The 115,343-nt window shown below is 34.6% G+C and carries 100 protein-coding genes, 3 pseudogenes and 1 riboswitch (1 of these 104 cut by a window edge); of the genes and pseudogenes, 37 read left to right on the top strand and 66 right to left on the bottom strand.

The window, feature by feature from the left end; genetic code table 11:
- The 13 genes from narH to JVV30_RS04260 all read right to left on the bottom strand — a co-directional run.
- Positions 1–317, bottom strand: the 5' end (the start) of a protein-coding gene (gene narH / locus JVV30_RS04320; protein WP_204193540.1) for a nitrate reductase subunit beta. The gene continues 1,237 nt to the left of window position 1, outside the view; the window shows 317 of its 1,554 coding nt (coding positions 1–317); its start codon is at positions 315–317; its stop codon lies off the left edge, out of view.
- Positions 307–3,990 carry a nitrate reductase subunit alpha gene (locus JVV30_RS04315; RefSeq protein ID WP_204193538.1) on the bottom strand — a complete coding sequence of 1,228 codons (3,684 nt, stop codon included), beginning with the start codon at positions 3,988–3,990 and terminating at the stop codon, positions 307–309. The genes narH and JVV30_RS04315 overlap by 11 nt, the downstream gene beginning before the upstream one ends.
- Positions 3,991–4,196: 206 nt before the next feature.
- Positions 4,197–5,141: a uroporphyrinogen-III C-methyltransferase gene (cobA, locus tag JVV30_RS04310; RefSeq protein WP_204193536.1), complete on the bottom strand. Its 945-nt coding sequence runs from the start codon at positions 5,139–5,141 to the stop codon at positions 4,197–4,199.
- Entirely contained in the window at positions 5,132–5,446 is a 315-nt protein-coding gene (gene nirD, locus JVV30_RS04305) for a nitrite reductase small subunit NirD (protein WP_011274977.1), read from the bottom strand. Before nirD ends, cobA begins: the two co-directional genes overlap by 10 nt.
- 3 nt (positions 5,447–5,449) lie before the next feature.
- Positions 5,450–7,861, bottom strand: a complete 2,412-nt coding sequence (gene nirB / locus JVV30_RS04300; protein WP_204193534.1) for a nitrite reductase large subunit NirB — start codon at positions 7,859–7,861, stop codon at positions 5,450–5,452.
- Positions 7,862–8,109: 248 nt separating this feature from the next.
- The gene (locus JVV30_RS04295; protein ID WP_204193531.1) at positions 8,110–8,826 is read right to left on the bottom strand and encodes a sirohydrochlorin chelatase; all 717 of its coding nucleotides are present in this window, start codon (positions 8,824–8,826) and stop codon (positions 8,110–8,112) included.
- Positions 8,827–9,031: 205 nt separating this feature from the next.
- The gene (locus JVV30_RS04290; RefSeq protein ID WP_075108105.1) at positions 9,032–9,853 is read right to left on the bottom strand and encodes a formate/nitrite transporter family protein; all 822 of its coding nucleotides are present in this window, start codon (positions 9,851–9,853) and stop codon (positions 9,032–9,034) included.
- Positions 9,854–9,995: 142 nt separating this feature from the next.
- Complete coding sequence (locus tag JVV30_RS04285) at positions 9,996–10,178, bottom strand: hypothetical protein (protein WP_053028706.1); 183 nt, start codon at positions 10,176–10,178, stop codon at positions 9,996–9,998.
- Positions 10,179–10,237: 59 nt separating this feature from the next.
- A complete protein-coding gene (locus JVV30_RS04280) occupies positions 10,238–10,717 on the bottom strand; it encodes an SRPBCC family protein (RefSeq protein WP_204193529.1) in 480 nt (159 codons plus the stop codon).
- Between the two features lie 158 nt (positions 10,718–10,875).
- The gene (locus tag JVV30_RS04275; RefSeq protein WP_053028707.1) at positions 10,876–11,391 is read right to left on the bottom strand and encodes a YceI family protein; all 516 of its coding nucleotides are present in this window, start codon (positions 11,389–11,391) and stop codon (positions 10,876–10,878) included.
- Between the two features lie 136 nt (positions 11,392–11,527).
- Positions 11,528–13,078: a zinc ABC transporter substrate-binding lipoprotein AdcA gene (adcA, locus tag JVV30_RS04270; protein WP_204193527.1), complete on the bottom strand. Its 1,551-nt coding sequence runs from the start codon at positions 13,076–13,078 to the stop codon at positions 11,528–11,530.
- 443 nt (positions 13,079–13,521) lie between these two features.
- Positions 13,522–14,115 (bottom strand): DsbA family protein, encoded by a 594-nt coding sequence (locus tag JVV30_RS04265; protein WP_107629044.1) that lies wholly within the window; start codon positions 14,113–14,115, stop codon positions 13,522–13,524.
- Between the two features lie 22 nt (positions 14,116–14,137).
- Positions 14,138–14,497, bottom strand: a complete 360-nt coding sequence (locus JVV30_RS04260; RefSeq protein WP_204193525.1) for a DUF4467 domain-containing protein — start codon at positions 14,495–14,497, stop codon at positions 14,138–14,140.
- A gap of 254 nt (positions 14,498–14,751) precedes the next feature.
- Here JVV30_RS04260 and JVV30_RS04255 point away from each other — a divergent pair, with 254 nt between their 5' ends.
- Positions 14,752–15,996, top strand: coding sequence for an aminoacyltransferase (locus JVV30_RS04255; protein WP_204193523.1), 1,245 nt, complete (start codon positions 14,752–14,754; stop codon positions 15,994–15,996).
- Between the two features lie 73 nt (positions 15,997–16,069).
- Here the strand turns inward: JVV30_RS04255 and JVV30_RS04250 are convergent, their stop codons facing one another.
- The 4 genes from JVV30_RS04250 to JVV30_RS04235 all read right to left on the bottom strand — a co-directional run bounded on the left by JVV30_RS04250 (position 16,070) and on the right by JVV30_RS04235 (position 20,013).
- Positions 16,070–16,801: an amino acid ABC transporter ATP-binding protein gene (locus tag JVV30_RS04250; RefSeq protein WP_053028712.1), complete on the bottom strand. Its 732-nt coding sequence runs from the start codon at positions 16,799–16,801 to the stop codon at positions 16,070–16,072.
- On the bottom strand, positions 16,798–17,517 hold the full coding sequence (locus JVV30_RS04245; protein WP_053029051.1) for an amino acid ABC transporter permease: 720 nt from the start codon (positions 17,515–17,517) through the stop codon (positions 16,798–16,800). Before JVV30_RS04245 ends, JVV30_RS04250 begins: the two co-directional genes overlap by 4 nt.
- Positions 17,498–18,298, bottom strand: a complete 801-nt coding sequence (locus tag JVV30_RS04240) for a transporter substrate-binding domain-containing protein (protein ID WP_053028713.1) — start codon at positions 18,296–18,298, stop codon at positions 17,498–17,500. The genes JVV30_RS04245 and JVV30_RS04240 overlap by 20 nt, the downstream gene beginning before the upstream one ends.
- Before the next feature lie 266 nt (positions 18,299–18,564).
- Positions 18,565–20,013 carry an MDR family MFS transporter gene (locus JVV30_RS04235; RefSeq protein ID WP_107629046.1) on the bottom strand — a complete coding sequence of 483 codons (1,449 nt, stop codon included), beginning with the start codon at positions 20,011–20,013 and terminating at the stop codon, positions 18,565–18,567.
- 169 nt (positions 20,014–20,182) lie between these two features.
- Here JVV30_RS04235 and JVV30_RS04230 point away from each other — a divergent pair, with 169 nt between their 5' ends.
- A complete protein-coding gene (locus JVV30_RS04230) occupies positions 20,183–20,296 on the top strand; it encodes a putative metal homeostasis protein (protein ID WP_107629047.1) in 114 nt (37 codons plus the stop codon).
- Positions 20,297–20,390: 94 nt separating this feature from the next.
- On the opposite strand, the gene JVV30_RS04225 is transcribed toward JVV30_RS04230, so the two are convergent.
- Positions 20,391–21,077: a 2,3-diphosphoglycerate-dependent phosphoglycerate mutase gene (locus tag JVV30_RS04225; RefSeq protein ID WP_011274961.1), complete on the bottom strand. Its 687-nt coding sequence runs from the start codon at positions 21,075–21,077 to the stop codon at positions 20,391–20,393.
- Between the two features lie 512 nt (positions 21,078–21,589).
- Here JVV30_RS04225 and JVV30_RS04220 point away from each other — a divergent pair.
- Entirely contained in the window at positions 21,590–22,114 is a 525-nt protein-coding gene (locus JVV30_RS04220; protein ID WP_107629048.1) for an aggregation-promoting factor C-terminal-like domain-containing protein, read from the top strand.
- 265 nt (positions 22,115–22,379) lie between these two features.
- Here the strand turns inward: JVV30_RS04220 and JVV30_RS04215 are convergent.
- The 4 genes and pseudogenes from JVV30_RS04215 to JVV30_RS04200 form a co-directional block, all read right to left on the bottom strand.
- Positions 22,380–22,631, bottom strand: a pseudogene (locus JVV30_RS04215) (transposase); the annotation flags it as partial.
- Between the two features lie 777 nt (positions 22,632–23,408).
- A complete protein-coding gene (locus tag JVV30_RS04210; RefSeq protein WP_053028716.1) occupies positions 23,409–24,290 on the bottom strand; it encodes a cation diffusion facilitator family transporter in 882 nt (293 codons plus the stop codon).
- A gap of 211 nt (positions 24,291–24,501) precedes the next feature.
- Entirely contained in the window at positions 24,502–24,882 is a 381-nt protein-coding gene (locus JVV30_RS04205; RefSeq protein WP_204193520.1) for a GtrA family protein, read from the bottom strand.
- A 27-nt stretch (positions 24,883–24,909) separates the two neighbouring features.
- Positions 24,910–26,382: a hypothetical protein gene (locus tag JVV30_RS04200; protein ID WP_204193517.1), complete on the bottom strand. Its 1,473-nt coding sequence runs from the start codon at positions 26,380–26,382 to the stop codon at positions 24,910–24,912.
- A 138-nt stretch (positions 26,383–26,520) separates the two neighbouring features.
- Between JVV30_RS04200 and JVV30_RS04195 the strand changes: the two genes are divergently transcribed.
- The 5 genes from JVV30_RS04195 to JVV30_RS04175 all read left to right on the top strand — a co-directional run bounded on the left by JVV30_RS04195 (position 26,521) and on the right by JVV30_RS04175 (position 31,573).
- On the top strand, positions 26,521–27,666 hold the full coding sequence (locus JVV30_RS04195; RefSeq protein WP_204193515.1) for a glycerate kinase: 1,146 nt from the start codon (positions 26,521–26,523) through the stop codon (positions 27,664–27,666).
- Positions 27,667–27,683: 17 nt separating this feature from the next.
- Positions 27,684–28,484, top strand: a complete 801-nt coding sequence (locus tag JVV30_RS04190; protein WP_204193513.1) for a hypothetical protein — start codon at positions 27,684–27,686, stop codon at positions 28,482–28,484.
- Between the two features lie 235 nt (positions 28,485–28,719).
- The gene (locus JVV30_RS04185) at positions 28,720–29,919 is read left to right on the top strand and encodes a putative multidrug effflux MFS transporter TcaB (protein ID WP_204193512.1); all 1,200 of its coding nucleotides are present in this window, start codon (positions 28,720–28,722) and stop codon (positions 29,917–29,919) included.
- 209 nt (positions 29,920–30,128) lie between these two features.
- Positions 30,129–30,797, top strand: coding sequence for an iron-sulfur cluster repair di-iron protein ScdA (gene scdA, locus JVV30_RS04180; RefSeq protein ID WP_204193509.1), 669 nt, complete (start codon positions 30,129–30,131; stop codon positions 30,795–30,797).
- Positions 30,798–30,817: 20 nt separating this feature from the next.
- On the top strand, positions 30,818–31,573 hold the full coding sequence (locus JVV30_RS04175) for a class I SAM-dependent methyltransferase (RefSeq protein WP_289328401.1): 756 nt from the start codon (positions 30,818–30,820) through the stop codon (positions 31,571–31,573).
- 326 nt (positions 31,574–31,899) lie between these two features.
- Here the strand turns inward: JVV30_RS04175 and JVV30_RS04170 are convergent, their stop codons facing one another.
- On the bottom strand, positions 31,900–32,379 hold the full coding sequence (locus tag JVV30_RS04170) for a GyrI-like domain-containing protein (RefSeq protein ID WP_204193504.1): 480 nt from the start codon (positions 32,377–32,379) through the stop codon (positions 31,900–31,902).
- A 140-nt stretch (positions 32,380–32,519) separates the two neighbouring features.
- Here JVV30_RS04170 and JVV30_RS04165 point away from each other — a divergent pair, with 140 nt between their 5' ends.
- The gene (locus tag JVV30_RS04165) at positions 32,520–33,131 is read left to right on the top strand and encodes a C39 family peptidase (RefSeq protein ID WP_204193502.1); all 612 of its coding nucleotides are present in this window, start codon (positions 32,520–32,522) and stop codon (positions 33,129–33,131) included.
- 62 nt (positions 33,132–33,193) lie between these two features.
- Here JVV30_RS04165 and JVV30_RS04160 read toward each other — a convergent pair whose 3' ends face one another.
- Entirely contained in the window at positions 33,194–34,012 is an 819-nt protein-coding gene (locus JVV30_RS04160; RefSeq protein WP_204193500.1) for a metallophosphoesterase, read from the bottom strand.
- Positions 34,013–34,321: 309 nt separating this feature from the next.
- Here JVV30_RS04160 and JVV30_RS04155 point away from each other — a divergent pair, with 309 nt between their 5' ends.
- Positions 34,322–35,722, top strand: coding sequence for an amino acid permease (locus tag JVV30_RS04155; RefSeq protein ID WP_204193498.1), 1,401 nt, complete (start codon positions 34,322–34,324; stop codon positions 35,720–35,722).
- A 334-nt stretch (positions 35,723–36,056) separates the two neighbouring features.
- Entirely contained in the window at positions 36,057–38,264 is a 2,208-nt protein-coding gene (locus JVV30_RS04150) for a cation:proton antiporter domain-containing protein (RefSeq protein WP_107629058.1), read from the top strand.
- 181 nt (positions 38,265–38,445) lie between these two features.
- Here JVV30_RS04150 and JVV30_RS04145 read toward each other — a convergent pair whose 3' ends face one another.
- Positions 38,446–40,272 (bottom strand): APC family permease, encoded by a 1,827-nt coding sequence (locus JVV30_RS04145; protein ID WP_204193496.1) that lies wholly within the window; start codon positions 40,270–40,272, stop codon positions 38,446–38,448.
- A 279-nt stretch (positions 40,273–40,551) separates the two neighbouring features.
- On the opposite strand from JVV30_RS04145, the gene JVV30_RS04140 reads away from it, so the two are divergent.
- Entirely contained in the window at positions 40,552–42,045 is a 1,494-nt protein-coding gene (locus JVV30_RS04140; protein WP_204193494.1) for a serine hydrolase domain-containing protein, read from the top strand.
- Positions 42,046–42,143: 98 nt separating this feature from the next.
- Positions 42,144–42,977, top strand: coding sequence for a membrane protein insertase YidC (gene yidC, locus JVV30_RS04135; RefSeq protein WP_204193492.1), 834 nt, complete (start codon positions 42,144–42,146; stop codon positions 42,975–42,977).
- 86 nt (positions 42,978–43,063) lie between these two features.
- Here yidC and JVV30_RS04130 read toward each other — a convergent pair whose 3' ends face one another.
- The 4 genes from JVV30_RS04130 to JVV30_RS04115 all read right to left on the bottom strand — a co-directional run bounded on the left by JVV30_RS04130 (position 43,064) and on the right by JVV30_RS04115 (position 47,251).
- Positions 43,064–43,915 (bottom strand): NAD-dependent epimerase/dehydratase family protein, encoded by an 852-nt coding sequence (locus tag JVV30_RS04130; RefSeq protein WP_107629061.1) that lies wholly within the window; start codon positions 43,913–43,915, stop codon positions 43,064–43,066.
- Positions 43,916–43,968: 53 nt separating this feature from the next.
- The gene (locus JVV30_RS04125) at positions 43,969–44,442 is read right to left on the bottom strand and encodes a DUF1440 domain-containing protein (protein ID WP_053028733.1); all 474 of its coding nucleotides are present in this window, start codon (positions 44,440–44,442) and stop codon (positions 43,969–43,971) included.
- A gap of 276 nt (positions 44,443–44,718) precedes the next feature.
- The gene (locus JVV30_RS04120; protein WP_107629063.1) at positions 44,719–45,651 is read right to left on the bottom strand and encodes a 2-dehydropantoate 2-reductase; all 933 of its coding nucleotides are present in this window, start codon (positions 45,649–45,651) and stop codon (positions 44,719–44,721) included.
- Between the two features lie 205 nt (positions 45,652–45,856).
- Positions 45,857–47,251, bottom strand: coding sequence for an MFS transporter (locus JVV30_RS04115; protein ID WP_053028735.1), 1,395 nt, complete (start codon positions 47,249–47,251; stop codon positions 45,857–45,859).
- A 429-nt stretch (positions 47,252–47,680) separates the two neighbouring features.
- Between JVV30_RS04115 and JVV30_RS04110 the strand changes: the two genes are divergently transcribed.
- The 4 genes from JVV30_RS04110 to lrgB all read left to right on the top strand — a co-directional run bounded on the left by JVV30_RS04110 (position 47,681) and on the right by lrgB (position 51,636).
- Positions 47,681–49,435, top strand: a complete 1,755-nt coding sequence (locus JVV30_RS04110; RefSeq protein ID WP_204193489.1) for a sensor histidine kinase — start codon at positions 47,681–47,683, stop codon at positions 49,433–49,435.
- On the top strand, positions 49,436–50,203 hold the full coding sequence (locus JVV30_RS04105) for a response regulator transcription factor LytR (RefSeq protein WP_204193487.1): 768 nt from the start codon (positions 49,436–49,438) through the stop codon (positions 50,201–50,203).
- A gap of 276 nt (positions 50,204–50,479) precedes the next feature.
- Complete coding sequence (gene lrgA, locus JVV30_RS04100; protein WP_053028738.1) at positions 50,480–50,935, top strand: antiholin-like murein hydrolase modulator LrgA; 456 nt, start codon at positions 50,480–50,482, stop codon at positions 50,933–50,935.
- Entirely contained in the window at positions 50,935–51,636 is a 702-nt protein-coding gene (gene lrgB / locus JVV30_RS04095) for an antiholin-like protein LrgB (protein ID WP_053028739.1), read from the top strand. Before lrgA ends, lrgB begins: the two co-directional genes overlap by 1 nt.
- Before the next feature lie 283 nt (positions 51,637–51,919).
- Here lrgB and JVV30_RS04090 read toward each other — a convergent pair whose 3' ends face one another.
- The 4 genes and pseudogenes from JVV30_RS04090 to JVV30_RS04075 all read right to left on the bottom strand — a co-directional run bounded on the left by JVV30_RS04090 (position 51,920) and on the right by JVV30_RS04075 (position 55,520).
- Positions 51,920–52,606, bottom strand: a complete 687-nt coding sequence (locus JVV30_RS04090; RefSeq protein WP_107629068.1) for an ABC transporter permease — start codon at positions 52,604–52,606, stop codon at positions 51,920–51,922.
- A pseudogene (locus JVV30_RS04085) lies at positions 52,606–53,553 on the bottom strand (osmoprotectant ABC transporter substrate-binding protein). Before JVV30_RS04085 ends, JVV30_RS04090 begins: the two are co-directional and overlap by 1 nt.
- Positions 53,554–53,577: 24 nt before the next feature.
- Positions 53,578–54,213 carry an ABC transporter permease gene (locus JVV30_RS04080; protein ID WP_053028742.1) on the bottom strand — a complete coding sequence of 212 codons (636 nt, stop codon included), beginning with the start codon at positions 54,211–54,213 and terminating at the stop codon, positions 53,578–53,580.
- Positions 54,213–55,520 carry a betaine/proline/choline family ABC transporter ATP-binding protein gene (locus JVV30_RS04075; RefSeq protein ID WP_204193484.1) on the bottom strand — a complete coding sequence of 436 codons (1,308 nt, stop codon included), beginning with the start codon at positions 55,518–55,520 and terminating at the stop codon, positions 54,213–54,215. Before JVV30_RS04075 ends, JVV30_RS04080 begins: the two co-directional genes overlap by 1 nt.
- A gap of 430 nt (positions 55,521–55,950) precedes the next feature.
- On the opposite strand from JVV30_RS04075, the gene JVV30_RS04070 reads away from it, so the two are divergent.
- Complete coding sequence (locus tag JVV30_RS04070) at positions 55,951–56,994, top strand: 2,3-butanediol dehydrogenase (protein ID WP_204193482.1); 1,044 nt, start codon at positions 55,951–55,953, stop codon at positions 56,992–56,994.
- 170 nt (positions 56,995–57,164) lie between these two features.
- Here the strand turns inward: JVV30_RS04070 and JVV30_RS04065 are convergent, their stop codons facing one another.
- Entirely contained in the window at positions 57,165–57,764 is a 600-nt protein-coding gene (locus JVV30_RS04065; protein WP_107629073.1) for a YdeI/OmpD-associated family protein, read from the bottom strand.
- Between the two features lie 185 nt (positions 57,765–57,949).
- On the opposite strand from JVV30_RS04065, the gene JVV30_RS04060 reads away from it, so the two are divergent.
- Positions 57,950–59,611: an APC family permease gene (locus JVV30_RS04060; RefSeq protein ID WP_070854694.1), complete on the top strand. Its 1,662-nt coding sequence runs from the start codon at positions 57,950–57,952 to the stop codon at positions 59,609–59,611.
- 146 nt (positions 59,612–59,757) lie between these two features.
- Positions 59,758–61,110 (top strand): carboxylesterase family protein, encoded by a 1,353-nt coding sequence (locus tag JVV30_RS04055; RefSeq protein ID WP_204193480.1) that lies wholly within the window; start codon positions 59,758–59,760, stop codon positions 61,108–61,110.
- A gap of 158 nt (positions 61,111–61,268) precedes the next feature.
- Here the strand turns inward: JVV30_RS04055 and JVV30_RS04050 are convergent, their stop codons facing one another.
- Both JVV30_RS04050 and JVV30_RS04045 read right to left on the bottom strand, forming a co-directional pair.
- Positions 61,269–62,444, bottom strand: a complete 1,176-nt coding sequence (locus JVV30_RS04050; protein WP_204193478.1) for an MFS transporter — start codon at positions 62,442–62,444, stop codon at positions 61,269–61,271.
- Positions 62,445–62,561: 117 nt separating this feature from the next.
- Positions 62,562–62,792, bottom strand: a complete 231-nt coding sequence (locus JVV30_RS04045; RefSeq protein WP_204193476.1) for a hypothetical protein — start codon at positions 62,790–62,792, stop codon at positions 62,562–62,564.
- Positions 62,793–62,943: 151 nt separating this feature from the next.
- On the opposite strand from JVV30_RS04045, the gene JVV30_RS04040 reads away from it, so the two are divergent.
- Positions 62,944–63,621, top strand: coding sequence for a response regulator transcription factor (locus tag JVV30_RS04040; protein ID WP_204193474.1), 678 nt, complete (start codon positions 62,944–62,946; stop codon positions 63,619–63,621).
- Positions 63,614–65,080 carry a sensor histidine kinase gene (locus JVV30_RS04035; RefSeq protein ID WP_107629077.1) on the top strand — a complete coding sequence of 489 codons (1,467 nt, stop codon included), beginning with the start codon at positions 63,614–63,616 and terminating at the stop codon, positions 65,078–65,080. Before JVV30_RS04040 ends, JVV30_RS04035 begins: the two co-directional genes overlap by 8 nt.
- Positions 65,081–65,158: 78 nt before the next feature.
- Here the strand turns inward: JVV30_RS04035 and JVV30_RS04030 are convergent, their stop codons facing one another.
- From JVV30_RS04030 to lnsB, 4 genes are all read right to left on the bottom strand, one after another.
- Positions 65,159–65,944, bottom strand: a complete 786-nt coding sequence (locus JVV30_RS04030) for an ABC transporter permease (RefSeq protein ID WP_204193471.1) — start codon at positions 65,942–65,944, stop codon at positions 65,159–65,161.
- Positions 65,937–66,599, bottom strand: a complete 663-nt coding sequence (locus tag JVV30_RS04025) for an ABC transporter ATP-binding protein (protein WP_070854700.1) — start codon at positions 66,597–66,599, stop codon at positions 65,937–65,939. The genes JVV30_RS04030 and JVV30_RS04025 overlap by 8 nt, the downstream gene beginning before the upstream one ends.
- A gap of 179 nt (positions 66,600–66,778) precedes the next feature.
- Complete coding sequence (locus JVV30_RS04020; RefSeq protein ID WP_204193468.1) at positions 66,779–67,579, bottom strand: CPBP family intramembrane glutamic endopeptidase; 801 nt, start codon at positions 67,577–67,579, stop codon at positions 66,779–66,781.
- A gap of 50 nt (positions 67,580–67,629) precedes the next feature.
- Positions 67,630–68,412, bottom strand: a complete 783-nt coding sequence (gene lnsB / locus JVV30_RS04015) for a CPBP family lipoprotein N-acylation protein LnsB (protein ID WP_204193465.1) — start codon at positions 68,410–68,412, stop codon at positions 67,630–67,632.
- A 188-nt stretch (positions 68,413–68,600) separates the two neighbouring features.
- On the opposite strand from lnsB, the gene JVV30_RS04010 reads away from it, so the two are divergent.
- Entirely contained in the window at positions 68,601–70,178 is a 1,578-nt protein-coding gene (locus tag JVV30_RS04010) for a glutamate synthase-related protein (RefSeq protein WP_204193562.1), read from the top strand.
- A gap of 60 nt (positions 70,179–70,238) precedes the next feature.
- Here the strand turns inward: JVV30_RS04010 and JVV30_RS04005 are convergent, their stop codons facing one another.
- On the bottom strand, positions 70,239–70,700 hold the full coding sequence (locus JVV30_RS04005) for a YehR family lipoprotein (RefSeq protein WP_033079732.1): 462 nt from the start codon (positions 70,698–70,700) through the stop codon (positions 70,239–70,241).
- A 167-nt stretch (positions 70,701–70,867) separates the two neighbouring features.
- Between JVV30_RS04005 and JVV30_RS04000 the strand changes: the two genes are divergently transcribed.
- Positions 70,868–71,944, top strand: coding sequence for a M42 family metallopeptidase (locus JVV30_RS04000; protein WP_049426135.1), 1,077 nt, complete (start codon positions 70,868–70,870; stop codon positions 71,942–71,944).
- 192 nt (positions 71,945–72,136) lie between these two features.
- Here the strand turns inward: JVV30_RS04000 and JVV30_RS03995 are convergent, their stop codons facing one another.
- Positions 72,137–72,955 carry an SDR family oxidoreductase gene (locus JVV30_RS03995; RefSeq protein ID WP_011274915.1) on the bottom strand — a complete coding sequence of 273 codons (819 nt, stop codon included), beginning with the start codon at positions 72,953–72,955 and terminating at the stop codon, positions 72,137–72,139.
- A gap of 269 nt (positions 72,956–73,224) precedes the next feature.
- Between JVV30_RS03995 and JVV30_RS03990 the strand changes: the two genes are divergently transcribed.
- The 3 genes from JVV30_RS03990 to JVV30_RS03980 all read left to right on the top strand — a co-directional run bounded on the left by JVV30_RS03990 (position 73,225) and on the right by JVV30_RS03980 (position 78,792).
- The gene (locus tag JVV30_RS03990; RefSeq protein WP_204193464.1) at positions 73,225–74,769 is read left to right on the top strand and encodes an AbgT family transporter; all 1,545 of its coding nucleotides are present in this window, start codon (positions 73,225–73,227) and stop codon (positions 74,767–74,769) included.
- A gap of 213 nt (positions 74,770–74,982) precedes the next feature.
- Entirely contained in the window at positions 74,983–76,524 is a 1,542-nt protein-coding gene (gene ppx / locus JVV30_RS03985; RefSeq protein WP_204193463.1) for an exopolyphosphatase, read from the top strand.
- Positions 76,525–76,620: 96 nt separating this feature from the next.
- Positions 76,621–78,792, top strand: a complete 2,172-nt coding sequence (locus JVV30_RS03980; RefSeq protein WP_204193462.1) for an RNA degradosome polyphosphate kinase — start codon at positions 76,621–76,623, stop codon at positions 78,790–78,792.
- A 51-nt stretch (positions 78,793–78,843) separates the two neighbouring features.
- On the opposite strand, the gene JVV30_RS03975 is transcribed toward JVV30_RS03980, so the two are convergent.
- Entirely contained in the window at positions 78,844–80,076 is a 1,233-nt protein-coding gene (locus JVV30_RS03975; RefSeq protein WP_204193461.1) for an acetylornithine deacetylase, read from the bottom strand.
- A gap of 120 nt (positions 80,077–80,196) precedes the next feature.
- Positions 80,197–80,892 carry an SDR family oxidoreductase gene (locus tag JVV30_RS03970; protein WP_037535654.1) on the bottom strand — a complete coding sequence of 232 codons (696 nt, stop codon included), beginning with the start codon at positions 80,890–80,892 and terminating at the stop codon, positions 80,197–80,199.
- Positions 80,893–81,081: 189 nt separating this feature from the next.
- Here JVV30_RS03970 and JVV30_RS03965 point away from each other — a divergent pair, with 189 nt between their 5' ends.
- On the top strand, positions 81,082–81,348 hold the full coding sequence (locus JVV30_RS03965; protein ID WP_037570701.1) for a DUF1413 domain-containing protein: 267 nt from the start codon (positions 81,082–81,084) through the stop codon (positions 81,346–81,348).
- A 151-nt stretch (positions 81,349–81,499) separates the two neighbouring features.
- Here the strand turns inward: JVV30_RS03965 and JVV30_RS03960 are convergent, their stop codons facing one another.
- From JVV30_RS03960 to JVV30_RS03880, 17 genes and pseudogenes are all read right to left on the bottom strand, one after another.
- The gene (locus tag JVV30_RS03960; RefSeq protein WP_011274908.1) at positions 81,500–81,691 is read right to left on the bottom strand and encodes a hypothetical protein; all 192 of its coding nucleotides are present in this window, start codon (positions 81,689–81,691) and stop codon (positions 81,500–81,502) included.
- A 405-nt stretch (positions 81,692–82,096) separates the two neighbouring features.
- The gene (locus JVV30_RS13210; RefSeq protein ID WP_107642746.1) at positions 82,097–82,651 is read right to left on the bottom strand and encodes a protein NO VEIN domain-containing protein; all 555 of its coding nucleotides are present in this window, start codon (positions 82,649–82,651) and stop codon (positions 82,097–82,099) included.
- Positions 82,652–82,825: 174 nt separating this feature from the next.
- Positions 82,826–83,322, bottom strand: a pseudogene (locus JVV30_RS13205) (MrcB family domain-containing protein); the annotation flags it as partial.
- A gap of 154 nt (positions 83,323–83,476) precedes the next feature.
- Positions 83,477–86,341 (bottom strand): DEAD/DEAH box helicase, encoded by a 2,865-nt coding sequence (locus tag JVV30_RS03945; protein WP_204193457.1) that lies wholly within the window; start codon positions 86,339–86,341, stop codon positions 83,477–83,479.
- Positions 86,341–86,736 (bottom strand): (deoxy)nucleoside triphosphate pyrophosphohydrolase, encoded by a 396-nt coding sequence (locus JVV30_RS03940; protein ID WP_016930782.1) that lies wholly within the window; start codon positions 86,734–86,736, stop codon positions 86,341–86,343. Before JVV30_RS03940 ends, JVV30_RS03945 begins: the two co-directional genes overlap by 1 nt.
- A gap of 863 nt (positions 86,737–87,599) precedes the next feature.
- On the bottom strand, positions 87,600–88,466 hold the full coding sequence (gene galU / locus JVV30_RS03935) for a UTP--glucose-1-phosphate uridylyltransferase GalU (protein ID WP_011274904.1): 867 nt from the start codon (positions 88,464–88,466) through the stop codon (positions 87,600–87,602).
- A 285-nt stretch (positions 88,467–88,751) separates the two neighbouring features.
- Positions 88,752–89,024, bottom strand: coding sequence for a hypothetical protein (locus JVV30_RS03930; protein WP_204193456.1), 273 nt, complete (start codon positions 89,022–89,024; stop codon positions 88,752–88,754).
- Positions 89,025–89,189: 165 nt separating this feature from the next.
- Entirely contained in the window at positions 89,190–90,548 is a 1,359-nt protein-coding gene (locus JVV30_RS03925) for a gluconate:H+ symporter (RefSeq protein ID WP_053028772.1), read from the bottom strand.
- 40 nt (positions 90,549–90,588) lie between these two features.
- Positions 90,589–92,127 carry a gluconokinase gene (gene gntK / locus JVV30_RS03920; RefSeq protein WP_204193455.1) on the bottom strand — a complete coding sequence of 513 codons (1,539 nt, stop codon included), beginning with the start codon at positions 92,125–92,127 and terminating at the stop codon, positions 90,589–90,591.
- Between the two features lie 21 nt (positions 92,128–92,148).
- Positions 92,149–92,835: a GntR family transcriptional regulator gene (locus tag JVV30_RS03915; protein ID WP_239469312.1), complete on the bottom strand. Its 687-nt coding sequence runs from the start codon at positions 92,833–92,835 to the stop codon at positions 92,149–92,151.
- A gap of 131 nt (positions 92,836–92,966) precedes the next feature.
- Entirely contained in the window at positions 92,967–93,689 is a 723-nt protein-coding gene (locus JVV30_RS03910; protein WP_204193453.1) for a MerR family transcriptional regulator, read from the bottom strand.
- Between the two features lie 94 nt (positions 93,690–93,783).
- Positions 93,784–94,659, bottom strand: a complete 876-nt coding sequence (locus tag JVV30_RS03905; RefSeq protein WP_204193451.1) for an alpha/beta fold hydrolase — start codon at positions 94,657–94,659, stop codon at positions 93,784–93,786.
- Positions 94,660–94,800: 141 nt separating this feature from the next.
- Positions 94,801–95,502, bottom strand: a complete 702-nt coding sequence (locus JVV30_RS03900) for a GTP pyrophosphokinase (RefSeq protein ID WP_204193449.1) — start codon at positions 95,500–95,502, stop codon at positions 94,801–94,803.
- Positions 95,503–95,670: 168 nt separating this feature from the next.
- The gene (locus tag JVV30_RS03895; RefSeq protein ID WP_204193446.1) at positions 95,671–96,093 is read right to left on the bottom strand and encodes a DUF2188 domain-containing protein; all 423 of its coding nucleotides are present in this window, start codon (positions 96,091–96,093) and stop codon (positions 95,671–95,673) included.
- Between the two features lie 71 nt (positions 96,094–96,164).
- Positions 96,165–98,102, bottom strand: a complete 1,938-nt coding sequence (locus tag JVV30_RS03890; protein WP_053028779.1) for an FUSC family protein — start codon at positions 98,100–98,102, stop codon at positions 96,165–96,167.
- A 166-nt stretch (positions 98,103–98,268) separates the two neighbouring features.
- Positions 98,269–98,553 (bottom strand): putative quinol monooxygenase, encoded by a 285-nt coding sequence (locus tag JVV30_RS03885; protein WP_053028780.1) that lies wholly within the window; start codon positions 98,551–98,553, stop codon positions 98,269–98,271.
- 253 nt (positions 98,554–98,806) lie between these two features.
- On the bottom strand, positions 98,807–100,087 hold the full coding sequence (locus JVV30_RS03880) for a pyruvate MFS transporter (protein WP_053028781.1): 1,281 nt from the start codon (positions 100,085–100,087) through the stop codon (positions 98,807–98,809).
- A 577-nt stretch (positions 100,088–100,664) separates the two neighbouring features.
- A riboswitch (TPP riboswitch) is annotated at positions 100,665–100,774 on the top strand.
- 65 nt (positions 100,775–100,839) lie between these two features.
- On the opposite strand from JVV30_RS03880, the gene JVV30_RS03875 reads away from it, so the two are divergent.
- From JVV30_RS03875 to JVV30_RS03845, 7 genes are all read left to right on the top strand, one after another.
- A complete protein-coding gene (locus JVV30_RS03875) occupies positions 100,840–101,430 on the top strand; it encodes a thiamine phosphate synthase (protein WP_204193559.1) in 591 nt (196 codons plus the stop codon).
- Positions 101,423–102,538, top strand: coding sequence for a glycine oxidase ThiO (gene thiO, locus JVV30_RS03870; protein WP_204193443.1), 1,116 nt, complete (start codon positions 101,423–101,425; stop codon positions 102,536–102,538). The genes JVV30_RS03875 and thiO overlap by 8 nt, the downstream gene beginning before the upstream one ends.
- Positions 102,522–102,722, top strand: a complete 201-nt coding sequence (gene thiS, locus JVV30_RS03865) for a sulfur carrier protein ThiS (protein WP_053028784.1) — start codon at positions 102,522–102,524, stop codon at positions 102,720–102,722. The genes thiO and thiS overlap by 17 nt, the downstream gene beginning before the upstream one ends.
- A 1-nt stretch (position 102,723) precedes the next feature.
- The gene (locus tag JVV30_RS03860) at positions 102,724–103,491 is read left to right on the top strand and encodes a thiazole synthase (protein ID WP_053028785.1); all 768 of its coding nucleotides are present in this window, start codon (positions 102,724–102,726) and stop codon (positions 103,489–103,491) included.
- A complete protein-coding gene (locus JVV30_RS03855) occupies positions 103,491–104,489 on the top strand; it encodes a ThiF family adenylyltransferase (protein WP_204193441.1) in 999 nt (332 codons plus the stop codon). Before JVV30_RS03860 ends, JVV30_RS03855 begins: the two co-directional genes overlap by 1 nt.
- A gap of 189 nt (positions 104,490–104,678) precedes the next feature.
- A complete protein-coding gene (gene uptA, locus JVV30_RS03850) occupies positions 104,679–105,293 on the top strand; it encodes an undecaprenyl phosphate transporter UptA (RefSeq protein WP_204193438.1) in 615 nt (204 codons plus the stop codon).
- A gap of 184 nt (positions 105,294–105,477) precedes the next feature.
- Complete coding sequence (locus tag JVV30_RS03845; protein ID WP_204193437.1) at positions 105,478–107,442, top strand: fructose-1,6-bisphosphatase; 1,965 nt, start codon at positions 105,478–105,480, stop codon at positions 107,440–107,442.
- A 109-nt stretch (positions 107,443–107,551) separates the two neighbouring features.
- On the opposite strand, the gene JVV30_RS03840 is transcribed toward JVV30_RS03845, so the two are convergent.
- Positions 107,552–109,333, bottom strand: coding sequence for a cation:proton antiporter (locus tag JVV30_RS03840; protein ID WP_204193557.1), 1,782 nt, complete (start codon positions 109,331–109,333; stop codon positions 107,552–107,554).
- 257 nt (positions 109,334–109,590) lie between these two features.
- Here JVV30_RS03840 and JVV30_RS03835 point away from each other — a divergent pair, with 257 nt between their 5' ends.
- Positions 109,591–110,625, top strand: coding sequence for a YkvI family membrane protein (locus JVV30_RS03835; protein ID WP_239469307.1), 1,035 nt, complete (start codon positions 109,591–109,593; stop codon positions 110,623–110,625).
- Between the two features lie 60 nt (positions 110,626–110,685).
- Here the strand turns inward: JVV30_RS03835 and mhqD are convergent, their stop codons facing one another.
- From mhqD to mhqR, 4 genes are all read right to left on the bottom strand, one after another.
- Positions 110,686–111,279, bottom strand: coding sequence for a methylhydroquinone degradation carboxylesterase MhqD (mhqD, locus tag JVV30_RS03830; RefSeq protein WP_204193435.1), 594 nt, complete (start codon positions 111,277–111,279; stop codon positions 110,686–110,688).
- 13 nt (positions 111,280–111,292) lie between these two features.
- On the bottom strand, positions 111,293–112,198 hold the full coding sequence (locus JVV30_RS03825) for a ring-cleaving dioxygenase (protein WP_204193434.1): 906 nt from the start codon (positions 112,196–112,198) through the stop codon (positions 111,293–111,295).
- Between the two features lie 14 nt (positions 112,199–112,212).
- Positions 112,213–113,181, bottom strand: coding sequence for a ring-cleaving dioxygenase MhqE (gene mhqE / locus JVV30_RS03820; RefSeq protein ID WP_204193432.1), 969 nt, complete (start codon positions 113,179–113,181; stop codon positions 112,213–112,215).
- A gap of 63 nt (positions 113,182–113,244) precedes the next feature.
- Complete coding sequence (gene mhqR, locus JVV30_RS03815) at positions 113,245–113,679, bottom strand: MarR family transcriptional regulator MhqR (RefSeq protein WP_075108148.1); 435 nt, start codon at positions 113,677–113,679, stop codon at positions 113,245–113,247.
- A 176-nt stretch (positions 113,680–113,855) separates the two neighbouring features.
- Between mhqR and aldA the strand changes: the two genes are divergently transcribed.
- Positions 113,856–115,283, top strand: a complete 1,428-nt coding sequence (gene aldA, locus JVV30_RS03810) for an aldehyde dehydrogenase (RefSeq protein ID WP_204193428.1) — start codon at positions 113,856–113,858, stop codon at positions 115,281–115,283.
- Positions 115,284–115,343 lie beyond the last annotated feature (60 nt).

Raw genomic sequence — 115,343 nt, 5'->3', positions numbered from 1 at the left:
CATGGTTCATAATAATCTTTAATCAGTGGCATATCTGGGTTGTAAAAGATTTTACCTAACGCCATTTTTGTCCAACGACTACCAGATTTAAGTTCTAATTTCCCTTTTTTATTTAAGACCCAACCACCTTTATAATGTTCTTGGTCTTCCCATCGTTTCGGATATCCGACACCTGGTTTTGTTTCTACGTTGTTGAACCACATGTATTCCGCACCTGGACGGTTCGTCCAAGTGTTCTTACATGTTACGCTGCAAGTGTGGCAACCTATGCATTTATCTAAATTTAACACCATTGCAATTTGCGCTTTAATCTTCAAGCCAATTTACCTCCTTCATCTTTCTCACTGCTACGTATACGTCACGTTGATTTCCAATTGGTCCATAATAGTTAAAGTGATAGCTAATTTGTGCATATCCACCTACAAGTTGGGTAGGTTTTAAGTGAATTCTTGTTGGTGCGTTGTGTGAACCACCGCGTGTATCTGTAATTTCTGACCCTGGGGTTTCAATATGTTTATCTTGTGCGTGGTACATGAACATTGTGCCTCTTGGCATACGGTGTGATGTGACAGCTCTTGCAGTTACAACGCCGTTTCTGTTGTATACTTCTAACCAATCATTATCATTGATGCCATGCTCTTCAGCATCTTCATTAGATAACCAAACGACTGGGCCACCTCTAAATAATGTCAACATACGTTCATTATCTTGATATGTTGAGTGAATATTCCATTTACCATGAGGTGTTAAATAACGTAATACTAATGCATCTTGTCCACCTTTAACTTGCTTATCTCTCGTACCAAATACCATTGGTGGTAACGTTGGTTTGTAAACTGGTAGGCTTTCACCAAATTGTTGGAACACTTCGTGATCGATATAATAACTTTGTCTACCTGTGAGTGTTCTAAATGGTACAAGACGTTCTATATTGGTTGTAAATGGTGAATATCTACGTCCATTTTTATTTGAACCAGGGAACACAGCTGTTGGTATTACTTCACGTGGTTGTGACGTGATATTTAAGAATGAAATCTTTTCTGATGCACGTTCTTTTGAAATATCTTTCAATTCCATACCTGTTTGATTTTCTAAATCTTCATATGATTTTTGTGATAATTTACCATTTGTCGCTGAAGATATATTCAAGATGGCATCTGCTACTTTTCTAGCTGTATCGATACGTGGACGATTAGTTCTAACTGATTCAGCATCTTCATCATTCCAAGTACCTACCATACTTTTAAGTTCTTCATATTCGTCTTTAACACTAAAGCTTACGCCGTGTGCACCAACTTTTCCTTTTTCAAGTAATGGGCCTAAAGTCACATATTTATCATAAATTTTAGTGTAATCTCTTTCTACAACTGCGAAGTTTGGCATTGTTTTACCTGGAACAGCTTCAACTTCACCTTTAGACCAATCTTTAACGATACCGTATTCAGAACCCAACTCTTGTTTAGAGTCATGGCCAAGTGGTGTCGTTACAACATCTTTAAATGTACCTGGTAAATAATCTTTTGCCATTTCAGAAACAGCTTTACTTAATGTTTTATAAATATCCCAGTCTGAACGTGATTCCCATAATGGATCAATAGCTGGATTAAATGGATGAATGAATGGATGCATGTCTGTTGATGATAAGTCATGTTTTTCATACCATGTTGCTGCTGGTAAGACGATATCTGAGTACAATGGTGTCGCAGTCATTCTGAAATCCAACGATACTAGTAAATCTAATTTACCTTCTGTATCTTCACGCCATTTAATTTCTTCTGGTTTATCTTCTTCATTAGGTTCAGCCATTAATCCTGAACGTGTACCTAATAAATGTTTCATAAAGTATTCTTGTCCTTTAGCAGAACTTGAAATTAAATTTGAACGCCAAACAAATAATGTTTTTGGATGGTTCTTTCTTAAATCTGGATCTTCAATCGCAAATTGCGTTTCTTTGTTTTTCACAGATTCTATCGCTTTATTCAAAATAGCTTCATTTGAATCATCACCCTCATCTTTGGCTTCTTCCCCGAATAATAGACTGTTTTTATTAAACTGAGGGTAAGATGGTAACCAACCTAATCTCGCTGCCGTAACATTATAATCAGCTGGATGTTGATGTTTAATATTATTGGCGAGTGGTGATTTCAATTTATCAACATTAGATTCTTCGTATTTCCATTGGTCCGTTGCAAAATAGAACCAACTTGTACCATTTTGTAAACGAGGTGGTCCTTGCCAGTCTTTAGCAAAGGCTACAGTATTCCATCCTTCAATTGGTCGACATTTTTCTTGTCCAACGTAGTGTGCCCAGCCACCACCGTTCACACCTTGACAGCCACATAATAGAACTAGGTTTAAAATCGCACGATAAATCGTATCTGAGTTGAACCAGTGGTTAATACCCGCACCCATGATAATCATTGAGCGCCCTTCTGTATCAATAGCATTTTGCGCAAACTCTCTTGCTACTTGTGTCACTAATTCTGGTTTAATACCTGTTACACGTTGTTGCCATGCTGGTGTATATTTTGAATCTGCATCATCATAAGATGTTGCTTCTAATTCATGGTTAAATCGTTTAATACCATATTGACTTGTCATCAAGTCATATACCGTCGCAACATACACTTCTTTGCCGTTAGCTAATGTGACTTTTCTAGCTGCAATCGGTCTTTCAAAGATGCCATCACCTTGACTATCAAAGTAAGGGAATTGAATCGTTTTAATTTCATATGTGTCTTCCGCCATAGACATTGCTGGATCAATCTTAGAACCATCTTCATTTTCTAATTTTAAGTTCCACTTCTTGCCTTCTTCCCAGCGTTGACCCATTGTGCCATTAGGTACTACAAATTGACGACTATTGATATCGTGAATGACCGGTTTCCATTCGCCATTTTCACTTTCCATACCTAAATCACTTGCACGTAAAAATCGCCCTGCTTTATAACCATTGTCATCTTCATCTAACATAATGATGAAAGGCATATCTGAATATTGTTTTGAATAGTTGATGAACATATCACTTGGATTATCTTGATAATATTCTTGTAAAATAACATGTGTCATCGCTTGTGCTACTGCTGCATCTGTACCAGGATTAGGTGCTAACCAGTTATCTGCAAATTTAACATTTTCTGCGTAGTCTGGTGCTACAGAAACCACTTTAGTTCCTTTGTATCTTACTTCTGTCATAAAGTGCGCATCCGGTGTACGTGTAAGTGGTACGTTTGAACCCCACATAATAATATAAGCAGCGTTGTACCAGTCACTTGATTCTGGTACGTCAGTTTGTTCTCCCCAAATTTGTGGTGACGCAGGTGGTAGATCGGCATACCAATCATAGAAACTTAACATTTCTCCACCAAGTAAATTAATAAATCTCGCACCTGCTGCGTAACTAATCATTGACATCGCTGGAATAGGTGTGAATCCAGCAATTCGGTCTGGACCATCCTTTTTAATGGTATACAAAATTTGTGCAGCGATGATGTCTGTTACATCTTTCCAGTTAGCACGAACATGGCCACCTTTACCACGTGCTTGTTTATACATTTTCGCTTTCTCTTCATCTTCAACGATTGAAGCCCAAGCAGCAATGCGGTTACCATTATTTTCTTCTAATGCAGTTGTCCATAAATCTAATAATTTTCCTCTAATGTATGGATATTTCACACGAAGTGGACTATATTCATACCAAGAAAATGATGCACCACGCGGACAACCACGGGGTTCAAATTCTGGCATATCAGGACCACAACTTGGGTAATCAATTTGTTGGTTCTCCCATGTGATCACACCATTTTTTACGAATACTTTCCATGAACATGATCCTGTACAGTTAACACCATGTGTTGTTCGAACTACTTTATCGTGACTCCATCTTTCACGGTACATTTTTTCCCATTCTCTACTTTTGCTCTCAAGAACTGACCAGTTTCCATTAAATTTTTCAGTTGGTTTGAAAAAGTTTAATCCAAATTTTCCCATCTATATGAATCCTCCTACCGTTAAAGGTATTAACTTATTCCGATTTGCCATTTTACTTTTGAATTTATAATGATTGTACAATTTTTCACATATGATAGGTATTAGGGAATGTCCTAATTTGAATGGGGGAATCCCTAAAAAATAAAAAAGCAGGCAGTGGTACTTAACTCTCTAAGAATTTGTAGTACCACTCCTGCAAGGATGACTTAACAAGTAATATATTTAATTTTATTGTCATTGATAATTTGTTGATGTAATTGTTGTTGTGTTGGATGGCAACTTTCATCAACGTCTATTAAACAGCGATAACCTGTTTCTGACATTTCTTCTGCTTTTAATAAAGCATCTTCTTTAGAACCTTTTATCACATATAATGTATCATCAACATTGCGTTCACGTTCTTGTGACACGACGTGTGCTTTATCGATATGATCAACAATCGCGCCTAATATACAGATTCCTGGTTCACCTTCAAGTTCATGTTGTTGTAATTGATGTTCAATTGTACTTAATTTACCAATAATAACACGTTGGTTATAACACGTTACATTAAAGACAATTGCAATCGAATAATCTTCAGTTGTATACGCAGTGATTTGTTTGATAATATGACCTAATCGCTTAATTCCCATATAGATAGCTAACGTACCACCATTAATGAGATTACGAATATCCGTTTCTTGATTGATTGAATCTTTGAAATGGCCTGTCGAAAACGTAACACTTGGTGCTACTGATCGCAATGTCAAACCTAAATCCATTGTTGCAACAGCTGCACTTGCTGAAGTGACACCAGGAATAATTTCGTAGTCAATGCCATAGTCTTTTAAAGTATTCACTTCTTCAGTAACACGACCAAATATCGCTGGATCGCCACCTTTAAGACGTATCACCGTTTGATATTGTTTTGCAGCCTCAACGATTTTCAAATTGATTTCATCTTGCTGTATATGTTTCGCATAAGGTTTTTTACCGACATCAATGATTTCAGCGTCAGCTGGTGCATATTGTAGGATAAGCGGATTAACTAAACGATCATACAGAATAACGTCTGCTTTCTTAATGCATCGCTCTGCTTTTTTAGTTAAAAGGTTGGGATTCCCAGGACCCGCACCAATCAAATATACCTTTGCTTTCTCATTTATAGACATACATAAACGTCTCCATCAATAACTTCCACTTGATATGTTTCAACACATCCCGTATCTGGTTCTTGGACTTCCCCACTTCTTAAATCAACTTTTTGATCATGTAATGGGCAATAAACATAGTCACCACTCACTGTTCCTTCTGATAAAGGCCCTTGTTTATGAGGACAAATATTATTGATTGCATGAATGTCTCCGCTTTCAGTTAAGAAAATGCCAATTTCTTTACCATCAACAATTACTTTTTTACCAATTAATGGTGTTAATTCTTCTAATGTCGTTACTTTAACTTTTTCCATAGATTTCATCATTTACACCCTCTCAACTTCAAAGATTTTTTGAGCTTCTTTATCTTCAACGATTGCTTCCCAAGGTTCGCCATGTCCATCAATCGCTTTTTTAGCATCCATAATTCTATCGAATAATTCTTTTTGACGTTCAGGATCTAATAACACTTCTTTGACGTTTTCAAAGCCTAAACGATTTAACCAAGGTGCCGTTCTTTCTGCGTAAATACCTGTTTCACGATAATATTGCATTAATGCACCACATAATTGGATAACATCATCTTCAGTTTCAACAGTAGTTAACAATTTACCTACAGTAACGTCTGTACCACCGTTACCGCCAATATAAATTTGATATCCATTTTCTACTGAGATAACACCGAAATCTTTAACACCAGATTCAACACAACTACGTGGGCAACCAGATACACCCATTTTAAATTTATGTGGTGTGTCGATATATTCAAATGTTTTTTCTAAACGAATACCTAAGCGTGTAGTATATTGTGTACCAAATCGACAGAATTCTTTACCGACACAACTTTTAACAGAACGTGTTTTCTTACCATAGGCTGAAGCTGAACGCATACCTAAATCTTTCCAAACTTGAGGTAATTCTTCTTTTTTCAATCCGTATAAACCGACACGTTGAGAACCTGTTACTTTAACTAAAGGTACGTTGTATTTTTTAGCAACTTCGCCTAATCTAATCAATTGATCAGCATCTGTTACGCCACCACGCATTTGTGGGATAACAGAGAATGTACCATCGTTTTGAATATTAGCATGGTAACGTTCATTTGCGAATCGTGATTCTTTTTCATCTTGGTGATCATGTGGATATACCATATTTAAATAATAGTTAATTGCTGGTCGACATTTAGGGCAACCATTTTTATCTTTGAAATCGAGAACATGACGCACTTCTTTAGAAGTTTTAAGCCCTTTAGCTCTGATTTGCGTTACAATTTGGTCGCGTGTTAAGTCTGTACATGCACAAATACCAGTTGGTTTTGCTGCTACAAAGTCATCACCTAATGTACATTGTAATAATTCGCCGATTTGACCTTTACATTTACCACAAGAGTTACCTGCTTTAGTTGCTTTTGTAACTTCGTCAACAGAAGTTAAGCCTTTCGTAGTAATTGCATTCACAATCGTACCTTTGTCGACACCATTACAACCACAAATCGTTTCATCGTCTGGCATGTCAGCGATTGATGTTACCGCTTCTTCGCCACCTTTGTATAATAATGAAACCAATGTATAGTCTTCTAAAGATTCATGTTTTTTCATCATGTTATAAAATCTTGAACCATCATCAGTATCACCGTACAACACTGCTCCGACAACTTGACCTTCACTTAAGTACACTTTTTTATAAATGTTATCTACACTATTGAAAATTTCAATCCCATGGACATTATCATTTTCAACAATTTGTCCTGCGCTGTATAAATCACATCCAGATACTTTTAATGAAGTGAATGTTGTAGACCCTTTATAACCTTCTGTTTCTTTGCCAGTTAAATAATCGGCTAATACTTTACCTTGTTCATAAAGTGGTGCGACTAAACCGTATACTTTGCCATTATGTTCTGAACATTCACCGACAGCGTAAATATTTGGATCTGATGTTTGTAAATAGTCGTTAACGACAATACCTCTATTTACTTCTAAGCCAGCGTCTCGAGCGACTTGCGTAAATGGACGGATACCTACTGCCATAACTACTAAATCCGTCTCAATCACTCTTCCGTCTGCTAATCTAATCGCTTCAACATCATCTTTACCTATAATTTCTTTAGAGTTTGCTTGTAACTCGATATTCATACCTTGACGTTCTAAATCTGCTTTAAGCATACCACCAGCTTTACGGTCTAACTGCATTTCCATTAGCCATTCTGCTAAATGTAATACTGTAACTTCCATGCCTTGATCCATAAGACCTCTTGCACATTCAAGTCCTAACAATCCGCCACCAATGACGACTGCTCTTTTTTTCGTTTTAGCGATGTCAATCATACGTTCAGTATCTTCGATTGTTCTCCAACCAATTACACTTGGTAAATCTGAACCAGGTATAGGTAATACAAATGCACTTGAACCAGTTGCAAAAATACAGATATCATATTTAACTACAATACCTTTTGAAGTTGTTACCGTTTGAGCGGAACGATCAACTGTTTCCACTGGATCATTAACGATTAACTCGATGTTATTTTCTTCATACCATTCATATGGATTCATGATTGTTTCTTCAACAGTCATTTTCTTTTGTAATATATTTGATAACATAATTCTGTTATAATTTGGGTAAGGTTCTTTACCAATAATCGTGATATCAAATTGTGAATCAGAACGTTCGAGAATTTCTTCAATCGTTCTTAAACCTGCCATGCCATTTCCAATCATTACTAATTTTTGTTTAGTCATAAAATATGCCCCTTTTATCACTTAAAATTTACTTATTTTCCATTTGCAATATTTGTTATTATTAAATGTTTGAATTTATACATTTGTTTCTTCACTGTTATTCTATAACAAATCTCCTTAAAAATGTGATTAAATTCACAAATATTAGTAAAATCGGGGAATTCCCTAATACGCTATTTGCACATAAAATAATAGGAGTAGGACAATGCATTCAATACGAATGGCGTCCTACTCCTTATAATCTGAGTTTATTTAATATCTAATTGCTCTAAACGATCACTAATTATTAATTTTAAAATGTTATCAAAGTTGATAGATGGCGTAATATGCAGTGTACCTTGAATATCCATTTCTGAAATTAAGCGTTTCACTTTATTAACAAGGCGTCCATCATATAGAAACATAGGTACAACAATTAATGTTTCATACTGCTCAGCTAATTGGTCTAAATCATTTCTGAAGGTAATATCACCATATAATGTTCGACAAAAGACAGGTACGTCTTGCTTTAGCTTCTTACCAAAGGATTTCAACTCATCATGCGCTTGCGTATATGAAAAACTACCATGCGCAATAAGAACAATGGCATGATTTACCGAAGCATCCACATTAACGTCTCGAATTCGTCTTTCAACTAAATCGACCATTAAATCGTGTGTGCCAAGTGGTTTACTAATCTCGTAATGTATTTGTGGGTGTGTTTGTTTAATGTGCGCAAGTATATTCGGCACATCTACAATATAGTGCATGGCTGAAAAAATTAATAACGGCACCACTTTAAAATGTGTTTCTCCCGCTTGAATTAAACGCCCTATTGTATTCTCAATACTTTTCTCTTCACTCTCTATAAATGCGAGTTCATATTGATAGGTTTCATCTCTTAAGAGCGACTCTAAAAATGCTTCTAACGCTTGATTTTGGTCACCTTTTCTCATACCATGTGCAACTAAAATATTGGCTACCAATCTTGTCATCCCCCTTTAATCCATGTGCAATCACAATCCATTGAATGCACTATTAAACTTTAAATGTTGATTAAAATCATATGTTTTTCTACTAATCAAGTCAAGTCTGCTGGTTAATTTGTCACTAATAAAAAAGTTGAGACAAACATAGGGTAGAATTCCTAGTGAATTCATTATCCCAGCCGTTGATCTCAACCAATCCGCCTTATTTATTAATTAAACTATCACGTGAACCATTCAAATAGGCATAAACTAAACCAATAAAGATACCCCCACCGATATAGTTACCAATTAAAGCAAACACAATATTTTTAATAACATCTAACCATGAAAGTGCATCTAAATTATAAAACACCATGCCTGCATATAAACCTGCATTAAAGACAACGTGTTCATAACCCATAAATACGAACACGACAACTCCTGCCGCAATAAAGAACGCTCTTGCTAATCCTTCTTTAAATAACATAGATACATAAATACCAATATTAATAAAGAAGTTACAAAAGATGGCTTTAACTAAAATATTTAGCCATGTTGATTCTACTGTCTTCATATGTACTGTTTTACTTAAACTGGCAATCATTTCCGGCGTCATTATATGTGTCCCTTTCATTAAGAAAAATAAAATAAATCCGCCAATAATATTTCCAATAAAGCAGAATAAGAAAATGAGTAGCATCTTATTAATAGTAATCGCTCTATAGTACCAACCTACCGTTAAATACATAAAATTACTGGTCAATAATTCTGAATTAGTTAATACAATTAAAACTAAAGCTAAACTAAACGCAATCGCACCCAATAAATTAACTAATCCTTCGTTAGTTCCAGCAAATTGTGTTTTAATTGCTAACATAAATACAGTTACGATCGCTAATAAAAACCCTGACATCATCGCTTTCAAAGCGTATCGTCCAGGCGTTTTCTTTGCCATAATTTCTTTCGTTTGAACTTGTCCAACAGCCGCTTCTACAATATCACGAGTTGCGTGGGTATCTTCAACCGTTTTATTGTTCTTCAACATATGTATGCCCCCTACATCCTTTTCAAGTTATGTTTCAATTATATATTTTTTAAGAAAACATGAATAGATTAAATTTCATACATCAAAAAAGTGAGGTGAGCTCGTGTCGTGTAAACACGAAGTCACCTCACATTGAGATTTACTATTTTTGTGATTTAAGTCTAGATAAATAACGCAATCCTGTAGCAAAGATACCATAGCCTAATGCAGTTCTTAACACATATTTAATTGCACTATTATCAATCGCTTTTGAATTCAATAGGATTGTAGGGATTAAAGTACTAACTGAAAACAAAGCAAGTACTTTCAAATATCTTTCCTTCATTTCATCAACCTCATTTCATCTACATTATAACGTAAATTCAGTGAGATTTTTTGACATCCTTATGACTTTTTACGTTTCAATAGTGCATCAAGTTGGTCTAACGTAGAATTCATTCCCGCTTCTACACCCATATCAAGTGCTTGTTGCGCAGCATCTTTCGTTGGGAAAATTGAAGTTGACGTAACACGCGTGTGTTCCTCTGATTCTGAAGTAAAATCCATAAAGATTTGCATACCAGGTAATGTTGCATCTTTTTCACCTTGAGGCGTAGCAAAAAAATCAAAGTATTCAATGTGATGCGGTTTTTCGACTTTTTTATATTCTGTAAGTGTGTAACTTATTTGTTCTGGCATTTCAATCGCAAAGAAAGCATCTCCATCGGCAACCGGATTAAAACGATATACCTTTGTTTTGCCTCCTTGAGGATGGAACCATTGCTCAAATAACGCTTTCGTTGTGTACGATTCAAACACTTCATTAATTGGTGCTTCGAACGTTCTCGTAAATATAATTTTATTATCTTTAATCTGAATTGACATGTTAATCCCCCTACTTTTAAAAATAACTCACTCTGAATTTACCAGTTATTTATTTTTAATACAAAGATATTAAAAAACTCCCTTCAAAATTCACATTATCTCAATGTCTACTTTGAAGGGAGTCTATGCTTATATGTCGTATTTATTGTGACGAATGATTAGTCTTCAAGTGGAAATTCTAAATCGAATTCAACATGTAAGTCTTTGCCTAATAAGAATCCGCCAGTTTCAAGTTGTTGGTTAAATGTAATACCATATTTTTCACGATTAAGATTACCAGTAATAACTAAACCAGCTGTATTTTTACCGTTAAGTGGGTTTAAGCTAATACCTTTATAATCTAAATCAAATGTTTCTTCATGTGTTTGGTCTTTCATTGTTAAGTTACCAGTAACTGATTTTTCATCTACTTTTGTAATTTCAAATTTAATTTCTGGGTAGTTTTCAGCGTCTAAGAAATCTGCGCTTTTAAGATGATTATCACGATCTGCTACTTTCGTATCAATTGAATTTGCTTTAACAGTAAACGTACCTTGTAATGAACTTAAATCGTTAAAATCACCTGAGATGTTAGCGTCAAATTCGTTAAAACGTCCTTTAACATTTGATACAACTAAGTGTTGAATAGAAAAGTTAACTCCTGAATGTGCTGGGTCTAAATTTAAATTAGCCATGTTTACATACCTCCAATATTTAAATTATGAAACTACGTAGCTGAAAACCAGTACGATAGTTTGTATAATTATTATACTTAGTATAATAAATCAACTTAATTAGAAATACAAGTAAAAAGACTCACATTTAAAAGATTTAATGTGCTAACATTTCTTCTTTGATATCATCCTTATCTAAAGAAGCAGGATAGTACGTTGGCCAGTGATCCATTTCTTTAAGTAACGTTTCATTGTTATCACCCATAAAGATATGGAAATGTTCAGCTTTCTTAGGTGCAATATTATGATCACTAAACTGAACATATTTCGGTAATGATGGCGTATCATTGTTTGTCAATTTATAAATAAATCTCACACCGCGATTACCTTTCTTATAATCTAAGATTTTTTTACCAACATATTCATACGTTCCAGTTACCTTATTCCCATTTTTTTCAAAAGTAATGTTGTCACCTTCAATATGAATGTTAGAAATATCAGTTTTATAACCTTTTTCATAGTATGCTTTGTATTCTTTTGCTGTCATACTGCTATCTTCTTCAGATTTATGTTTCATAACATCATCTAAATCACCATTTTTTAAATAAGGATAAACTGATTGCCATTCACCTTCATAATCCGATAGCGCACGATCTCTAACTTGCTCATCTTTAAAATAACCATCTGAAATTGCTTTGTCATGCTTATGTTCAGCTTTGTCATCTTGTACTTTTATGTTGGAATCCAATGCTTTATTCAAAGCTTCAATATTTTTGTTCATTAATGTTTGATAATTTATTGATGTGTCTTTAGATTGTTCTTTATTTAGTGACTCCATATTATAGAATTTTAATGGCTTGGCGTTGGTTTCTTTTCTGATTGTCTCAGTCACTTTATTGGCAACATTATCTTCGTATAATATGTATTTAACATTTTTATCATTAATCTCTTTAACTAATTGTGTAAGTGCTTTTTGAGAAGGGTCTTCAGCGTTCATATTTTGAATTCCCTTTTGAACAAAGCCATAGCGATCTGCGAGATAACCTAAAGATTCATGTGAAATAAATACAGCATTACCTTGTTTATCTTTAGTAATGTCTTTTAATTTATTGTCAATGTCATCTAACGATTTTTCTAATTTTTTAAAATTTTTCTCATATTCATTTTTATGCTTTGGATCTTTAGCTACTAACTGATCTTTAATTTCTTTAGCAAAGATTTTATTTTTCTCAGGATCTAACCATACGTGTGGATCATATCCGCCATGATGATGGTGATGATGTTCATGTGAATCTGCATGTTCTTCATCCCCGTGTTCATGCTGATCTGTGAGTAATGTTGAACGGTCTAATTTATCTTGTAATGATACTTTCTTTTTATCATCTTTAATTGTTGCTGCAACTTTCTTAGCGACTGGATCTAAATCGTCACCTGTATACACGAATAAATCAGATTTATTAACCTTTAACATGTCTTTCTGAGTTGGTTCATAATCATGTAAGTCTGAGCCAGCAGGATAAATGGATGATACATTCACATGATTACCACCTATTTGTTCTATAAAAGATTGTAAAGGATAAACGGTTGTAGACACATTGATTTTATCGCCATCCTTTGACTCCTTATTAGAACTATCTTCTTTTCCGCAAGCTACTAAAACACATAACATTATAGATAATAAAATGGTAAGACTTAAAAATCGCTTCATATCGCCCCTCCTAAATAGTAATAATTACGATTTAAAAGTATAGCTTCATTTGTATAAAATTACAATAGTTTTTTTAATTTTCTTATTCATCGTTTTAAAGAAATGACATCGATTAAAATAGTTTTATTATATTAATCTCTCGATACTTGGTTATCATTATTAGAATCAATGCTTTTGAAATTTAAACCTTCACTTCACGCTAGTAGCATGATTTTCTATGCTGGGCCACCCCAGCTTGCTTTGCTTGTTGAATTTCTGAGTGAAATTCTCTTTGCTGAGGGCCCCCACCCCAGCCTGCTTTGCTTGTTGAATTTCTGGGTGAATTTCTCTTTGCTGAGGCCTCGGATGACAAAAACGCCCTTCAAAGTTTCATTTTTCAATGTTTACTTCGAAGGGCGTATATCAATTTTAGTGTTAATTTTTATGACACGTTCAGTTCAGCATTATAAGTATTTCGTCCACTCTTTAACTTTGTATGGATCTTTTACTTTTTTACCATTGATAAAAACAGTTGGAACTGTGTCAATTTTATTATCTTCTGTTAGTTTCTTTTGTTCGTCAGCTTTTTTCCAAGCGTCACTATTTTTAGTTTTATATTGTTTTTTAATTTCTGATTTCTGTTGACTTGTAATATCTAATTTATCAATTTCTCTGTCTAAAAAGTCTTCAGTCAGCCACTTTTTATTTTCGTCTTTTTGGTTGGCAAATACATTATGTTGAAATGTTAAGTATTTATTAGGCGCAACCTCTTGTACTGCATTGCCAGCTCTTGAACCAACTATAGAGTCTTTATCTAGAAATCCAGCATTTACAAATTGGTACTCGACTTTATTCGTATCAATATAGTCTTTTTTTATTGTCGGCATGACGTTCTCTTCAACTTTTTTACAGTACGGACATTTAAAATCTCCATACTCAACGATTAAAATCTTCCCATTTTTTGTTTTAGGTGGTTGTTTCTCTTTATTGTTAGCACATGCACTCATGATGACGATGATAACCATCAATATACTTATAATTGAAATGATTTTCTTCATAGATGCTCCTTTTCATTTTGTATTAATTCATGTTTTCTTCTTTATAATCAGCATCATGTGATTCTATATATTGCTTTGTATCGAAGTTATCCAGATATTTTCCCTTTTTCCCATCAAATTGATATGTGTAGTAATGAACTTCCTCATTATTACTTAATGGCTTATAGGCTAAAACAACATACTTACCATCTTCATAAACATAAATATTCGCATCTTTTTTATCAAAGTGCTTCACCATATCGCCTGTATCATGCTTAGCCATCTTTTCTTGCTTTTGATCTTGCATTTTTACAGCTTTATCTATTTTATCTACATATTTATCATTACCGCATGCTGCTAGCAATACGATACCTAAAGTTAACATAACTAATATACGTTTCATACATTCACTCCTATTGCCCAATTCTATAAATCTCGCCTTATACTTCTGTTGCAAATACTATCATACAATGGTTTTAGATTATGCGCTAGTTCATAAAAATATAGTTTTCTAAAAATATTTATTATTATAAATTAAATATAAATTTCCATCTACAACTAAAGTACGATGTAATTTAATTAGTTATTTTGTGTAATAGATGTAGTTATTTGGTAAAATAGATGATAATTCTTAAAAATACAGAGGAGTAGATGAATATGAAATTCGTAACTTTAACATCGGGGGAATTTGAGAAATTTACGTCCAGTCATTTCTCACATTATACGCAATCACGAATTCACTTTGATAATAGAAGTGAATTAAAGGGTGATGTACACATTGTAGGTGTCAAAGATGACAGTGACAACGTTATCGCTGCTACATTAATGACTGAAGCGCGTGCATTAAAAGTATTCAAATATTTTTATACACATCGTGGACCGGTAATGGACTACAGTAATATTGAATTGGTTCACTTTTTCTTTAAATCATTAACACGCTATTTAAAAAAACACAATTGCCTATATGTCTTAGTTGATCCATATATTTTAGAAAACTTACGTAACGCAGACGGAGAAATTTTGGAGAGCTATGATAATCGTGCCGTAATCAAAACGTTGGAAGAACTGGGTTATAAACATCAAGGATGGTCAGTTGGTTACAGTACAATGAGTCAAATACGTTGGTTATCTATCTTAGATTTAAAAGACAAATCAGAAGATCAACTACTTAAAGAAATGGACTATCAAACTCGTCGTAATATTAAAAAAACGTATGAAATGGGTGTAAAAGTACGAACACTTCCTATGGATGAAACAGATACTTTCTTCGAATTGTTCCAAATGGCCGAAGAAAAACATGGTTTCAAATTCAGAGACAAACCTTACTTTTATGAAATGCAAAAAACATACAAAGACCATGCTATGCTAAAACTTGCTTATATCGATTTAAAAGATTATTTATCTACTCTTCAAGAAAAGCACGATACATTAACACAACAATTAGCAGACGTTGATGCAGTGTTAAAAGAAAATCCGAATTCTAAGAAAAATAAAAATAAGCGCACGCAAATACAACAACAAGTTGATAGTAACGACCGTAAATTAAATGAAACGAAAGATAAAATTGCCCAAGAAGGCGAAATACTTAATCTAGCCGCTGCTTTATATTTATATAATGACCATGAAGTATATTATCTATCCAGTGGCTCAAACCCGAAATATAATGCTTATATGGGTGCTTATCGCTTACAATGGGACATGATTAAATTTGCTAAAGAACATAACGTTGATCGTTATAATTTCTATGGTATTACTGGAGACTTTAGCGAAGATGCTGAAGACTTCGGTGTTCAACAATTCAAAAAAGGATTCAACGCGAATGTGTATGAATATATTGGTGATTTCATCAAACCTATCAAACCTTTCGCATACCGAGTTATGCAACTTTTAGATCGTAAATAAGCATGATAAAAAACATTTCAACTAAAAAACACTTCCTAAAGCACTTGTGAGTACTTTAGGAAGTGTTTTGTTATTAGTCTTCATTGATTACATTTAGGAAGCGACGTAATTCTTCAGTCTTTGGATGATTGAACATCTCGTCTGGAGAACCTTGTTCACCTATACGTCCTTCATGTATAAAGACGATTTTATTTGAGACTTGGCGTGCAAATCGCATTTCATGCGTTACAATCACCATTGTCATACCTTCATCAGCTAATTCCTTGATTACTCTAAGGACATCATTCACTAATTCTGGATCTAAAGCAGACGTTGGCTCGTCAAATAGCATTACTTGTGGATTCATTGCTAACGCTCTAGCAATGGCTACACGTTGTTGTTGACCACCTGATAGCGCATGCGGGCGTTGATCTTTAACACTTGTTAAACCAACTTTTTCAAGTAACCCCATCGCTCTTTCTTTAGCATCTGCTTTATTCATTTTCTTAACCGTCACTAACCCTTCCATAACATTTTCCAATGCTGATTTATGCGGAAATAGGTTATAACTTTGAAATACCATACCCGATTGCTTGCGTACGCTTATTTGAGACTTTTTATTGTTAGCTGTGTAGCTTTCACCATTAACCGTTACGTTACCTTCAGTTGGAATTTCTAAAGCATTAATCATACGTAGTAATGTCGTCTTACCTGAACCAGATCGTCCAATCAGTGTCACGACTTCCCCTTTATCTACATTTAAATCAATACCTTTAATGACTTCTTTATCATTGAACGATTTATGGATACCACTTAATTCAATCATGAGTTATACCCTCTTTCAATATATGATTCATAGAAGCTTTGAATAACTGAGATGATGAAACATACTACCCAATACATAACAGCTACAAGTATATAAATAGTGAAATACTCATAAGTTGTAGAAGCGACTTCTTGAGCTTTACGGAACATTTCTGCTACCAAGATAAAGCCAAGTAATGATGTATCTTTAATTAAACTTAAGAATGTATTACCTAAAGCTGGAATTGAAACACGAATCGCTTGTGGTAATATAATTCTTTGAATGGTTTGTCTATAGTTCATTCCTATAGAATAAGCCGCTTCGGTTTGACCTTTAGGTATTGAAATAATTCCACCACGTATGATTTCTGATGCATACGCACCAACATTAAGAGATAAACCAATGATAGCTGATACAACGGATGATAATGTCCATTGTTCATCAGCGTTACCCGTTAATAAACGCCCTAGTTCAGGAATACCATAAAAGATAATAAATAATTGAACGATCATCGGTGTACCACGAATAATTGACACATAAACACGTGCAATACCTTTTAAAACTTTACTTGTTGAAATACGCATTAACGCTGTAAATAAAGCAATAATCAAACCTAAGATAAATGTAACAATGGTAATTGGAATAGAATATTTTAATAATCCTTCCAACATCGGTCCAAATGCTTGCCCTGCCGCATCTAATGCATGTTGTTGTTGACTATTTAGGCTCAGAAACATTTTCACCGAACCATTTCTTACCAATTTTTGCTAATTCGCCATTTTCTTTTAATGTTTTAATGCCATCATTGAAATCAGATACAACTTTTTCATCAACATCTTTATTAAATGCAAATGCTGATTTACTTTGTTCTGCATTACCTTTGATTGCTTTGATTTTAGCATTTGGTTTTTGTTTTTTATAGTCTAAGTAAGATAAGCTATCGTTAAATGTACCATCAACACGATTAGATAATAATAAGTCCATCGCTTGGTTAAAGCCATCAACTTTCGTAATATCTGCGCCTTTATCTTTAGCTAATTGACCATAGTTTGACGTAAATGTTTGCGCCATTTTCTTACCTTTAACATCATCAAATGATTTGATATCTTTTTCATTTTCACGAACTACTAAAACTGCGCTTGAATACGTGTAAGGTGTAGAGAATTTATATTTATTCTCTCTTTCTTTATTTACACCTACTTGGTTAGCAATCACATCAAAACGTTTAGCGTCTAAGCCAGCAAACATTGAGTCCCATGATGTTTCATTGAATTTAAGTTTGTAACCTTTTTCTTTTGCAACTGCTTTGATGACATCAATATCGTAACCAGTTAATTTGTCTTGTTTATTATGGAAAGTGAATGGTGCATATGTACCTTCAGTTCCTACTTTCAGTGTTTTACTATCACTATTGCTACTACTTGATTTAGAATCACTATTTTTATCTGATGATCCTCCATTTCCACAAGCAGCTAACACAAAGATAAGTGCTAAAGCAACAAATAAAAGTCTTTTCATCTACCTGTCCTCCATATTCCTATTAGATTAGTCAGAATAAATTAATTCTAATCTCATAGGTAGGAATAGTCAACATTATTTTTATGTTTAATTAAGTGTTCAGAATGTTTGGATATTAATGACAATGAAAAGAGACCAAGACATTAAGCGTTTATGTTTTAGGAAGACATGGATGACATTCCTAAAGCTACATTGGAATATTAAGGATTTTCCAAATCACGCTCGTCTTGATCTCTTATCGTGTCGTGCAATAAATTATTAACTTATTAATCTTGCAACTTCGCTTCAGCCTTTACTTTTTTCTTGCTTTTAATTAAAAATGTAAGCAATAAACTAATAATCGTAATTATTACAGCAAACATAAACCCTGAATGGTAACCATGAAGCATAGCATCAATCTGTATTTGTCCTGCCGTTTCAGTTTTATTCATACCGTGATAATCACTCATTGTCGGTTGAAAGTTTTTACTTGCTGTACTTAATATCGTAATCAAGCCTGCTGTTCCAATTGAACCAGCAATTTGTTGAATGGTATTTGTCATTGACGAACCATGTGCATTAAGTTCTGGTGTTAGCTGATTCATTGTATGTGTCATAATTGGCATTAAGCCCAATGCGATACCAATCATACGAATTGCATAAATCGTTGCTAACATAATGGTTGACGTATGCTCGTCCATCACTACAAAGTACGATGTCGTTACCAGTACAATAAACATACCTATAATCGCTAATACTTTAGCCCCAAACGTTTCATATAACCACCCTGAAATAATCGACATGATGGCCATCACAATGGCACCTGGAAGTAAGATAAGTCCTGAGTCAATCGGTGTTCGACCTAGCAAGTTTTGTACAAACATTGGCAATACTGTTTCAGAACCAATCATTGAAATCATGGTTGCAGCCATTATCGATAATCCAACTGCAAATTCTTTATTCTTAAATACTTTAAAGCTCAATAACGGATTATCAAGTTTTTCTTGGCGCCAAATAAACAAACCTACTAATATTAAGCCACCAATAACCGTGGTCAAGACAAGCGGATCATCCCATCCATCACTCGAAATAGAACTTACACCGTATAACAATCCACCAAAACCTAGTATTGATAATGCGATAGAAATGAGGTCGATAGGTGTTCTAACGGTTGTTCCTACATTTTTAATAATTTTTAATGCAATCAAAAATGTGATTGCTGAAATCGGTGCAACGACATGGAACAATGATCGCCAATTAAAATATTCCACTAAATAACCAGATAATGTAGGTCCAATGGCTGGAGCAAGACCTATAACGAGTCCAAACATTCCCATATATTTACCACGTTCATGCGGTTGAAAGATATCCAGAATGGTCGTCATCATCAATGGCATCATAATACCTGAGCCTAAAGCTTGTATAATTCGTGCAATTAAAAGTATCGTAAAGTTCGGACTAAAACCACCTAGCATCGTCCCAAGGAAAAAGATGACAATTCCAGTTAAGAAGACTTGTCTCGTAGAGTATCGCTGTATAATAAATGCAGATAACGGAATGACAACACCATTAGTGAGTAAGAATGCTGTTGTTAACCATTGAACTTGTGAATATTCAATATTGAAATCCTTCATGATACTCGGCAATGCTGTGGTAAGTAATGTTTCATTAAGCAATCCAAAGAATCCACCAAGTAACATTGTAAATATCATTGCTAATTTTTGTTTATGTGACATACTATATTCCCCTTCTATCTATTTATGCGCTCAATAGATCCATTTGACTATTATACATATCATTTTTTGATTTTCATACAAGATATTAATACTATTTTAATAAATCGTAATAATTCCTATTTACATTTTTACCATTTTCCTTTATGCTTTTAAAAAGGAGGAATCAAATATGAAACTAGATTTACAAACAGCACGTCGTAATTTGAACAGTCCTAATATCAAAACGCGCAAGCGTGCATTAAAAATCATCAAACAACACAAACGCAATCGTAAATCAGCTTAATACAATCCATTTCTTCCATAAATAACTCCTAAAAAGGAGTAGCACATGTAATCTATCGCATAGCATTACTTGTACTACTCCTTTAATTTTTGAATTATAAATAATAATGATCAATGACATTTAAATTGTCATCTAATTCGTAAATTAGCGGTGCACCTGTTTTAATTTCATATCCAATAATATCTTCATCAGATACATTATCCAAATATTTAATTAACGCACGAATTGAATTACCATGTGCAGCGACTAAAACAGTTTCTCCATCTAATAGATGTTGAGAAATTTTATCTGTCCAAATGGGTACCACTCGTTCTAATGTCGTTTTTAAACTTTCTGAATAAGGCATCATACGATGATCTAAATGTCTATAACGGCGATCTTTTAAATAAGATTCACGTTGTTCTTCAGTTTGTGCAGGTGGTTTAACATCATATGAACGTCGCCATTGATGCACTTGTTCTTCACCAAATTCTTTACGTGCTTCATCTTTATTAAGTCCTTGTAATTTACCATAGTGGCGTTCATTTAAACGCCAACTCTTATGGACTGGAATCCACTCTTGATCTGATTCAGCTAATAAAAACTGAGTTGTTTCTAATGCTCTCGTTAATAATGAAGTAAACGCTACATCAATTTCAATGCCATTTTCTTTTAATTTACGCCCAGATGTTATGGCTTCATTACGTCCCTGTTCAGATAGTTGAACATCTTCCCAACCTGTAAATAAATTTTTAGCATTCCATTCACTTTGACCGTGACGACATAAAATTAATTTTGGCATATAAAACACCTTCCTATACGTTAGATCGATTGTATGATTTCCTTTAGCATGTCATCAATCAATGCCTAACTTCTAATTTAAAATTTACTTCCCTATGCTTTGCAACAAGTGACTTACTCTTTTTCTATTACATTTATTATAAAACTATTTCGCCAAATTTCATAATATCTAAGATTCAATCCCTTAATGCCATAAATGACGCCATTTTGTCATGTTCGTTATCTTCAGTACATCTTTGATATGTTTTTTTGATTTTATAGTAACCTATGTCATCAATTAAGGTGCTATAGTGTATCTATCGTAATCAACAGCAAGACATATTGGGATATCGTGACTAAATGCTATTAATTCAAAGAGTTGACTAAAATTGAGCATCATTTCGTTTAAATCCCTATGCATTTAAGTCAGCTACTGCGAATACTTTGGTTAATTCATAATATTGTATTACCTTAGCCTAAATTTAGTATTTTTAGTTACATTACAAAAACCAATTTTAAAGGAGATTTTTTAATATGAAGAAATCAATATTTACGTTAATGACGATGGTATCTTTAGGTGCCGCAGGATTGCAATCAGGTCAAGCGCACGCAAGTGAAATGACACACAGCCAACAGCACCAATCATGTCAATATAATCAACATACACAGTTACAACACACTCAACCTTCACAACAAGGTCAATATTCAAACGTAGCATCAGCAGCAACTACAACTTCAAATACTACTGATACTTCATCAGAAAATACTGCATCAACTAGTAATACTACTGCTTCTAGTGATGAAAGTTCATCTTCAGTATATAAACAATTTATCGCAGCTGGAGGAACGCAAGAACTATGGGAGAAAATTGTCTTACCTGAGTCCGGTGGAGATCCTAATGCGTCTAATGGACAATATCATGGCTTAGGACAAACCAATCAATCTTGGGGTTATGGTTCCGTTGAAACTCAAACTAAAGGCATGATTTCATATGCTAAAGAACGTTATGGTTCTATTGAAGCTGCGATTAGTTTCCGTGAATCAAACGGATGGTGGTAACATCCAATATAAATAAATGAACATATTATGTTAAAAATTGAATTTATATCCAAAAGAGTACGGTACATAAAGTACCAGGATAAGTAATTTAAGACAATTTCTATTGAAATAATATAGAAATTGTCTTTTTTAGAATAACTATTTCTATCCTTTAAAAAATATTTTTGAATGTCGCATCAATACTTGCGCTCAGAGTAATCATTGATTTGCTTTATGTATACTTTGATTTTAGTGCTTAAGAAAGTTTTTAATTTTGTGATAACTACATCATTCGGATGCTATCATTAAGCAATTTTTCTATTTTACGACCTGAAAATACAGATTGTGTGTAGGCATAAAGAATCACTTTTAACATAATTTTAGGATGATATGGTGTTGCACCACAATGATGTTTGAATTCATTGTAAAAAATCGGTTCAACCATATTATTTATTTGGTATGAAATATCACTTTGGAGAATAAACACTGAAGTTTCTATCGGCAGAATAAGTTGAGTCATATTACATTTTTTTAGTATTTTAATATCAAATTACATATAAATTCAAAGTATTGTGGCGAGACGCTTGTGTTGATTATTAATGAACCTATGAGCAATGGCTCTTAGGTAAGTAGTTATAAAATGGGTAATGGAACGTAGTTGAGCGACGCCTGAGGGAGTTTGAACGATTGATGAACGTAACTGCTCACACACTTACGTAAATAGTTCTAAGATAGATTACGAAACAGAGTTGCGGAGACTCCTAGGGGAGCAGTAGTTTCAAAGAACCTAAGTGCTTTAACACTTAGGTAAGTAGCTCTAAAGATGGATAATAAGTAGCGTTGCGCGACTCCTAGTGGAAAAGAAAGTGTCGAGTGACTACAGGCACGAGCCTTTCCCACAGGAAAGCGTCGCAACCAAAGAATATTATCCATCCAAGAGCTGCTTTAGAGACAGCACCCCAGGAAAGCGAAGCAACTTATGTGAGTGATTATCTATCTAAGATCGCCTTTAGAGTCCTACAGGCACGAGCCTTTCCCACAGGAAAGCGTCGCAACTATAATGAGTGAATATGCATCTAAGAATTTCTTTAGAAGACTACAGGCTGAAGCTGTCCCATAAGAAGGGCCCCAACTCAGAGAAACTGAGTTAATCAGTTTCTACAAGCAAAGCACGTTGGGCAAGCGAGCCAGCAATATGAAGTATGGTAAATAAAGAAACCAGTAAATGCGTTTTAACAAACGCATTTACTGGCTATTTTGCTAGGAATGATGTCCCAACCTCATCTTACTTACCCTAATCATCATTAATCTCGTTCTAATCAATCATTTGATTTAACGTGTCTGGTTCGGGATGAACGTACACGGAAGAAATGCCTTTACTATGTAAGTGATTTTCTACTTTATCACAAATGTCATGTGCCTGTTGCAATGATAAATGTGCATCAACAACAATAGTTACATCTAAAAAGATGCTACTGCCATGATAGCGTCCCTTAAGATTATTCACGTCTTTAACGTCTTCTACTTCTAAAACAACATTACGGTATTCTTCAAGATCTTGCTCATTGAAACCATCACTCAGTGCAAATATTGACTCCTTAAAAATACTAAAACCTGTATAAATAATTAAAAGTCCTAAAACCGTCGCTAATATGACATCGACGATAGATAATCCGAATTGGGTAAATACTAAACCAATCGCAGTCCCTATACTAACAAGTCCATCTGACAAATTATCTTTTGCCGCGGAATTTAATGAGCTACTCTTGGTCTTCTGAGCCAGTCTATGATTGATTGCAAAGACACCAATCATAATAAGTCCACTGATTAAACTCACAAAAATTGTAATGACATTTGGTGTATGATGTTCATTCGTAAATATTCGAGGTACGTTTTCAATCACAACTTGAATACCCACAAACATAATAATAAATGACACTAATAGTGTAGAGATATTTTCAGATTTCAAATGACCATAAGGATGATTTTTATCTGCTGGCTTTATTGAAATTTTCAATCCAACAATGACAGCAATAGATACAATAATGTCTGTCATATTATTCAAAGCGTCTGCTCTAACTGCTGCTGAATCAAATACAAAGCCTGTAATATATTTAGAAACAGATAGAATGATATAAACTACTAAACTTAAATAAGCACCTCTTTGTGCTAATTTAAGATTTTCACTTTGAGACATGTTGTCTACCACCTTAAATGCTTTAATATCAATAGTATGTACCATCGAATGATGATTGACAACGTTTTTTAATTTCTATAAATTTCATATATTTAGGCGAATTAAATTTTTCGCAAAACCTAAATATTAATTAAGTTATTACCCCTAATAATCATTCAATTTATGGTCTGTCTTTGTAACTGTTGTAATAGTTAAATATAATGGCTTCTTTTTAATCTTTTAAGATCCATTTTGAAATTATAAACGTAATTGGAATTGTGATAATTAATCCGACAAATGGTGCGATTTCAGACGGAAATTGAAACCACTTAACAAACACATATAGTAAGAGTGTTTGCATTCCCATATTAATGACTTGTGTTAAAGGAAAGCTTAAAAATTTCTTTAAAGTTGGCGTTACTTTATAAACAAAATAACAATTCAAATAGTAAGAAATTACGAAACTCACTAAGAAACCAACAATGTGACTGATCATATAATTCACATGACATAATTTTAATAATATAAGATAGACAATATAATAATTAAGGGTATTAATCCCCCCCACAATTATAAATTTAATAATCTCTAAGTGGGTTTGAGTCAACTTCATCGTGATTCTCCTTTGTCGTCATTCTCTTTAATCTTCAAACGGCAATATTTTAAATGAATATTTCTCTGAAATGTGATGAAACTCTTTAAAGTTAGTTACATCCGCTTCATCTGCTGGTGTCATTTCAAATAAATACGTTTCATATGGTAAATGTGATAATTTAATGTGACGTTGATTGTTACTCATTTGTGCGTGCACATCTTCTAGTCTCTGTTCACTACGAATGTGTATATCAGTGAAAATAAACATATTTACAATTGCAAAAATAATTATACAACTTTTTAGAATATTATAATGCTTCAAAGTCAAAAAGTTTAATTCTGAAATTAAAATAATGAGTATTATCATACTAAATAGATAAGCCAAATAAAACTGTCTAACTGAAACTTCTGTAATTAATACAACTGGTAATACACTTAGTGGAATTGAAATCAGCGACATATTTACCAACAACCGATTGTATGGTGAGTGAACGATGAGCTTGCATGATATGACAACACTCACCATAAATATCAGACACAATACAATATGAATGACTTCAAACGTCAGTGTTTCAGATAGTTGTTTCACATTGAAAGGTTCATATATAGCGAATTTATAGATAGGTAATACACACATGCCTATTTGTAAACTGAATTGTTTCTTTTTAGACCATGTTGAGAACGCGCTACTTCTTAAAAGTAATATTATGATGATAATTACGATTAAAGATAAAATCGTATTATTATTAAAAAACAAATTGTTTGGAATATCTTTGAGAAGCGATGATTCAAATTTGTGAGCCAATCCTAACATATCTAAGTGCCCTCTTAACGCCTCGACACTTGAATAAATATAAATATATTTTTCATTTAATAACATGATCATTGCACCGCATAATGACAACAACCATCCAAGTACCAAACTGTAGTCAAGTTTATGGTAACGTATCGCATAGTAAATGATGCCAACCAATAATATAGTAGTATTATAAAACGTTAGAGGTTCAGCAAACCACTGTCCTAATATACATATTCCCCAAAAGATAAACGCATCTATACGGCTATATTCTTCTTCCTTAAGTAATCCTTTCAATATAAAACTTAATAGATATAGTGAAAAACATGATCCAAAAACATACGTATAAAAAAATTCAAAGTTACCATAGCTTTGTGAAAATAAAGAATTGGGTATAATAAATAATAAAACCATAATGACAATTAAAATGTTTGTGTTACCTATTTGATTCAATAACTTTAATAACAGTAACACGATAAAAATTGAAATAAGTGCAAATGACATGGTCCGCATTACTATAGAATGAACACTTGCGAATTCTAATATATTGCTAATGTACCGTCCATTAAAATTTTCAAACGCGTTACTAACGACCTGTATGCCGTGGGTACTCCCCCAAAACCAATCCGTACTATGTAAAGGGATAATGAAACCTAAGTATCCGTAAAATAGGATTAATCCAATCATCCAGATGTAAAATTCATGTTGTTTAAGTCTATGCATGTTGAACTCCTTTATGTCAGAAGGTTTGATTTTAAATTACAATCAACCTCTCATAATCGATTATATTATATTCTTATTTTATCAATTATACATTTAAATATTATTTTATACTATACCAACACTAGGAGGTTTACAAAGATGAATCTTAAAAAAATAGTCATTGCTACTGATTCATTTAAAGAGAGTATGTCAGCTAAAGAAGCTGGTTTAGCCATTCAAGATGGTTTTAAAGCAGTATTTGATGATGCCATTCACTATGACATTATCCCAATGGCTGATGGTGGTGAAGGCACAACAGATGCATTAAAAGAAGCGCTTAATGCTAAAACCTATACGATTCCTGTACACGATCCATTGCATAGAAGTATTGAAGCGTCATATGCCCGCTCGGATGATGATCAAATTGCCATTATTGAAATGGCTGCATCATCAGGATTAGATTTGTTATCAAAAGACGAACGTAACCCACTCATTACATCAACTTATGGTGTAGGTGAAATGATATTAGATGCACTGAATCACCATGTTAGCAAAATTATTCTAGGCATTGGTGGAAGTGCTACTAATGATGGTGGTAGCGGTATGTTATGTGCATTAGGTGCGCAATTTCTAGATGCGCAACATCAACCTTTACAATTAGGTGGTGGTTATTTATCTGAGCTAGCACATATAGACATATCAAATCTAGATCAAAGACTGAAGGACGTTACATTTGAGGTTGCTTGTGACGTAACAAACCCATTACTAGGACCTAATGGCGCAACTGAAGTTTACGGTCCACAAAAAGGTGCTGACGCTAAGATGATACCAAAGTTGGATTCCGCACTAGCGACCTATCATGATATGATAGAACAAGAATTAAACCTAAATGTTAAAGATATTCCAGGTGCTGGTGCCGCCGGAGGATTGGGTACGGGTATTCTTGCATTCTTCAATGCGTCACTTTCTAAAGGCATTGACATTGTGTTAAAGGAAACGGACTTTTCGAGAAGAGTGCAAGGCGCAGACCTTGTTATTACTGGTGAAGGTAAAATGGATGCGCAAACTGTCTTTGGTAAGACACCCATTGGGGTAGCAAAAGCAGCAAAAGTACATCATATTCCAGTGATAGCTATTTGTGGAAGTCTTGGCGAAGGGTATCAGGATGTTTACAATCATGGTATTGATAGCGCATTTAGTTTAATTGAACAACCAGAAGCATTACCATCGCTATTAAGTAATGGTAAGCGCAACATGACACATACTGCTGAAAATATTGCTCGACTACTGAAACAAATTATTTGAAATATGAGGTGACTAGCATGAAACGAACAGATAAATATAAAGATTCTTACAAATATGATGAACAATATCGCAAGCGTAATCGACAAAGTGCCGATGAACGTACACGTCATGAGCGACGTGAAAGCCAAGAAGCATACAATCGTAGCAATGCACGTTATCGTGATGATGATCCTAGATATCAAAATGATGACCAACGCTACCATGATGACTATGACTATCAAGCGCGTTATGAGCGCCATAATGATGACTATGACGACAATGGAAACAGATATTATAATGACCGTGACTTCAGACGTGAGCAACAATTAGAAGAAGAAAATGAAAAAAATAAAAAATCTAAAAAATGGCTTATAGCTATTATTGCAATATTGCTTATTATCGTAGCAATATTTGCGACGAGAGCGCTATTTAACCACAATAGTGGTAATGAACAACAAACGAATACGACTTCAAATGACAATCAAGTATCTAAAGACTATAAAAACGAAGTAGAAAATCAAAGTGATAGCATTAAACAACAAGTCGAACAAGCCAAAAATGACATTAAAGACAAAGTGGATACAGACTCAAGAATCAAACAAATTCAAGATGATATTAATAGTTTAAAAAATAGTGAACAAACAGGCGAAGATTCTAAATTGACTAAATTTTATCAAGATCAAGTAAATAAATTGAAAGAAGCGAATAACGCGCAACAAAATAATGAAAGTCAAAGTAAAGTAAATGACTTACTTAATGATGTGAATACAAAATTTGATGAAATTAAAGAGAAATTAAACAGTATACTTGGTAACTCAAATGATACAAATGCACAGTGATAAACCCACAAACACATCACATACAACATAATACGCTATATCTACATTGCAAATACGTCATCGTAGACGACATTGAGAAGACAGATAAAGCATGTTTTCTAAGATATGCGTACCGTTATAAGGGACGAGATAGAAGGTAAATTGAATTCTAACTCGTTCCTTTTTTATTTTGTAAATTACAAATGCACAAAAAACCTATATAATGTAATTTGCAAACTTTTTAAGGAGACACATTATGCAACCATCAACACATACAAAATTACCCCTATTGCTACTTATTGTCTTAGGTGTAATGACTGCATTCGGACCTATGATTATTGATATGTACCTTCCTGCTTTACCTGAAGCACAACATCAATTTAGGTCATCAACATCTGAAATCCAACTCACCTTATCATTTGCTATGATAGGTTTAGCATTAGGTCAATTCTTATTCGGACCATTATCTGATGCATTTGGCCGTAAAAGAATGGTTCTTATCATATTATGCATTTTCCTCCTAGCTACACTATGTGGTATCTTTGCATCAAATTTAATGCTATTTTTATGTATTCGATTTGTCCAAGGTTTTACTGCAGGCGGCATTATAGTTATAGCCAAGGCTTTTGCTGGAGACAGATATCAAGGTGATTTATTAGCTAAATTTCTAGCATCACTGATGGTCGTTAATGGTATTGTTACAATCATCATGCCTTTACTCGGCGGTCTATCTTTGACACTTGGTTCATGGAGAATTGTCTTTGTCATTCTGACCGTTATAAGTTTACTTGTGCTTATCGGTGTCGTAACGACGATGCCGACTACACATCAATCAGAACATATATCGTTAAACTTTAAAGACATCTTTTTAGATTTTGGAAGCTTATTAAAGAAACCACGATTCATCATTCCAATGTTGCTACAAGGATTAACGTACGTCATGTTATTTAGTTTTTCATCCGCTTCACCATTCATAACGCAAAAGCTATACAATATGACACCTCAGCAATTCAGTATAATGGTAGCAATTAATGGTGTAGGCTTAATCATAGTTAGCCAAATTGTGGCACTTTTAGTCGAGTATATTAATCGTTTCAAACTCATGATTTACTTAACGTTAATACAAGTAATAGGTGTCGTGTTAATTGTTATTACATTATCAATGCATGGTCCGTTATGGATTTTACTGATTGCATTTTTCTTAAACGTATGCCCTGTCACATCTATTGGGCCACTTGGTTTTTCTATGGCAATGGAGGAACGTACGGGTGGAAGTGGTAATGCTTCTAGTTTACTAGGACTATTCCAATTCATTCTTGGCGGAATCATCTCTCCAATAGTAGGACTCAAAGGACAATATGATGCAACACCATACATGATTGTCATTATCGTAACTGCAATTGTATTAATTACACTCCAAGTTATTTACTTTAGAAATCATCGTAACCCAGCATAATCATTGAATAGAATCAGGAAGTGAGACGGCATTCTTTATGAGTCCGTTGTCCACTTCCTCTTTTTTTGAAAAACAAATTGATTCAAAAATCCGCGCTAATTGTTCACAATTTTTCAATAACTTTCCAACAAATAGGTGACAACACCATTTTTTCTAATTGAAAATCATTCTTATTGATTATAATGAAAACAAATAAAGGAGGAATTTCAATGATTACAAATGAATCTATCGTTGCAGACATTGTTACAGACATGCCATTAAGTGCGGATATATTTAGAAAATATGGTATCGAATTTTGTTGTGGCGGTAACATCACTATAAATGAAGCAGTTAAAAATAAAAAAATAGATGCAGATACATTAATAGAAGAAATTAATGCACTTCCTAAACATGACCAAGGAAACATCAATGTAAAATATCTTGATGCACCTTCACTCATACAATATATACAATCTCGTTATCACGAGACAATGCGTGAAGAATTTAAGAATTTATCTCCTTATGTTACCAAAGTGGCAAAAGTCCATGGGCCAAACCATCCATTTTTAATTCACTTACAAGACTTATATCGTCAATATCGTGATGGTATGCTTGAGCATATGGCTCAAGAAGATGAACACGACTTCCCTGCATTAATTAAACTTTCTCGTGGTGAAGAAGTGGATCATGCTTCAGATATTATCCAAAGCTTGGTTGATGATCACACGCACACAGGCCAATTATTAGAAGACATGCGTGAATTAACGAACCAATATCAACCGCCGAGTGAAGCTTGTCAAACTTGGAGATTGGTCTATAACCGTCTTGAGAATTTAGAGCGTGAAACCCATGAACATGTACATCTAGAAAATCATGTACTCTTTAATAAATTCAGTTAGGACAGGAAGTGTTGATTATGGTGACTAAAATAGCTGGCCATACGTTTTTAGCACAATTAGGTAAAAAGCGGTTACGTCCGGGTGGTGTGCTTGCGACAAATTGGCTTATTAATAAAGGGCATTTTTCAAGTGATAAACGTGTCTTAGAAGTCGCATGTAATATGTGTACAACTTCCATTGAATTAGCACGAACTTATCAATGCCATATTGAAGGCGTCGATTTAAATAAAACCGCATTAGAAAACGGTAAACGCAATGTGGCGAAACACAATTTAGAGTCACTCATTCATTTAACGCAAGCAAATGCAATGAAACTACCCTTTGAAGATCAAAGCTTCGATATTATTCTTAATGAAGCAATGCTCACAATGTTACCTTACCCAGTTAAAGAAAAGGTCTTAAAAGAGTATTACCGTGTATTGAAGCCGAATGGTGTTATACTTACACATGATATTGCAATTATCAATAGACAAAATACTGAAACGGTCATTGATGAATTGAGTCAAGCCATTAATATGAAGGTGACACCTTTAACGCCTGAAAGCTGGTACCAACTCTATCAAGAGGCCGGATTCTCGAATATCGAATCGCAAATCGGTCCACTGTCGTTAATGACACCAATAGGTATGATGCGTGATGAAGGCCTACTTGGCACCTTAACCATCATTAAAAATGCGTTAAAACCATCTAATCGTAAAATGTTCTTCACTATGTTTAAAACGATGCGAAGACACAAAAAGAACATGAATTATATCGTTCATGCTGTAAAAAAATAAAGCAACACAATCCTACATGGCTTATGTTGCACAAATGACTAGAACTTAGAAGGGGAGTGGGACAGAATTCTTTTAAATTCGTCGTAACCCCAACTTGCTTAGCTTGTAAAATCACTTTCGTGATTTTTTGTGTTGGGGCCCCGACTCCCAACTTGCTTAGCTTGTAGAATTTCTTAGTGAAATGCTCTTTGTTGGGGCCCCGCCCGCAAGGATGACTAGGACTGAGAAAAGCTTGATTTAAGCGCCTTCTCAGTTCAGTCAGCTACTGCGAATTTGCTAAATAGCATTATTATATTATTTATGTCCCAGCCTCTCTTAGTTCTAGTCTATTCTTTTATAGGCATCCATATTTCCGTAATGTAGTCAGGGTTTTGAGTATTTCCCGGCAAATAATGTTCAAACATAGGTGCTTGAATCGTTTTAAATGACGCTTGAGGTAATAATTCTGTATAGATTTTTGTCATCACTGCTTTAATTGCTTCAGGAACACGACCCTTCGCATCAATAACGACATATTTGTGTGCTATTAACTTGATTACTTCATAGTTTGAATCATTGTTATTCAAACCGTCATGAGGCACGCCAATAAAATAATCTATACGATTTTCACGTGGTATGATGACGCCTAATAAGCCAGTTAAACTTTGATTACTGTATTGAGTTAAAGCTTTGACCACGCCTGCTTCATTCATTTCTTGCCAAAATGCTGGTATATCCTGCTGCATTGCTTCACCAGTCGTATACTCTCTTAGAACGCCTATAAGTTGAACCTCACCTAAATGTTCAAATCTGTATTGCATTGTCATTACTATGCCCCCATTTTCTAATTAATAATAAATCATCACACAATCCGTATTGATATACGCCGTGACGACTAAGGTATATAATAAATTTACTTAAACTAAATGATGGACATCAATAGAGACTGTCTTTGAGGAGAATCATGATGAAAAGAACGATACTACCAATCAAACCAATTAGCCAACTATTTCCAATTCCAATGGTAATGGGATGTGAAGGTGTTTCAGCAGCAATGTTACTTCAATATAACAATCATAATATTAAAGCTACTGAAATCATGAGTCATTGGCCTAAGCATCCTAATAATCCTTATAAAGGATATGTTGGTCATCATTTACTCGTCAAATTTGGTCATCATCAAACAATCTTTCCTGATGCTTATGTACCTTATTTACAAACGATTGACGATCGAATTGTAGACGGTACAGGTACTGATTTGTCATCACTAGAAGCTGTCATTGATTCTGGCCAACCAGTCATAATGTATCATACTAATTTAGGTCGTAAACCTTTCCGCAAATATTTCAAATTCGATGATCATAAGAAAGAATTAGTGTCTAACATTCATATCACACTATTAATCGGATATGATGATCATTTCTATTATTATATTGATCCTTTGTGGAGTCACTTATTTAAACACTTTATCTTTCCTGCCATTGTGCCTAATCGCTTTCAAATCATCAAAATTGCAAAGCAAAAATTAGAACGTAGCTTTAATGCACCTGGTCGTACATGTATTTATCTTCAAGTGTAATATAGACCACTATTTAAGTGAGATTGAGTCAATGTTAATTGTATCTCAACCTCACTGATTTTTTATGCATCACGCACTTCAAATGTGACTAACGACGCATCGAGCTCTTGCATAAGATCAGTTGTTCGCCATTGTCGTTGATACCCTAAACAAGGACAAATATAAGTAATCCCTGCTTCGGACAACGTCTTACGAAAATGTACGTGCCCCATAATGCTATAACGTATAGGATACGTCTGATAAAACGCATTAAAGTCTTTCGTACCTATATATGCATTAAAGAAATCAAAAATACGATGTGGCGTTGGTACAACAAATTGTGGATGCGTCACAATATGCGTCATTAGAATAATCTGTTTATCCTTTACTTGTTCTAAGTCATGTTGAATTTGGTTAGCAGCCTGCTTAGATAAAGCTCTATCTTCAATATCCCAGTCGATTTTCACTTTATCTTGCCATGTCGCACCGTAATACTTCCCTCTTTGGATGCGTTCCAAATCAAATTTGTCATCCGCATACCGATAATCATACCAAGCCGTATGCCCAACAACTGCCCAATTCTCATTTATAATATACGGTTTTCCAATTAAACATTCTGGCTTATCCACATAGAAATCATAAATTTCTGATGATGTTAACGAGGATTCAGAAGTCCAATAATCATGGTTTCCTGGCACAAATAAGACTGGAATACCACATTTTGCTTTTAAATCTTGAATAAATTGATAACTCTGCTGAAAATGATTAGACACATCTCCAGCAATTAATAGTAATGCCACATCCCTCTGTTGAATCAGTTGTACAAGTGTTTCAAGATATACCTTTGGCTCTAGGTTAGGATGTCGATCAATATGTAAATCTGAAATTGCACCTATCTTCATTCGTGTCGTCCCTCTTACTTGTTTTGAATTGAAATCATTATGTCATAGTTATTATGAATAATAAATAAATCTGTTTATTAAATTTTCAGAAATTTGTTTATATTTCATTAAATTAAGCGTATAATAAAAATACCTTTTAGCAAAGTTACATCATTTGTGAACAATTATTATTGTTTTCACTTAATATCTGATTTTTAACAACTAATGCGATTTACTTAATACTTTGTTAAAAGCAAATTTTTTACATATAAAAGAAAGCGTTTACACTAAAATTTAAAAACACATCACTGCTTTCTAAGGAGGAAGTATATGGCTAGACAATTGGAAAGAGAACTAAGCAACAGGCATATTCAATTAATTGCGATTGGGGGCGCAATTGGTACAGGATTATTCTTAGGTTCAGGTCAAACAATTGCTTTAACAGGGCCTTCCCTCTTATTAACATACATGATTATCGGCATGGTTATGTTCGCATTCATGCGCGCACTTGGAGAATTATTATTAAGTAATACACGCTTTAATTCATTTGTAGATATTGCGAACGAATACATAGGTCCTTTTGCAGGATTCGTCATTGGATGGACATATTGGCTTGCCTGGATTGCTTCAAGCATGTCAGATTTAACAGCTATGGGACAATATTTTAGTTTCTGGTTCCCTCAAGTGCCACATTGGATCACCGTTTTATTTATCGTACTAATGTTAATCTCATTTAACATGTTAGGTGCAAAATTATTCGGTGAATTAGAATTCTGGTTCTCAATTATTAAAATTATAACTATCATAGCGATGATTATTGTAGGTTTAGTCATGATATTCTTCTCATTCAAAACCTCTTATGGTCACGCTTCATTTAGTAACTTAACAAATCATGGTGGTATATTCCCTAATGGGCCATTTGGATTCTTGATGGCATTCCAAATTGCAGTATATTCATTTATTGGTATAGAACTTATCGGGGTAACAGCGGGTGAAACGAAAGACCCTAGAAATGTCATTCCTAAAGCGATCAACAACGTGCCACTCCGTATTCTATTATTCTATGTGGGTGGGCTATTAGTCATCATGTCTGTCATTCCTTGGAATAAAATCGATTCAAATAGTAGTCCTTTCGTAACCATGTTTAGCTTAATCGGCTTACCATTTGCTGCTGGACTTGTTAACTTCGTTGTACTAACTGCAGCTGCATCAGCAACAAACAGTGGTATTTACTCAAACAGCCGTATTCTATTTGGCCTTGCTAAACAAGGTTTAGGACCTAAAGTTTTAAGTAAAACAAATGGTAACAGTGTGCCATACTTATCTATGTTAGTATCATCTGGAACATTATTAGCAGCCGCGTTATTAAACTTTATTTTCCCAGATGCTATCAAACTATTTATCTATGTAACAACACTTTCAACTGTACTATTTTTAGTAGTATGGGCGATGATTATTATTTCTTATATTATTTTTGTGAAGAAAAATCCAGAAGAACACCATAAAAATAAATTCAAACTTTTTGGTGGATTAAAAAGTGCATACGTCGTACTTGCATTCTTTTCATTTGTGTTTGTACTGTTATTCTTTAGTGAAGATACTAGAGCAGCAATTTTCATTTCACCAATATGGTTTATCTTCTTGTTCATCTTCTATAAAAAATATAAATCAAATGCAGAAGATTTAGCAGAACGAACACGTAGTCAGGGTCGTAATTCAATCAATTACTAATGAAAGCTCAATCATCAATCATTCATATCAATAAACAACTAAAGTGGAGAGAGTGGGACGACGAATTCAAAAGAATTCTGTCCCACTCCCGTTTCACTTTTATTATTTCAAAACGCTATATAAGATGATACTAATCTTATTCAACTTAATCCCTATCAGTTAACCTATGCTCACAGCCTCATTATCAAACTCCATTTATAACAATCTTAAATATGGTATACAAAAAATACTTACACTAAATCATTTACTATTTATCAAATCGTCTGCCATTTTTTGGTAGCTTATCCTATCACATGGTAAACTATGATTATTCAATTTATTAAAGGAGTTATTCATGGAGCTATTAGAAGCATTTTTATTATTCATATTCGCAGTGATTATTAGTTCTATTATTTATAATAGGTTCCCTAAAATTCCCACTGCATTTATTCAAATTGCCTTAGGTGTCTGCTTATTCGTATTGCCCATCCCGATGCATTTTGAATTTGAATCAGAAGTATTTATGATGGCAGTCATCGCTCCACTACTATTTGTGGAAGGTACACATATTTCAAGAACGAAGTTACTTGAATATCGTAAACCGATTATTTTAATGGCTATGGCGCTTGTGTTTGCTACAGTTATCGGCGTTGGTTTCTTTATTCATTGGATTTGGGCTGATTTACCAATGCCAGCAGCTTTTGCAATTGCTGCCATTCTTTGCCCAACAGATGCTGTCGCAGTTTCTGCAATCACGAAAGGCAAAATTTTACCAAAAGGATCCATGTCCATTCTTGAAGGTGAATCATTACTTAATGACGCTGCAGGTATTATCTCATTCAAAATTGCAGTTACCGCACTTGTAACGGGTAGCTTTTCAGCATTTGATGCGATAGGTCAATTTATTGTTTCAACGATTTTAGGTGTATTGATTGGTATCATCGTTGGCGCGTTAGTTGTGACATTAAGAGTATATCTAACGACCAATAAAGGTATGAAAGACAGTAATACGTTAACGTTTATCCAATTACTCACGCCTTTTGCTGTTTATTTCATTGGCGAAGAACTTCATGCATCTGGAATTATTGCCGTTGTTGTTGCAGGTTTAATCCACGGTTTAGAACGTGATCGTTTAATTCGTGCCCAAACAGAATTACAGATGAACTATAACCAAATATGGAACACACTCAGTTATGCATTAAATGGTTTCGTCTTTGTTGTTTTAGGTTATATTGTTCCCGAAGTCGTAATGGAAATTATTCATGACGAACCGCAGAACATTGTATTCCTAATTACAACCGCTCTATTAATTGCACTTGCCATTTACGTATTTAGATTTATTTGGGTGTATATGTTATTTAAAGATTTTTACTATCCGAACAACGTTCAATCCTACCTAGATGATGAAGAAGATGCTGGGCCACCGAAACGGAAGCATTATGCCTTCATCATGACAATGTGTGGCATACACGGTACCATTTCATTATCTATGGCGCTCACACTTCCGTATATGATGGATGGTAATCAAGAATTTATATATCGTAATGACTTACTGTTTATCGCTTCCTTTATGGTCTTAACAAGCTTAATTCTCGCTCAAGTGGTACTACCACTGATCACACCATCTGAGCAAATGTCAGAATTTAAAGGTATGTCCTATCAATCAGCCAAAATATTTATGGTTCAACAAGTTCTTGATGCCTTTAAGACGAAAAACTCAGAAGGAAAGCAGATGGATTATCGACCAATATTAAACCAATATTTTAATGAATTATCATTCTTAATCAATATGGAACCGGATAATAAAAATACGAAGGAATTACGACGACTGCAAGAAATCGCTGAAGAAGAGGAAACCAGAACGTTAGAACGTTTAATCGAGAAAGAAAGAATTACTAAAAAAGATTTAACAGACTACCGCAATATTATGGAATTTAGTCAATCTTATCGAGAAATGTCGATATTAAGAAAGATAAACCGCTTCTTTAAATTGATTGGGTTACGCTTTAAAGCTCGAAAAGAATCCAGAAAAGAAGCACACCGTATTCATAAAGAAAATCGTGCATTATTAAAAGAAGAACATCAAGCAACGACAGAACAGAATAAAATGGATATTAAAGCGAAACGTGAAGCGTATAAAGTAGAACGTGAAAAAGCGAAAAATGCTAAAAAGGTTCAAAGAGAAGCATTTACAAATAGCTTTAATAAAGTTCAACAATTAATGCGTGTCGTAAACCACAATGTCATTATGAAAATGCGTGAAGAACAAAACAGTTCAAACGTATTAGAAGTTAGTTTAATTATTAACCAATATCATAACCTATCACGTACACTACGTCACAATAAAAATAGAAAGCAACAAAAAGCAGAAAATAAAGAAACGTATGAACTTACAACCCTTCAACAACATGATGCAAAACTTGAAGCATTATACATCCAACGTACCATTTTAGATGAATTGATTTCTCGAAATAAAGTAACGAATGAAGTTGCAACCCAATTGAGAGAAAATATTAACTATAATGAGATTGTTTTAGCACACGAAGCGAGCAATGCACACTAAAACTAATAAGGGAGTGGGACAGAATTCTTTTTGAATTCGTCGTCCCACCCCCCGCAAGGATGACTAGAACTGAGAAAAGCTTGAATTAAGCGCCTTCTCAGTTCAGTCAGCTACTACGAATTTGCAAAATAGCATGATTATATTATTTATGTCCTAGCCTCGCTTCTATATGGTTTTCAACTTATTTATGCAATTTAAACGGTACTGTGGCTAAAATAACATTCTTTTGATAGAACAAATGCATTTTTAATCTAATACTCGTTTGATTGTGTAAGAAATTATGCCAAGATTTTTTTGTAATAAACTGTGGAACCACAACAGTAATGACATAATTTTTATCATTCGCTTTTTTATTAATTTTATCAATAAAGCGTGAGATTGGTCTAATAACACTTCGATATTCCGAATGCAAAATGACTAAACGTACATCTGGAAAATGACGTTCCCATTTTTCAGCAAAGTATTTATCCGCTTCATCACCAAATGAAACATGCACTGCGATAACATCATCAGCAATCATTTGAGCGTAATATACAGATTTATCAATGGCTGACGTAATCGTGCTGACTGGAACAAGCGCCAAGTTTTTATCAACGATAGGCATATCTTGTACCATAGCAGTTGATTTCAATTGTTTAGCAATATCTTTGTAATGCCCTTTGATTCGTAAAAATACAATTACAATCAAAGGTAAAAAGATTAATATTGGCCATACATGACTAAATTTAGTGATTAAGAAAATCATAAATACGATAAATGTGATTGTTCCACCTATCGCATTAGCTATCAGTTTACGAGACCAGCCTTTCTCTCTTCCTCTGACCCATTTAAGCACCATACCATATTGTGCTAATGTGAACGGGATAAATACACCTACAGCATAGAGTGGAATCAAGTTCTCAGTTTTACCATCGAAAATGATAATAAGTAAGATCGCCCCAACCCCTAAAGTAATAATAGAGTTAGAATAACCTAAGCGGTCTCCACGCACACTAAACATGCGAGGCATATATTTATCTTTGGCCATACTTGCTGCAAGCATTGGGAATGCAGTAAATCCTGTGTTCGCTGCTAAAACTAAAATCATTACTGTTGTTGCTTGAACAAAATAGTAACCGACATTGTGTCCTAGAATGTTCATAGCTAATTGTGATAATACAGTTGTTTCCGTTTCAGGCATAACACCATACCAGTAGGCTAAACCGACAATACCTACTAATAGAAATGCCAGGATACTTCCCATTGCGATTAACGTTTTAACCGCATTTTTAGGGCCAGGATCTTTGAAATTCGTTACCGCATTAGATATGGCTTCTACACCGGTTAAAGATGAGGCACCTGATGAGAATGCTTTAAGTAACAAGAATAATGTCACACCTGGTACAGCTGTCCCTACAGTTGCATGCATATGTGGCTCAGCTTGGCCAGTTGCAACTTTCCAAACGCCCACAACAATCATAATTATTAACCCTATAATGAATAAATAAACTGGATATGACAATACTGTAGCCGATTCTGTCAAACCACGTAAATTCATAATTAAAATAAATAGCACGAGTAAACATGCAATCAATACTTTATGATGATATAGCGATGGAAAGGCGGCTACAAACGCATCTGCGCCTGAAGAAATACTTACCGCTACAGTTAATATATAATCAACAAGTAATGAACCTCCTGCTACGAGTCCCCATTTTTCTCCTAAGTTTGTCTTAGAAACCATGTACGCCCCGCCACCTTTAGGATAGGCATAAATGACTTGGCGGTAAGATAAGATTAAAGCCGCTAACAGTATTAATACGCCACATGCTATTGGTAACGTATACCAAGATGCCACTGCACCAACAACTGCTAGTGTAATCAAAATCTGCTCTGGACCATAAGCTACTGAAGACAATGCATCAGAAGAAAGTATTGCTAAAGCCTTGAAATTACTGATTTTCTCGTTCTTCAAATCGCGATTTCTTTTAGGTTTACCAATTAAAAGTCTTTTAAATTGAGTGAACATAATACTCTTTACCTCTTTATATTCAAATTCAATGGATAAAATATACTCCCATTTTGATGAAAAGTATAGCTATCCCTACAATTTTAATGTTATTTTTTACTATATTAGTTACATTTTACAGTAATATTTAGTTGGATTTTACCCATTATTTATTTGGAAAATAAATAGCAAACAATCTATGATAGAGATTTAAGAGCAATTTAAACAAAAACTTGCTATACTAATGTCGTTAATATAGTAAATTGTTCGCTACTTAAATCATAAAATAGAGGAATTAAAATGAAAAAGACCTTACTTTTCAGTAGTATCATATTAATTGTTATCTTACTTATCTGTTCGATTATAATAAAATGGCAACCGACGTATTCAATGTTCAGTCCTACTTCTCAAGATTATTTAGATAACATGGTTAAAAGTGAGATGGACGATGGTCATATACCGGGTGTCTCAGTGTTAATGATTAAAGATAATAAAGTATTACTTAATAAAGGCTACGGCTATGCAAACATCGAAAATAAACATAAAGTAACACCTAATACGCGTTTCGAAATTGCTTCGAATTCTAAGGCAATGACAGGCTACGCTATTATGCAACTTGTCAACGAAGGTAAAATTCAATTAAATGATCACATCAGTCAATACATTCCTAATTTTCATATGACTTATAAAGGAAAAAAGGTAGACATCACCATTAACCAGTTAATTGCTCAAACAAGTGGGATTCCAGGAGATATAACTAATAATGATCGTATTACTAAAAAGACTAATGATTTAGAAGGCATTGTGAAAAGTATTAATGGTCGTTCATTAAACCATCGACCAGGAGAACAATTTGAATATTCGAATATGAACTACAATATTTTGGGGTTAATTGTTCAAAATGTATCTCACTCTCCCTATTCAACTTACATGCGTGAACACATTTTCACCCCTTTAAATATGTCGCATATTTCTACTAAAGAGAATAATCATAAAGGTGCACATGATGCACAAGGTTACGATATTAAACATCGCAAAGCCTACGCAGATCACCCAACATTTAACATTGGTGATAACCCGTCAGCTTATTTGATGGCTAGCACGAATGACTTGCAACCTTGGATAAAATTTCAACTTCATCCACCGAAACATTTGAAAGCGTTAGTAGAAGCGACACACAAACCTAAAGTACAAACACATGATGATGATCATTCCAAATATGCAACTGGTTGGTTTGTTACTCGTCAAAATCAAGAGACACTTATCTATCATCCAGGTACACTTGAGAACTACTCATCTTATATTATTTTAAATCCTAAGAAAGACTATGGCATTGTCATTCTCGCAAATGCTTATTCTGATCACATTCCAACACTTGCGAAACATTTAAATACACAATTAAGCCAGGGCCAACACGTTGAGACAATTCAACATGATATTCTTCAGCACCAAATTGTGATTACTGTCATCTCAATTGTTATTTGGATGGCTGTTGTAGTCATTTTAATAGGTGTATATCGTCACATCATTCACCACCGCCCAATTCAATTGCGTATCAATCATCGCAATACTCAATATCGCATGTGCTTACTTTCTGTTATCTTTATATTCGTTTTAGGCTTATTACATGTATTACCTTCATTGTTACTCAATGGTTCTGATTGGCAGTTTATAATGTCTTGGCTACCGATATCAGCTAAAATTTGTTTATTAAGTGTTATCACATTATTAACGAGTCTTCATGCTTTCATGCTTTTAAAAATAATAACAGTATCAAAAGCGTCAAAATCATAAAATTGCGATAAACTGCTATGATTAACGAGCGAATATGTTAAGCTAAATGTATTAAAGACTAAGATTATTAAAGACCTCAAGCACATAGGAGATTAGACATGAGAAAAAAATGTTCCTTATTCTTAATGAGTATCGTCATATTATTGGCTGGATGTGACTATTCTCATAAAGAAGATCAACATGGGTTCTTTTATACGATATTTGTTAAGCCAATGGATATGTTACTTCACTTCTTAGGTCGTACATTCCATGAAAATTATGGATTAGCTATTATTATGATTGTGCTTCTCATCCGACTTGTATTAATGCCGTTGATGTTTATCCAAGTAAAGAATATCCACATGATGCGTGGAAAAACGCAAGTCGTTAAACCTGAAATTGAGAAACTACAAGATAAACTTAAGAACGCGGAAACACAAGAAGAACGTACTGCGGCTAATAAGCTATTGATGAAAAAGTACAACGACTATGGTATTAATCCATTCAAAAGCCTTATTGGCACATTACCAATATTAATTCAAATCCCAATCTTATTAGGTTTATACGCATGTATTAAATATCCAACAAGTGGCGGAATTATCGAGCATCCTCACTTTTTATGGTTTAACTTAATGCATACGGATTTAATTATGACCTTTATTGCGGCATTACTTTATTTTATTCAACCGCTAGTCAATGCCATGCATTATCCAAAGGAAGAACGTCGTACTTATTATGTCATGATGGTGCTATCACCATTATTTATAATATATGCGTCACTACAATCCGCTTCTGCACTAAGTTTATATTGGGCAGTCAGTGCAACATTTTTAATTATTCAAATGCATTTTGCACATAGCCATTATGCAAAAGTGGGTAAAGCAGCAGGTGAACAACTCAAACGACAAATTGAGCAAAAACGTCAAAATAAGACTAACGATGATAAGGCTTAAAGTAATAAAGACGTTCCATCAATATAACAAGCACTGTTATAAGCTAATTGCAATTAGCTTATAACAGTGCTTGTTTTACTCATAATTTATTTTAATGGGTGCATGCCATCTTTCCACGTATTATAGATCAATGTACCACCTTGTGCTTTAAACTTGTCATTTTTAATACCACGTTCAAATGGTTGTGCTGGTTGGATAGTGACTTTAGGATCAACACCAACTTCTTTCGCATACCATTCTGCAAATTCTGATCCTTTTACTGGCGCGTCATCTGCCACATTATAAATACCATTATCAAAATTCATCGCCTGAATAGATACTTCAACAGCATCATCTAAATGAATAAATGATGTAACACCATCTGATAATGTTACTTCACCGTTTTTAAATTGATTATAAATCATACCGTCTTTACCGTACCATGTCCCTGGTCCGTATAACCATCCAAAGCGAAGTACAACATAGTGATCCATACGTGCCGTTTCTTTTTCTAGTCCAACCACACCGTCTACTGTAATTTTTCTATCTCCATCTGAATGATTGTCTAGTGGTGTTTCTTCAGTCGCAAGACCTTCACCAGGTTCATACATAAAGCCGATACTTTGTGCCACCACTTTTTTAACATCATACTTCAGCGCAGCGTCCGTTAGATTTTTACCACCTTCTACACGTACTTTCGTGTTTGCGGCCATGTCGACATTTTTTAAATCTGTAATTTGATTAATAATAATATCCGGACGGAAGTCACCCACTGCTGCATCGATGGTATCTGCTTTTAAGATATCGCCAATATACGCTTTGGCACCTAATCCTTCTAATTTCGCTTTACCCTTCTCAGATGTTGTAAATCCAGCTACTTCATAGCCTTCTTCAATCAAACGTTGTGTTAAACGTGTTCCAATTAATCCTGTGGCACCTGTAATAAATATTTTAGTCATTTTTAAACGCACCTTTCTATTTCTCTTTTTAAAAAATGAATAACTTAATGTTACTACTTACTTGAATCTCTAATCATATCGATTGTATTCATCCATACGATATGACCAAACAGCTCTGAAAGTCGTTCCTCATATGGTAAATCTTTAACCTGTGGCGTCAATGACAATTTTGGCAAAAGATATTCATGAAATGCAATATGAATCGCAATGCCAAATAACGAACCTTTTAAAGCTGTAATAGTTGGGAATCGTTCAGCTAATAAGCCATATGCAAACGCGTTTGCTACAGAGAAGCCATAATGAATCCCCATAACTGTTACTGGAATATCGTTGCCGTTATAATGATATGTTGCGTTCTTTATTGAGTCTGGTAATCCTAACTGATTCAATAATGTCATTGGTGGCGTTTCTTGCTCACGTTCTGGTGTTCTAGGTGGGACAAGCGCTTCCCAACCAATCTTAACTGCACCACTGAGTAATCCACCTACAATCGTTGTAACGATAATACGTTGCGTTGAACGATTCATTCTAATAACAGCTCCTTCACATTCACTTAATCTTCTTCTACCCGTTTACGACCATTTTATAATCATTCATGTTTCAATAAGGGTTAAGCGTATCACTTTTTATGACAAAGATATAATGATTCGATTTAAAAAAGCGAGGTGGAGCGTAGGACAAAATGCTTTAAATTCATCGTCCTACGCTCGTAATCTCGCTTCAAAATATATCTATATTAAAATAACCTCATAACGTCGCCTTAATTGTTGACCTATCCATTATCAAACGTATATAACAACACATTATTCGGCATGTCGTTGTTGCTCTTTCGCATGGACCATATTGGCTACAAATTGGTTAACTGGGGCATCAATATGATTTTCTTTACCTAGTTGAGCTACCGCGCCGTTAATATAATCAATTTCTGTTAGACGATTATTATTAATCAAGTCTTGATACATAGATGGATAATGAGGACCTACCTTCTCATTTAAATCGATAAGATAATGATAAACTTCATCACCGTTTAAATGCACACCATCTACCGTTGCAACTTGTACAATTTCTTGCGTTATTTTATAAATAAGTTGTTTCGCATAATCACTTTCATTTAAATTAGATAAGCGACACTCTAAAATTGTACAAAGCGCATTGGCAGTTCCATTGACACAAATCTTCTTCCAAATAGACTGTTGTAAATGCTCACTTTTATGTGGGTTAAGACCTGATTGTGCTAAGAGATCATATACTACGTCAACATTAGCTTGACCTTCAGGTACGAGCGCACCGATTTCAACTGGCCCTGCCCCCATTAAATGTGTATGTCCTGGAGACTCTAGGCCGGCAGTCCATGTCGTAACACCACGTACGATACGCGCTTCATTCACATATTGCTTAATTAAACGTTCGTGCTTCAAACCATTCATCGTACAAACCATAATCGTCTTGTCATGAATGTGTGCTTTAATGTGCGTCAACATATCTTGCAACTGCATCGCTTTAGTGAATAAAAAGATAACATCAAATTGTGCATCCTGTGGAATAGCATTATGTGGATACATCGTCATTTTAAGATGATGTGCTTCACCATTAATATCTATATGTAACCCATCTTGTTTGACTGCTGTCGCTTGTGGCTCCCATCCATCGATTAATGTTACATCATACCCTTGGCGATATAACATCGCACCAAATCCGCTTCCTAATGCACCAGAACCTGCAATTGCTATTTTCATAAGTCATGACTCCTTTTTCTAATGATGTTTTTAAAATACTACTTTAGTGATTAAGCGTCAATATCATAAACACAATATTCATAATTTTTAGATAATTAATCGTGGATCACATTTCATTTATAAAAAACATACCGAACTCAATTTGAGTTCGGTATGTTAATGAAGTATAAACGCTTTAATATATTGATAAAACGAACTGTCACGATTAATTTGTACTAAGTTTCTTCGGTACTAATATCAAGATAACTATAAACGCGGTTAAGGCAATACCAGCATTAAATAACACACCAGCAGCGCCACCTAATTGTAAATTCATGAATGATGCACCAAATCCAAAGATAGTACTAGACATCGCAACACCAAACGCGTTACCTAAAGATGATGCCATTTTATATAATCCCGATGCCACCCCTACTTTGTCGTCAGGTGCTTCCGCAACTGCAGTATCTGTAGAAGGTGTCGCATAAGTACCTAAACCAATACCAAATAATAAGTAACCTATGATACTTGAAATAATATAAGCAATATCTGGTAAGAATGTTAACGATAATAGTAATAGACCTAAGAATGAGAAACCACTACCTACTAATAACGGCTTTTTAGCACCTAGTTTTTGTAATAATTTCTCACCGACACGAATCATGATAAGCACGGCTACAAGGTACGTGATTGAGATTAATCCTGCTTGTAATGAACTAAAGCCTAATTGACTTTGATAATACGTATTAACAACTATAAGTGTACCACCAGCAACACCATTTAACATGAAGTTTGATAATGTCGCACCACTATAGCCTTTATTTTTGAAAATATGAAAATCAACAAGTGGATTTTCCGTTTTCAATTCTCTTATGATAAATAAAATACCTGCAACGATAAATACAACGCCAAGTGATAAAATCATTGGTGAGAACAATCCACGATCTGCAGCTTGCGTAACCATTACGTTAACACTTAATAGTGTGATAACTAATAATATTAAACCAGTCACGTCAAATTTAGCTTTAGTTTCGTTTTCACTAGGTTCAACTTTAGTCTCGGGTGTATGTTTAATTAAGAAAAAGGCTAAAATTGAAAGTGCAATTGAAACAATAAAAATCCACTGCCAACCAATGGTTGAGGCCATAAAGCCACCAAATAATGAACAAATACCACTACCGCCCCAAGAACCTATAGACCAGTAACTTACAGCGCGTTGTCTTTCTTTTCCTATGTAATATTCATTAATGATCGCAAGTGTTGACGGCATAATTAAAGCACCAGATAAACCTTGTAACGCACGACCTACTAATAGTAACCATGCGACAGGTGCAATGATTAAACACAATGATCCAATAACATTTAATGCTAAGCCGATGTATGTCATTTTCACTCGACCTAATTTGTCTGCAATATCCCCTGCACCTACGATAAATAATCCAGAGAATAATGCTGTTAAACTAATGGCAATATTAATCGTACCCATGTCTGTATTAAATGATGATTGCAACGTTGGTACAACGTTAACTAATGATTGTGCAAATAACCAGAACGTTAGTACGCCAATGATAATACCAATTAGTAATTTATTATCTCCCCTAAATTGTTTTGAAGACTCCATCTCGAAAAATTCCTCCTAAATTACCCTAAAACTAATCTACTCAAGTGGATTTACCTCATCGTAAATCATTTCTTTGAGTGTCATATATTTTATGTAGCACTATTTAATAAGTTCCCTATTTCTATAATTTATTAACATGCGTATCCTGCATTACATCATCTGACGTTCGCTTATGAAAGATACAACACTCACTTAAGAAATTAGTTTATATTGAAAACCTTATCATAATTAAGAAGAAATGACTTAATAAAATACTCTAATTTTTTCAATAATTATTTTTCACAACATACTCAAAAGCGCATTAAACCAATTATTAGATACCTATAAATTATAACTTTTAATTTTAAACTATTAAGTTAAAATTATCCATATTATAATTAAAGAAAGAACAAGTATTTTAACTGAAACTACAATGAATAGGTGCTTACAATGTTTAATTTATTTATATTATTGCTTGAACGTGTAGGGTTAATTATTATTATTGCTTATATATTAATGAATATTAATCACTTTAAAACGATGATGGGCGAACGCGACAAATTACGTTCTCAATGGCAATTGACTATATTATTCGTCCTATTTGCTATCACTTCAAATTTCACTGGCATTGAAATTGAAAATGGACATATTGTATCTAGTAATATTTATTACCACCTTAACGACGATGCTTCTATGGCAAATACACGTGTATTAACAATTGGGATGTCAGGTTTAATTGGTGGTTCTTTCGTAGCAATTATTGTCGGTATTGTATCAGGGCTATTTCGCCTTTATATCGGCGGTGCAAATGCGTATACTTACCTTATTTCATCTATAATTATCGCACTCATATCAGGATTTTATGGTTACCGTACGATGCGTCGTTATACTTATCCAACTGTCTTAATGGGTGCTTTAATTGGCGCATTAAACGAAGCCATTCAAATGGCATGTATTCTGATTTTTGCCAATGATACAACTGCTGCATGGTCGCTTGTTCAATTTATTGCATTACCTATGATTTTGATTAACAGTATTGGGACAGCTATCTTCTTATCCATTATCCTTTCAACATTGAAGCAAGAAGAGCAAACACGTGCGATTCAAACCCATGATGTCTTTGAAATAGCCAATAAAACATTACCTTATTTCAGATCCGGTTTAACGGCACAGTCTGCACGTCCAGTTGCTGAAATTATTCTGAAATTAATGAATGTATCGGCAGTCGCCATCACAAATAGAAAGGATATTTTAACACATGTTGGTGTCGCCAGTGACCATCACGTTGCTAAAAAGGCCATTATTACCGATTTATCTAAGGAAGTTATCCAAACGGGACAATTAAAAGAAGCCCATTCCAAAGAAGAAATCGGATGCCATAACCCGAATTGTGCTTTAGAATCTGCGATCGTTATCCCTTTAATGACCAACCAAGAAGTCGTTGGAACATTAAAATTTTATTTCACTAATGAATATGACAACACGACATCAACGAAACAACTGGCACGTGGTTTAGCTGACATCTTTTCAAGTCAATTAGAATTGGGACAAGCGGAAATGCAGAGTAAACTATTAAAAGATGCTGAAATCAAGTCGCTACAAGCACAAGTTAATCCCCACTTCTTCTTTAATGCGATTAATACGATTTCAGCACTCGTACGTATTGATAGTGAAAAGGCTAGAAAGTTATTATTACAATTGAGCCAATTCTTTAGATCCAATCTACAAGGGGCTCGTAATAACACCATTACATTAGATAAAGAGTTACAACAAGTAGAAGCCTATTTAGCATTAGAACAAGCTCGATTCCCTGATCGCTTTACGATTAAATATCACATTGATGCAGCTTGTCATCATGTGCTCATCCCACCTTTCATTATTCAAATCTTGGTTGAAAATGCGATTAAGCATGCCTTTAAACATCGCCGAAAAGATAACATCATTGATGTGCATGCACACTATGATGACGACGTATTAACATTAATGGTTCGTGATAATGGTAATGGAATTGAAGATCATAAGTTACCATTAATCGGACAAATGAGTGTTGACTCAGAGACAGGAACAGGAAGTGCCTTAGAAAATTTAAACAGACGTTTAATTGGATTGTACGGTACAACAGCAGGATTACAATTTGATTCAACCGAACTAGGAACCACGGTAAGTTGCCATATACCAACACATGTCATAAAGGAGGATATTTAAGTGAAGACGTTAATTGTTGATGATGAACCATTAGCTCGCAATGAGCTTCATTATTTACTCAATGAAATCTCAGGATTTAACGTTATTGATGAGGCAGAAAATATTGAAGAAACATTAGAAAAACTTTTATCTGAAACCTATGATTTAGTCTTTTTAGATATTAATCTTATGGATGAAAGTGGTATTGATTTAGCACAAAAAATCAAAAAAATGAAACATCCCCCACATATTATTTTCGCAACAGCACATGACACATTCGCAGTTAAAGCCTTTGAACTTGATGCAATAGATTATATCCTTAAACCGTTTGAACTCGAGCGTATCGAACAAGCAGTAAATAAAGTTAAGCAGGCGTCGTCCAATAAACAAGGATTTAGTCAAACAACGATTGAATCTCCAACTCCATCGTTGCAAACGGATGACAGTCATAATGGTGATCAGACGGTATTACCCATCGAAATGAACGAACGTATCTACGTGATTCGAATCGATGACATCACAGCCGTTTCTGTCAACAATGGTATCACAACCATTAATACAACACAGCGCACGTATCAAACAACTGAACCATTAAATTACTATGAAAAGAAATTGCCAAGTCATCTATTTATTAAAATTCATCGTGCCACTATCATTAATAAAATGCATATTGATAGTGTTGAGCATTGGTTCAATTATACTTATCAAGTCACTATGTCATCAGGCGATAAGTTTCAAGTCAGTCGTTCATTTATGAAGACCTTTAAACATGAAATAGGACTTGCCTAATATAAATTTAAAATATCCATTATTAAACATATTCATAGCATTAGTATTTAATCTGATGAAGTCAAGATGACGTTCTAGGTCTTACTTCATCCATGGTTAAATACTTTTTTTATTGTTTGAATCACATACATTTATTGTTGATTCATTCTTTTGATTTTCAAGTTGAATATGATGCAACTCACATACGAATTTTTGCAAGTCACTGCCAAAAGACACAAAAGTAAACGTTTTCATAATATCCTGTTTGTAAGGGAAAGAGAAAGGGAGCGTTAAAATATGGCAAATGAACAATCACAAAGTAATGCACGCAAAAGTAATCATAAGTTGACGAAAACGTATAATTTCTTTCAGCAAGCATTAACCATTGCTATCGTATTATTTATTTCGAAAATCATTGAAAGTTTCATACCATTTCCAATGCCAGCATCAGTTATAGGACTTGTTTTACTATTCATCCTATTATGCACTGGTATTGTTAAACTAGGCCAAGTTGAGGATGTGGGTACAGCATTAACGAATAGCATTAGCTTCTTATTCGTGCCGGCTGGAATTTCTGTTATCAATTCTTTACCAATACTAAGCCAACATCCAATTTTAATATTATTATTAATCATTATTTCAACATTATTATTACTAATATGTATCGGATTTGTTTCACAATTATTCGTAACAAAAACATTGTTCCCATCTAAAGAACAAAACGAACAAACTAAACTTGGGGAGGGTAACTAATGGTAGAGCATTTAGGTATAACAACACCTTATTTTGGTATCTTAGTTTCATTAATACCATTTGTTATTGCACAATATTTTTATAAGAAAACAAATGGTTTCTTCTTATTAGCACCGCTATTCGTAGCTATGGTTGCGGGAATTGTATTCTTAAAAGTAACAGGCATTAGCTATGAACATTATAAAATTGGTGGGGATATTATTAACTTCTTCTTAGAACCAGCAACCATTAGTTTTGCTATCCCTTTATATAAAAAACGTGATGTCCTCAAAAAATATTGGTTACAAATTTTTGGTGGAATTGCAATTGGTACGTTAATCGCATTAATTTTAATATACTTAGTAGCTACTGTATTCCGTTTAGGAGATCAAATCAGTGCTTCAATGTTACCACAGGCTGCTACAACAGCCATTGCCCTTCCAGTATCTGAAGGTATTGGTGGTGTCAAAGAGCTAACATCATTAGCAGTCATCCTTAATGCCGTTGTCATTTCTGCATTAGGTACTAAAATTGTTAAGTGGTTTAAAATATCAAATCCAATCGCACGTGGCTTAGCACTTGGTACAAGTGGTCACACATTGGGTGTAGCTGCAGCTAAAGAACTCGGTGAAACTGAAGAGTCTATGGGCAGTATTGCCGTAGTTATCGTTGGTGTCATTATCGTTGTCATCGTTCCACCATTAGCGTCAATCTTATTCTAGATATAAAGAAAGCCTGGGACAAAAATTGATGTCTCAGGCTTTCTTTATATATTGGCAGTAGTTGACTGAATTAAAAATGCACTTGTAACAAGCTTTTTTTAATTCTAGTCAACCTTGCCGGGGTGGTACAACGAAATAAATTTTGAAAACTTTTATTTCTGTTCCACTCCCTTTTCTGTTTATTCCAAACTGCTATGGCGAAATCACTTATTCCGTGTTCACACACTTACGTCAATACTTCTAATGATTGAAATCAAAGTATTACTGTATGTGGTGAGCATCATTAATTGATACTTTGTACTTGATTCTCGCGTTTTTTATTTTTATTCGTTGGATCAAGTTTCTTTTCTAAGAAACGTAATCCTAAATCGATTATAATCGCGATTAATGCTATTGGAATAGCACCTGCAAGGATATATACAGTACCGTCAGTAGAGTTTGTACCACGAATGATGATATCTCCTAATGTTGATGCCCCAATAAATGAGCCAATGGCCACAATACCTATCGCTACAACTAGAGCAATACGAATACCGCCGATAATAACGGATAAGGACAATGGCAACTCAATCATGCGCATAACCTGATTTTTAGTCATACCCATGCCTTTACCTGCATCTTTAATATTGTAGTCCACTTCAGTGATACCTGTGTACGTATTCTTAATAATCGGAAGTAACGCATATAAGAATACTGCAAACACTACAGTGTTAGGTCCTAATCCAAGCGCCAACATGAGTATTGCTAACATTGCAATTGCTGGTACGGTTTGAATAATATTCGCAATAGTAATGATAGGCCATGACAATTTCGTATATCTTGAAATTAAAATCCCTATCGGAATACCAATAATACAAGCAAATAAAACACCATAAATAGACATTAATAAATGCTTGAAAAAGAGTTCCATGAGATAGCCAAAGTTCAAGGTATAGTATTCATAAAGCGAGCTTAACAAGTTACCTTTCATTATTTTTGACCACCTTTCTTACTATCATCTTCAAAATAGTTATGTTTTTTCACATATTCTTCTGCAATAACGGCTGGTTCTTTCCCTTTGCCATCCGCTTCATAATTTAGTTTTTGCATTTCTTTCGTACTAATTTGTCCCTGTAATTTTTTTAATGCTTCATCAATTTCAGGATGATCTTTAATCAATTTTTCAGTTGCCAATGGACTTCCATCATAAGGTGGGAAGAATTTGCGATCGTCTTTTAAAATTTTTAAATCATACGCCGCAATACGTCCATCTGTTGAATAACCAACTGCCACGTCTAATTTTTTATTTTTTAACGCATCGTACACTAAACCAATTTGCATTGGACGCGCACTCGCAAATTTGAATCAATATTCTTTTTGGAAAGCTGGGTAGCCATCGCCAGCACGGTTCATCCATTGTGTATCCATACCTAGACGTAAGTCATCTTTATATTTTTCTAAGTCAGATACTTTTTCTAAATTGTATTTCTTAGCAACGTCTTTGGTCACCATAAATGCATACGTATTTTCAAATCCAAATGAGTCATAATATTTTTGATTGTATTTTTCTTTAAATAATCTTTGTGACTCTGACATTGCTTTTTTCGTATCTTTGGTTGGTGGTGCATCCAGTACACTTGTTAATTCAGTACCTGTATATCGAACTGAAGACATATTCACATCTCCACGTTGTAAGGCATTATGTTGAATAATACTTGATCCTAAGTTACCAACAATTGTAGGTTTAATTTTGCCGTTTGTATAATGTTCTATCATTAACTTTTCAATGTTTGCCATAATTTTCGTTTCACTTGTTTCTGTGGCAGTAATTTTCACACTATCTTTCCCGTCACCATCGCCTAATCCTGGTAAGCTACATCCAGATAATACGATGAGAGACATTGCAAGAAGTATGAAAGTCAATTTAAGCTTTTTCATAATTTTAAAATCCTCCCTTTGTATTTATCTAGATACTTTTAACCCTTTAGGCACGGCCCACTTTTCAATTAAAGAAAGTATGAAATCTACAAGTAATGCGAGACATGTTACTAGAATGGCAGCACTTATAATCATTGGCGGTTGATATAAATTCAAGCCGTTAAAGACTAAATCACCTAGTCCACCTGCACCAACATAACTTGCTAATGTTGCCCAACTAATAACGTAAACACTAGATAAACGTATCCCACTAATGATAAGTGGTAAGGCTAAAGGTAATTCAACATCTTTCATTAACTGTATCTTCGTCATACCCATACTTGTTCCAGCTTGTATGATATTCTTATCAATATTTTGTACACCTAGAACAGTGTTATTTAAAATGGGTAATAATACATAAATGAATAATGCGACAATCGCTGGCGTCTTACCTACACCAAAGATTGGAATCATAATGGCTAATACGGCTAACGTCGGTATCGTTTGAAGCACACCCGCAATCGTTAACACTACATTTGCAGTACGCTTAGTCTTAGATAATAGAATGCCTAGTGGTACCGCAACTACAATCGCAATTAACAGGGCGATGATAGATATGTAGAAGTGTTCAATCGTTTTTGATACGAGTTGGCTTCCATATTCTTGGAAAAATTGGCGCATTAGCGATCAACTCCTGATTGGTCAGAATCCTTCACATCATGTGTGTCTAATCTGTCTGTGACATCTTGCTGTTTAGACGTCGCGTCATGAGGTCTTTCTTGTGCTTGTTCTTTTTGATTGATATGACCTAACTCATTTTCACGTTGAACGGCATTCATATGTGTATCAGATAAAATCATCTCATCATCTTGTTCACCCCAAATAGAGTCATAAACAATGTCAACGAGATTTGCACGTGTAATCAGACCAATGAGTGCATTATCATTATCTACAACCGGTACGTTTCTTACATTTCGTTTAAGTATCGTACGTACAGAGTCTTGTAATTTAGAATCAATATGTACTTTATAAACATCACGCTGCATCGTATCGATTAATTCTTTACGTTGGCGTAAGCCTTGATTGATATCTTCAATATCTAAAAATCCGAGTAAATGATGATGGTTATTTACAACAAATATCGTATCTACACGTCTCTGTCTCATAATATTGACCGCATCATTCAATGTGTCATTTGCGTTAACAGTGACTGGTTTAATCATTGCATCTTCAACAGTTCTCATATTTGGACGATCTTGAATTAATCTATTTTGACCAATAAATTCTTTTACGAAATCATTCGCTGGATTTCTAAGAATATTATCTGGTGTATCATACTGCACAACTTTCCCTTTAGACATAATACAAATTCGGTCTGCAAGTTTAATTGCTTCGTCCATATCATGTGTAACGAAGATAAATGTTTTTCCTAACTTTTTCTGAAGGTCTTTAACTAAATCTTGTAACGTATCTCTCGTAATCGGATCTAATGCACCAAAAGGCTCGTCCATTAAGATAATATCTTGTTCAGCGGCTAATGCACGCACAACACCAATACGTTGTTGTTGACCACCTGATAACTCAGATGGATAGCGATCTAAATAGTCTTCAGGTAAATCTACAAGTTTAATTAACGCTTTCGCTTTAGCATCTTTCTTTTCTTTAGACCATTTAAGCAACTTTGGTACTAACACGATGTTTTCTCGTATAGTCATGTGTGGCATCAATCCAATTTGTTGAATCACATACCCAATGCTACGGCGTAATTCAACTGGATTCATATTTCGAACATTCTTGCCATTCATTTCAATTGTCCCATCAGTAGCTTCAATCATTCTATTGATCATTCGTAAAGCAGTCGTTTTCCCACTACCACTTGTCCCAATAAACGCAATAAATTCACCTGATTCAATATCTAATGAAATATTATCTACAGCTTTTTTATTGCCAGCATAAATCTTTGTTAAGTTCTTAATACTTAGCGTCATTAGATTGCTCCTCCCTATTGTTGCAAGATAAAAAAGCTCAAAATACAAAAGGCCAGTAGTCCCATTGTTAAACAAATACGTAATAAGTTAAACAAGAGCCACACGGCCTTTGCTTCATAAAATTTTAATAAATTCAATTGGAATATCATTCGAGCGTTTTTCATCTTTAATTTTTATATACCCTATATAATTTTTTGAAACATTTTTTATATAAATTGATTAAAAATGTTCACAATTGCAATTTTTTAAGTTTTATTCAAGCATGATTGTGATAAAAAATATTTAAAAATAAAGTTGCCCACAATAAAATTCATCAAATTGTCATATTTATTCAAATAAATCATTTAAAGCCGGATTCAAAATTGCATTCTAATATCAATAGTATTAGTCTATAGGTGTAATAAGTATTTATTGAAGGGATGTTGTAATAATGAAAGCAGCAGTATGGTATGGTCAAAAAGATGTTCGCGTGGAAAATCGTGAACCTAAGCAATTAAAAGACAACGAAGTAAAAGTAAAAGTATCATGGGCCGGCATTTGCGGAACTGATTTACATGAATACTTAGAAGGACCAGTCTTCATCTCTACAGATAAACCTGATCCACTACTTGGACAAAAAGCACCCGTTACTTTAGGACATGAGTTCTCAGGCGTTGTTGAAGAAGTTGGTAAAGACGTTACAAAATATAAAAAAGGCGATCGCGTCGTTGTTAACCCAACTGTATCTAAACATGAGAAAGATGAAAGCGTTGATTTATATGATGGCTATTCATTTATCGGTTTAGGTTCTGACGGTGGCTTTGCTGAATTTACAAATGCACCAGAAGAGAATGTCTATGCACTACCTGAAAGCGTATCAGATAAAGAAGGTGCATTAGTTGAACCAACAGCCGTTGCGGTTCAAGCAGTTAAAGAAGGTAAATTATTATTTGGAGATACAGTTGCAGTATTTGGTGCTGGACCAATTGGTTTATTAACAATTGTTGCAGCTAAAGCAGCTGGAGCAAGTAAAATCTTTGTATTTGATTTATCTGAAGAACGTCTAGCTAAAGCGAAAGAAGTCGGTGCGACTCACGTAGTCAATTCTGGTAACACAAATCCTGTAGACTTTATTAATGAACATACTGACAACGGTGTAGATGTAACATTTGAAGTTGCTGGTGTTGGTGTAACATTATCTCAATCAATTCAAATAACACGTCCAAGAGGTACTGTTGTTATCGTATCTATCTTTGCACATGCAGTTGATTTCGACCCAATGTTATTAACTAACTCAGGTGTTCAATTGACATCTACAATTGCTTACTCACCTACTACATTCCAACAAACAATTGATTTAATTGCGAACGGAAGCTTAGACGTTAAGAGCGTCGTAACAGATGAAATCGAATTAGAACATATCGTTCAATCTGGATTCGAACAATTAGTAAATGATAAATCACAAGCTAAAATTTTAGTTAAATTAAATGGCTAATTGAAGAGAAATCGGGACATAAGTGTTTAGGATTTGAGCAGAACCGAACGACGAGTAAAATTTTTCAAATTTTGTCGAATCGTGAGTGTCTCTGCCGATAATCCTACTTTTAAGACGTCATTTGACGGTCGTCTTAAAACACATTATGTCCCGATTTTTTTATTCTCTTTTTATTTATCGTACATGCCTTTACCTTCAAGAATATGGTCGATATACTTTTCAACTCTATTTTGTCTTGTTTGGCTACGTTTCGCTTGTGAAATATGATACATGTACTGGTGCTGTCTGCCAGGCGTTAATTGATAAAATGCCTCTTCTAATTTTGGATCATCATTAAATGCTTGTTGTAATTCTTCAGGCATTTCATAGTCTTCTGTCTTCTTCATTTCAACTTTCTTGCCCGCTTTTTCTGTTTTAATGGCTTCATCAATATAATATAAAATTTCGTCTCGACGCAGTTTAATTTCATCTAATGTTTCAAAACGTAATTGTCTTGCTGCTTGAACACGCTCTGTTTGCTGAATTAACGATTCATATTTATCTTCTAAAATTGCACCTTTATGAAACAATAAGGCTACATAATGCTTAAAACCATGAATCGTAATAACATTTTTATCATTAATTGTATAAGTCGGATGCATCCATTTATATGTTTCTTCTAATTCTGACTCATTAAAGATTAAATTTCTTAAATATTGATAAGCTTCTTGCCACTGACTCTCCTTTTCAAGAAAAGCTAACACCTGTTTATCGGATTGTTTCTCTGACACCTTAGTCACCCCATATCGTTAGTTTGATAACAATACAATCATTATATTATTTAAGTCAATCAATAACTATTTATAACACAATCATTTGTAAATTTACAAAATCATAAATTGACTAATGAAATGATAAGCGTATAATTATAACGTATCATTTTTGATGAATATTAAAATAACATAAAGGAGTATTTATGGGACAAAATAATAACGAAGGTAAAATCAATCTGGTCCAACTTGTTTTGTTAGGATTAGGAAGTTTAATTGGTTCAGGCTGGTTATTTGGTGCATGGGAAGCTTCTTCTGCAGCTGGTCCTGCAGCCATATTATCTTGGATTATCGGGTTTATCGTTATAGGAACGATTTCTTATAACTACATCGAAATAGGAACAATGTTCCCTCAATCTGGTGGTATGAGTAACTATGCTCAATATTCACACGGTTCATTGCTAGGCTTTATTGCCGCATGGGCAAACTGGGTATCATTAGTTACAATCATTCCTATTGAAGCTGTGTCTGCTGTTCAATATATCAGTTCATGGCCATGGGATTGGGCGAAACCAACTTCTGCATTAATGCATAATGGCTCAATTAGTACAACAGGTTTATTCGCTGTGTACGTCATTATCATTATTTTTTCATTATTAAACTATTGGTCTGTTAAATTATTAACATCATTCACAAGTTTAATTTCGTTCTTCAAATTAGGTGTACCGTTATTAACAATTATTATGTTAATGCTTTCAGGTTTCGACACAAGCAATTACGGTTCTTCTATAGGCGAATTTATGCCGTATGGTAGTGCACCTATCTTTGCAGCAACAACAACATCAGGGATTATCTTCTCATTTAATGCATTCCAAACCATCATTAATATGGGATCAGAAATTAAGAACCCTGAAAAGAATATTGCACGTGGTATTGCCATTTCTTTAACATTAAGTGCCATTTTGTACATCATACTACAAAGCACATTTATTACATCAATGCCACAATCAATGATTAGCGAACACGGTTGGAGTGGTATTAACTTCAATTCACCATTCGCAGATATGGCAATCCTATTAGGCATTAACTGGTTAGCTATCTTGCTATACATCGAAGCGGTTGTATCACCATTTGGAACTGGCGTATCATTCGTTGCGATTACTGGTCGTGTACTAAACGCGATGGAACGTAATGGTCATATTCCTAAATTCTTAGGTAAAATTAACACAACGTATAATATTCCACGAGTAGCTATCGTATTTAATGCCATCATCAGTATGGTCATGGTTACATTATTCCGTGATTGGGGCGTACTTGCTGCCGTTATTTCAACAGCAACATTAGTCGCTTACTTAACAGGTCCAACAACCGTCATGTCATTACGTGAAATGGGACCTAAATTGCATCGTCCATTCCGAGGCGCTATGTTAAAAGTGATGGCACCATTATCCTTTGTACTTGCGTCATTAGCAATTTATTGGGCAATGTGGCCAACAACTGCCGAAGTTATTTTCATCATTATTTTAGGATTACCAATTTATTTCTTCTATGAATATAAAATGAATTGGAAAAACACTAAAAAACAAATCGGCGGTAGTATGTGGATTATCGTATACTTAATCCTTTTAGCTTGTATGTCATTTATCGGTAGTAAAGAGTTTAAAGGTATGAACTTTATTCACTATCCTTATGATTTCTTAGTTATTATCGTGTTAGCACTTGTCTTTTATAGAATTGGTATTACAAGCCACTTCAAGAGTGTTTATTACAAACGCGCTAAGAAAATCAATAAACAAATGAAAGAAGATACAATGGAAGCTGAACAACAAGAAGCTGATAGAAAAGAAGCTGAGCAACAGAATAATTAATCTGACCATCCTAAGTATGCCTGTGCGCATACTTAGGATTTTTTAATATGATATAGTACAAATTTTAATTTCATTGTCCCAATCTGTTTTTATATTCATACGTCATGGTATAGTTAAATTAATTCATAAGTGTAGGTGATGATTTAGTGGTAACGATTAATACAGCAGCTGGTTCCTTTCAAGGGGTAACACATCATAATATAGAACAATTTCTAGGTATTCCTTATGCACAGCCGCCGATTGGTAATCGCCGTTTTAAACATGCTAGCCCACTATATAGATATGATACGTTAGTTGATGCAACGCGCTTTAGAGCCATCCCACCACAACCGTATAATAAGTTAGAAACATTCTTTTCATCTAAGCAACATACATTCAAACAGGATGAAGATTGTTTATATTTAAATATTTGGCGTCAATCGTCTGGTAAATCTAAGAAGCCTGTTATCATTTATTTTTATGGTGGTGGCTTTGTGAATGGTCACGGTTCAGCCGAATTATATACACCAGAACATATTGTTGCCCAACATGATGTCATTGTAATTACATTTAACTATCGATTAGGTGCCTTAGGCTTTCTGGATTGGTCTTATTTTAATGCGCAGTATGATAAAAATAACGGCCTATCTGATCAAATTGCGTTATTAAAATGGGTTGCACACTTTATTGAATACTTTAATGGCGATCCTAACAATGTCACATTATGCGGACAATCCGCAGGCAGTATGAGTATTCAAGCTTTAATGCAGCAACCACAACTGGACCACTATTACCACCAAGTCATGTTATTAAGTGGCGTATTACAGCTAGATTCCATAGAAATAGGTGTGCACAAAGCTAAACACTTCGATGCCTTAATCCAACAGCACTTCTCCGGAAAATGTATACACGATTTAGACACGCAAGCATTGCTACAGTTAATGGCATATGATGAACAAGCACGTGGCAAATCCAAAGGCTTAGAATTAATATATCAACCGATTAACGAAACAACGATGTGCCGTCCACTTGCTCAATTTAATAAACCTGTTGTGTTAGGCTACACAAAGGATGAAGGTGATTGTTATATTCGTAATGAATCACGTAAACTTGAGCCACAGCGTTTTGTTAATGTAATGAAATTGAATCATATCAACGTTGATTTTAATCATGTTCAAACGGGTCAACAACAAGCTGAAGCTGTGACAGCGTTATATTTTATAAGACCGACACTTAACTTGTTACAGCAAATGCGTGAGAATCCGCGTTGTTGGCTAATACGATTTGATTGGGCTCGACCTGAGTATGTTGATTTCGCAAGCGCCTATCATATTTTAGACGTCGTCTTTTGGTTTGGTAAGATGGCTATACTTAAGGCGCATAACATCAAATTGCACTCTTCCGATATTGAATTAAGCAAACGTATGATAAATGACATCGTTCATTATGCCACAACAGGTACCATGCCCTTCGCACCCTATTCAATTGATCACACAGAACCACACATATACAATAATTAAAAAAAGAGTGGGAGTGGGACAGAATTCTTAATAAATTCGTCGTCCCACTCCCNNGATTTAAGCGCCTTCTCAGTTCAGTCAGCTACTGCGAATTCACAAAGTAGCATTATCTTATTACTTATGTCTCAGCCTTTTCTATATTCAATCATAAGATACACTTAGTTTTTAGCATAATGCACATTTTTCAATGTAAGCACGATGATAAGTCCTAGTAAGCCAATAAAGGCACTGACAAATGTGACCGCTTCAACATTCGTATTTGATACAACAAGGCCACCGATAATACCACCTATACCAATACCTGCATTGAGACAAGACATATTCCAACTCATCACTTGACTTGTGTCACCTTCAACATGTTCGATGATACCACTTTGTATTGCTGGATTAGTACTCCATTGTACGATATTCCAAATAAAGAGCGCTACGAGTAATAACACCGTTGTTGACAATACTAAATTAATTGCAAGCATAACTACAATAAACACAGTAAACGCAATGATTAACCAACGTTTACTTGTTAATTTATCAGCGAGTACACCACCCATTGATGTACCAACAACGCCAGCAACACCATTAACGAGTAGCGCTAATGATACATAGCCCATGGTATGACCATTTTCCAAAATAAGTGGATTGATAAATACAAATGTCACTGAATTGGCAATTAAAATAAGTAATGTAATCGCAAGAAACTTAACGATTTCAATTGGTCGAACAATATGAGATGTGACTTGATTATCTTCAGAAACGTTATTATACATTCGATTGGCTTGATTAAGTTCTGTCGTTGTAGGAAGATATTTCAACATTAATAAGCCGGCAATAAGACTGATAACAATAATAAATACGAACGTAAAACGCCAACCAACCCAGTCACCAATCATCGTACCAATTGGCACACCAAAGACATTGGCCCCACTAAATCCAGTATAAACTACGCCAATCATCTTACCTCTATTCTTAGGTATTGTCAGCATAGCCGTTAATGCTAAAACTTTTACGATAATTAAGGATACTGCAGCTGAAGATAATATTCGTCCAACGACTAGAATCGTAAAGTTAGGTGCAATGGCGATAATACCATTCCCTACGACAAAGGCCACTAAAGTCCATAAAAGAACGGGGCGTGCAGGAAATCGATTCGTTAATTTAACCAGTATAGGTCCACATATGGCGAAGGTTAATGCGTAAAGTGTAACCAGTTGCCCGATAATCGCTTCTGAAACACCTAGGTCATCGCTCATTAAATTCATAATTCCAGCGACCATCATTTCAACCATGCCCACAATAAACACACTAATGATAAATGTCGCTATACGCATGACAGACATATTTCTTTCTCCTTTCATTTCATTATTTCTGCATAAAAAAACAGTTACGCACTGTTCTTCAAATTTCGTAACTGTTCCATTATATAATATTCAATTATATTTTTCTTCCCCTATGTTTTAAAAGGTATGTTCATTATTGTTGTATCGATGTTCAATAAGTTCTTGTAGAAAGGCACAAATGGCAAGTAATGCGAGCGCACCATAAATGACGTAATGATTATGTAGTACACCATCAATGCCAAAATTCATATTAAAATACGATTCAACTAGGCTTGTTAAAACTCTGAGTATATTAAATAAAACAAGGATAAGTATGATAAACCCAAGCACATTGGAAATGACTTTCATTTCATTTGCTCCTTTGCTTATTGATTTACTTATATACTAAAATTTTCAAATTAAATGCTACTTAGTTTAATCTTAATTTTTCCTTAAATCATCATTATCAGAATAGTTAAATGTTAAAAAGTTTTATAAGATAGACAATGAGGTGGTATTCATGAACGACGACGTACTCATTATTGAAGATGATAAAGATATTAATGCGTTAATGACATTATCTTTAAGTACGAAAGGGATACAACGTATCAAGTCTGTCGATAATATTGAAGATGCAAAATATGAACTATTGAATTTCAGCTTTCAGGTTATATTATTGGATTTAAACTTAAGATCTGAAGACGGTTATCAATTACTTAAATATATTGATTTAAAGGATACTGCCGTTATCGTGGTGATTGCGAAGACAACAAATATCGATGTATATAAAGGGTTTGAACATGGGGCTGTCGATTATATTAAAAAGCCATTTGATCCGATGGAGTTGTACTACAGAGTTTCTTTACATTTAAATGATACAGATCAATCGACGTACCATTATAAAGATTTAGCCATCAACTTCAACAGTATGGAAGTATTTGTTAATGATAAACCGATCAACCTGACAAATCGTGAATATAATTTATTAACTTATCTTATTAAAAATAAAAACCAAGTACTGACTAAAGATCAACTCTATGCTAAAGTCTGGGGATATGATACCGGCGTGGATGATAATACTTTAATGGTCCATATTAGAACATTACGGAAGAAGATTGAAGCCACGCCGAATGCACCTAAAATGATTAAAACTGTACGTAGTAAAGGTTACATGTTTAAGGAAGATCGCGATGATTAATAAATTCACATTAAAATTTCTTAAGTATATGACGATATTTGTCCTTCTAAACTTTACTATTACATGTATCTTAGTGATCATACTATTTTTTAAAGTATTGCCCAATATTTACTGGGATATTAATGAAATTGAACCTACATACTTAGAGACGTATGGCATCACTCAAGCACCCAATGATAATCTGAAATCACTTGCTGAAAAGCATCATGTTGACTTATATTTTGTGCGAAAAAATGGAGACATTCTCTATCCTAAGTCAAAGCGTCATACAAACATAAAATCAACACTGTTAAAAAATATCAATAATGCGAATTCAGTTATATCAAAAGAAGGAACCTATCTTGTTTATATTTATAAAGATAAAATTGAACAACCTAAAATAACAAATGGTCATGAAATCAAGACGTCACAACTGCTTGATAGTATCGCTACGCTTGATTTCAATCGTTACAATTATTCGGTTTCAAACAATGAACTTCACTTTGTAAGAAATCCAGGACAAAGAACGATATTGTGGAATGATAATTTTGGCGAAGCATTCAATGATAGTAAAAACACATATATTTTACTGTTCATCTCATTTATCATCGTTAACATCATCTTAATTGCTCTAACGGCAATGTTAATTTCGAAGCGACTCACAAGACCGTTATCTTTTTATATTGACTGGATTGGTAATTTATCGTTAGGCAAACTGCATCAGCCTACGTCGAAACGAAAGCGATTTAAGAATCGTCGTACTTATCCTGAATTAGATGCATCTTTGTCGCAATTAAATGAACAAATGTTGTCTGACAAGTTTTATCATAACCAAATTTCATATTACAAATCAAAATGGATCAGCCAAATTTCTCATGATTTGAAATCGCCATTAACAACTATTTATGGATATTCTAAGCTCATCCAGGCCGATAAACAGACGCAATCTTATGTTCAACTTATTTCGGAGAAAGCAACATTTATGAGTGATTTGATTGATAGTTTGAACCAAACGTTTGATATGGAAACAAACCAGACAAAACAAGATAAAGAAGATTTTCCAATTCAATCAACGGTCAATCGAATCACACACATTATCGGTTACGATTCTATAACATGTCACTTTTATTTAGAAGATAACGCCACATTTTATGGTAATAAATTGTATTTCGAGCGGCTATTAATTAATTTAATCAACAATAGTATTGATCATAATGAAATCAATCCTAACATTCAAATGACTTTTTCTAAAATTGAAAATAAGTTAATGATTGATTACGTTGACGATGGTCAAGGCATACCACATTCAAATATAGATACATTATTTAAACAGTCGTATACATCGAAAGCGCATAAAGCACAACACGGTATTGGTTTATCGATTATTAAAGATGCTGTGAATTATCATCATGGCGCAATCACACTATTACCATCTAAACAAGGCGTTCATTTCCATATACTATTGGTGGATGAATCTTAAATAACCTCTAAAAAAGTAAGGGCGTGGGACAACGAATTGAAATAAAATTCTGTCCTACGCCCTTACTTCTCATTTCGTCTATTCTTCTTCAACAGGTGCATTGAGTGCGCTATTGCGTGCAACGAGTTGATGACGAACGTTAAAGAATTGATTATAGCTTAAATAAGTTACAATTAGGGCTGACATGATTGTCGCTGTTGTGTGAATAAACACGACAAGTAATTGGAATTTAATAGCTTGTAATGGTGGTACGCCACCAATAATTAAACCTGTCATCATACCTGGTATCGAAACGAGACCGTATGTTTTAACCGAGTCTATTGTAGGTACGATTGCAAGACGTATACTCTCTCTAATCGATGCTTTAGATGCCAATTTAGGGGTCGCTGCTAATGTAAGCTTAGATTCAATGTCGGTAATGTCTTTCACAAAGGCACGGTCTAAGTTTTGATACGCTAAATTAATTGCAATTAGTCCATTATTCGCTAACATGCCTCCAATTGGAATGACTTCGTTTGCTTTAAAATCGATAGCCCCGGCCAACACAGTAGCCGTTAAAGGTAACGCCGTCCCAATAAAAATGGCGATAAACGAAATCCAAAAGACATGGTGCATTACTGGCGAAGCGCGATTAATAGTATTCCATGACGCATTAATAATAATCACTAATACCGCTAACATTAATATCCACGCTTGATCAATTTTGAAAATATAATGCAAGATAAATCCTAATATAATCAACTGTACAACTGCGCGTATGGAAGCTACAACTAAATCTTTAATAATATGTAATCCTTCTTTATATGAAATAAAGATGGGGATTAATAATAATAAAGCAGTTAAACAAAGGGCTGTATTACTCATTCTGATTTAAAGCCTCCTCTTTCGTGATTTCACCATCGCTAATTGTAATGCGTCTATGGAAATGTCTCATACTTTGATCATCACTATGTGTAATCCATAACACGGATACGCCTTCTTTTACCATGTCGAAAATCATATTTTCTATGGTCTGCTTATTTTGTGTATCGAGCGCACTTGTAGATTCATCTAATAATAATATATCTGGACGGTACATGAGTTGACGGGCAATTGTAATCCTCTGACGCTCGCCGCCTGAAAGATGTTCAATTTTAGAATTCAAATCATATTGACCTAAGTTCACTTTCTTTAATAAATCCATTGCTTTGTCTTTATCAAAGCGGTCCTCTCGCGCTAACGCTGGAAATGACATGTTATCACCAATGGTTTCGCCAAAGAGCTGACTCTGTTGCATTAAATAACTGATCTTCATTCGTAATGTTTCAGGAGGATAATCGTTAAATGGCTTCCCTTTTAAATAGAGTTCCCCATCCGTCGGGCTAATTAAATTATTGATTTGCTTTAAAAATGTGCTCTTACCACTACCAGAAGGACCAATAATAGCAACTGCTTCTCCCTCAGCTAATTGAAAGTTAATATTTTTTAGTATCATACGTCTATCCGCTTTATATGATAAATTTTTGACATCTAATAACATCCTTTTACCAACCTCCTCATAATAAATACTGTTATTATTAAAAATAAATTAAAATACTTATTTATTTAATATGTATGAGCATTATTTATATATATAATAACAAAAAAAGAAGTAAGATAAGTGTCTTCAAGTTGACATTTCTTGAAACACTGCACCTTACTTCTAATTTAATGCATCACTTACCAAATCAGCGGAATGATAATAGTAACATACGATATTAAGTTATTAATCATATGTAACGTAATCGTCGTTGCTAAATTCCGTCCACTGTAGTGATACGCGATTACAAATCCAATTGCCATAATAAGATATGGACCAATTTCAAATGGAGATGATGCACTTAACACATGTAAACTAGCAAATAACACTACTGAAACAACGTACATTGCGCCGTATGTTAATTTCTTACCAAGTTCATGAATAATTAAATGTCTAAAGAGCAATTCTTCAACAATTGGCGTTACGATAACAATATCTAGGAACAATACGGGCCAAATCCACTTTGTCTTGAAGAGCTCTTCGATTTGTTTATTGTTTTCAGTATTACTAAACTGATATTTCTCAGGTAATAATTCTATCAAGTTACCATAAATATATTGTGCCAAATACATCGCAATGAGTACAACAACGATTAGTACGATATGTTTTCTCAAATCTTTAAAGCGCTGAATTGCTAATGGTATGAGTGACTTACGATGCATTAAATAAAACAATAGTAATAAGAGGCACTGCCCTAATAAAACGAAGATTTGATTAATTCCCATCACTTGCTTCATCATTGTCGCTTCGGAGGTCTGCCCTGTAATCGCCATAATCATAATCATTGTTACAATCGTTAATATCAACGGCAGTACAATATTAATGATTAAATATCCTGGTATTAGCCAAAAATCACGTTTCACAATTCGTTTCGATGCAAATTCATTTTTGAATGGTGCTTGCTTTGATGCTTCTTGCGCATGTTCATTTTCAAAAGTCATATGTCTCTCCTTATCTTTTTTAACGATGTATGTTTAATCATGCTCAATATTTAAAAGAATCTTTCTATCATTGTAATAATAAATAAGATGAATTGTACAGAGCTATGATACAGATATGATGCTGCTAAATTCTTGCCAGTTCTCAGATATATAACGATCGCCCCTAACGATAATATGGAATAAGGTATAACTTCCATAACGGATATAAAGTCATAGACCTGTACGCCTACTTCAATCACTATACTCAACACAATGACGACACTAACATTTAGCCTTTTCCCAAGTTCATGAATCATTAAATGTCGATAAATTAATTCTTGAATCAACGGTTGTAACACAACCATAGTAATAAAGGTAAATACAATTGCACTCGGATGATTAAATAAGCCTTCTAAACGAAGTTGCGCCTGGGTTATATCATAACCAATAGGCTTTGGTAGATACTGCGCTACAACATTAATCGCATAAAACAGTAGCAGTGCAAATAGTGTCACCGTAATGATTAACGGTATGTAATGACGTTTAGCTATACGATACTGTCTCAATGCGACATCAGCAATATCATATTTATGTAACGCAAAAAATGAAACGATAACGACAAATTGAGCAATGACAAAACTGATACTTAACGTTAAATTATATAAATAAAGTGGCGGTGGATCTTGCGTTATCATTGCATAAATACCTAAAACGCCAAACACAATAATAATTGGTACTAAAATTTGAAGCATGATGTAAATAGGAATCAATAAGAAATCTTTCTTCACTATTTGAGAACTTCCCCATTGATTTGTAGAAACCTCATGCGTGATTGCCTTTTTTCTTTTCTCCATAGGTCACCTCATACATCTTGTAAGTCATACTTTATCATCGAAATACATCTATGTCATATACCATTTGTTAACCTAACATATTAATAATTTTAAAAAATCGTAAATTTCTTCTTATTTTAAATTGTAAAAGATTTACATTGGTGTATGATTTAAATTGTAGAAGGTTTAAAGGGGGAGAAATAATAGTGATTTCTATACTTACAGTAATGCAGTTTATTGTGAACGTAATGATATTTATTGTCATACTTTCAATAATCGGCTTGGTACTTGTGTTGTTATTTAAAGATAAAGGACAAGATCAACACAGTGTCTTACGTAATTATCCTGTTCTAGGACGTGTACGTTACTTCGCAGAGAAGATTGGCCCGGAATTACGCCAATATTTGTTTGCGAATGATACAGAGGGGAAACCATTTTCAAGAATTCAGTACACAAATATCGTTCTAGCCGGTAAATACAATTCTCGAATGTCTAGTTTCGGGACACAACGCGCATATCAAGATGGATTTTACATACGTAACACCATGTTCCCATTACAACGTCATGAATTACAAATTGATAATCACGCTATGATTTCAACATTTGTCTATAAAGTAGATAGCGAGCGATTATTCAAACGTGATGAACATCGTGATCAAACAGACATTGATCCGTACTACTTAACGGACGATAATGCCATCGTTCTAGGCGATGATTTGGAACATCCTTTTAAAGTAAAACGACTGGTTGGTCAATCAGGCATGAGTTATGGTGCATTAGGTGGTCGTGCAATCACTGCATTATCACAAGGCTTAGCTCGTGCAGGCACGTGGATGAATACCGGTGAAGGTGGCTTATCAGAATATCACCTTAAAGGTGGTGGCGACCTCATCTTTCAAATTGGGCCTGGTCTATTCGGTGTTCGTGATAAAGATGGTAACTTTAGTGACGAACAATTTCTAAAAACAGCACATCACAAAGAAGTTAAAGCCTTTGAAATTAAACTGGCGCAAGGTGCCAAAACACGTGGCGGTCATATGGAAGGCAATAAAGTTACAGAAGAAATTGCCAAAATTAGAAATATCGAACCGTATAAAACGATCAATTCACCGAACCGCTTCGACTTTATTGACTCACCTGAAGATTTATTACAATTTGTTGATAAACTTCGCCAATTAGGTCAGAAACCTGTAGGCTTTAAAATTGTTGTAAGTAAAGTGGAAGAAATTGAGTCACTCGTACAAACAATGGTTAAAATGAACATTTATCCTGACTTTATTACCATTGATGGTGGTGAAGGTGGTACCGGTGCTACGTTCCAAGAATTACAAGATGGTGTTGGTCTTCCATTATTTACCGCCCTTCCAATCGTATCTGGCATGTTAGAACGCCACCAAATCAGAGATAAAATGAAAATCTTTGCCTCAGGTAAGTTAATTACACCAGATAAAATAGCAATTGCATTAGGACTAGGTGCTGATTTAGTTAATATCGCTCGCGGTATGATGATAAATGTTGGCTGTATTATGAGTCAACAATGTCACTTGAACACATGTCCTGTCGGCGTTGCAACGACAGATCCTAAGAAAGAGAAAGCGTTAATTGTTAATGAGAAGCAATATCGTGTGACAAACTATATCACAAGTTTACACGAAGGCTTATTTAACATTGCCGCTGCCGTCGGTGTTAAAAGTCCGAATGACATTACGAGTGATCATATTGTAATTAAACGTTTAGATGGTTCAATTGAAGACATTGTCGATTACAAACTGAAATTAATAAGTTAATATTCAAATAAAAAGATGTCGAGACACAGCATTATGTGAGTTGTCCCGACATCTTTTTCATTATTCATCTGTCATATTACTTTTTTGTTTAAAGCCTAATTTCTTTAATTCTCTAACGGTCCCTTCCATATTGACCTTTTTGCCTTTTTTAGATGTTGCCATTAAAGAGAAGTGCTTCTCGACTTCTTTGATGTTTGCTTTTTTATAGTTTATATCGATTGTTTCAACCCATTTTTCATGATTATTTTCTAAGCTATAAGATACACCTTTAAGGTCTTTCAATTGATGATGATCATGGAACGTCTTCTTAGCTTCTTTCTTAGACATACCGAAATCATTATATTTTAATGTTGTTACCGTTGATTGTTTTACTACTTTATTCTTTTTATAAGACAATGTCGTTAATACATGCTTCCCTTCCATGTCACCTTCATATGTCTTAGAGCGTTCCTTACTACACGCTCCTAATATACTTACACTTAACACCATTAATATCGTCAATACAAAGAACTTTTTCATCATACTCATCTACTTCCCACTGTGTCATTTTTCAATTAAATTATAGCATTTACTTTATCTTATTACGTATATCATTACCAGATAATTTTTATTAGAAACAATTTTTTCAGAAAATCAAAAATCTACATGCTACAATGATAGTAAATAATGACGTTAGGAAGTGTGTGCTTATGAAAGAATCAATTGAATTATTGAAATCATTGACTGATGTAAATGGCATTGCTGGTTATGAACGCAATGTAAAGGCAAAGATGAAAGAATATTTAGAGCCTGTAAGTGATGAAATTATAGAAGATGGTTTGGGTGGTATCTTCGGTAAAAAAGCAAGTGACAATGGAACAAAATCACTTATGGTCGCTGGCCACTTAGATGAAATTGGCTTTATCGTGACTAAAATCGATAATAATGGATTTATCAAATTCCAACCTATTGGTGGTTGGTGGAATCAAGTCATGTTATCTCAAAAAGTAACTATCACAACAGATGATGGTACTGAAATCCGTGGTCTTATCGGTTCAAAACCACCACACGTACTTGATCCAGAAGAACGTAAGAAGCCTGTCCAAATTAAAGATATGTTCATTGATATCGGTGTTCGAAGTAAAGAAGATGCTGAAAATCACGGTATCGAAGTTGGCAATATGATTACACCTTATAGTGAATTTGAAGAATTAGCGAATGGCAAATATTTAACTGCTAAGGCATTCGATAATCGCTACGGTTGTGCACTTGCAATCGATGTTTTAAAAAGACTTAAAGACGAACAAATCGGTGTAGATTTATATGCAGGGGCAACTGTGCAAGAAGAAGTTGGATTGCGTGGTGCTAAAGTTGCTGCTAATAAAATCAAACCTGACCTCGCTATTGCAGTGGATGTTGCAGTCGCATACGATACACCAGGAATGAACAACCTTGGAAGTGAGACGACTTTAGGAAATGGTCCTGTAGTAATCTTAATGGATGCATCTAATGTTGCACATCAAGGCTTACGTCAACATATTAAAGAAGTTGCAAGAAGACATTACATTACTGTGCAATGGGATACAACAGCTGGCGGTGGTACAGATGCAGGAAGTATCCATGTTGCAAATGAAGGTATACCTACAATTTCTATTGGCGTTGCCTTACGATATATGCATTCAAATGTGTCAGTACTCCACACAGATGATTATGAAAATTCAGTACGCCTTGTAACTGAAATCGTTCGTTCACTAAATGATGATGCTTATGAGAGAATAAAATGGTAAGTTACTAGTTAAAATATTATGAATTTGATAGTTTAAGTCATATCATCAAAATATCGCATTCTCACACTAGTGTGTGGTGTGCTTAATATAATGAAGATTAACGTCATTTGACGTCACTAAACCCCAGTCTACTGCCATAGACTGGGGTTATAATATTAACCTTCATTTTAATTTAACTATTACAATTAATTGCTATTCTACTGAATTCTTCCATCTATCATCACTTAACATTTCTCCTGGCCAAGTATAAGCCATAACACCACCATCAATTCGAACCGTTTCACCAGTAATAAATGAACTATCGTCAGATGCTAGAAATGCAACAAGTTTACCTACTTCTTCAGGTTTACCTAATCGACCTAATGGAGTGACCCATTTTTGATTATCGCGAAACGTTTTACCCGCTTCATCTTCTGAAGTACCAGCTAAATTGTCTACTAATGGTGTTTCAATTGTTCCTGGTGCAATAGCATTCGCACGAATATTCTCACGACCATATTCAATAGCGATAGATTTCGTAAAGTTAATGACTGCACCTTTGGCAGCGTTATATCCAGAACGATATAAGTCGGCCGCTTGTCCTGAGAATGATGCCGTATTAATAATAGAACCGCCTTGTTCCATCATTAACGGTAATAAGAATTTGGTTACTAAGAATGTACCTCTCATATCCACTGCCATAATTTTATCGAATACTTCAACAGGATACTCGTGGATTCGGCCTGCGCCATTATCTACACCCGCATTATTAAAGATAACATCTACACGCCCATACTCATCTCTAGCTTTATCCGCAAAGTCTTGGACTTGTTTATCATCTGAGATGTCTACTTTATACGCAGTAGCTTTACCTCCATTATGATTTATTTCTTCAACCGTTTTTTCTAATTCATCCGAAATATCAAGGGCTAGTACATGTGCACCTTCATTAGCCAAGGCTTTTGCTGATGCTTGACCGATACCTGTACTTGCACCAGTGATGACTGCAATTTTATTTTCTAAACGTTTCATAACGGCTTTCACTCCTATTTTCAAATTTCTTTAATGAAATTTAACTCATCTATACAATATTTATCTTCCACACTTCAAACACCCTCAAACCTTATGCTCATAATGATAGCGCTTCATCACACAATTTAATTCCAATCTTATTTAATAAGTAATTATTATTGTACTTATCACATTAATAACCAATTCTTATACTTAAATTTCTGAAAATTGCTATATTTTAAAAATCAGTTTGTTATACTTTGAGTTAACTAACAAAGGGGGGGCATTTTATGACCACTAATACAAAAGAAAGAACATCTTTAGTTAATAAATTTCTAAATGGTGTTGAAAAAGCTGGTAATAAATTACCAGACCCTGCAATGCTTTTCTTCTTAATGTGTGTTGGCTTAGCCGTTATCACTTGGATTGTGTCTCTTTTTGACGTATCAGTGAAACATCCAGGGAATGGAGAAACCATACATATAAAGAGTATTCTTAGTACTGAAGGTATCGCTATGATTATGAATGATGCCGTTAAGAACTTTTCTGAATTTCCTGCACTAGGACTTGTATTAGCGGTGATGATTGGTGTTGGTGCTGCTGAGAAATCAGGATATTTTGATAAGTTAATGATTTCAGTTGTTAACCGAGCTTCAAATCGAATCATTGTACCGACTATCATTTTAATTGGGATATTAGGAAGTCTAGCTGGGGATGCAGCAACAGTCATCTTACCCCCACTTGCTGCAATGATCTTTATTAAGATTGGTTATCACCCAATCGCCGGTCTTGCAATGGCCTATGCTTCTTCATTAGGTGGTTTTGGTGCAAACTTTTTAATTGGTATGCAAGATGCATTAGTCTATGCCTTTACTGAACCAGCGACGAAGATTGTTTCAGATAGTGTCAAGATCAATGTGGCTATGAACTGGTACTTTATTGCCGCGAGTGTCATCTTGGTACTTCCCGTTATCTATTTCACTACTACAAAGGTTGTTATTCCACGTTTAGGCGACTATGATGCAAGTCAAGCAGATTACGATGAAGATGAGGAAACATCATCACATATTACGCCAACAGAGAAAAAAGCGTTGTTCTGGGCAAACATGTCTTTCGTAATACTCATCGTAGCGTTAATCATTTGTTGCTTACCAGAAAGTAGTTGGTTAAGAAACGCAAAAACTGGAAGTCTTATTGATGATTCTCCATTAATTAATGGTGTGGGATTAGTCATCCTCGTTATTTTCTTAATTCCTGGGATTGTTTACGGGATTTTAAGTAAACAAATTCAGAATTCCAAAGATTTAGGTAGCATGATTAGTGACTCACTTGGTTCTATGGGATCATTTATATTAATCGTCTTCTTTGCCGCTCAATTACTCGCCTTTTTACAATGGAGTAATCTAGGGATTATTGTGTCAGTCTATGGCGCTAAATTATTACAACATCAAAATGGGATTGTGCTCATCATCGGCATTATCATATTGAGTAGTTTAATTAACTTAATTATTGGAAGCGCATCTGCTAAATGGGGTATTCTTGCGCCAATCTTTGTACCAATGATGATTCTACTCGGTTATCATCCAGCGTTTACACAAATGATTTATCGTGTCGGTGATTCTATTACAAACCCTATTACACCAATGATGCCTTATATGCCACTGGTGCTATCTTATGCGCAAAAGTATGATAAAAATATGAAACTAGGTTCCCTACTTTCGAGTTTAATGCCATACACCTTCGCATTAGGTATTGTGTGGACCTTATTCGTCATTGCGTGGTACCTTCTTGGCATTCCACTCGGACCAGGTGGCCCTGTCAAAATTCCACACTAATTCGCAATGCATCGTGATAATTGAAACGCAAATCTTTGTAAAGACCTTCTCATTTATTGAGAAGGTCTATTTATATGTAATCCCTTACAAAAATTTTTACTTATTACCAATAATTATGTCACTCTCTCTTTTTCAAAGCGTGATATTACGGTAAAATAAAGGTATAGAAGTGTATTCATTATTAACATTATTTTAGGCATTTAGGAGGACACGATGGAAGAACGAATAGGTTTAGTAGATATTGGATCCAACACAATCAGATTAGTTATTTTCAACTTTAATAAAGCGACAGGCATTAATGAATTGCTCAACATTAAGACCCCTACACGTCTAAGCCAATATCTCACTAAAGATAATAAGATGAGTAAAGACGGCATAAAAGTACTCATTGATGCACTACACAGTTTCAAATCTGTGTCAGATAAATTCAATGTAACCGAGTTACATCCGATTGCTACAGCGGCAATTCGTCAGTCTAAAAACAATGACGAAATCGTCAAGGAAGTTAAAAAGGAAGTAGGCATCGATATTAAAATCGTACCTGAATCGGACGAAGCCTACTACGGTTACTATGCAATCACACATACGACGGAAATCGAAAATGGTGTATCCGTTGATATCGGCGGTGGTTCGACTGAAGTAACATTATTTAAAGATAAAGAACTTTTTGAATCCCACAGCTTCCCTTTCGGTGTCGTGACACTCAAAAGAAAATTCTTCAATGACAAAGCGCACAATGACAAAGGTGCTATTAAAGATATGGAGAAATTCTTATCACAACAATTTGAATCGTTAGAATGGCTTAAGGATCAAAAGGTTGCGCTTGTGGGTGTTGGTGGTTCCGCTCGAAATGTTGCCCGTATTCATCAAGCCGAGCATTCATATCCTATTGGTGGCGTCCACAACTACACAATGACGAATAAAGATATCGATGAAGTCTTTGATATCATTCGTAAAAACGATCGTGATGATTTAACCAACCTTGATGGTTTAAGTCGTGATCGTGCAGATATTATCCTTCCAGCGGTATCCGTATTTAAAACATTATATAAAATTGTAGACGCAAGGCAGTTCACATTCTCAAGAAATGGTCTACGTGAAGGCTATGTCATGAAACAAGTTCGTGAACGCTACCCTGACGTCTTTGATAAACATAACGTCCGTAAAGAGTCCATTCATTTCTTAGCACGTGAATACAAGATTGAAGATGTTAGTTCACAAGCGCGTCTCAAACTAGCTAAATCGTTATTATCACAACTCATTGATATCGCAGATTTAGATATTAGCGACAATGAGCAACGTCTCTTTGAAGAAGGCGCTTATATATACTATCTTGGTAGTTTCATTGATTCTGATTCAAGTTCTCCACACACGTATTACATCATTGCAAACTCAATGATAAACGGCTATACACATAAAGACCGAGTTAAATTGGCGTTACTTGCCAGCTTTAAAAATAAATCACTATTGAAATTCTATTGCCAAGAAACGGATTGGTTCAGCAATAAGGAAATAGATTCAATCCAAACATTAGGTGGCATTATTAAATTCATTAACGCATTAAACATTTCACAAACAAGCTTTGTTGTCGATATCGAATTGAAGAAAAAGAAAAAAGGCGACGATGACTATCAATTAACTGTATTTTATACAGAAGGCGAGCCTATTGCCGAAGAATATCAAGCAAATAGACAGAAAAAACATATCGAAAAGATACTTAAAGGAAATGTTTCTATCATCTTTACAAAATCTTAAAACAAGTATGCTATCTTTAAGTTAGGATGTTATGCCTTTTACTTACTAATTGAAAAGAACAACGCATATTTGAGGAAATGACGAGGTGTATTTGGAATGCAAACTCAATTGGGAGAAAATGATATTAGCTTACCGCAGTACTATAACAATCGCGAATTAAGTTGGCTTGATTTCAACTATCGTGTACTTCAAGAAGCATATGATAAAAACAACCCGCTACTTGAAAAATTAAACTTTATATCTATTTTTAGTTCAAACTTAGATGAATTCTTCATGGTTCGTGTTGCTGGTTTAAAAGACCAAGTTAAAATGGGATATGATAAACCTGAAAACAAAGCACAAATGACACCACAAGAACAAGTTGATGCTATCCAAGAAAAAGCTAAAAAATATGTAGATAAGCAATATGAACGCTACAATGAATTAATGACTGAACTTCGAGATTACGAAATTGTGATGTGTGAACCAAACGAATTATCTGAACCAATATTAGATAAATTAGAAAGAGATTTCAAATTAACTATCTTGCCAACCTTAACACCACTCGGCATAGATGCTTACCATCCGTTTCCTAAGCTTAATAATAAAAGTTTAAACATCTTCGTTGATATTGACACTGAAGATGCCATCAATTCAGCCATCGTTCAAATACCATCACTTATTCCAAGATTTCTAACTTACAATGAAGGTGCTAAACAGTATGTTGTGATGGTTGAGGACGTTATTACTTACTTTATCAATTATTTATTTACTGGTTATGAAGTCTTAAATACATTTACTTTCAGAATTACAAGAAATGCTGATTTAACGATTCATGAAGATGGCGCAGAAGACTTACTTATCGAAATTGAACGTTTCCTTAAAGAACGTAAGAGTGGTTCAGCAGTACGTCTAGAAGTTGATGGTCGTACCGCTAATCCAGATGATCTTGATTGGCTTATCGAGACATTAGAAGTGGATCACCAAGATGTTTATTTCCTTAATGGACCACTAGATTTAACATTTATCTTTGGTTTAGTCGATCACTTATCTCATAAATTAAACTATCTCACTTACGAGAAATATTCACCACAAATTCCACGTTCACTAGGAAACAACAATTTATATGAACTTGCATTGAAACGTGACATCTTCTTCCACCATCCGTACGAATCTTTCGAACCGATCGTTGATTTTATCCGTGAAGCGGCAGATGACCCTAATACGATTGCAATTAAACAAACATTGTATCGTGTAAGTAAAGACTCACCTATCATTAAGAGTTTGAAAGAAGCCGCAGAAAAAGGGAAACAAGTAACCGTACTTGTGGAATTAAAAGCACGCTTCGATGAAGAAAACAATGTCCATTGGGCACGTATGTTAGAAGACGCAGGGTGTCACGTGATATACGGTATGACACACCTGAAAACACATAGTAAAATCGCATTAGTAGTTAAGCGTGTCGGTGGCGAATTGACGTCATTCGTTCACTTGGGTACAGGTAACTATAATGACAAAACTGCGAAATTATACACAGATATGGGTATTATCACTACAAATAAACAAATTGCAGAAGATGCAATTAACTTCTTCAATTATTTAAGTGGGTACTCTGTTAAACCAGAATACAATAAATTAATCGTTGCACCTTTCGATATTCGTGACGTCTTTATCGACCGAATCGACAAAGAGATTAGCAGTCACCTTCAACATGGTAACGGTAAAATTATGATGAAAATGAACTCATTAACAGACAAAACAATCATCGAAAAATTATTCGAAGCATCACAAGCCGGTGTGAAGATTCAACTCATTATTCGTGGTATTTGTTGCTTAAAACCTGGTATCCCAGGCATTAGTGAGAACATTGAAGTTGTAAGTATCGTTGGTCGATTATTAGAACATTCTCGTATTTATTACTTCCATAATAATGGCGATAAACGTATCTATTTATCATCAGCTGACGTAATGACACGTAATATGATTAAACGTGTAGAAATCCTATTCCCAGTTGAAGATAAAGAGATTGGTAAACGTTTAGTCGACTTTATGGATTTACAATTATCTGATAACCAAAAAGGACGTTTCCAAGACGAACATGGTCATTACCATTATGTAGAAAATAACTTGTCACCATTAAATTCACAAGTTTATTTAATGCAAGAAGCGATTAAATATGGCCAAGAACTTAAAAAACGTTCAGCTCAACCTTCAGGTATGCCTGTCGTATCGAAACGTCGTGCAAATTGGATGAACCGCATTCGTCGTTCATTAAAAAATAGTCTATAAACAATTTAAAAAGGCAATGGTCGCACATGACCATTGCCTTTTTTCTATTATTTACTTCTCTGGATGATCGTACCAATGATTTAAGAATTGATATAGCACATCGCTATAAGTTTGAAGTTCCGATGCTTCAATCTTCTCATCTACGCTATGTGCTTCTTCTAGGCTACCAGGTCCATATAAAATCGTAGGAATGCCAAAGTGTGCAGTCCAGCCACCATCCGTTACTGTCGTACTCATACCATGTTTTAAGTCTGTGCCATGAACATGATGATGTGCTGATTGTAATTGTTTAAAACCAGGATGATTGAGCGGAATAGTGAAGCTTGGGAAGATTTCGCCTTTATCTTCAATCATTGATTCGCCGCCCCATTCAAACTGCAATGGATTCTCACGAAGCCAAATATCAGCCTCAGCCACACGATTCAAGTAATCTTCTATTTCTGCAACTACATCTTCATATCGCTCGTTTGGCAAATAATGAACCGTTATCCATAAACGGCACTCATCTGCAATAAAGGCAGGATGACGGCCACCCTCAATGACTGCTGGATTAATCGTATTGGCACCAGGTGGCATACCAGGACTATGTTTCATCACTGCCCAATGTTGTTCTAAATCATTTAGAGCGTGTATAATCTTTGTCATTTTCTCAATGGCACTCGCGCCAAACAATCCACCACCAGCATGGATGATTTGACTACGCGCACCATCATGAATGGTATTCTTACTTTTCACGGTAATCCATCCGGTAATCACACCACCTTGACCAAGCGCCATATTCTCACTTGTGTCTAACACGAGTGCTAAATCAGCTTCAGGTCCAATTTCACAAGCAAGTTTCGTACCTGCTTCACCTACTTCTTCTCCAACAACCGATTGCACGATAATATCACCTTTAGGTTGGCGTCCTTCTTGATGTAACTTTTCAAGAACATAAAATAATGACGCCATACCACCTTTCATATCACTTACTCCACGACCATAAAGCCAGTCATCCAATTGGGTTAATTCAAATGGCGGATACGTCCAGTTTGAATCATCATCTACTGATGCCACATCTACATGGCCATTTAATATAAGTTTAGGTGCGGAAGGGTTACTCCCCTTCAAAGTCGCGACAATGACACTATCATTCATATAAAGTTGCTCACGTTGAATACTAAATCCAAGTGCTTTTAATAATTCCTCAATCTCATCTTGCAAAGGGTCTGTATTACGTCCAGGTGGACTCTCCGTATTATAGCTAACTAATAATTCTAATAAGTTATAAAGACGTTTCTCCATCTTTGTCACTCCTCTAAATCTTAGTTATCCCCACTATCGTCCTTCAATATGAGTGTATCACGATAAAAATTACAAAAAAGGTGTTTCTTGCCAAATGACAAGAAACACCTATGACTATTATTATACTGGTCGTACTGTCACTTCGTTCACATTAACATGTGCAGGTTGTGTTAATGCGTAAACAATCGCATCTGCAATATTTTCAGGATCTAGTTTCTTACGACCACCAAAGTCACTGCGTTCTGTCATTGGTGTATCTACCATTCCTGGTAATATGCTTGTTGTTTTAATCCCTGTTTTTGCTAATTCTTTTTCTAAGCCATTAAAAATCATCAGTACAGCAGATTTTGTAGCACTATATAATGCACTTTCTTTAGATACTTCATTCGCAGATATAGATGCTAAATTGACTACATGTCCTGACCCCTGTGCTTCAAACTTAGGTAATATCGCGTTAAGACTGTATAGAAGTCCTTTAATATTCGTATCAACCATTGAATCCCATGACTCAACTTGATAGTCTGTGATTTTAGATGAACGCATGACACCTGCACAATTTACGAAGATATCCACGTGTCCAAATGTATCGATGACTTTTGCTACTAGTGCATCTACTTCTACTTGGTTTGTCACATCTGTAGGTACAATGTGTATATTGTCTTCATTCATATCTTTTGCTACCGTATTCAATTTATCATGACTACGTCCTGCTAATACGACTTTAACACCTTGCTTCTCAAGTGCTTTTGCTGTTGCTGCTCCGATACCACTACTTGCACCGGTAATAATTGCTACGCGTCCGTTTAATTCTGTCATTTCACTTCATCCTTTACTTTAGATTCATAAAATACATTACCTTATTTAAAATGCATTAAACCTTTAAGACAATTCCTAGGAAATATTATTATGAAAATACTAAGATGAATTGTAATCTTTAAGAAAACGTATTAAAGTTAATATATGTAATTAAATCATTGGGCATATAGAAAGATAGGAGGTTACACAATGACATTTGAAGAACGTATTCAAGCGTTACGCGCTGAAAAGAGTAGAACAAGTTTCTCATTTCATTTCATCGATTTATATAGTGAAGAAGAATGGATGGAGATGAGTGTGAATCAACGTACACGCCAAGAGAGAGAATTTATCGCACAATTGGACCAAATTCCACGTGTAAGAATGCCATTCTCTAGTCAAGAAGGCTACAAGTTTAAGTTATATAATCAAGAATATCAATATAATGAAGTTAAGAAGAATTTCAAAGATTTATAATACACTGAAGCCCGTATCTCTATGGTAAGATACGGGCTTTCAACACATTATTCCAGAATGATTAGGGGTATATTTATGGTATGCCTTCGACTGCTCACCAACGAAGGCATATAAGGTTCTTGAATGTTAATAGGAGGCCATTCAATTTGTATTAATTTGTAACGAGTGTTTTACGTTCGAGTCCATAGTAATATAGTCGTTCTGCATCAATATATGGAATTGAATCGATAGTCAAGTAGCCATCTTTAATATCACCGATCATTCCCTGATTAACACCAGTTTTCAAATAAATGTCGTAACTGCCTTCATCAGAAAAAACAACTTCTTCAATTACTTTTCTCATCAGTATCACTTCCCATTACTTATTCCTTACAATTCTTATCATACACCCTTTTAAAAATTTTTAAAGTATTTTGTGATACTTTTCACAAATAGTTCACTTTTTTGAAAATGAAAGCTATTGAAGGAATTTATGTATGTGGAATATAAAAGGATTTATATTTCACTTAAGTCGATATACTTGCCTAGGGGGCTATAAAGTAGTTCTTAGATAGATATTCACTTACTTAAGTTATTTCGCTTTCCTGCGGCAAAGGCTCAAGCCTGTAGTCTTGAGACACTTTCTTTTCCGCTAGGAGTCTTATAACTTCGCTACGTTATCTATCTTAGAACTACTCACAATGCGTTAAAGCGCTTAGGTTCAGGTAATTATACTTTTATGTTATCCCTCTTAACTATGATGTATATTCTATGGTTTAACATTAAATATTTTAAATTGAATACACTCGGCATTAAAGACTTTCTCTATTAAATCCTCTACACTTTCAAATTCATCATGGTTTTCATATGGATCAATAATATAAAACTTAGGTGTTTTACTATTTAATCCTATAATTCTGAATATCAAATATTTTTGAGGGTTCTCATACATGGCATATATTTCATTTAATGATAAGTAAAAAGGTTCATCCTCTTTTTTAGATTTAGTGGCTTTAATTTCAATATATTTTTCAACTGGACTATCTAAATTTTGAGGATCAAAAGCAGTCATGTCATATCCATATCCGTGCAGTTCACCCATAGATGTATCAATTGTATTAATAAATTGTTCTTGTAAATTTTTATCAGATATATTTTTTTCAATTAAATTCATAAAATATTGATAAGCTAATTTTTCTCCAATTTGTCCCGTTATTTTGTTTTCTTTATGGGCTTTTTCAATGTCGTCATCAGTTTGTTTTTTAGTAGAGGTCTTATATTTTTTTGCATATGTGGAAGCTTTGGGCTTATCTATTTGAGACATTTGAATATTTTTATTTTCATTAATACTTTCATTAAGTTCTTTAGTCTCTATTATTGTTACTATTTCATTAATATTTAATAATAAAGCGTTATATTCATTTATATTAATTTTATTTACTAATCCGTTAAGTAATTTAATCATTTCTTTGTAGTCTGAAATCATCATATCCTCGGTATACACTTCAGTCTCAAAATCATAATACTTATAAATAATTGAACCGTGAGCATATCCACTTGGCAAATCCGATTTATCATATTTACTATCCTTATTATTTGAATAATAAAATCTACCTACTTCAAAGTTATTATCATCCAGATATGACGCTAAATACTTGGAAAGGGCAAGTGCTTTTTCTTTAGCTTTTTTCACACCCAAAGTTTTTTCTTTAATTTCGCTCCAACCTTGATTTAAAGAGAGATATACCCCTTTGCCTTCGGGGTGAAATAAATAATGTAGTAACCTTTTTGAGTGCTTTTAGTTATATTAGTGTTAAAGGTAGTAACCCATGGAACCATACTATAATTTCCCTTTCCAACACTTCCAGTAGTTGAAAGGTCTTTATTATAAGATAAATTTTCTAGCTGTTTGGGCAATAATTCTTCAATAATTGATGAATACTTGTCACTTAGGTCCCAATCTTTATTCGTTCTGACATCCTCACTATTTTTCATTTTTATCAAATTCAAAACATTTTTTATATCTTTTATCATCTTGAATCCCTCTAATCATTATGTATATTACATATATTATTATATATTCAAAATAATAAAAGACACCATAGTGCAATTTAAAATCTGACTAATTACACTATGGTGATCGTTAATTTTATTCTTCTACAATATATCTATATATATCATCTCTAATTGATGTCTTCATAGTAAAATTCATTGTTACTACTCTATCACCAATATCTCGAATTTCTTCTTTAGCTGTTCCTTGGATGTATTCTGCTTCTCCTAAATAATAATGAAGTCTTCCTTCAGCATCACTTTTCTTTACAAAAATATAAACTTTTTTATTTTGCTCTTTATGGTTAATAATATCTTGTATTTCATTACTTTTTAATGATGCATTTGCTCTTGAAACCCAAGCTAATTCATCTTGACTTATAAAATGATCTTCATATTTAATATTATCTTCTATATCTTCAGATTTTTTATATGTAATAAATACTGGAATATGATCATCTAACACTCTATAACCATAAATGTTATTACTCATATTTTTTTCATCATTTCTCCAGTTTACTAATTTTAGAAAATCTAATCTCGAATATTGATTATAAAGGATTAAGTCATTCCCTGAATTTTGAAACTTCTCATTATAATATTTAGCTAAACTAATTAAATCGTCTACATATAATTGATATTGCATATCTGCCAAATGTTTTTTAAATGAAGCACTCAAAATATATTTATTTCCATTCTTAGTTATAATTGGACTACCATATCTCGCATGTTCTGCTTGACCAAAATATTCTAATGTTAATATTTTTAAAGAAGTTTTAATATCCTCATTATTAAGATGATTCAATTCATCATATATTTCTTCACCTATTTGACTTTTATTGATTATATATTCAAGTACTAAATAATCCGAATTTTTTAATCCAGGTGATATTTCTCTTGATAAGAAACATAAATTTTTTGTTGCATCATCTGAGAGTTCCATTTGCGTATATTTATATTTCTTTAAAAATTCATGATAACTGCTAAATTTAGATAAAATAACCTGAGGGTCAATCGAATTTTGTTCAATATAGTCTATAAGCATTGGTGTATGACCTATTCGTTCTTCAACAGTTTTATATGCATCAATAATAATTTTTACACTATTTAATTTAGCATTATCTATAGAATCATAGATTTTTTTCTTAGCGATTTCTTCAAAATTAATCGTAGATATACCTTCTATTTTATTAGGGTTACTTAAAAACTCACGATATGCATTTTTATTTTGAGATTGATTGTCTGACAAAGCTATTGGAATAAGATAGTTATTTTTATAGTTACCTATAAAATCTATGATTGTAACATATTCTTTTTCAGAACTTTTTCTCAATCCTCTACCTAACTGTTGAATAAATATAATACTAGATTGTGTACCTCTTAACATTAAAATTTGATTCACTTCTGGAATGTCTATACCTTCATTGAATAAGTTGACTGTGACGATATATTTAATTTCCCCATTAATTAATTCATTTGTTACTTTCATCCTTTTATTCGGGGTGTCACTACCAATCAATGACTTGCTTGGAATATTTCTAGCTGTCAACATCTCTGCTATTTCAATAGCCTCTTCTTTTCTACTAACGAATATCAACCCTCTTAATGTATCACCTGAAAAACCGTAATAGTTTGCTTTTTCAACTATGTGACTAACCCTTTCTTCAGAAGTTAAATCTTTTAAATCAGTAAAATCATCACTTTCTATGCCATTATGTACATAATCGGTAACTCCATAATAATGAAATGGACAAAGTATTTTGCTTTCCAAGGCTTTAGGTAATCGAATTTCATATGCAATATTATTATCAAATAATTTGAATATATTTCCATCATCTGTTCTCTCTGGAGTTGCTGTCATACCTAACATAAAATCAGGATTAAAATAATTAAAAATAATTTGATATGTTTTAGCATCAGTTCGATGCGCTTCATCAAAAACTATATAATCGAATGCGTCTTTTTTAAAGTTTTTGTAATTATCATTTCTACTTAAAGATTGAATAGTTGCAAAAACATATTTTGCTTTTTGTTCTTTTTGAGTACCTGTATATAAACCAAACTCTTGTGGACTTTCATGAGGAAATACTTTTATAAATTCTTGGCGAGCTTTCTTTAAAATACTCTCATTATGAACAATAAATAAAAATTTAGTAGGCTTATAATTCCTTACATCCAATGCACATAAAATAGTTTTACCAGTTCCAGTAGCCGATATAACTAACCCTTTATGTTCACCTGATTCTCTTAATTGTCTTAGAGACATCAAAGCTTCTTCTTGCATGATGTTTGGTTTTATTTCATTGGTTTTATTAAATTTGTTTAATAATGTGTTTTGCTCACTATTGATTTCAAATAAATTTTTATAGAGTTTCGGACTAAATGATAATTCATAGTCTTCAATCCATTTCTCATCTAAAGGTATACTGTTATCCCATAATTCTTCAAATTGATACCTTACGTTATGTATTAAATCGCCATTTTTATGAGTTGACAACAAAACATTATGTTCATAATTTACTTTCATTGCAGTTGATGTCAGGTTAGAGCTCCCAATGATCATAGAAGAATAATTATCATGGTCAAATATATATCCTTTCGCATGAAAGCCCTCAATGTCTGTTAAGCGTACTTCAACATTGTTTAGTTTCAATAATTCTTTATACATTTTAGGGGTATTAAATCCTAAATAATTAGAAGTAATTAACTTTCCTGAAATTCCTTTTTTATTTAAATCATAGAGTGCTGATTTAATACTTGCTAACCCACTTTCAGTAATAAACGCTACTGATATATAAAATGTATTACATTTGTTTAACTCATTTAAAATAGTTGTTAATACGTTTTGATTTTTATTATTTATTAATATTTTGGGATTCAAATTACCTTCGTGAACAACGTTTTTATCTATAAAACCTTTATTCAATGACTGCTTTAAACTATCTACTATATTATTAGGCATTATTCTTCACCAGTTGAAATCATTTCTACTGCTGGAATATCTGCTGGTGCCCATTGAAGTGTTTTTAACTCACCAGCATGTAACCACTTGATTTCTTTGTGTTCCGTTAGCGTAGGCATTTGATTATTTAATGTACACTTAAAAGTAGTTAATCTTACAATGCCAAATTCGTATTCGTGTTCAGTTGTAGTCACTTTGTCACCGACAACTAAATCACATTTCATCTCTTCCTGTATTTCTCTGATTAAAGCTTCTTTTTCAGATTCTTCAGGCTCAATTTTGCCACCTGGAAATTCCCACATTAATGGTAATGACATGTTTTCACTACGTTGTGCACATAAGATTTTCCCTTCTGAATAAATTATAGCGCCAACAACATTTATAACCTTTTTCATAGAAAAGACCCACACCTTTTTATTTTATTAATTATAATTTTATCAAAACTTACATTTTCATCAATCCTCTAATTCAAAAGTATGTATAAGTTTTTATAACTTAAATTGAATATATTTAGTTAGAATTTTAAAGCAAATTTGCATTTTAAGAAATCAACCAATTATTGATACTTTCTGTCCATTTTTTGATAACGGGTGCCATTATGTTTGCTTTATAATTAACTTACATTAGATCGATCTGATGTATGAGGGGTATAATAAGCTCTCAACTGATAAAATTCGTTAGAGGCGCATCTTAACTGGAGAGTAAGGTGGGTCTCTTTCTTTTTCAATAAATTTTAAATGAAGTAAAAAGATTGATATTTTTAGCTAAAGATTTGATATTGCGACAGGTATTCTATCTGAATAATATATTGTACAATTTAAGTGTATTAGATATACATCTAATACATAGAGTTTTAGAGGAGGTTGGGAAGTATAACCATTACATATTATATTTCCCATAAGCTCATCTTAGCGGAAACTGAGATGAGTGGAATTTATACTTCTTGAAATATATGTTCATAATGCTCGTGACATGTCAGTCAACTCAACATGAATCAAACATCCAAGATTACGTAATCTAAAGAAGAACCCATAATTCTTTACCATATGTCAGGTGTATTGTGAACTATATATTTAGGAAAAAAGCTATTACAAAATTTTTAATTAATACTTACTCTCTGATGCTTTAACTAAGTATTAATTAAGTCGAAATGTCTCTAAAGAAGTATAGGTGCGATGTTTTCACATCAAAGTTGAACCCCATAAACATTTAAGCTGATCACTTAAGTGCTTATGGGGTCTTCTTTTGTATCATTATATTAAAATCCTAATTCTTTTATAAACTTAATGAGTTCATCTTTCATCTTTGGATCTTTAAGTGCATATTCAATCGTTGTTTTAACGAAACCTAATTTTTCTCCAACATCGTAACGATCACCATCAAAGTCGTATGCATAAACTGGAATATCACTATTCATACGTTCAATCGCATCAGTGAGCTGAATTTCATTTCCAGCGCCCTCTTTTTGTGTTTCAAGGTAGTCAAATATCTCAGGTGTTAAGATGTAACGTCCCATGATGGCTAGATTTGAAGGTGCTGTACCTTGTTTCGGTTTCTCAACAAATTGTTTTACCTCGTAACGACGGCCCTCTTTTTCTAATGGATCAATAATACCATATCTATGAGTAACGCTCTCTGGTACTTCTTGAACGCCAATGACTGAATGGCCTGTTTCTTCGTAAACGTTCATCAATTGTTTAATGGCTGGTGTCTCTGATTCAACAATGTCATCACCTAATAAGACTGCAAATGGCTCATTTCCAATAAATTGACGTGCTGTGTGAATCGCATGTCCTAATCCCTTCTGTTCTTTTTGTCGAACGTAGAAGATGTTTGCTAAGTCCGTAGAATATTGTACTTTCTCAAGTAGGTCATCTTTTCCTTTTTCTTCAAGAACCATTTCTAATTCTTTTTGATTATCAAAATGATCTTCAATTGCGCGTTTATGTTTACCAGTTACGATGATAATATCTTCAATTCCTGCACGAGAAGCCTCTTCCACTATGTATTGAATTGTAGGTTTATCTAGAATAGGAAGCATTTCTTTAGGCATCGCTTTAGTGGCTGGTAAGAATCGCGTCCCTAAACCAGCAGCAGGTATGATTGCTTTTTTTATCTGTTTCAAACTCAAGTAACTCCTTTGCACATTCTGTCTTTTATATCATTTGTTAGTTTATCACTCTTTTGATTTCTTTCCTAGCAATAGCCTGTGATAACCAATTGTTTGAAGTTTGCGTTTAAGTTCTATTCAATTTCAACTTAAAAACAGATGATCGATTATTTTTAAAATACTTACGATAAAGTGTGACCCGAATACCCCAAACATCATATATATTGAACTCAGTAAATTTACTTTGAACGACTTTGATTTGTGTATGCTTATCAAATAATGGTGGATTGCTATAATGCATTAATAATTGTGCAATGTTATGTTTTGCTTTTTTAATATACTCGTTACATAAAAAGCATAGATTAAACCGATGAATGATACGATTAATATAACGTATTCACTATATTGAAAATCAATGATGAAAATCATACCCCAAATGAGTGCGATGATTAAAAGATCTAATTTATCTATCATTTTAAATTTATCTATTTCTTTTTCTACATCATCAATTTTAGAGTTTTGTAACAAATCTAAATCAATATCTCTCACATTTATCTTTTTAACTTTTGACATTCAAATACCCTCAGTAAATTTTTATTTCACAGAATAATATATCATTTAACAGATAATATTTTAATCATAACTTACTTTCTTATTGCATTCTAGACTTGTCATATCAGTGTTAATAAAAAAAGCCACTCGTTGGAGTGGCTTTACATTTTGCATTCAACAATAACCCTATACAAACAAACTAATGAATAAGATAAAGATGATACCTGATACAGAAATAATGGTTTCAAGTAATGACCATGTTAGGAATGTTTCTTTTACGGTTAAACCGAAGTATTCTTTAAACATCCAGAATCCTGCGTCGTTAACATGAGATAAGATAACACTGCCGGCGCCTATTGCGAGCACAACGAGTGCAACGTTTACGTCAGAGTGTTGCAATAATGGTAAAACGATACCTGTGGTAGAAATGGCAGCTACTGTAGCTGAACCTAATGCGATACGTAATACAGCTGCTACAATCCAAGCAAGTAAGATTGGTGACATGGTTGAACCTTCGAACATTTTCGCGATGGTATCGCCTACGCCGCCATCAATCAGTACTTGTTTGAATGTACCACCACCGCCAATGATTAAAATCATCATACCTATTGGATAGATGGCGTTGGTAACTGACTTCATAATGTCGTCCATTTTTCTGCCACGATTTAAGCCCATAGAGAAGATCGCAAAGATAACTGAAATTAACATTGCTGTACCTGCAGTACCAATGAAGTAAACGATTTGTTCAAATAAATTTGTAGCTGCTTCATGGCCTGTAATTAATTGTACAATAGTTGAAATTAACATTAAGATAACTGGCAACACAGCTGTAAATAAACTTAATCCGAAGCTTGGCATTTCAGATTCTTTGAATTCTCTTTGAGATCCTAATGCTGAGATATCCCCTTCACGCGTATAGGCAGAAGGAATGATTTTTTGTGCAATTTTATTGAATATTGGTCCAGCGATAATCGTTACTGGAATGGCAATGATAATACCAAATAGCAATACTTGACCAACGTTCGCTTTTAATTCTTTTGCAATAACAACGGGGCCAGGGTGTGGTGGTAAGAAACCGTGTGTTACTGATAAAGCCGTCACCATTGGTAAACCTAATTTAAGTGGTGAGACTTTCGCACGTTTAGCAATTGTAAATACTAATGGAATCAATAGAACTAACCCTACCTCGAAGAATAGTGCGATACCTACGATAAAGGCTGCGATTAGCATTGCCCATTGCACGTGTTTCGGTCCAAATTTAGCAATTAATGTGTCGGCAATTCGATTGGCACCGCCACCATCAGCAAGTAATTTACCAAGCATGGCACCTAATCCAAAGATTAGCGCAATGTGACCGAGCGTACTTCCCATGCCCGCTTCTATGGTTTCCATAATTTTATTTAATGGCATACCTAGTAATATCGCAGTGACAACAGAAGTGATGATTAATGAAATAAACGTGTTCAATTTTAAGAAAATAATTAATGACAAAAGTAATAAAATCCCAATAACAACACTGATAATTGGCCAAATATCTCCAAACATCGTAAACCCTCCTAATGTTTTCTTTTTCTAATTTAATGATTTACTCCATGTGTTTACGTTGAAAGTCTGCAATTTCTGCATAGCGTTCTTCTAATGAACGACTTAAGTTGATAAAGATGGATACTAACTGTTGATACACTTGAACTGTGTCTGGATCAGGTTGATGCGCATTTGTTGTCCCGACCATTTGTTCAATAATTGAGTAGTCATCAATTTCCCCTAACGCTTTCAAACCTAATACACATGCGCCTAAACAAGAGCTTTCATAGCTTTCAGGTACGATGAGATCTGTGTCGAAGATATCTGCCATCATTTGACGCCACACTTCACTCTTAGCAAAGCCGCCTGTTGCTTTGATTGTGCTTGGTGTTTCATTCATGACTTCCACAAGCGCAAGATAGACTGTATATAGGTTATAAAGTACACCCTCTAATGCGGCACGTATCATATGTTCCTTTTGATGAGAGAGCGTTAATCCGAAGAATGATCCACGCGCATCTGCGTTCCATAATGGTGCACGTTCTCCTGCAAGGTAAGGATGGAAAATAAGTCCTTCTGAACCTGGTTTAACTCTGCTAGCGATTTTAGTTAGTACATCATATGGGTCAACGCCTAAACGTTTCGCCGTTTCTACTTCACTTGCGAGTAATTCATCTCTCAACCATCTTAGTACGACACCACCGTTATTTACGGGTCCACCAATGACATAATGGTCTTCGTCCAATACATAACAAAAGATACGACCTTTATAATCTGTGCGTGGTTTGTTAATTACTGTACGAATAGCACCAGATGTACCAATCGTGACAGCTACTTCGCCCTTTTTGTAGCTGTTTACACCTAAGTTGGATAGTACGCCATCACTTGCGCCAACAATAATAGGCGTATCCTCATCTATGCCCATTAGGGTGGCGTAGCGTTTTTTCATGCCTTTAAGTATGTGTGTGGTAGGTACTAATTGTGGTAATTGTGCCTCAGTGATACCAAGTAATTCGAGTGCTTCTGCATCCCAATGGCGTGTTTCTAAATTAAACATACCTGTCGCGGATGCCATTGAATGGTCAATAACGTATGTTTCAAATAGTTGATAAAATATGTATGTTTTAATATCTGCGAACATCGCCGTTTGTTTATAAATATCAGGTTGTTCATGTTTCATCCAGAAGATTTTAGATAATGGTGACATTGGATGTATAGGTGTTCCTGTGCGTTGATAAATGTCTGAGCCATGATGTTCCTTATTAATACGTTCAGCATATTGACTTGCGCGATTATCAGCCCAAGTGATACTTTCAGTCAAACGATGATGTTGCGCATCGAGTGCAATCAAGCTATGCATTTGTGCGCTAAATGCAATGAGTTTGATGTCTTCTTTTTTAATATTTGCTTCTCTTACAACATATTTCACAGTCATAAGAACGGCATCAAACAATTCGTCAGGATTCTCTTCAGATACATCAACATTGGGCGTATGTAAGGGGTAGCCAATGCTATGTTTCATGATAAATTGTCCATTTTCATCGTATAATACGGATTTCGTACTTGTTGTCCCAATGTCCACACCAATCATGTAGTTCATAGTATTCCTTCTTTCTTCTATTTATCTTAGCCAGAAGCTTTCAATGTCTTCGCCAACATCGTCGAAATTTAAATGAAAGGCTTCTCTTAATTTCGCTGAATCATAGTGTTCAATCGCCTCAACAAACACATTATGATTGTGATGAATGCGTTCAAAATCTGCTTTATCATGGTCCATACGTTGTCGCATGGATAACAATACGAGTGTTTCGATCACTGGTTTCAAATGTTTCCAGAATGTTTGTAAATATTGGTGATTTGATGCATGTATCATTGCTTCATGAAATTGAATATCATGTTGTGTAAATGCTTCAGCATCTTCGAATTTAACTGCTACTTTCATCATTTCAAGATGTTTACGCATCTCTTTGATAATCGGTTCTCTATCTATATGTTTTATCTTTGCGAATGCAAACGACTCTAGCATTAATCGTAAATCGTACAGTTCTTTCTTCTCTTGCTCACCAAATTGCAATACTTTAGCGCCCATGCGTTCTAATTGAATGAGTTGATCTGTTTGTAATAATTTAAAGGCATCTCTAACTGGCGAACGGCTAACGTCAAATTGTTTAGCCACTTGATTCTCTGTAAGTAGCGTGCCCGCTTCAATCTCACCACTTACAATTTGTAAACGTATTTCTGCTGCGACACCTTCACCTTTAGACATGCCTCCAAGCCATTGTGTTGGATAACTTTCTTTCACATGCATCACTCCTATTCATTCAATTACAACTTGTATACAAGTATATTAATATATAAGTTACGTTTTTGCAAACGCTTTCTTTTTGTGAATTTAAAAATCCCGGCCACAGATGGACCGGGAAAACCATGATTAAAATTCTATTTCTTCTCATCTGAAACTTCGATGCAGTAATGTGTTTCGTGACACTTAGGGCATTCTAATTTACGTGTTTGCATAGTATGTCGCGCCATTATAAATTGTTTCACAGATGGTTTAAACGTATGTTGGCAGTTTGGGCACAAATATGAAATGTTTTTATAATAGAATGTCGTTAATCCAATGGCATAGGTTACTAAAATAGGCAAGATTGAAACGAAAGGCTTACTTGAACTTCTCAGTAAACTTACAATTAGTCCTGTGTATTGAATCATGCCAATGACGCCTGCGCTCATCCATACTTTACTTTTAAACGATTTCAATGTAGTCGATTGTTTCATTGCTTTATCTATGTCAGATAGATGATTGATTGGTGCGTTTGAGTGATCTGAAATGTACTGTTCTACATCATTGATATGTTGTAATGCTTTTGTTTGATCGTGTATATGTGTTTGCAATGCTTCCTTATGTAGTTGAAGCATTGCTTTTAATGTCTGCATATCGCTATCTTCGTACAACAATATTTGAATTTCATCTAACGTACAACCAAATTCCTTTAATAACGCAATCAACTGTAATTGTTGTACATCGTCTTCATTGTAATATCTGCGATTTGATTCTGCTGTACGTTTCGCTGTTAATAAACCTTTACGATCATAATATTGTAGTGTTCGAACCGTTATACCTAGTTGATCAGCTAGCGCCCCAATAGTGTAATGTGACATAGTGTCCACCTCCTACATTGAATATAGTTCATGACGTAACGTCACATTCAAGACCTTTTGATAAATGATGTTATAGGTCAGTCTAAAGGCAGTCTTATTTATCTTCAATCCATGATTTTATATGATCAATAATCCCTACAGTGCCATTAGGTAATTGTTCAAGGACAGATGGAAAGTCCATGTGCCCAATACCAGGATAGACGATTTCCTTCGTTTCACCGCCGTAGCGCTTATACTGCTCCATAGTGGCTTGTGAATCTGTGTACGGGATAATTTCATCATCTTGACCAGAGATAAATAGTAACTTTGGAAATTGTTCAATTTCTTCAATATCTGGAAGATAATCTGCTTTAATTGTATATAATAAATCAGTGATTATCGTCTTAATCGGGGCGACAAAGGATAAGATATCTAGACCGTTTTCTTTTCGTGCATAAACTGTTTTCTTTAAGATGTATTGTGGCAAGTTTTTGATGGCAGTAATTTCATCTTTGAAATGATCACGCTTACTATCTGTTGAGAATAAACGTGCAAGCATACTTGTGTTTGGCGTAATTTTAGCTGCGCTACTTAAATACACAAGATGAGATATCGGTAGTTTATTAAATTTCAATAGACGTGTGCCAATCATCCCTCCCATTGAATACCCAATAATCATGACCTTTTCAAGGTGTTGTGTGGCAACGATTTGTTCCAAAACATCTTCAATTCGTTCAGAGTAATCATCTAAAGTATGGTTATTACGATCAATCTTTGAACTTCTACCACGACTTGGACAATTAATAAAAATCATTTTATACTCTCTGAAGTAAGGTTCGAACATGGTCATAATACGGTATGTCATGATCGCACCATGTATAAATACGATTGCTCTATTTGATGTTGGATTGCCCGCGAAAGCGACTTCTACTTGTTCGTTATGATAATTTTTTAATTGATAAATTTGTGTTTTAAAATGTTTTCTGTTCATAATCATCCTCAAAAATCCCTATATTACTAAATTATTATTTTATCATAAAATTATCAAAACAGAGACAAATTAAAAAAGCATAACTTATAAAATTGTTACAGGTTATGCACAATTCAATAAGTTACGCTATATCGTTTAACGTTATTCATTATTATCTGAAATCGCAGAATGAATGGATTGCATTTTAGATTCTACATCTGAAATTTCAAGGGCACAGTCTTTTAACATATCGCTATAATCTTCTGTATTAGCATTATTTTTATAACGAATTTTATGTTCTAAACTTGCCCACATATCCGTGCCAATGGTTCTAATTTGAATCTCTACAGGTAATGTTTCCACTTTATTGGATAAGAATACGGGAATTGTCACAACGATATGTAAACTACGATACCCATTTTCTTTCGGATTTTTAATATAATCTTTACGTTTGAGAAGTTTAACGTCTTCTTGTTTTAGGAGCATCTTCTCAATGACATATATATCTTCTAAATAGTTACAAACGACACGAATTCCCGCAATATCAAGGATATGTTTACGCGCACTTTCTGCACTAATTTCGACTTGCTTGCGATGTAATTTTTTAATTAGACTATTCATTTCTTTTACACGTCGTTCCATATGATGAATCGGATTATGTTTATAAACATAGTTAAAGTTGTCATCGAGAATATCTAATTTGGTACTGATTTCTTTTAAAGCTGAGGCGTATAAATGATCGAGTTCTACGAAACCAATTAATCTATCAAAGGCTTCATCTCCATCTTTGAAATGATGTAAGTTATCTTTAAATTCGCTTCGTAATTCTTCTATATACAATGATGGTTTTCTTTCTACATACATAGTATTTCCTCCTTAATCATCACAGTTTATTATATCGAATTACAAAATAAACTAAAAATAATACTCTTTTATTGCAGATTATTTTAGAACTTTCAATTGATAATAAAAACGCACGAAGTTGAAACAGCATTCTGTTTGAACGCATTGTTTCAGCCTCGTGCATTGATTTTATTGCGATGATTCCCTTTTTTTATGTTCAATGACTGTCGTTCCACGATTATCAGCAATAGCTTGCGCGCGTTTCGTGGCATCTGCTTTCTTCTCAAAAGTATCGGACGCTTGTTTTGCCCCTTCTGTTTTCACTTTCCATTCGTCATCTTCAAAGTAAACATGTACATTTTTGTCATTGAGTTTTGGATTCGCTGATTGATCCTTTTGGTGTTGTGTGACATGCTTGTGCTTTAATTCATCAAGCTCTGCTTTCGATGCATCTTTATACCAATCTTTAGCTTGTTGTGTTGCAATCGGTATAACATCGCCTTCTTTATAGCCATCTTTCAACATTGCATTACCAATATCGATGGCTTTTTTTCGTTCTAATTCAGCAAAGTGCTTCCACGTATTCGGATAATCGTCCATCGTCCAAGGCATGGTATCAATCTCCTTTTTTCATTGATAGTTAGCTTTACCACTATCACCAGAAGTGAAACTCGATGATGATATTATGCTTTAATTGCAGCTCCATCTTCAACTTCATTAATATCTTTACGTGTATGCACACAATTATTTTGCAGTCGCATTAATGCCGATTTAATGTAATTATATTGCGGTAAATCGGAAAGTTCATTAATTTCAAGTCTGCTTTGAAGTTCGAAATGTTTCGCTAAGTTCTCAAAGGTAACAAGGTATTCTCCCATTTGATGATCAGAAATACGTTGACGTTGATGATCTTGCATTGCACGCATTAACATAAAGTTAATTTCTTCCAATGCGAAGATGCTTGGATAATAATAACGAATCACTTCTTGATTTGAGAATAATTCACCACTTGCTGAATTATTAATTTGTGTCATGTTACTCATTTTCACTGATAAAGCTAAGCTTTCATCTCTTTCACGTAAATCATCTTGGTAATGATTTTCTGAGAATAAATATTGGAAGATAACGGCTTCTTTACGAACCACTTCTGCAATCGTTCGTGGTAACATGGCGGATGCTGTTTGTCGATTAATAAGTAAGATCCCAACAACTGCGATGGCAATACCAATCAATACATCAAAGATACGTGTATAGGCAATTGAAATGGACAGGTTATCTGACGCTAAACCATTTAATAATATAACTTGGATTGTAATAAAGATTACCGCAAAGGCATAGTTAGAACCTACAAATGTTTCAGTAACCATTGCCGCAAGACCCATAATGATGACTGCAATAATCAAGTGTGGATTGAAATATAGTATTGCTGATAATACGAGTGTACCTAAGATAGTACCTAAGCCACGGGCTACAGAACGGTCTAACATGCGTCGTGTTGTCATACCCAATAAGACGGTATGCGCCGTTAATGGAATCCAGTAAGATTTTTGGATATTAAATGCTAATGAAATAAAAATGGCCACTGCCATAATTACGGCATAAATCAAAGTATTTCGAAATACGATAGAATCTAACGTTAAATTATGAATGATGCGTTGACTGTAAAGTGGCTTACGAACACTCGCTTCATGTTCAATTTGGTTAGAATCTAAGTTTGTAATTTCATCGATTTTCAAGATATATTGCCATAAATCGTCGAACGCTTCATCAACATTGACTTCTTTTGTCCATTTTTCTCGAGCTGCTGATGTGCGATATGCATTGCGTATTGCAACGTCCATCATTTCAACTAATTCATTTGGAATTGGGCGTATCCCTTTTTCATGTAATTCCAATAGCTCTGAATACAAACCTTGTGCTGAGGTATGTAGCAATAACAATCTTTGGAAGCGAGGACTTAATTTTTGATCAGCCCCAGCTGTTGCAGTGATTAACAATTCATCAGAGTTCTTGAATTGTGTTACTGCTGCTTTGGCACTCTCTTTAAACTTGTCAACATCGTTATAATTGTGCATTAATTCTTTAATCATGTTAAAGTCAGCATTAATTGCTCTATTTTCAATCTTTTGCTTTTGGAAAAGGATTGTCAAAATAACTACAAATGTAGCAATCGCACCACCAATAAGAATGGCAACACCGCGGTACAGTGCTTCATTTGGCGCTACTGGCAAGTTGCTCGGTAAACAAAATGTTACAAGGAAGAAAGTTGAAGACGGTCCAGCAATCTTCAATGCACTGAAGATATAGTAAGGAATGACCGTAACTAATAATAATGTCACACCATATAGAATCGGTTCAGTAACCGTAAGTGTTCCCAGTATCATACATACCGCAAATGAGAGCGAACATAAGATAACTGTTCTAATCATTGAACGTGGTGAGCTTTTGAACACATAAATATGTGCCAATGTCCCAGTTGACACGAGCAATCCTAGTGCGAAATTACCTAGGAAATAACCTAATAGTGCTGGGATTATTAATAACAAGCCCTGTCTGATACCTTTCATCGGGTCAACTTTACTTGTATCAAATGTGATAAGTGATTTTAAAACATTTCCCAATGTTATCTTTCCTTTCTATAAAACATACATATTCAATGATAACACTTTTTATTCGTTCATATGATAGTGATTGTTTAAATAATAAAAAGGTAGGATTGAAATCATCGCTTCGCAATTGACTTCTTATCCTACCTTAGTCATGTTTACGTTATGAAATTAACTTTAATTATTTTACTTCAGCTACGTCGATCACTGGTTTTTCTGTAATATAGTTACCGATATTTTCACTAAACACTTTAAAATGATCTGAATGATTGTGTGCTTCAACAGCAGCTTGATCTTTATAGTTCTCTACAACTACGAACGTATTACGTTCACTTACATCTTCATAGTGACTATAAAATGTATTACCTTCTTCTTCACGTGCATGTTTGACTAAATTCGTCATTAAATCTAAATAGGCATCACGATGTTCTTCGCTTACTTTAAGTTTTGCATTAATAATAATCATACATTTCACCCTCAATTTGTGATTTATTCACTATCATCTTACCACTTCCACATATATAAAACAGGGAGTGGGACAGAATTCTTTTTAGATTCGTCGTCCCACCCCCGCAAGGGTGACTAGAACTGAGAAAAGCTTGATTTAAGCATTTCCTCAGTTCAGTCAGCTACTGCGAAATTGCAAAATAGCATATTTATATTATTTATATCCCAGTCTCGACGATTTATCTAGGCATGATGCCCTAGTTTATATAAAATTATTTTAATTCACGACTTTCATCTTTAATTAATGGTTTATCTGGTGATACAAATAACCATAAAATTGCTGCGATAACTGCTGGAATAATTAGCAATTGGAAAGTCATTGTCCAACCAAGTGATGCTACTAATGCACCAGCTAAGAATGGACTTAATAACGCACCAATGTTACCCCATAAGTTCATCCAACCAGATACAGTACCTGCGAAGTTTCTACCAATGTCATTCGCTGCAGCCCAGCTCATACCCATTGATACACCCATACCGCCTAAGCCAAGTGATAACCAGAAAATAGTTACATATAAATTATCAGTATGTACTGCAAAGAAAATTGAAACTGCAAATACGATGAAACCTACAATAGCAATCAAACCTCTTGAAACAAATCTTGATTGACCACTGCGTAAAATTTTATCTGAAATCGCACCAGCAGATAAAATTAAAATAAACATAATGAACCAAGGTAATGAACTAATCGCCATGTCTTTAAATTCTACATGATATTGTTCAGTTAAGTACGTTGGTAACCAAATTAAGAATAATGAAATAACAAATTGTACTACAAAGTATTGACCTGCAATCGCATAGAAACTAATACGACGGAAGAATTGATTCCATGGTGGTAATGATTTCGTTGTTTGAACAAGGTCACGATTCTCCATAATGAAATGTTTCTCTGCGTCATTAACCATACGATGTTGCTCAGGTAAATCTTTCGCAATAATTCCCCATAATATCGCAATTAAGATACCTGCCACACCAAAGATATAAAATACCGCTTGCCAGTTAAATGCGTTTACAATAGCAATTGTAATGACAGGTGCTAATACAGGTCCAAAATATGAACCAGCAAGTAACATACTTGATGCTCTACCTTTCTCATCTTTAGAGAACCAGTTTGCATTAAACACGGCGTTTGATGGATACATAGGCGCTTCCCCGATACCGAATAAGAAACGAACTAAATATAATAAACCGTGATGTTTAATCATACCTGTTAAAATAGTGAAAGCACTCCACCATACTAAAGCAATTGTAATCATCTTACGTGGTCCGAATTTCTCAGCTAGCATACCTGAGGGTACTTGCATTAAAGCATAACCTAACGAGAAGAATGAAGCTAATAGACCAAATTGTTGTTTTGTCATATGTAAATCTTCCATCATTTGCGGGGCAATATACGAAATGTTGGATCTATCCATATAGGCGATAACACCTATAATAAAAAATGCTAATGCAAAAAACCAACGAACACTACTTTTCTTTTGTCTTTGTACCATAACCTCTTTTTCCTACTTCCTCTAATTTGTTGATTCTAAATATGTTGTCTAATATACTCACAAGACTCCCTATTATATAAAAATAACTCCCTTATAACCCTTACCATCATAGGGTTTTTAGCATTTATTTTTATTTATATTACCAGGTTTTGAAATCGTTTTCAACATCTTATTTAAAAGTTCTTTTATTAAATTGTACATCGTTCGTTACTTTATTCACTAATTACGTCATTTGGGAGTGGAACAGCATTCGTTGTTCACTCCCAACTTACTTTGGTTGTAAAATCACTTTCGTGATTTTTTGTGCTGGGGCCCCGACTCCCAACTTGCTTTGGTTGTAGAATTTCTTAATGTCATTCTTTGTGGTGAGACCCGCCCCCAAGGATGACTAGAACCGGCAATAGCTTAATTTAAGCGCCTTCTCCGTTCAGTCAGCTACTGAGAATTTGTGAAATAGGATCATTATATAATTGATGTCTCTTGCTCTTCCTATTAAAATTTGAACTCTATTCGAAAAAATTGTAGAATGAATTTGAAATCAAACGTGAATCATAATTATTAAAAATTAAATAGATAATTTATCCACTGGAAGTGCCTTTGTTTAAGGCTGAGAGTAAAGAAAGAACTTTATAATTCCTGGAACCTGATCCAGTTTGCACTGGCGTAGGAAAGTGGCTTGCTAAATAACGTTCTATATAGACCAACGCTATTTCCTACGAAGGAGATAGCGTTTTTTTCATTTATTAGGAGTGATAGACATCTTTATTGCGATAACAACTTACAAACATTTAACAGCGTCAGATTTAGAACATTTTCTTGATATTAGTGAGGGGATTGATGGTTTACTCTTTCGTACCCCTATGTCTAGAGATGAGTTGCATTCTTTTATCAACAGATTAATCGTTGCTAGATTCCCTAGAGATAAAATCATTGTCCATAGCGATATCGAATTATTAGAAGCGCTAAATCTTACACGTTTACATTGTCGCGAGATGGACACGTTGGCATTCCACTATAAAGAACACCATCCAGAGGTGCAGGTTAGCATGTCAACGCACTCGGTTGACTCTGTTAAACAGGCTTATCAACATCACTTGGATTATGTCTTTTATGGTCATATATTTCCAACCGCTTCTAAGCCAAATCAGCAACCTAGAACATTGTCCGAAATCAAAGATGTTTTGCACGTTCCTATCCCGATATATGCCATAGGTGGTATGACGGAGGATACGATACATCAACTGCCACCTGGCTTTGCAGGTATTTGTGCAATCTCATACTTTATGAACGCATCTTTACAACAAATTCAACATCTACGAAAGGAGTGGTTGAAAGATGCATGACGTTCTTATTATTGGTTCTGGTGTCATCGGAATGTCCATTGCAAGACACCTTAGTCACACGCATCTCGACATCGCAATCGTTGACCGAGATATACCTGGTAAACATGCATCCTATAAAGCTGGTGGCATGTTAGGTGCTCAGAATGAATTTACAGAAGATAGTGATTTATTTCGACTTGCACTCGAGTCGCGAGACCTCTTTCCGGAATTATGCCAATCTTTACAAGATGAAACGGGCATTGATATTCAATATCAAGCATCTGGATTAATTAAAATTGCGAATCAACCTAGTGATGTAGACCATTTACGTGCACAATATCAATTCCTACACGCATTAGATCACAATGTTGTTGCGCTCTCAGACAATGACTTAGCCGATTTAACAAATGGCAATGTCTCAGCAGCGGACATGGCTATTTATATCCCCAATGATGGACAAATCAATGCGAATCATTATACGAAAGCATTGTTTAAATCTCTGCAACAACGTCACATTACGCGCTACTTTAATACAGATGTTACAGGCATTCATCGTCAGAATGGCTATTATCAAATCGCATCATCTAAAGGTGATTTATATGCTAAAAAGGTCATTGTTGCAGGTGGTGCATGGTCATCTCAACTATTAAAGCAATATCAACTGCCACGTGAGGTTGTTGGCGTTAAAGGTGAAGTCCTACTTGTGGAACACGATGATTTACATTTAGATCAAACGGTATTTATGACCAATGGATGCTATGTTGTGCCGAAACAACCAAACCGTTATTTAATTGGTGCTACGAGTGAATTTGATAATTATTCAGTAGGTAATACAACGCAAGGTATTTCCTGGTTGAAACATTATGCAATAGCACGTATTCCTGAACTTACAAACGCACGTGTACTCAAACAATGGTCTGGCGTACGTCCGTACACAGAGGGTGAACTACCAATTATGGACCAAATTGATGATGGCTTATATATGATTACCGGTCACTATCGTAATGGTATTTTATTATCTCCTGTGATCGGACGTGACATCGCAAATTGGCTATTAACTGGTGTTAAACCAGCTCAATATGAATCTTTCAATGTCTCAAGGAGGTTAAATCATGAAATGTATCATTAATGGTGACACGTTCACGTTCGACTCGGAACAATCGATTCATCAAGTGCTCGAATCACTCGAGTTAGACCCACAACGTGTCATTGTTGAACATAATAAAACATTGATTAAGCAAGATGATTATCATCAACACACTGTGCGTGAAGATGATCAATTAGAACTATTAGAATTTGTTGGAGGCGGATAAAATGTTTAAAATTGGCAATTTAGAATTACACTCTCGTTTGTTATTAGGTACAGGAAAGTTTGAAAATGAAGACATCCAAACTAAAGCGATTAAAGCTTCGGAAACAAATGTACTTACGTTCGCAGTTAGACGTATGAACCTGTACGATAAAAATTTACCTAACCCACTTGCAAATATTAATTTAAAAGACTTTATCACTTTTCCAAATACTGCTGGCGCTAAAACTGCTGAAGAAGCAATTCGTATTGCAGAAATCGCTAAACATGCGGGTGTATGTGACATGATTAAAGTAGAAGTTATAGGTGATGATGAAACATTATTACCTGACCCTTTCGAAACCTACGAAGCTTGTAAAGTATTACTTGAACGAGGGTATATTGTATGTCCTTACATTTCTAACGATGTTGTCTTAGCTAAACGTTTAGAAGATTTAGGTGTGCACGCCGTTATGCCGTTAGCCTCACCTATTGGAACAGGTCGCGGCATTAATAATCAACTGAACTTGAGTTACATTATTAAGAATTCAAATGTACCAGTTATTGTTGATGCAGGTATTGGTTCACCTAAAGATGCATGTCATGCGATGGAATTAGGTGCTGATGGCATCCTTTTAAATACAGCAGTATCAGGTGCGAAAGACCCTGTGAAAATGGCAGAAGCAATGAAGTTAGGCATTCACGCTGGCCGCTTATCTTATGAAGCAGGACGAATTCCAGTAAAATACACTGCCCAAGCATCAAGCCCAACTGAAGGTTTAGGATTCTTATAATGCAACGATACAATCGGCAAATGAGATTTTCACCGTTTGGTGCACATGGTCAACATGCTTTATCGGATGCAACGTTGCTTATTTTAGGTGCCGGCGCATTAGGTAGTCATGTTGCTGAACTTCTTGCTCGTATGGGTGCGCATCACATCGCAATTGTTGATATGGATATTGTTGAAACATCTAATTTACATCGACAAGCATTGTACACTGAGGCAGATGCATTCAATATGGTGCCTAAAGTACATGCTGTTCAACAACATATCGCAGACATCAATCATCATGTAGATGTACAAACATATTATCAAGAAATCACTTCATCTAATATTGAAGATATTATCACCGACGTTAAACCCGATATCATCATTGATGGCATGGACCATTTCAAAATCCGCTATCTCATAAATGAAGTATGTCATAAGCACCAAATCCCTTGGGTTTATGGTGCAGCTGTTGGCAATAAAGGAACCGTTTATGGTATTGATTTCAAAGGCCCTTGCCTAAAATGTCTTTTAAAACACATGCCATCCAGTGGTGAAAGTTGTGCGATTAACGGTGTTTTACCTCCTATTATTTCACAAGTGGCGAGTTACGAAGTTTCTGAAGTGCTACGTTACTTATCAGGGGAAGGCTTTTCAAAGAAATTAATTACGATTGATACATGGCAGATCGATTACAAAGCGATGAACGTCGATATATTACAAGACCCTGCTTGTGACGTATGTGCCAATCGACATTATTCACTCTTAGAAACGAAACAACAACATCATATTGAAAGTTTATGTGGCCGTACCTACCTTTTCCGATATCAGCCCAATGTCTTTCAACATGCACATCATCTTCCTGGAACACTTGTGAAGGCCACGTCTTTCGCAAAATTAATTAAAGATGACCATTACGAAATCACTTTATTTAAAGATGGCCGTATGAATGTCTATGGTGTCGAAGATGATGAAGAGGCAACGCAACTCTATCAACACTATTTAAAAGCAATGAAATAACGGTTGTCATTAGTTTATACAAGCAATTCATAGTAAATTTTATTATAATGAATTTACTATGAATTTTTTATTTTTGAAATTAAATGGTAAAAATTAATGTGATCGAGATAATTTCGACGCCGTATATGGCTTTCGCAGTTATTACGTTGTGATGTCTCGAACGCTTCTAAAAGGAGTTCTTATATATAAATGGAACAATTAATTACTGATTTTATTAGTAAATGGGGTTATACAGCCATATTCATTCTTATCTTATTAGAGAATGTATTACCTGTCGTCCCTTCTGAAATTATACTTACGTTTGCTGGTTTGATGTCGGTTAAATCTGGTTTATCTATACCATTCCTATTCTTAATTTCAACAATCGCATCATTTATCGGGTTACTCATCTTGTATTATCTTTGCCGTCTAATTAATGAAGAGAGTATTTATCGTTTTGTAGACAAACATGGTAAATGGTTTAAGCTGAAAGGTAAAGATGTTAAACGCGCTAATGATTGGTTTAAACGTTATGGCGCATGGGCTGTACTGCTATGTCGCTTTATACCAGTATTACGTGTACTCATCACAATCCCAGCTGGTATTAATAAAATGAATGTCGTTACGTTCGTCGTCTTATCATTATTAGGTACGACGATTTGGAACTTTGCCTTAATCTTACTCGGTCGTATGTTAAGTGGTAGTTTCGACGCCTTAATGGCCGGTTTACACACATACTCATACATTATGTACGTGATTATTATTCTTGCAGTTCTTTACGTGCTTTATAGAATATTCTTTAAAAATAGAAACCGCGTTAAGTAATACGTGAAATCCTCAGAATCCATTGGTGACTGAGGCTTTTTTGTTTAACAGTCGTATTTTAAGAATTAATTCTGACATTTTAAGCATCACCATTGAAAAAGTGATGCGTTTTAAAGATAATTAATGTAAGCGGTTTTATAAACGATCTACAATGAATATCAATTCCAAACAGGAGTGAAATACGATGACACAAACGACTGAAAGTGAATTACGAGAGAAGTATTTAGATTTATTATCACAACAATTTGATAGCCCTGAAAAGTTAGCAACAGAAATCGTCAATTTAGAGTCGATTTTAGAATTACCAAAAGGCACAGAACATTTCGTCAGTGACCTTCACGGTGAATATGAATCGTTCCAACATGTATTGCGTAATGGCTCTGGTAACGTTCGTTCTAAAATTAATGACCTTTATGCTAAAACATTATCTCAAAAAGAAATTGATGACTTGGCTGCCCTTGTCTATTATCCTGAAGAAAAATTAAAACTCGTTAAAAATAATTTTGATTCAAAAGGTAAATTAAATGTTTGGTATATCACTACAATTGAACAATTAATTGATTTGATTACCTATTGCTCATCAAAATATACACGTTCAAAATTACGTAAAGCATTGCCAAAAGAATATACATATATTGTTGAAGAACTACTTTATAAAAATAACGAATTTAACAATAAGAAATCCTACTATGAAACATTGGTAAATCAAATTATCGAGTTAGAACAATCGGATGATTTAATTATTGGATTATCCTATAGTATTCAACGTCTTGTCGTTGACCATTTACATGTGGTTGGAGATATTTATGACCGTGGTCCGCAACCTGATAAGATTATGGACACGTTGATCAACTATCATTCTGTTGATATTCAATGGGGGAATCATGATGTTTTATGGATTGGTGCCTATGCAGGTTCTAAAGCCTGTTTAGCTAACCTACTTCGCATATGTGCACGCTATGACAATTTAGACATCATTGAAGATGCTTATGGCATTAATTTACGTCCGTTGTTAACACTTGCAGAAGAGCATTATAGTGGTAACAATCCATCATTCAAACCGAAGAAACGTCCTGATAAACCAGTTGGATTATCTAAACTTGAAGAGAGTCAAATCACTAAAATTCATCAAGCGATTGCGATGATTCAATTTAAACTAGAAATGCCAATCATTAAACGTCGCCCTAGCTTTGAAATGGAAGATCGCTTAGTCTTGGAACAGATTAACTATGATACAAATGAAATCACCATTTATGGAAAAACATATCCTTTAAAAGATACATGTTTCAGTACCGTAGACCCAGAAGATCCTGGTAAATTATTACCTGAAGAAGAAGAAGTAATGAATAAATTGTTGCTTTCATTCCAACAATCTGAGAAATTAAAACGTCACATGTCCTTCTTGATGAAGAAAGGCAAACTTTACCTTCCATATAACGGCAATTTACTCATCCATGGCTGTATACCTGTTGATGAAAACGGAGAAATGGAGTCGTTTGAAATTGAAGGTGAACAACATAAAGGACGTGACCTATTAGATGTCTTCGAAAGACATGTACGTTACGCCTACGATTACAAAGATATAACAGATGACTTATCTACTGATTTAGTATGGTATCTATGGACTGGTAAATATAGTTCTTTATTTGGTAAAAGAGCCATGACAACATTCGAACGTTACTTCATCGAAGACAAAGCTTCTCATAAAGAGCCTAAAAATCCATATTACTATTTACGAGAAGATGTGGATATGATTCGTAAAATGTTAAAAGACTTTGGCCTTAATCCAGATGAAGGTAGAATCATCAATGGTCATACACCGGTAAAAGAAATAGATGGTGAAGACCCTATTAAAGCAGATGGCAAAATGTTAGTGATCGACGGTGGTTTCTCGAAAGCATATCAAAAAACAACTGGTATTGCTGGCTATACATTACTGTACAATTCATTTGGCATGCAATTAGTCGCTCATCAACATTTCGATTCAAGAGATAAAGTATTATCAGATGGCGCAGATGAATTATCTGTTCGCCGAGTGGTTGATGAAGAATTGCAACGCAAAAAAATTAGAGATACCAACGATGGTAAAGTACTCCAAGAACAAATCCGTATCTTAAAATTATTAATGCACGATAGATATTTGAACTAACATTTGACTAGACTTATATACAAAATTATGGGAGTGGGACAGAATTTGTTTTAAATTCATTGTCTCACTCCCTATTAAGAATTATTTAAAAACTCATCATAATCTTTTTCTAATATACATCTCTTAAGATGCCGTATACCCCATGTTCATATTGCGGTATCGGTTTAGTACTCTTATTAAATGACACCACACTACTATCATCAATATGATAAAGAATCATATCATTATCAGTAATGTTATCGTATGCTTCCGCAGATACTTCAACAATATTTTTATTAGCAATCGTATTATCAAACCATCTTGGACTATGTGATTCATCAAATAAAATGTGATTGCGCAGCGGTCCATTTAAATTATTACGTGCTTGTTCGTCAGTAAAGGACACAGGCATCATACTCACATGATTCAAGCCGAACTCCGGTACCAACTCATTAAAGGCTAAACTATTAAAAATAAATGACTTGGTCATTAATAAACATTTATTGTAACGAATTAAATCTGCATATATTCGATCACTACTTGATAATAGATTCCCTTTAAACACCTCAAAGCCAAGTTCTTCCGCTTTATCTGATGTATTCTCAAATAGATTAAATACCATAACCGGTATATCATGTTCACGTAGTTTTGTACCTAAGTGGAATGAGAATTCACTTTCACCAACGATGATGACACCTGGTGGTTCCGTACTTGCTAGGCCAAATAACTTACTTAAAGGAATGAAGCTAAATCCATATATAACTACCGTAATAAACACAAGACCAAAGGTTACAGGCGTAATATAACTCGCCATTCTAGCATGGTTATCTAGAAATAACCCACTAAAGAATTGCGCAACAGTTAAAACGACAATCCCTCGTGGTGCCATTAAAGCAACAATCGTACGTTCTCTTTTCGTGATTTCTGTACCTATCGTTGATACTAACACTGATATCGGACGTACCAAGACAATCATTGCAATCGCAAAGACTACTAATTGCCATGATAAAACATCCATTAATACCGATGATGTTAATGATGATGTAATTAAAATAAAGACAGTCGATACAAGAATAGAGGATGCATTTTCAATGAAATGATCTGACTCCTTGTAAATTAAATCATGTCTCTTATAACGCGCCATCATTAAACAAAAAATTGTTACGGCTAATAGGCCAGATTCTTGTAATATTTGATCACAAATACTGAATACTAACAGAATAAACACTAACTGAATCGAAGGCATTAAATTCTGCGGGATGAAATCACGTTGGATTAACCAATTGAAAATGAATGATGCGCCAAAGCCAATAATGGCTGTTGCTATAATTTTCAAAATAAAAATTAAAATGACTTGAACACCGAAGCCCTGTTCAAATATTTGATAAATATAAAACGCAGTTAATGCGAGTATCGGACCAATAGGATCTAAGATAATGCTTTCCCATCTTAAAATAGAATCTACGCTCTTACGCACTTTCGCTTGTTTAAGCAATGGCTGAATCACAGTTGGGCCAGTAATTAAGAATAACCCGCCCATCACAACCGCTACAGCAATTGGGAAATCTAAAATTTTATGTAATGCAATCGCACCGAGTACCCAAGCGATTGCTGCGCCGATGGTAATAATTCGAATAACCGCTTTAGAAATGCCTCTTAATTCACGAAAATCCAAATTACTACTGCCTTCGAATAGGATTACCGCTACAGCTAATGACACGATGGGACTAAAGACCTCAGCCCCCAATGTTTCTTGAGGGTTTGCCAGTCCCAAGATTGGCCCAATGAGTAAGCCGACAATCGACATCACTACAATGGATGGCCACTTAATTTGCGTCGCTAACCATTGGCTAAATATGCCCAACGCTAAAAATAGCACAATGATTAACATGACAGGTAAATCTAATGACATACCTACACCTTCCTCAATAAGAATCAACTTTTTTTTCAATACTGTGTCATACTATCAAACTTTGGTTACACCTGCATTACCAATTTATAAACAAGTTGTTAATGCCTTTGTCGGACACACAATGTTCACTTCGGGTAAACTTTCCTATTTATTTCTAACCTCATTTCGTCTAAAATAGATAATTGCGTTTAAACTATATGAATTAAGTAATGATTTGAAAGGAAATTTTAATTGTGCAACTTTTTAGAGAGACTATAATGGTAGCTTTCGCATTTGTGGGTGTTGTCGTTGGGGCTGGCTTTGCGACTGGTCAAGAAATATTTCAGTTCTTCACGAGTCACGGTAGCTATAGTATTACTGGTATTATCGTTACGGGGTTAATCATTACGCTAGCAGGCGTCTTCGTCTTAAACACTGGCTTTACGATTCAATCTCATAACCATTCAGAGTCTATTCAATATTATTTACATCCAATGATTGCACGTATTTTTGATATTATTTTAACTTTATTTTTATTCTCTTTAGCGATGATTATGACTGCAGGTGGGGCCTCAACCATACATGAAAGTTTCGGATTACCTTACTCGTTAAGTTCATTGCTATTAGTATTATTTATTCTAATGACACTGTTTCTTAAATTTGAACGTCTGATTACCGTCTTAGGTATGGTGACACCCTTCCTAGTCATTGTTGTTTCTATTATCGCCATCTATTATTTTATAACAGGAGATGTTAATTTTAGTGCAGCGAACCGCTTCAATGAACAACACGGTTTATCACTCGGTTGGTGGTTTGATGGATTAAACTATGCCAGCCTACAAATCGCAGCCGCGTTTAGTTTTTTAAGTGTAATGGGCGGTCGCATGCAACATCGTCAGTCGGCGTTATGGGGTGGCATCTTAGGCGGTATCATCATTACATTACTACTATTGATGATTAATCTAGGACTCGTTACAGAATTTGAACACATTCAATCTGTTGCATTGCCAACGCTACTACTGGCTAATCATATTTCACCGTTATTAGGTACAATGATGTCGATTATAATGATTTTAGTTATCTATAATACAATTGTTGGTCTTATGTATGCTTTTGCATCGCGTTTTACAGAGCCATTCTCCAAAGGGTACTTTGTACTCATCATTGCGATGGCTATCGTTACATTTATATGTACATTTATCGGCTTTATTTCTTTAATCGGAAAAGTCTTCCCCATCATGGGATTATTTGGTTTCATACTCCTTATCCCAATTTTGTATCAAGGATTTAAACACGTCGTATTATCTAAATAATTGAAAATACATTGAAAAAGACTCAAAGACGTAAGCCATACATCTTTGAGTCTTTTTTCATTATGAATTCAGAAATTCTTGTCCTTGCATTAATCCTGCTTGTGTAATTTCATGACTGTTCACCCAAACTTCAGTAACATGTGCGCCCTGTTGTTTAAATAAATTCATCACGTGCGCACTCTGATCCATTGAAACAATTGGATCATGTTTGCCCATAGATAATAATACTTCTACGTCACTCATATCTTTCGATGTGGTTACTTCAATGGGATACAGTGGTGCAAATAACAAGGCTTTTTTGAATGGTGCTGTGTCTCGTAACATTAAGTTAATCGCAATATTAGCGCCGTTAGAGAACCCAACTAAGACTGTTGTAGTCAAATCAAAATGATAACGTTCAGCGGCGTCATATATAAAATCTAACAACCGTTGACCACGATAGTCTAAATCTTCTTCATCGTAGACACCTTCTGCAAGGCGTTTGAAATAACGATTCATACCATTTTCATTAATTTCTCCGCGAATACCTAATAGATTATAATCAGGATTTAAAGCTGTGCCGAGTGGAATCAGATCTGTTTCATCCCCACCAGTTCCATGTAACAGTATTAATGTCTGTGCATTATCTTTACCTGGTCTATAAATATGTTCCATCAATCCACACTCCTTATTTTTCATTTAGTCTTAACGGTGTTAATTGAGATTCAATGTCGTATCGTCTGTCCTCGTAAAATGGTGGCAGCTGCAGTTGTTTACCTAACTCATCTAAATCTTCATCGATCATAAAGCCAGGACCAGCAGTCGCAAATTCAAAGATTAATTTGCCAGGCTCTTTCATGTAAATCGCATGGAAATAAAATCGTTCTTTCACATCCGTCACATGCATTCCTTTATTTCGAAGATCGTCACGCCATTGTAGATGTACCTCGTCATTTGGGACTGACCAAGCAATATGATGGAAGGTGCCACCACCCCAACGTACAAGTTGTGGGTTTATAAATTTCTGAATTATAATTTGATGGTGCACACTACCCACAGTTTGATACTGTACATTGTCATCTGTTTCTTGAATGTATTCTAGTCCCAAATCATCACGCAGTAATGCTTCTGTTGCTTGTGGGTCAGCTGATAACATCGTGACACCGTGAAATCCTATGATGTCATTGTTCGCATGTATTTCATGACTTTCAACCATTGCTAATGTCAATCCATGGCGATCTTCAAATTCCAATGTGGCTTGATTGAAAGAGACCGTCTGACGGGTTTGGATACCATTCGCATGTAATTTCATTTCCCAATGCGCCATACTATCTTTCGGTATGCTAAACGCTAATCGTCCAACTTGACCTGAACCAATACGCCCTCTATAACGATTTGGCCAATTAAAGAAAGTGAGCACCATATCTTGTTGTTCTTTATGATTTGTGAAATACAAATGATACGTTGATGTATCATCAAAATTTACTGTCTGCTTAATTAACGATAAGTTTAATACATTCGTATAGAAATCGTACGTCTCTTGCGCATCGCCAACAATCGCCGAAATATGATGAATATGTGTAATAGGTTCCATCAGTGAATCCCTCCTTAGTTATCACTTTTACCCGTAGTATCAAAAGGTCGTACTTGAGATTCGATTGCCTCTCTTTGTTCCTCTAAGAATGGCGGTAATGATAATTTTTCACCTAGCGTCTCATATGGTTCATCTTCCATAAATCCAGGACCATCAGTAGAAATTTCCAACAAGATGTGGCCTAGACGTGCGTATAAGGCTTCAAAATAAAAGCGATCTACTAACCCAGAATTAGGTATACCTATGTCATTGTAATTGTGCAACCATTGTTCAATCGCTTGATGATCTTTAACCCTAAATGATACATGATGTACTTCACCATATCCTTGAACAGCAACTGGGCCATCTTCATCTCTTCTTAGAATCACTTGACCACCATTACCACCGTCACCAACTTCAAGTAATGCTACATTGTCTTCATCTATGATTGTTCGCATACCATAAATATCTTCTAATAAACGCTTGAAATCATCAAAGTAGCTGACCGTAATTTCGATTGGTCCTAAACCATAAATCGCTTTATCCTCAGGAACCGGGCCGTTCTTCCAAGGTTTACCAGGTGACACGCCGCTATCGCCCTCATCAGATACTAATTGATAATCTTGTCCATCTGCTTCTTGAAAAGGCAATACCTTCTTACCTAACACGTCTTGGATTCCTTCATGCTTCACACCAAACGCATCAAAACGTTTCATATAATAGGTTAGTGCCTCATCATTTGGTACACGGAATGATGGTTTCGTAATTGAATTTGTCCCCTTACGTCCTTGTGGTATACCAGGAAAGTCAAAGAATGTCATATCAGTACCTGCTGACCCTTCATCATCTGCAAAAAAGGTGTGATACGTTTGAATATCATCTTGGTTTACCGTCTTCTTAACAAGTCTCATACTAAGTACTTCAGTAAAAAATTTATAGTTACGTTCAGCATCATCTGTAATCGCCGTTACGTGATGAATACCTAACAAATTAGTGTCTGTCATAAGTCACCCTCCATTTATTTCGATTTCGAGATAAATTAAGTTAAAAAATTAAAGTGCACAGGCTTACACTTCTGTTGTTTGTGCACTTAATTTTTTGAATGCTTGTTGAATCGTCATCAATTCTTCTTCTGATAGAACAGAAAACGCCTGTTCTAACGTAGCAGCATGTTGTGGGAAAATGTCTGCCATAAATTGTTGCCCTTTGTCGGTAAGAGTTGCATTATATACGCGCTTATCTGATGGGTCTTTGTCACGCGTAATCCAACCCTTCTCTTCTAATTGACTCACTACGTATGAAATACTACTACTTGCGATGAGCACCCTATCTCTAATACGTTGAATCGGTTGTGGGCCTTTACTATAAAGTAATTCTAATACTGCGAATTCTGTGACATTCAGTCCATAGTTTTTCACATCTTGCTGTACGATTTTTTCTAATCTATCTAATGCTCTATTAAGACCAATAAATGCTTTCAATGAATGTTCCGTGCGATCCATTAACGCACCACCTTTAATTTGTTTCGATTTCGAGATAAATTGTACACGTATTTCAACTTATCGTCAATATGTTAGTTCTATTATAAATTTATGCGCGTTTGATTACTATCTTTTTCAAAAAGAAATAAGCATGGAAATGGTGGTTACAGGGAATACTAACGTTGGAGGTGTCTCAAATGACCAATCAATTATTTATTAACAATGAATTTGTAGAGAGTAAGTCTAATAACACAATGGACGTTATCAACCCTGCAACAGGTGAAACGTTTGATACAATTACTTTCGCAACTGAGGACGACGTTAACGAGGCAATCGAAAAATCTAAACATGCACAACTTGAATGGGAAAACGTACCCGCACCTACACGTGCAGAGCATGTAAAATTATTAATCCCTTTATTAGAGCAAAACAAAGATGCGTTAGCCCAATTATATGTTCAAGAACAAGGTAAAACGTTGGCACAAGCTAAAGGTGAAATTGATAAAGCAATACAATTTATCGACTATATGACAAGTTTAAGCATGCGTAATAAAGGCGAAGTTCTACAAAATAGCGTAGTGAATGAAACCATTCAATTAATAAAGAAACCAGTGGGCGTGACTGCCGGTATTATTCCATGGAACGCACCCATTATGGTCTTAATGCGTAAAGTTATTCCTGCACTTGTAACGGGGTGTTCAATCGTCATCAAACCAAGTGAGGAGACGACATTACTCACTTTACGTTTGGCTGAATTATTCCGTGCTTCAACAATACCAGCCGGTCTAATTCAAATCGTACCAGGTACTGGAGAAACAGTTGGTACGCAACTCGCAACACATCAAGATGTTCAACTTATATCGTTAACAGGAAGTATGCGTGCTGGTAAAGCTGTTTATCAACATGCAGCCAATACTGTTAAAAAAGTAAATCTAGAATTGGGCGGTAATGCACCTGTCTTAGTGACGCCACATGCAAACTTAGACAAAGCAGTAGATTATATTGTAACTGCGCGAATTAATAATGCCGGTCAAGTATGTACATGTCCAGAACGTATCTTTGTTCATGAAGATGTGCACACAGACTTTGTCAATAAAGCCAAACAACGTATGCGTGAATTACAAGTGGGCGATCCGTTAGATGCTAACACGGATTATGGTGCCATTATTAATCAAACACAGTTAGATAGTATTGATCGCAAAGTACAAGACGCTATTCAAAATGGTGCTGACTTAATCTTAGGTGGTCATAAATTAGATCGTGCTGGTTTCTTCTATGCGCCTACCATTTTAGACAATGTTAAAAAAGAAGACAGTGCCTTTAAAGATGAAATCTTTGGTCCTGTCCTAGCTATTACAACTTATAATGATTTCGATGAAGCAATTAATGCTGCAAATGATACAAATGCAGGGTTATCTTCTTATATCTTCTCAGAGAATTTAAAAGAAGTCATGAAAGCAACAGAACGTTTGAAGTTTGGTGAAGTTTATGCGAATTGCGAAGCAGAAGAAGTCGTTAATGGCTACCACGCTGGCTGGAGAGAATCAGGTCTAGGTGGTGCAGATGGTATTCACGGTTTTGAAGAATACTACAATACAACGGTAAGTTACATTAGATATGAATAATGCTATTTAGCAAATTCGAAGTAGCTGACTGAACTGAGAAGGCGCTTAAATCAAGCTTTT

The sequence above is a fragment of the Staphylococcus sp. GDY8P47P genome (assembly GCF_016892225.1).
Lineage (GTDB): Bacteria > Bacillota > Bacilli > Staphylococcales > Staphylococcaceae > Staphylococcus > Staphylococcus borealis.
This window is presented reverse-complemented; position numbering and strand designations above follow the sequence as displayed.

What these genes read in the sequence shown, in the direction of transcription:
- JVV30_RS03835 (WP_239469307.1), top strand. Translation starts at nt 109,591, where the DNA reads ATGGTAGCTTTCGCATTTGTGGGTGTTGTCGTTGGGGCTGGCTTTGCG.
- JVV30_RS04140 (WP_204193494.1), top strand. Translation starts at nt 40,552, where the DNA reads ATGAAAAAGACCTTACTTTTCAGTAGTATCATATTAATTGTTATCTTA.
- JVV30_RS04080 (WP_053028742.1), bottom strand. Translation starts at nt 54,213, where the DNA reads ATGCGCCAATTTTTCCAAGAATATGGAAGCCAACTCGTATCAAAAACG.
- JVV30_RS03990 (WP_204193464.1), top strand. Translation starts at nt 73,225, where the DNA reads ATGACCACTAATACAAAAGAAAGAACATCTTTAGTTAATAAATTTCTA.
- JVV30_RS04255 (WP_204193523.1), top strand. Translation starts at nt 14,752, where the DNA reads ATGAAATTCGTAACTTTAACATCGGGGGAATTTGAGAAATTTACGTCC.
- JVV30_RS03860 (WP_053028785.1), top strand. Translation starts at nt 102,724, where the DNA reads ATGTTTAAAATTGGCAATTTAGAATTACACTCTCGTTTGTTATTAGGT.
- JVV30_RS04245 (WP_053029051.1), bottom strand. Translation starts at nt 17,517, where the DNA reads ATGTTTCTGAGCCTAAATAGTCAACAACAACATGCATTAGATGCGGCA.
- mhqD (WP_204193435.1), bottom strand. Translation starts at nt 111,279, where the DNA reads ATGGAACATATTTATAGACCAGGTAAAGATAATGCACAGACATTAATA.
- JVV30_RS03895 (WP_204193446.1), bottom strand. Translation starts at nt 96,093, where the DNA reads ATGCCTTGGACGATGGACGATTATCCGAATACGTGGAAGCACTTTGCT.
- JVV30_RS04150 (WP_107629058.1), top strand. Translation starts at nt 36,057, where the DNA reads ATGGAGCTATTAGAAGCATTTTTATTATTCATATTCGCAGTGATTATT.
- JVV30_RS04155 (WP_204193498.1), top strand. Translation starts at nt 34,322, where the DNA reads ATGGCTAGACAATTGGAAAGAGAACTAAGCAACAGGCATATTCAATTA.
- nirB (WP_204193534.1), bottom strand. Translation starts at nt 7,861, where the DNA reads ATGACTAAACAAAAATTAGTAATGATTGGAAATGGCATGGCAGGTTTA.
- JVV30_RS04035 (WP_107629077.1), top strand. Translation starts at nt 63,614, where the DNA reads ATGATTAATAAATTCACATTAAAATTTCTTAAGTATATGACGATATTT.
- JVV30_RS03845 (WP_204193437.1), top strand. Translation starts at nt 105,478, where the DNA reads ATGACACAAACGACTGAAAGTGAATTACGAGAGAAGTATTTAGATTTA.
- JVV30_RS04315 (WP_204193538.1), bottom strand. Translation starts at nt 3,990, where the DNA reads ATGGGAAAATTTGGATTAAACTTTTTCAAACCAACTGAAAAATTTAAT.
- JVV30_RS04045 (WP_204193476.1), bottom strand. Translation starts at nt 62,792, where the DNA reads ATGAAAGTCATTTCCAATGTGCTTGGGTTTATCATACTTATCCTTGTT.
- lnsB (WP_204193465.1), bottom strand. Translation starts at nt 68,412, where the DNA reads ATGGAGAAAAGAAAAAAGGCAATCACGCATGAGGTTTCTACAAATCAA.
- JVV30_RS03980 (WP_204193462.1), top strand. Translation starts at nt 76,621, where the DNA reads ATGCAAACTCAATTGGGAGAAAATGATATTAGCTTACCGCAGTACTAT.
- thiO (WP_204193443.1), top strand. Translation starts at nt 101,423, where the DNA reads ATGCATGACGTTCTTATTATTGGTTCTGGTGTCATCGGAATGTCCATT.
- JVV30_RS04285 (WP_053028706.1), bottom strand. Translation starts at nt 10,178, where the DNA reads ATGAAGGAAAGATATTTGAAAGTACTTGCTTTGTTTTCAGTTAGTACT.
- JVV30_RS04030 (WP_204193471.1), bottom strand. Translation starts at nt 65,944, where the DNA reads ATGAGTAATACAGCCCTTTGTTTAACTGCTTTATTATTATTAATCCCC.
- lrgB (WP_053028739.1), top strand. Translation starts at nt 50,935, where the DNA reads ATGGTAGAGCATTTAGGTATAACAACACCTTATTTTGGTATCTTAGTT.
- JVV30_RS03880 (WP_053028781.1), bottom strand. Translation starts at nt 100,087, where the DNA reads ATGGTACAAAGACAAAAGAAAAGTAGTGTTCGTTGGTTTTTTGCATTA.
- JVV30_RS04170 (WP_204193504.1), bottom strand. Translation starts at nt 32,379, where the DNA reads ATGACAATGCAATACAGATTTGAACATTTAGGTGAGGTTCAACTTATA.
- JVV30_RS03930 (WP_204193456.1), bottom strand. Translation starts at nt 89,024, where the DNA reads ATGTCAAAAGTTAAAAAGATAAATGTGAGAGATATTGATTTAGATTTG.
- JVV30_RS03970 (WP_037535654.1), bottom strand. Translation starts at nt 80,892, where the DNA reads ATGACAGAATTAAACGGACGCGTAGCAATTATTACCGGTGCAAGTAGT.
- JVV30_RS04190 (WP_204193513.1), top strand. Translation starts at nt 27,684, where the DNA reads ATGAAACGAACAGATAAATATAAAGATTCTTACAAATATGATGAACAA.
- JVV30_RS03960 (WP_011274908.1), bottom strand. Translation starts at nt 81,691, where the DNA reads ATGAGAAAAGTAATTGAAGAAGTTGTTTTTTCTGATGAAGGCAGTTAC.
- JVV30_RS04120 (WP_107629063.1), bottom strand. Translation starts at nt 45,651, where the DNA reads ATGAAAATAGCAATTGCAGGTTCTGGTGCATTAGGAAGCGGATTTGGT.
- thiS (WP_053028784.1), top strand. Translation starts at nt 102,522, where the DNA reads ATGAAATGTATCATTAATGGTGACACGTTCACGTTCGACTCGGAACAA.
- JVV30_RS03915 (WP_239469312.1), bottom strand. Translation starts at nt 92,835, where the DNA reads ATGCATGTGAAAGAAAGTTATCCAACACAATGGCTTGGAGGCATGTCT.
- JVV30_RS04020 (WP_204193468.1), bottom strand. Translation starts at nt 67,579, where the DNA reads ATGACTTTTGAAAATGAACATGCGCAAGAAGCATCAAAGCAAGCACCA.
- JVV30_RS03840 (WP_204193557.1), bottom strand. Translation starts at nt 109,333, where the DNA reads ATGTCATTAGATTTACCTGTCATGTTAATCATTGTGCTATTTTTAGCG.
- JVV30_RS04125 (WP_053028733.1), bottom strand. Translation starts at nt 44,442, where the DNA reads ATGAATCGTTCAACGCAACGTATTATCGTTACAACGATTGTAGGTGGA.
- JVV30_RS04250 (WP_053028712.1), bottom strand. Translation starts at nt 16,801, where the DNA reads ATGATTGAATTAAGTGGTATCCATAAATCGTTCAATGATAAAGAAGTC.
- yidC (WP_204193492.1), top strand. Translation starts at nt 42,144, where the DNA reads ATGAGAAAAAAATGTTCCTTATTCTTAATGAGTATCGTCATATTATTG.
- JVV30_RS03965 (WP_037570701.1), top strand. Translation starts at nt 81,082, where the DNA reads ATGACATTTGAAGAACGTATTCAAGCGTTACGCGCTGAAAAGAGTAGA.
- JVV30_RS04115 (WP_053028735.1), bottom strand. Translation starts at nt 47,251, where the DNA reads ATGGAGTCTTCAAAACAATTTAGGGGAGATAATAAATTACTAATTGGT.
- mhqR (WP_075108148.1), bottom strand. Translation starts at nt 113,679, where the DNA reads ATGGATCGCACGGAACATTCATTGAAAGCATTTATTGGTCTTAATAGA.
- scdA (WP_204193509.1), top strand. Translation starts at nt 30,129, where the DNA reads ATGATTACAAATGAATCTATCGTTGCAGACATTGTTACAGACATGCCA.
- nirD (WP_011274977.1), bottom strand. Translation starts at nt 5,446, where the DNA reads ATGAAATCTATGGAAAAAGTTAAAGTAACGACATTAGAAGAATTAACA.
- ppx (WP_204193463.1), top strand. Translation starts at nt 74,983, where the DNA reads ATGGAAGAACGAATAGGTTTAGTAGATATTGGATCCAACACAATCAGA.
- JVV30_RS04130 (WP_107629061.1), bottom strand. Translation starts at nt 43,915, where the DNA reads ATGACTAAAATATTTATTACAGGTGCCACAGGATTAATTGGAACACGT.
- JVV30_RS04195 (WP_204193515.1), top strand. Translation starts at nt 26,521, where the DNA reads ATGAATCTTAAAAAAATAGTCATTGCTACTGATTCATTTAAAGAGAGT.
- JVV30_RS13210 (WP_107642746.1), bottom strand. Translation starts at nt 82,651, where the DNA reads ATGTCTCAAATAGATAAGCCCAAAGCTTCCACATATGCAAAAAAATAT.
- JVV30_RS03995 (WP_011274915.1), bottom strand. Translation starts at nt 72,955, where the DNA reads ATGAAACGTTTAGAAAATAAAATTGCAGTCATCACTGGTGCAAGTACA.
- JVV30_RS04205 (WP_204193520.1), bottom strand. Translation starts at nt 24,882, where the DNA reads ATGAAGTTGACTCAAACCCACTTAGAGATTATTAAATTTATAATTGTG.
- JVV30_RS04090 (WP_107629068.1), bottom strand. Translation starts at nt 52,606, where the DNA reads ATGAAAGGTAACTTGTTAAGCTCGCTTTATGAATACTATACCTTGAAC.
- JVV30_RS04230 (WP_107629047.1), top strand. Translation starts at nt 20,183, where the DNA reads ATGAAACTAGATTTACAAACAGCACGTCGTAATTTGAACAGTCCTAAT.
- JVV30_RS04000 (WP_049426135.1), top strand. Translation starts at nt 70,868, where the DNA reads ATGAAAGAATCAATTGAATTATTGAAATCATTGACTGATGTAAATGGC.
- JVV30_RS03855 (WP_204193441.1), top strand. Translation starts at nt 103,491, where the DNA reads ATGCAACGATACAATCGGCAAATGAGATTTTCACCGTTTGGTGCACAT.
- JVV30_RS04275 (WP_053028707.1), bottom strand. Translation starts at nt 11,391, where the DNA reads ATGGCTAATTTAAATTTAGACCCAGCACATTCAGGAGTTAACTTTTCT.
- JVV30_RS04220 (WP_107629048.1), top strand. Translation starts at nt 21,590, where the DNA reads ATGAAGAAATCAATATTTACGTTAATGACGATGGTATCTTTAGGTGCC.
- JVV30_RS04165 (WP_204193502.1), top strand. Translation starts at nt 32,520, where the DNA reads ATGAAAAGAACGATACTACCAATCAAACCAATTAGCCAACTATTTCCA.
- JVV30_RS04210 (WP_053028716.1), bottom strand. Translation starts at nt 24,290, where the DNA reads ATGTCTCAAAGTGAAAATCTTAAATTAGCACAAAGAGGTGCTTATTTA.
- JVV30_RS04160 (WP_204193500.1), bottom strand. Translation starts at nt 34,012, where the DNA reads ATGAAGATAGGTGCAATTTCAGATTTACATATTGATCGACATCCTAAC.
- JVV30_RS04200 (WP_204193517.1), bottom strand. Translation starts at nt 26,382, where the DNA reads ATGCATAGACTTAAACAACATGAATTTTACATCTGGATGATTGGATTA.
- JVV30_RS03825 (WP_204193434.1), bottom strand. Translation starts at nt 112,198, where the DNA reads ATGGAACCTATTACACATATTCATCATATTTCGGCGATTGTTGGCGAT.
- uptA (WP_204193438.1), top strand. Translation starts at nt 104,679, where the DNA reads ATGGAACAATTAATTACTGATTTTATTAGTAAATGGGGTTATACAGCC.
- JVV30_RS04280 (WP_204193529.1), bottom strand. Translation starts at nt 10,717, where the DNA reads ATGTCAATTCAGATTAAAGATAATAAAATTATATTTACGAGAACGTTC.
- mhqE (WP_204193432.1), bottom strand. Translation starts at nt 113,181, where the DNA reads ATGACAGACACTAATTTGTTAGGTATTCATCACGTAACGGCGATTACA.
- JVV30_RS03975 (WP_204193461.1), bottom strand. Translation starts at nt 80,076, where the DNA reads ATGGAGAAACGTCTTTATAACTTATTAGAATTATTAGTTAGCTATAAT.
- JVV30_RS04050 (WP_204193478.1), bottom strand. Translation starts at nt 62,444, where the DNA reads ATGTCTGTCATGCGTATAGCGACATTTATCATTAGTGTGTTTATTGTG.
- JVV30_RS04110 (WP_204193489.1), top strand. Translation starts at nt 47,681, where the DNA reads ATGTTTAATTTATTTATATTATTGCTTGAACGTGTAGGGTTAATTATT.
- JVV30_RS03940 (WP_016930782.1), bottom strand. Translation starts at nt 86,736, where the DNA reads ATGAAAAAGGTTATAAATGTTGTTGGCGCTATAATTTATTCAGAAGGG.
- lrgA (WP_053028738.1), top strand. Translation starts at nt 50,480, where the DNA reads ATGGCAAATGAACAATCACAAAGTAATGCACGCAAAAGTAATCATAAG.
- JVV30_RS04040 (WP_204193474.1), top strand. Translation starts at nt 62,944, where the DNA reads ATGAACGACGACGTACTCATTATTGAAGATGATAAAGATATTAATGCG.
- JVV30_RS04225 (WP_011274961.1), bottom strand. Translation starts at nt 21,077, where the DNA reads ATGCCAAAATTAATTTTATGTCGTCACGGTCAAAGTGAATGGAATGCT.
- JVV30_RS04265 (WP_107629044.1), bottom strand. Translation starts at nt 14,115, where the DNA reads ATGAAGAAAATCATTTCAATTATAAGTATATTGATGGTTATCATCGTC.
- JVV30_RS04025 (WP_070854700.1), bottom strand. Translation starts at nt 66,599, where the DNA reads ATGTTATTAGATGTCAAAAATTTATCATATAAAGCGGATAGACGTATG.
- JVV30_RS04075 (WP_204193484.1), bottom strand. Translation starts at nt 55,520, where the DNA reads ATGACGCTAAGTATTAAGAACTTAACAAAGATTTATGCTGGCAATAAA.
- gntK (WP_204193455.1), bottom strand. Translation starts at nt 92,127, where the DNA reads ATGAACTACATGATTGGTGTGGACATTGGGACAACAAGTACGAAATCC.
- JVV30_RS04005 (WP_033079732.1), bottom strand. Translation starts at nt 70,700, where the DNA reads ATGATGAAAAAGTTCTTTGTATTGACGATATTAATGGTGTTAAGTGTA.
- JVV30_RS03905 (WP_204193451.1), bottom strand. Translation starts at nt 94,659, where the DNA reads ATGAACAGAAAACATTTTAAAACACAAATTTATCAATTAAAAAATTAT.
- aldA (WP_204193428.1), top strand. Translation starts at nt 113,856, where the DNA reads ATGACCAATCAATTATTTATTAACAATGAATTTGTAGAGAGTAAGTCT.
- JVV30_RS03910 (WP_204193453.1), bottom strand. Translation starts at nt 93,689, where the DNA reads ATGTCACATTACACTATTGGGGCGCTAGCTGATCAACTAGGTATAACG.
- JVV30_RS04240 (WP_053028713.1), bottom strand. Translation starts at nt 18,298, where the DNA reads ATGAAAAGACTTTTATTTGTTGCTTTAGCACTTATCTTTGTGTTAGCT.
- JVV30_RS04145 (WP_204193496.1), bottom strand. Translation starts at nt 40,272, where the DNA reads ATGTTCACTCAATTTAAAAGACTTTTAATTGGTAAACCTAAAAGAAAT.
- cobA (WP_204193536.1), bottom strand. Translation starts at nt 5,141, where the DNA reads ATGTCTATAAATGAGAAAGCAAAGGTATATTTGATTGGTGCGGGTCCT.
- JVV30_RS03900 (WP_204193449.1), bottom strand. Translation starts at nt 95,502, where the DNA reads ATGTATGTAGAAAGAAAACCATCATTGTATATAGAAGAATTACGAAGC.
- JVV30_RS04235 (WP_107629046.1), bottom strand. Translation starts at nt 20,013, where the DNA reads ATGTCACATAAACAAAAATTAGCAATGATATTTACAATGTTACTTGGT.
- JVV30_RS04290 (WP_075108105.1), bottom strand. Translation starts at nt 9,853, where the DNA reads ATGTTGAAGAACAATAAAACGGTTGAAGATACCCACGCAACTCGTGAT.
- adcA (WP_204193527.1), bottom strand. Translation starts at nt 13,078, where the DNA reads ATGAAGCGATTTTTAAGTCTTACCATTTTATTATCTATAATGTTATGT.
- JVV30_RS03945 (WP_204193457.1), bottom strand. Translation starts at nt 86,341, where the DNA reads ATGCCTAATAATATAGTAGATAGTTTAAAGCAGTCATTGAATAAAGGT.
- JVV30_RS03885 (WP_053028780.1), bottom strand. Translation starts at nt 98,553, where the DNA reads ATGATTATTATTAATGCAAAACTTAAAGTAAGCGAAGAACATCGTGAT.
- JVV30_RS04185 (WP_204193512.1), top strand. Translation starts at nt 28,720, where the DNA reads ATGCAACCATCAACACATACAAAATTACCCCTATTGCTACTTATTGTC.
- JVV30_RS04070 (WP_204193482.1), top strand. Translation starts at nt 55,951, where the DNA reads ATGAAAGCAGCAGTATGGTATGGTCAAAAAGATGTTCGCGTGGAAAAT.
- JVV30_RS04060 (WP_070854694.1), top strand. Translation starts at nt 57,950, where the DNA reads ATGGGACAAAATAATAACGAAGGTAAAATCAATCTGGTCCAACTTGTT.
- JVV30_RS04260 (WP_204193525.1), bottom strand. Translation starts at nt 14,497, where the DNA reads ATGAAACGTATATTAGTTATGTTAACTTTAGGTATCGTATTGCTAGCA.
- JVV30_RS03925 (WP_053028772.1), bottom strand. Translation starts at nt 90,548, where the DNA reads ATGTTTGGAGATATTTGGCCAATTATCAGTGTTGTTATTGGGATTTTA.